Raw genomic sequence first — 113,918 nt, 5'->3', positions numbered from 1 at the left:
CCAACGACTTCGCCAGCCGCATCTCATAGCGGCTCAGCGCCAGCTCCGCCACCGGATCCCGCTCGCCCACGCGCTGCATAATCTCGCTGCCTTTTAGCGAATGACCGCTTAACCGCCGGTAATCGGTCGCAAAGCCGGTACCGGAGATAAAGGTTTCAATACAGCCCTGCTTGCCGCAATAGCACGGTACTTCAGCGCGATAGCGAAGTTCATCTTCATCCATCCACGGCAGCGGGTTGTGCCCCCACTCGCCCGCCGTACCGTTGCCGCCAATATGGGCGCGTCCGTTAAGCGCCACGCCTGAACCGCAGCCGGTGCCGATAATCACCGCAAATACCGTTTGCGCCCCGGCCGCCGCGCCGTCTACCGCTTCCGACACCGCGAGGCAGTTGGCATCGTTGGCCAGACGCACTTCCCGTTGCAGACGCTGGCTAAGGTCTTTATCAAACGGCTGACCGTTGAGCCAGGTTGAGTTAGCGTTTTTGACCACGCCGGTATAGGGCGAAATCGACCCGGGGATGCCGATGCCGACCGTGCCGCTCTGCCCGGTAGCCTGCTCGGCCATCTCAACCAGCGAGGCTATCGTCTCTATTGTCTGGCGATAATCGCCCCCTGGCGTAGGCAGGCGATGACGAAATAGCTGCGCTCCCTGGTCGCTCAGCGCGATGACTTCCGTTTTGGTTCCGCCTAAATCAATGCCAATGCGCACTGTGAATTCCTCTCCCGATTAACAATGCAAGCATAGCGACAATTCGCTATCATGCCCGCTGGATTTAACGACTAAGCCGTGGAAATTATCATGCTGTGGTTCAAAAATTTAATGGTTTATCGTCTCAGCCGCGACATTTCCCTGCGCGCCGAGGAGATGGAAAAACAGCTGGCCGAGCTGACCTTTACTCCTTGCGGCAGCCAGGATATGGCCAAAACCGGTTGGGTACCGCCGATGGGATCGCACAGCGATGCGCTGACGCATACGGCAAATGGCCAGATCGTTATCTGCGCGCGTAAAGAAGAGAAGATCCTGCCGTCTCCGGTGATCAAACAGGCGCTGGAAGCAAAGATCTTCAAGCTGGAAGCCGAGCAGGGCCGTAAGCTGAAAAAAACCGAAAAAGATTCTCTGAAGGATGAAGTGCTGCATTCCCTGCTGCCGCGCGCCTTCAGCCGCTTCAGCCAGACCATGATGTGGATCGATACCGTCAACGGGTTGATCATGGTGGACTGCGCCAGCGCCAAAAAAGCGGAAGATACGCTGGCGCTGCTGCGTAAAACTCTGGGCTCGCTGCCGGTTGTTCCGCTGGCGCTGGAAACCCCGATCGAACTGACGCTGACCGAGTGGGTGCGTTCCGGTACCGTGGCTCAGGGCTTCCAGCTGCTGGATGAAGCCGAGCTGAAAGCGATGCTGGAAGACGGCGGCGTGATCCGCGCGAAAAAACAGGATCTGGTGAGCGACGAGATCGCCGTGCACATTGAAGCCGGTAAGGTCGTCACCAAGCTGGCGCTCGACTGGCAGCAGCGCATTCAGTTCTTAATGTGCGATGATGGTTCGATTAAACGCCTGAAGTTCTGCGACGAACTGCGCGATCAGAATGAAGATATCGATCGGGAAGATTTCGCCCAGCGTTTTGACGCGGACTTTATTCTGATGACCGGCGAGCTGGCCGCGCTGATTCAGAATCTGGTGGAAGGGCTAGGCGGCGAAGCGCAGCGCTAATCTCGTGAATTCCTTCCTGCCAGCGCAGGAAGGAAACGAACATTACAGGTAGCGGCACAGATAAGAGGTCGGCTCAGCCACCTGCAGATTAAACTCGCTATTCCCCGGAACGTTGAATACTTCCCCGGCGGCATAGACTTTCCACTCGGTTTCTCCCGGCAGAAGTACGTTCAGCGCGCCGCTGACTACGGTCATCTCTTCCGGCTGCGCGGTACCAAAGGTATATTCCCCTTCCGCCATCACGCCCACGCTCGCATGACCGGTGCTGCTGCTGGTGAAGCCGATAGATTTTACTTTTCCGTCAAAGTATTCATTGCTTTGAAGCATAAACTCGCCCTTATGATCTTGTGTTGAAGGCACAATATAGGGGGCGCTCCTTGCCCCTGTCACGTAAAATTAACGCGTTACATCAGGTTAAACTAATAGTTCTGCCGCCAGCCGTGAAACCAGCACATTTGACAACAGAACCGGAATATCCAGCGCCTTTTGTAATATGTCGCGATGCTGCTGGTGGTAGCAAAGGCAATCCAGCATTAATACGTCTGCGCCCTGTTCAATCAACTCCCTGCCCGCGGCGATTAACTCCTCTTTACCGCCGCTCACCGGATTGGAAATGGCGTAAAACGGAGTATTTTCTAATACCTGCCATTTATTCCGCTGCAGCGGCAAAATCTCTTCAACCGGAACAATCACCCCCACCTGATGGCCGTCGACAATCGACGCGACCAGCGGCGGAATAATTCTTTGCGGCTCAAGCAGGATCGCATTATTCGCCGTAAATCCGCTAAAGGGATGAGTGCTCATGAGTAAAATAAGGTCGTAATTTTGTTTATCGAGCATCGCAATGACGCTACGTAAATCACGCTCAACCTTCTGCCGTGAGACCTGCGCAATTTGATTATCGTTAAGCAAGGTCAATAGCATCTCATCGCCGGGCTCTATGCTGTAGTCCCGCATAACGTCTTCGCGCGTCATTTTGCCGAGCAGGCTAATGTGGGCGATCTCGTCTTCCCTGATATGTTCAGTTAAAAGCGGCAGCATCTCCGCCACGGGTACGACCCCAATGGTCAAGATTGCCATCGATGCACTACTCATATCGTTTACCTTTTCACAACCGCTGTTTCAAAACAGGCTTTTATTTACAACTTCTGCCCCCTGGTGACCCAAAGCAACCGTCGAGAAGCGTAGCAGGTTACGGCTGATATGGAATGTAAAGATTCCAGAAGCGTCAAAAACGCTCCTGAAAATCTGTACCTTAGGTAATCATTAGTACCGTTAATAGATTAAAAATGTGATACATGTCCGGTAGCGATCTTTTCAGAACGAATCCCGGACATTTAAGAGGAATTAAGACTTATCAGGATCTTCGTAACGCCGTTTGGCGTCCAGCGCTTCCTGTTCTGTAGGATGTTCGCTGATGAGTGAGTTTGGCGTCGGGTGATCGGCGCGCAGTTCATACCAGGTGACCGTCTGGCCCTGCGGGCCCTTTTCAACGGCGACAACACGCGCTTCCCTTGGATATGGAGGTCTGGTCGGCATAGCGTTTCCTTTTTTTACCTTAAGAGCTTTAAAGTATAGGCGCTGCCGATCCGTTTACCCCAGGCAAAGTCTTAACTGGTATAGGTCTCGCCGCAGACGGTGGTCATAATCTGTTCCACGACCTCATCCGGCGTGGCGGTCGCATTAATAATATGATGCGCGGCCGCGCGATACAGCGCTTCCCTCTGCGCCAGCACCTCACCCACTTCATCGCGGATGGGCTTTCCGGTCAGCGTCGGGCGCTGTTCCGCCTTCGGATAGGCTTCAAGGCGGTCAATCAGCGCGGAGACTGATGCCTCGAGATAGATAACGATGCCATTTTCCCGCATAAACTGTCGGTTGTATTCGCTGAGGATAATGCCGCCGCCGGTGGCGATGATCGTCGCGGGTTGAGCGACGCGTTCTAAAGCCTGCGTTTCCAGCGCACGAAAGCGTTCCCAGCCTTCCTGCTGGACGATAGCCGCTACCGTGCGCTGCTCATGCTCCTGCAGCTCATGGTCCGTGTCGGCGAACTTAAAGCTGCGAGCTTTCGCCAGCGCGTGTCCGATGGTCGTTTTACCGCAGCCGCGAGGCCCGACAAGAAATATTAGCTGTGTCATTACCGAAGACCTCTTGGTTCCGCATTTTGCGGATAAATGAAAGCGAAAAGAGAAACAATGGTACCGCAAACTTACCCAACGCAAATCGTAAAATAAACGTTACACACCATCTACAAACCCTTTCACCTTAGTATTAGAAAGGACATTTAATGTAAACTTATCATTGCATTTGGTGTTATGCCAGCTTTACTTTTGTACAGAAGTTATTTTTTGTTCGCAGTCTGGCGTAAACAGTAACACATTTCTGCACAGCTTTACGCTGCCGCATATTTACAAGATGCGTGCTTCGGAGCGAATCTGAAGCTAATCAATCAGTATGACAGAGGTATGTAGTATGCAATCTGAAGAGCAACGCCTTATCGATGGACTGTTTTCCCGATTAAAAGAGGCCGAGAGCCACAGCGCATCACGGGATGCCAGCGCTGAGGAGCGGATTGCCGGGCACATTAAAGAGCAGCCGTTCGCCCCTTACTATATGGCGCAAACGATTCTGATTCAGGAAGCGGCGATCAAACAGCTCAACGACCGTATTCAGGCGCTGGAGAGCCAGGTGACCCAGCTTCAGGCCGCGAAGCCGAGCAGCGGCGGGTTTCTCTCAGGCCTGTTTGGCGGCGGTCAGTCGCGCGGTTCCGACCCGATTCCTGGCGCCGAGCAGTATGGCCGACCGCAGGCCGGCGCCCAGCCTCAGTATGCTCCGCAGGCGCAGCAGCAGAACTACGCCCCTCAGGCGTCGCGCAGCGGCGGCGGTTTTATGGCCGGCGCGCTGCAAACGGCGGCAGGCGTCGCGGGCGGCGTGGTACTGGGAAACATGTTGACCAATATGTTTAGCGGCTCGCATCCGCAGGAGATCGTCAATATCATCGAAGAGAAACCGCAGCCGGATCTCAGCCAGGCGCAGGACAATAGCGTCGCTGACGATACCTTCCGCCAGGATGACGGGCAGTTCCTCGCCGACAACAACGATTATGACGCCGACTTTGACGCCGGTTTCGGCAATGATGATTTCGGCAGCGACGACGACAGCTGGGTTTAACCCTGCTGGCGCTTAACGTCTAACAGCCATTTCTCCAGCGCGGCGGCAAACTGCTGCCGATCGCGCTGGGATAAGCTATCCGGACCGCCGGTCTGCACGCCGCTGGCCCGCATCGTTTCCATAAAGTCGCGCATCGTCAGGCGTTCGCGAATGGTCGCCTCGCTGTAGCGTTCACCGCGTGGATTCAGCGCCGCCCCGCCTTTCTCCAGCACTTCCGCCGCCAGCGGGATATCGGCGGTAATCACCAGATCTCCCGGCTCGCATAAACGTACGATTTCGTTATCCGCCACGTCAAACCCCTGCGCCACGCGCAGCGTGCGGATAAAGCGCGACGGCGGGACGCGCAGAGGCTGGTTAGCAACCAGCGTCAGCGAGATTTGCGCGCGCTCGGCGGCGCGGAACAAAATATCTTTAATGACGTTCGGACACGCGTCCGCATCAACCCAAATAGCCATTGCGGCTCCTGTCGATGAAAAAGAGATGCCGTATTGTCGCCTGCTTTTGCCTTCCGCGAAAGCAACAAGATGTTAAGCTATATCGCTAACGATAAAACAAACAAAGGGGATTGGTGATGGAGAAGAAAATCGGCTTTATCGGCTGCGGCAACATGGGCAAGGCCATCCTGGGCGGCCTGATCGCCAGCGGGCAGGTGCAGCCGGGTCAAATCTGGGTCTATACCCCGTCGCCGGATAAAGTGGCGGCCCTGCACGACCAATACGGCATTAATGCGGCGCAAAGCGCGCAGGAAGTGGCTCAGGTGGCGGATATCGTTTTTGGCGCCGTAAAGCCGGGCGTGATGGTAAAAGTGCTCAGCGACGTCGCCTCCAGCCTGAATAAAGACTCTCTGGTGGTTTCTATCGCCGCGGGCGTGACGCTCGACCAGCTGGCGCGCGCCTTAGGCCATGACCGCAAAATAGTCCGCGCGATGCCCAACACGCCTTCGCTGGTCAACGCGGGGATGACGTCGGTCACGCCGAATGCGCTGGTCAGCGCCGAAGAAACCGCGGAGATCCTGACCATATTCCGCTGCTTTGGTCAGGCGGAAATCATTGCTGAGCCGATGATTCATCCGGTGGTCGGCGTCAGCGGCTCCGCGCCGGCTTACGTCTTTATGTTTATCGAAGCGATGGCCGACGCCGCTGTGCTTGGCGGAATGCCCCGCGCGCAGGCTTATAAATTCGCGGCGCAGGCGGTGATGGGCTCGGCCAAAATGGTACTCGAAAGCGGCGAGCATCCGGGAACGCTGAAGGATATGGTGTGTTCACCCGGCGGCACCACCATCGAAGCCGTGCGCGTGCTGGAAGAGAAAGGCTTCCGTTCCGCCGTCATCGAAGCGATGGTGAAATGCATGGAGAAATCAGAGAAGCTGAGCCGTTCCTGATTGCAATAGCGAATAGCGGGTGAGGTTTCCCTCACCCGCCCATTTCTTACACCTGTTTTTTCAGGCAGGCGCTCATAAATTTGCTGCGATCGTCCCCTTTCAGGGACTGCTGGGTCGCCTGAGCGTTACACTCGCGCATTTTCTGCTGCTGAGGCGTTAGCCCCTTACCGTCCTGCGCGGCGCCATCTTTCTTCAGGCAGCTACTCATAAACGTTTTACGCTCATCCCCTTTCAGCGACTTCGATGACGCTTCTTTATTGCAGACGCTCATCTTTTGCTGCTGAGGGGTCAACTCTTTTTCCGCGGCACTCACCGCTGTCATAAATACCAGGCCAAAAAGTAAGGTCACAAGTAATGTTATTTTCATCGCACCATCCTCTATGAGTGGATCTCTGTAAGTCTGGTCGCTGATGGAGAAAAAACCAGCCGGTAACGAAAATTCATCACCGGCGCCCGGTTATTTCAGATTAAGTGCGGCTTTCATGGTGTAGAACAGGTCCGTCTGGTCGGTTAAACCCACCACGTTGGCCGCGTGCGGGCCGTAGGCGGCAATACGCAGCTGGGTGCCGGTATGTTCCATCGACTCTTCTTCAGAGTTGCCGTAGCTCATCACCATCACCGAACCATCTTTGGTGTTCAGCGCCTGCGTCAGGCCCGGCGCTTTGGTATCTGCCGGGATAATCTGGCTGGCGTGAGCGTGGTCGGCGGTGACGATAACCAGGGTATTGCCCTCTTTTTTGGCAAATTCCAGCGCCTTCTGTACCGCTTCGTCCAGATCGACGGTCTCGCCAATCTGACCGCACGGATTCGCCGCGTGATCCTGTTTATCGATAGAAGCGCCTTCCACCTGCAGGAAGAACCCCTTCTCATTGCTGCTCAGCAGATCGATGGCTTTTTCGGTCATCTGCGCCAGCGTCGGCACCGATGCATCGCGTTTCGGGTTCGGCGTACAGGTCACCGCCGCCTTATCGATATTGCCGTGATAAGACGCCTTTGGGCCTTCCCAACGCACCGGCATATTGCCTTCCGCGAAGAGACCGAGCAGCGGTTTGTCCTGATTGGCCTGGCTAATGGCGGCCAGCGAGCTGGCGTCGGTGACGATCTGGTAGCCGCGGGCTACCGCCTGATCGTGCAGCGTTTTGCCCTGCCATTCACCGGCCGTCGCGCTTTCCGCGAAGGTTTTCGCGCCGCCGCCCAGTGTTACGTCGGGACGGGCGTTCAGCAGCTGTTCGGTAATCGAACCTTTACCGCCCTTTTCCAGCGCGTTGCTGGCGCATTTTTCGCTGGTCACGCTCGGGCCGTAGCATTTACGCGACGTCACATGCGCCACCAGCGCAGCAGGAGTGGCGTCCTGCAGTTCCGCCGTGGAGACGTTACCGGTAGCTAAGCCCGCCGCTTTCGCCAGCTCAAGGATGGTCTGATGATCTTTTTCATGGATATCCACGCCCAGCGCGCCGTTATAGCTTTTCACGCCGGTGGTCCAGGCCGTTGCGGAAGCGGCGGAGTCGGTGACATAATCCGGCTTGCCGGTTTTCTTATCCAGAGAATAATGGGTGTACTGGCCGGTCAGCGGCAGCGCGTCAATGCCTTTAAAGAAGCCGCCCGCCCCTTCTGCATAATTTCGCGCGGCGGTGATTTCAGAATCGCCCATTCCGTCGCCAATCAGCAAAATAATATTTTTAGCCGGTTTATTGATTAACGAAGCGCGCAGCGCCTCGGTCTGGTCACCGCTTAAACGACGCGCGCCGCCCGGCGTGGTGATATCGCCCTGCGCGGCACGATTTTCCAGAACCGGTGCGGTTGTTGTTTCTGCGTGAATAATCGGGGAGCCCAGCAGAGGCAGCAGGGCAATAAACAGGGCGCTTAATTTCACTTTTATCGTCTCCATGTAAAAAATACTTTAAAAAACAAAACGAGGGAGACTGTATAAAAGCGATGTGACAGTAAAATGACAGCATCCATACCCTGTCACAAAACTAGCTACGAGGATGCCGTAACAGCTTCTTTATATATTGCTGCAGGAGCTGGGTATCGCGGTCATCCACCAGCGGGCCGGGGCTGGCCTCATCGATGGCCTGCTCAATATCGGTGATGAGCGCCTGCTGGGCGTCCTGCTCCATGTGACGTAGCAGAGCGGTCACCACCACTTCCAGCGCCTCAACCTGGGCCGTCAGCTCCTTCGATTCTTCTTCCTTTTGGGCGAGTTTTACCAGTAGCTCAGCAATGAGATTCTTCACAGCACTTTATCCTTATGCGAGGTCCGTAGTCTGCTATTTATGTCATACATTAGCCGTCGGTTGCCACTATTATTTTTTAAAAAAGTTCGCCACGCCGGTGAATAACAAGCGAAACGTTTTGCTCTTTGCATGCCACCCGCCAGGAATTTACTCAATGCGGATTAATAAGCATCATAACCAACTTTAACAAATAAGAATAAAATGGAATATCGCTATTCTATCGATAACTATAACGTATCGCCATAATATATCTGGTAGGCCAGATTCACGCTGTCCGGCGCGTCTTTACCGGCCAGGCGCGCAATAAGTATTTCGCTCGCCGTTTTACCGATTTCATAACGTGGGGTAATGACGCTGGCTATTTTTTGCAGCCGCGCACGGCCAATTTCCAGCCCGTGAAAACCGGCGATGGCGATCTCCTGCGGAACGGCTTTCCCCTGCGCCTGGCACTCGAGCAGCACCCCCACCGCCAGATCGTCGTTGGTACAAAAAATGGCGTCAATATCCGGGCGCGTCTTCTGCATCTGCAGGAACATCTGCCGGCCAAGCGCAACCGAGGAGATGGTCCGCGGCGCCATGTGATACGCCTTCAGGCCGTGCTCCGCCAGCGCCAGCTCGGTGCCGCGGAAGCGGCTTAAATCGCGGGGATCGTCCATTGAACCAAAAAAGGCGATCGCCCGTTTGCCGCTCTCAAGAAAAGCATGAGTCATATCCCACGCCGCCTTTTCGTTATCGAACCCCACCTGGATATCCAGCTGCTGGCCGCCGTAGTCCATCAGTTCAGCGACGGGGATACCGCTGGCGCGCACGTACTGCACCATGCGATCGCTGTGCTGCTTCCCGGTCAAAATCAGCCCATCGATATTATAAGAGAGCAGATTGAGCACTTCGCGCTCTTCGCGCTGCGGGTCATATTCGTAGTTGGCAATCAGGGTCTGATACTGGTGCGCGGAGGTCACCGACTCAATGCCGGCCAGCACATCGGCAAAAATCTGGTTGCGGAAGGAGGGAATAAGCACGCCAATCGTTTTACTCCGGGCGTTAAGCAGGATTTCCGGGGCGCGGTTAGGGATATAGTTGTTCTCTTCCATGACCTTTGAAATCAGCTCACGGCTGCGCTCAGAAACCTGGCCGGGGTCACGTAAATAACGGCTGACCGTCATTTTATTCAGCCCCGCCAGGTTGGCGATATCCTGCAATGTCATCCGGTTGTTTTTCATCAGGTTCTCTACGACAAGCGACTTTTATGCTCGCAGAGAACCTTACCACAGCAGCGGCGGTTTATGTTAGCCGGCAACCTTTTTTGCCGTCACCGGGGAGACGGGTTGCGGGTTAGCGCGCACGTTGTACATCAGCACGACGGAGGACAGCAGCGCGACAGCCATAAAGGTATAGGAACCCCCCGGCCCGCCGGTAATCCCGTTGAGGTACCCCACCAGCCACGCGCCAAGGAAAGCGCCGAGCGCGCCGAAGCTGTTGATCAGGCCCATCGATACCCCGGAGACGTTACGCGGCAGCAGTTCAGGAATGAGCGCGAAGAACGGGCCATAGGGCGCGTACATGCACGCCGCGGCAATCACCAGCAGCAGGTAAGAGAGCCAGAACGCCTGGTTGCCCACCATCCACGAACCAAAGAAAGCGATAGCGGCAATCAGTAATAATGGCCAAATAAACAGCTTTCGATTCTGAAACTTATCCGACAGCCAGGAAACCGTCAGCATCAGGATGATTGCCGCCAGGTACGGCACCGCCGCCAGCCAGCCCACCGCCACGATATCCATCTGCGCGGCGTTTTTCAGAATTGACGGCATCCACATCATGAAGCCGTACACGCCGATGCTCCACAGCGCATGGACCGCGCAGAGCATAATCACATTGCGCGAGCGCAGCGCTTCACCGTAGTTGCGCACCGGCTTGATATGACTCTGCTCGCTGTCCATCACCTTCTGCAGGGTCTCTTTTTCCTGCTCGTTCAGCCAGGAAACCTCGGACGGTTTATCGCGTACCAGTATCCACCAGCATACTGCCCACAGTACTGCCGGAATGCCTTCGATGATAAACATTTCGCGCCAGCCCCACGCCTGAATCAGGTAGCCGGAAACGATAGACATCCACAGCACCGTCACCGGGTTTCCGAGGATCAGGAACGTGTTGGCGCGCGAACGCTCGGTTTTCGTAAACCAGTTGCTGATATAAATCAGCATCGCCGGCATCACCGCCGCCTCAACCACGCCAAGGGTAAAGCGAATCGCCATCAGCATCGGAATATTGCTGACGAACCCGGTCGCCGCCGCGCAGAATCCCCATAAAATCAGGCTAAAGAAAATCATTTTTCGCACGCTGCGTTTTACCGCATATATCGCGCCGGGTACCTGGAAAAAGAAATAGCCGAGAAAAAATAGCGCGCCAATAAGCGATGCCGTTCCTTTGGTAATACCCAAATCGCTTTCAATTCCCGCCGCAGCGGCAAAACCATAATTCGCACGGTCAAGGTAGGCCAGACTATAGGTAATAAATATAATCGGCATTAAATACCACCAGCGACGCGCGGGTAATTTCGCGAGCATGTGCATAAGCACTCCTCAGATATCAATATCATCACACGGGTTTAATACTCTGTCCTTCAGGTAGTGCGGGCACGCTGCTGCCCGAAGGACGCGAAGTGATTCAGACAGCGGCGAGCATTCCGCCGTCCACAAACAGCAAATGACCGTTAACAAAGTTTGCCGCCGACGAGGCCAGGTATACCGCGGCGCCAATCAGTTCTTCCGGTTTTCCCCAGCGCGCCGCCGGGGTACGCTGGTACAGCCAGGCGGAAAACGCCTCATCGTTGACCAGGGCGGCCGTCATGTCGGTGGCAAAATATCCCGGCGCGATACCGTTAACCTGAATATTATATTCGGCCAGCTCAACGCACATGCCGCGGGTCAGCATTTTAACCGCCCCTTTCGAGGCCGCATAAGGCGTAATGGTTTTACGCCCCAGCTCGCTCTGCATTGAGCAAATATTAATTATTTTCCCCGCGCGGCGGCCCATCATATATTTCGCCACCTGCTGAGAAACCAGGAAAACGCCCTTCTGATTGACCTCAATAACGTTATCCCACTCCTCCTCCGGAAATTCGGTAAAAGGGAAACGCCGCTGGATCCCGGCGTTATTAATTAAAATATCAATAGCGCCGATCTCCTCTTCGATGCGGGCTATCGCCTGCTCGACCTGCGCCGCCCGGGTGACATCAAAGGCGACCCCTACCGCATGAAAGCCCTGCGCCACCAGCGCCTGCGCCGCCTGGTCCGCGCGCGCCTGGGTGCGGTCGTTGATGATGATCTCCGCGCCGTACTCGGCGAGGCCGCCGGCCAGCAGATGGCCAATCCCCTGAGCGGAGCCGGTGATCAGCGCGCGCTTCCCTGACAAATCAAATAAATTTCGCATAAAACCTCTTTTTCAATAACTGTTACGCGTAACTGTATACGCGTAACAGTCAGAAATAGAAGAGGATGAGAGGGGAAAATAATCGTTTTGTGATCAGTGATACATTTAAAGCTTAAGGAACACCGAGGCCGCTACTGACGCTGTCGCATCCATCGCGGCCGAGGAGAAAGAGCGGAATTAAGCCGCAGGACGGCGGCTGCGGCGCAGCATGATGGCCAACTGCCAGATATTGATCAGGACAATAACCGCCGTGGCGATAAACACCCAGCGGAAGCCGGCCATGGCCGAGACCGACGCGCCGATCAGCGGCCCGGCCACGTTGCCAAGATACATAAACGACTGGTTATAGCCGAAAATACGCCCGGTGACGCTGTCGCTGCAGTATTTGAGCAGAAGGGTTTGCACCGCCGGCAGCATCGCCCCATCGGCAAAACCGAGCAGGAAACGCAGCACACCAAGCTGGAATGGGGTCGTAACGAACGACATGGCAAAGAACATCACCACCGCGCAGCACAGCGTCGCCAGCAGGATCCGCGAGGTGCCGATCCTGTCGCCCAGTTTCCCCAGACGGGGAGCCGAAATCAGCGCCGACACGCCCGGCACGGCGGCGATCATGCCGGCGAGAAAGGCGATGTTATTGCTATCCGGCGCCATCGACTTGATAAACAGCGCCAGAATCGGGCCGATTGAACCGTTGCACAGTTGGATCACCAGAGTGGTGAAAAACAGGCTGATCACCAGTCCCGGATAGGGCAGCGAGGCAAATACCGCCTTGCCGCTCAGCCGCTCCGCCCTGGTGACCTGCGGTCGGGCGCCCTCTTTAATCAGAAACAGCGTCACCAGGAAGCTTACGGTCAGCAAAATCGCGGTGATGATAAATACGGCGCGCAAACCGACGTGGTCGGCCAGGAAACCGCCGAGCAGCGGCCCGCCAATCACGCCGCTGATCTGCGCCGTCGACAGCGTGCTCAGCGCCCAGCCGCTACGCTCGCGCGGAACCTGAGACGCCACCAGCGCCATGGCGTTGGGAATATAGCCGGAAGTCAGTCCCATCACCGCGCGCAGGATAAACAGCTGCCAGACGTTGGTGGCGAACGCCTGAAGTAAAATGGCGATGGCCATCCCCAGCGAGGCGCGCAGCAGCATCAGCTTGCGCCCTTTGCGGTCGGCGAGGCTCCCCCACATCGGCGAGACAATCGCCGACACCAGAAAAGTGACGCTAAACGTCAGGCCCGACCACATGGATAACGCTTCATGCGAGGTCACGCCCAGTTGGGAAACGTACAGCGGCAAAAAGGGAAGAATTTGGCTGATGGCCAGGCCGGTAAAAAAACAGCCAAACCAGACGGAGATAAGATTAACCTTCCAGGATTCCATAACTACGCGTATTCATTAATTTTTTGGCAATTATTAACTAGCTTAGCAATTTCCCCTGTCCGACGTACTACCAGAGATGCGCTGACGGCGAGTTTAGTGTTTTATGACACCAGATTGCCCTGTTGCGAATAATTTCGTGGTGAAAAGCGTGGTATACAGCGAGTTATGCTCAGAAACAGAACCCCTGGCCGCGCATACCGAGGTGAAAATGGTTCGCATGGGCCGCGTTATAGTCCGGCCCTAAAGCGTTGCCGTAATAGCTGCAACCGCCGGCCAGTAACGCCTGCAGCCAGGGGTGATACTGCGCATCGGGCCACCCTTTCAGCACGCTGATGCGTCGGCCATCGGCCAAACGAAAGCCGCTGATATCCAGCGCCTCCGCGGTAGCGTGCTCGCTGCGCCGCGCGTTCTGACGATGGTAAATATTACGGCAGGCATAGCTGCCAAAATGGTCGACCTGGCGGAGCTCTTGCCCCAGCATCCGCCGAGTCAGCGGTTTCGCCTGCTGTTGCAGATACAGCGCGCTGCTTAACGCCAGCGGGCAGCTGGCGAGGAAGCTGCTGCTGAGCTTTACCGCGCCAAAATCGCGTACCCGAACCACGTTTTGCAGGGGGCACTCTCCCCCGCTATCGGCCACCGCCCGGCTGGTGATGAGATTTCGCTGATTCGCTTCCTTCAGCAGGTTGGCGCACTGTCCGGGCGTCAATCGCCGCAGCTTATAGTGGGTGATGAACCCCGGCGGATCCTCCAGACGCAGCGGCGCCAGCGGGTTATAGTGCGCGGGAAGATAACGATAGCCGTAATATCCGGCCGCCAGCAGCGCCAACAGAACGATAAGCCCTTTTCCTTTCACGCGCTGCCTCCCAATGCTTTACCCGGTGAATATTATGGCAGCCAGGCGGCCGTTTCACATGCTATGTTATGCCCTTTGATGTAATCATGATGGAAGTTGAAATGGCTAAGATGAGGGTTGGGATCGTTTTCGGCGGTAAGTCGGCAGAACATGAAGTATCGCTACAGTCAGCGAAAAATATCGTGGAAGCCATCGACAAAACGCGCTTCGACGTCGTTTTGCTGGGGATTGATAAGCAGGGGCAGTGGCATATCAACGACGCCAGCAACTATCTGCTCAATCCGCAGGACCCCGCCCATATTGCCCTGCGCCCATCCGATATTACCCTGGCGCAAATTCCCGGACGCGAAGCGCAGCAGCTGATTAACGCCGATAGCGGCCAGCCGCTGGCGGCCATCGACGTCATTTTCCCGATTGTTCACGGCACCCTTGGGGAAGATGGTTCTCTGCAGGGTATGCTGCGGATGGCTAACCTGCCCTTCGTCGGCTCCGACGTCCTCGGCTCCGCAGCCTGCATGGACAAAGACGTGACCAAGCGTCTGCTGCGCGATGCCGGGCTGTCGATTGCGCCTTTTATTACCCTGACCCGCGCCAACCGTCATCAGGTGAGCTTTGCCGAAGTGCAGGCGAAGCTGGGCCTGCCGCTGTTCGTCAAACCGGCGAACCAGGGCTCCTCGGTGGGCGTCAGCAAGGTCAACAGCGAAGAGCAGTATCAGCAGGCCGTCGCCCTGGCCTTCGAATTTGACCATAAAGTGGTGGTTGAACAGGGGATTAAAGGGCGTGAGATCGAGTGCGCGGTATTGGGCAACGATAATCCCGAGGCCAGCACCTGCGGTGAAATCGTCCTCAACAGCGAATTCTACGCCTATGACACCAAGTACATTGACGATCAGGGCGCGAAGGTGGTGGTTCCGGCGGCCATCGACAGCGATGTAAACGATAAAATTCGCGATATCGCCGTTCGCGCCTACCAGACCCTCGGCTGCAGCGGGATGGCGCGGGTCGATGTGTTCCTGACCGCCGATAACGACGTGGTGATTAACGAAATCAATACGCTGCCGGGCTTCACCAACATCAGCATGTATCCGAAGCTATGGCAGGCCAGCGGTCTGGACTATACCAGCCTGATTAGCCGCCTGATTGAGCTGGCGCTTGAGCGTCACGCCGCCGATCGGGCGCTGAAAACATCGATGAATTAAGCCCGGTAACGAGTTCACCGCCGTCTGCCGGCGGTAGCCCGAGTAAGCGTTTACGCCGCGACCCGGGGAGTGCGCCGGGGTTGATGTATCAGCCCGGCATATTCCCGGCTCGCGCTGCGCTTAGCCGGGCTACGGGTTCACCACCTCCGGTTCACGCTTCCTCTGCCGGGCGGCGGCGAATAATAAACCCGGCAATCCAGAAGCTAATGACCCACGTCACCAGCCCAACCGCGTAAGAACGCCAGCCTTCGGTTTCATACCCGAGCAGCCCGACCACGCCATTCATAATAAAAATTAACCCCAGCGCTACCGCGTAGTAGTGCCAATCGCGGCGGATTTTTTCCGTGAGTTTCATAACCACTCCGACAACAAAAAAAGCATCTTCGCATAGCCGCCACCGCGGGTCTGTAGCGGCGTTGAGAATTGTCGCACATTGCGATATCGGTCTAAATTTCACAAATTTGTAGCAAACTCACAACCCGATGAAATCAGGAATATTCCTGGGCGGAAATTACCAGCAATCTGATACTGAAATCCCCCCTTCGTTGCCAGAATTACCCTCTACGTCGCCGTGGAAAAAACGGCAAGAAAGTGAAGTACGGAGGTCAAGATGGCAGAGTTCACCTTTGCAAAGACCGTCAACGGCGGCAAAAAGAGGGGCTCTCTCACCGGCAGCAACATCGCTTACGCTCTGTTTGTGCTGTTTTGCTTCTGGGCCGGTGCGCAAATGCTGAGTATGCTGATCCACGCGCCCGGCGTTTTTGAGCATCTGATTCAAATGCAGGACAGCAGCCGCCCGCGGGTCGAGATTAGCCTGGTGGTCGGTACCCTGTTCGGCCTGATTCCCTTCCTGGCGGGCTGCGTGCTCATTGGTATTCCTGGGCTGATATTCCGCTGGCGCAGCCGCCGCTAACGGCGCGCCATACAGCTGGCCCGCCGGTCGTCAACGCGTTTGGCAAACCAGGCGGTCGTCAGGTTACGGGTGATTTTCGGGCTCTCAAGCTGAATGCCCGGCAGCACCTCCCGCGGGAGCGTTTTGCCGGCTTTCTTATCGGCGATGCGAAACACCTGCTTATAGAGATCGCTCTCTTCAAACGCCAGGGTATCGCCCTTCTTTAACTGACGATGGATATCATCATCGCTCATTGCCAGCTGTGAGGATAACCGGCGCACCGCCAGTTCGGTGGTTCCGGCCTCGTCGCTATCGTAGCGAATCAAATCGCCATCCAGCGCCAGCTTCACGCCCGTCGCTTTTGCGACGGCGTTCTGGAAGGCGGCGTTGCGGCTGGCGTACCATCCGGCGTTGAAATCGGCAAAACGGTACAGCGGTACGCTGTAGTTCGCCGGATAGTTCAACAGATGATATGTGCCGAACCACAGACCGCCGCGCAGGCTGAACACCTCCTGGCGTACGGTACCGTCGATTTTCCACGGGTAGCCGTCGGTATGCTGCTCGGCGAAGGCGATGCTGACCTGCATCGGGCCGCCGGTATGCACCGGGTTCAGCGAGCCGAACAGCTTCTGCCCCATCGGCACCATGCCGATAAAATCATCGAAAATCGCGCTCAGCTGCTTTTCGGTTTTCACGCTATCGAGGCGTTCGCTATAGCTTTTGCCGTTGGGCGATTTGATTTTCAGCGCGGTATGCACCAGAAAAACCGGGATATGCATTTTCTCCGCCCGGCGGTCAATCTCCTGCCAGGCGATTTTATTCAGCCCCGGCACCGCCGGGTCGGCCTGATAGTTGGACTCCTGCTGCGCCACCGCCAGCACCGAACAGACGTTCTCTTCCGTCGGCGCCAGCTTCTGGCTGGCAAAGGTTTTGGCGATGGCCTGCGCCCAGGCCTCGCGATCTTTCACGCTGGCGGGCATTTTCTGCCGCACCACCGCGGCAACATCAATCGCCTTTTCGCCCTTTTTCAGCTCCGGCTCCGGCTTGCTGGAGCAGGCGGTGAGGACAATCCCTGCCAGTAGCGTCAGGGTGAGAGAAGTGATTCTGGATTGCGCTACCGGCATGGTTCATCCTTGCGTTGATCAACTTAATGTTTGCGTCACGGTCTGCAGCTCTTTGCCATCCAGCTCGCGCTCGAAGCTGCGCAGACGTTTGTAGATAGACATCAGCTCAACCAGTGTAGTCCATGAGCTAATCAGATACTGGAATGAACCGCGGACCTGGCCAAAGACGTTGGTGATCTGGGTCATCAGGCCCAGCGTAATCGTACCGGCAACAATCGACGGAAACAGCAGGAACAAACCGAAAACGTTATCCACCTGCAGATACAGAATACGGGCGATATTGAAATACATGTAGTGGAAATAGAGGCGGAAATAGTTGCGGCGCACGGCGCCAAACAGCTCACGCACCGTCGGCGGCGTCGCGCGGTTGGCGTCATCTTCGCCGTACACCAGCTCTTTACGATAGGCTGCCTCAACGCGCTGGTTTTTGAACTCCAGGCCGGGCAGCTTGATCCCCACCACCGCCAGCAGGCCGGTACCCATTAACGACCAGACAATGGCGGCAATCACCAGGCCGTAGGGCAGGTGGCCGACAATCGGTAAATCCGGGACGTGCGCGGAGAGCGTCACCAGCACCGGCAGGAAGGCGATAAGGGTCATCACCGCATTAAGGAAGCTGACGCCCATGCTCTCCAGGGTGGAAGCAAAGCGCATGGTATCTTCCTGCACACGCTGCGCGGCGCCTTCGATATGGCGCAGATGCTGCCAGTGCGCCATATAGTGTTCGTTCATGGCGGTACGCCAGCGGAAAACGTAGTGGCTGACGAAGAAGTTGTTCATCACCCCGATGACCACCGCGATAAGCGCGATGCCGAGAAAGATGCCAATCTCCTGATAAAACTGGTTAATGCTGACCTTATGCGGCGTCGCCAGCGCGGCCTGAATAAGATCGTAGAACGGGGCGTACCAGGCGTTGATCGCCACCCCAACCTCGACCAGAAACCAGGTGACGAAAATAATCAGCGAGGTGCCGAGGATCGACCAGTACTGCCAGCGGTGGGGGCTGTAAATAAACCAAAAGAGGGCGAAAACGCCCACGCAGAATACGTAGAACGCGTAGAACACCAGGTAATTGAGAGACCAAAAGCGCGCCGCGCTAATCGCCACATCCTGAGATGCGCCGGTGACCCGCAGCAGCCAGTCGCCGCCGCCCGCCTGCCAAAAGATCACCGCCAGCAGCGACCACATAAAGGCAGAAATAAAAAACGGCCCCGGTTTGGGGAAAAAGGATTTAAACATCATGCTCTCCTGCTAACTTCTTTTTCGTTTTGCTGTGCTGTGTACCACAAAGACGCCCGCCGCAAAGCCGTCGCAGCGAAGCAAAGTGGGCGGATGATGAGACCGGATATCAGCAGCTTAGTTCGCCGACCATCCGTTCAGAATTGTTTCTGTCGATTTCACCTGTAAAGGATTGCCCGGAACGGTCAGCGTACGCCACACCTCGTTGTAGTGGGCGATCAGCGTGACGGCCTGCGCCGCCGGGCGGTTGGCTGTGGTATGGGCATCTTCAGCGACGGTAATCGCATAGCCCCGGCTGGCGCCGTTTTTGATGGTGGTATCTACGCAGTAGTCGGTGGCGCAGCCGCAAATCACAAACTGCGTGATGTGATGTTCGCGCAGCACCTCTTCCAGGCGGGTGCGGTAAAAGGCGTCGCAGGCGGTCTTGGTGACGAACAACGCGCCTGCCGGCTGGTGCAGTTCAGGCAGCAAAGCAAAACCTTCGCTCCCCTCTTCCAGACCGCCCTCTTCGCAGTGCTGAATGAAGATAACGGTATCCGCGGCGTTTATCAGGCGGTTAATTTGCGCCGCGCAGCGCTCGCGCTCAATACGCGGCGTCGCGAAAACGCCGTTTTGCATATCCACTACCATCACTACCCGTTTCGCCGCCATCGTCTCTTGCCACCCATGTTTAGCCAAAACGAATATCATACGCGCCCGCAGGCGAAAGCCGCTATCCGAAAGCAAAAAAAGGATTTTTTACGCCAGGTTACGTTTTTCCGCACAGAATGGCGTTATTAGCGCTTTGCTCGGCGGCGCTTCGTAGTATAAATACGCTCTATATTTTTCTTCACCATGATGGATGCCCCCGTTGAAACGTAGTCTGCTCATTTTTGCTGCGCTGTGCGCGGCGTCGTTGACATCGGCCCAGGCCGCGCAGCCGAGCGTCGACCCGGAATTCGCTGCGGATGTTGTCGACCGTTACGCTAACCATATCTACTACGGCAGCGGCGCGATCGGCATGGCGCTGGTGGTTATCGATGGTAACCAGCGCGTATTCCGCAGCTTCGGCGAGACGCGCCCGGGCAATAATGAGCACCCGCAGCTCGATTCGGTGATTCGCATCGCCTCCCTGAGCAAGCTGATGACCAGCGAAATGCTGGTCAAACTTCTCGACCAGGGCGTGGTGAAGCTCAACGATCCGCTGAGCAAATACGCCCCGCCGGGCGCGCGCGTGCCGACATATCAGGGAGCGCCCATTACGCTGGTGAATCTGGCGACCCATACCAGCGCCCTGCCGCGCGAGCAGCCCGGCGGCGCGGCGCATCGTCCGGTGTTCGTCTGGCCAACGCGCCAGCAGCGCTGGAACTGGCTCTCCACGGCAACGTTAAAAGCCGCGCCGGGTTCCCAGGCCGCCTATTCCAATCTGGCGTTCGATTTACTGGCCGATGCGCTCTCTACCGCCGCGGGCAAGCCCTGGCCGCAGCTGTTTGAAGAGCAGATTACCCGTCCGCTGGGGATGAAAGACACCACCTTTACGCCTTCGCCCGATCAGTGCCGGCGCCTGATGATCCCGGAGAAAGGGGCCAGCCCGTGCAACAATACGCTGGCGGCCATCGGCAGCGGCGGCGTTTACTCCACGCCTGGCGATATGATGCGCTGGATGCAGCAGTTCCTCTCTTCCGATTTCTTCACCCGCGGGCAGCAGGCGGACCGGATGCAGACGCTCATTTATCAACGCAGCCAGCTGACGAGGGTGATCGGGATGGACGTGCCGGGCAAAGCCGATGCGCTGGGTCTCGGCTGGGTCTACATGAAGCCGAAAAACGGCCAGCCGGGCATTATTCAGAAGACCGGCGGCGGCGGCGGTTTTATCACCTACATGGCGATGAACCCGCAGGCTAACGTCGGCGCCTTTGTGGTGGTCACCCGCTCTTCATTGACGCGTTTCAACAACATGAGCGATGGCGTCAACGAGCTGGTCAGCGAATTAAGCGGCGACCGCCCCGGGATTGAGACCGCCAGCCAGTAACCTGTTGGGATGTTTTGCCGACGATAGATAAGGATCGTTTTGGCGAAACATCCCGCCGCCAATTGAGGTAAACTCGCTTTTTTCATTTCACAAAATCAGGCAAACCATGACAGATTTAATCACTCGCCCGCGCCGACTGCGCAAGTCCGCTTCGCTACGTGCCATGTTTGAAGAGACAACACTGAGTTTGAACGACCTGGTGTTGCCGATCTTTGTTGAAGAAGAAATCGACGATTACAAAGCCATCGAAGCGATGCCCGGTGTGATGCGTATTCCGGAAAGACACCTGGCGCGCGAAATCGAGCGCATTGCCAACGCCGGTATCCGTTCGGTGATGACCTTCGGCATTTCCCATCATACCGATGCCGTTGGCAGCGATACCTGGAACGAAAACGGCCTGGTGGCGCGCATGTCCCGCATCTGTAAAGAGGCGGTGCCGGAGATGATCGTGATGTCCGACACCTGTTTCTGCGAATACACCTCCCACGGCCACTGCGGCGTGCTGTGCGACCACGGTGTCGATAACGATTTAACCCTTACCAACCTCGGTAAGCAGGCGGTGGTCGCCGCTGCCGCAGGCGCGGATTTTATCGCCCCGTCCGCCGCGATGGACGGCCAGGTGCAGGCCATTCGCCAGGCGCTGGACGCCGCCGGATTTACCGATACGGCGATTATGTCCTACTCCACCAAGTTCGCTTCATCGTTCTATGGTCCGTTCCGCGAAGCCGCGGGTACCGCGCTGAAAGGCGATCGTAAAACCTATCAGATGAGCCCGATGAACCGCCGCGAAGCGATTCGCGAATCGCTGCTGGACGAAGCCCAGGGCGCCGACTGCCTGATGGTCAAACCGGCCGGTCCCTATCTCGATATCCTGCGCGATCTGCGCGAGCGCACCAACCTGCCGCTCGGCGCGTACCAGGTGAGCGGTGAATACGCGATGATTAAGTTCGCCGCCCAAGCCGGCGCTATCGATGAAGAGAAAGTGGTGCTGGAAAGCCTCGGCGCGATTAAACGCGCCGGTGCGGATCTGATCTTCAGCTACTTCGCCCTCGATCTCGCCGAAAAGAAAATCCTGCGTTAATTCGGCTATTACCGTTCCCCGGTCGCGCTACGCTTACCGGGGCTACAAACCTGCTCCGGTAGCCCGGGTAAGGCATCAGCCGCAACCCGGGGAATTCCTCTGCTGCAAAAAGTTGCGAGACTCTTTCCACCATTATCTTTGGATTCTTGCCAGACTGTTACCCCGACTCTACCCTGCCGCTTAAGACACTATCTTTTGCAAAGGAGCGCTGCATGGTGGCCTACCGTCGTTATTACCTGAAGGATGGAACCTGGTTTTTTACAGTTAATTTGCGAAACCGAAAAAGCAGACTTCTGACCGAGCACATCGGAACTTTACGTCACGCCATCCTCACCATCAAACGGCGAAAACCCTTTTACATTGATGCATGGGTTATCCTTCCTGAACATCTTCATTGCATCTGGACATTACCCGGAGACGATAGCGATTTCTCCGCCAGATGGCGGGACATAAAAGGTTGCTTTAGCAAAGCATTAAAACAAGAAAATGTCTGGCAACCGCGTTTCTGGGAACATGTAATCCGCGATGAAGAAGACTACCGCCGGCATATCGATTACACCTACATTAATCCTGTAAAACACGGTTGGGTACGACAGGTTTGTGATTGGCCTTTTTCAACCTTTCACCGGGATGTACGGCGCGGGTTATATCCCGATAATTGGGGTGGCGAAATTCACGATTTTTTGTGCGGCGAACGCCAGTAAACCCCCGGTCGCGCTACGCTTACCGGGGCTACGATCTGCTCCGGTAGCACGGGTAAGGCGCCAGCCGCAACCTGGGGAAATATCCCAAATCTTCACTCAACTGTAATCTGAGCGACATCTGCGCCTTCTACTGTCTGGGCAGGACGGAGGAGGTGCCGCTATGTTTAGTCTCGACAATGTCATCGATGACCTGTGGCCTCAGGCAAAGCCAGCGCTCTGGCAGAAAAAGGTGCTGAAAAAGCTCCTGCATGAGGAAGAGTTTCAGCAGTTTGCCGCGCGTCATCATCACCTGAAAGGACTGGATACGGTCGAACAGGTGCTCGAACATCTTAATATCCGCTGCGCTATCCCGGCGCACGATCTCGAACAAATCCCCGAACATGGCCCGCTGGTCATTATCGCCAACCACCCCACCGGTACGCTTGACGGCCTGGCCTTGCTCTACGCGGTGTCCCGCGTGCGCCGCGACGTCAAAGTGGTCACCAACCGCATGCTGACCCACCTTGAACCGCTGAGCTCGCTGTTTATTCCGGTCGATAATATCAACGGCCGAACCGCCAAAGCGGCGCTGCAGCAGATGGACCAGCAGCTGCAAAACGGCGGCGTGCTGATTTTCTTCCCGGCGGGTGAAGTTTCACGCCTCACCCGGCGCGGTATTCGCGATAAAAAATGGCACTCCGGATTTATTAAGCTGGCGGCGAAATACCGCGCCCCGCTGCTGCCGGCGTGGATCCGCGCGCGCAACAGCGCGCTGTTTTACGCCAGCACGCTGATTTCCGATAGCCTGCCGCTGCTGCTGCTGATGCAGCAAATGTTTCGCCGCCGCAACGGCAGCCTGCCGGTTAATTTCGGCCAACAGATTGCCTGGTCAAGCTGGTTCGATCCTCAGCGCTCTGTTCGCGAGCTGACCGAACGCTGCTATCGCCACCTGGAGCTGCTGGCAAAAGGGCAGCCCGGCGTATTTAAAAGCGAAAGCGCTATTGCCCGACCTGAAGACCGCGCCCTGCTCAAGCGCGAACTGGGCCGGGCGGAAACGCTGGGGCGCACGGCGGATGGCAAAGTGATTTATCTCTGGCAGCGCCGCGGCCAGGAAGATGCGCCGGTGCTGCGCGAACTGGGCCGCCTGCGGGAAATCGCCTTCCGCGCGGTGGGCGAAGGCAGCGGCAAACGTCGCGACGTTGACGGTTACGACGACGACTATCTGCATCTGATTCTGTGGGATGAAGAAGACCTGGAAATCGTCGGCGCTTACCGCTTTATGCCGACCGCGATGCAGCTGGAAAAGCGCGGCCTGAACGGCGTCTACAGCTACAGCCTGTTCCATTACGACGCGCGCATGGACGATATTCTGCAGCATGGAATTGAGCTGGGGCGCAGCTTTATCCAGCCGCGCTACTGGGGCCGCCGCGGACTGGACTACCTGTGGTCCGGCATCGGCGCGTATCTGGCGCGCTATCCGCACTATCGCTATCTGTTCGGCCCGGTGTCGATTTCCGGCGGGCTGCCGCCGTCGGCGCGCGATCTGCTGGTCGCGTTCTATCGACTGTGGTTCCCGGCGACGCATCCGCTGGCGGAGTCGCGCCGCCCTTATCCGGCCTCGCTGCCCGATGTGCTGGCGCAGTTTGGCGGAGAAGATTACAACGACGATCTGGCGCGGCTGAAGTCCCTGCTCGGCAACCTCGGCTGCGCGATCCCGCCGCTGTATAAGCAGTACTCGGAAGTTTGCGAGCCGGGCGGCGTGCAGTTTATCGATTTCGGCAGCGACCCGGATTTCAACAACTGCGTGGATGGTCTGGTGCTGGTGGACTTGACCTACCTGAAGGCGAACCGCTATCAGCGCTATATTGGGGTACATCTGGACGCGCAAAAATCGGCATAAAAGCCTTTTCCCGGAGGCGGCGCGTTTATCGTAGGTTGTTTTCCGGCTTGCGGCGCATTGCGCCTTAGCCGGGCTACGGGTTTACCGCTTTCTGCGGACCGGTAGCCCGTACAAGGCGCGTTAAGCGCCGCCTCCGGGAAGCAGCGCGCAATACCGCTTCCGCTTTTCTCCACGGCGCGCGGCCGGGCTACAAGCATTACCCCGCCCGATAATAGGGTTTATCCCCGAGAATCGTCGCCCGGTGCATAATGCGCCGCTGCGGCAGGTAATCGGCGTTGGCGTAGTGCTGGGTGACGCGGTTATCCCAAATGGCCACGTCGTTCGGCTGCCAGCGCCAGCGTACCTGGAAGTCCGGTTTAGTAACGTGAGCAAACAGGAAGCCGAGCAGCGCCTCGCTCTCTTTCTCCGTGACGTCGACGATGCGGGTGGTAAAGCCCTCATTGACAAACAGCGCCTGCTTCCCGGTCACCGGATGGGTGCGCACCACCGGATGCAGCAGCGGCGGATTTTTCGCGACCGCCTCCAGCCAGCGCTGATGCTCCTCTTCGCTTTTGCGGTATTTGTACTCCTGAAACGATTTGCGAAAATCATGCTCCGCGCGCAGGCCGCTTAACAGCTGGCGCAAAGGCGCGGAGAGCGCCTCATAGGCCGCAATGCCGCTGGTCCACAGGGTGTCGCCGCCGGTTGACGGCAGCTCTTTTGCCGCGAGGATCGCCCCGGCGGGCGGCGTCTCAATAAAGGTGACATCGGTGTGCCAGTTGTCGTTATCCGGCGGATTATCGTCGTGGGTATCAAGCACGATAATCTCATCCACGCCGGGCGCGTGCGGATAGACCGGATGAATATGCAGGTCGCCAAAGCGCAGGGCGAGATCCCGCTGCTGCTCGGGAGTGATGTTTTGCTCGCGCAGGAACACCACCTGGTGACGCAGCACCGCGTGATACAGCTGCTCAAACTGGTTGTCGCTCAGCGGGCGGGTGATGTCGACCCCGGATACCTGCGCGCCAATATACGGCCCCAGCGGGGTAATGCTTAAACGTTCGCTCATTGTACTTCTCCATGCCAGGGCGTCAGGCGACGCTGCAGCGCGCGCAGCCCCAGTTCCAGTAAAAAGGCGATGATGGCAATCACCGCGATCCCGGCCAGCACCACGTCGGTGGCGAGGAACTCACCGGCGGACTGCACCATAAAACCTAACCCGCGGGTGGCGGCAATCAGCTCCGCGGCCACCAGCGTCGACCAGCCCACGCCGAGCCCAATGCGCAGGCCGGTGAGGATCTCCGGCAGCGCGCCGGGCAGGATCACCAGCCACAGCACCTGCGCCCGGCTGGCCCCTAAAGATTGCGCGGCGCGAATGCGCACCTGCTGGGCGCTCTTAACCCCCGCCAGCGCCGACATCGCCACCGGCGCGAATATCGCCAGGTAGATCAGCAGGATCTTCGAGGTCTCGCCGATGCCGAACCAGATCACCATCAGCGGTAAATAGGCCAGCGGCGGCACCGGGCGATAAAGCTCGATCAGCGGGTCGAGGATCCCGCGTACCGTGGGGCTCAGCCCCATGGCGATCCCCACCGGCACGCCGAGCAGTACCGCCGCCAGCAGCGCGATAACGATACGCGTCAGGCTCGCCGCCAGGTGCTGCCAGAGGGTGGCGTCCATAAAACCCTGCGGACCGGCAATAGTGATAAGTTTCTGCAATACCTGTCCCGGCGGCGGCAGAAACAGCGGACTAATCAGCTGCAGGGCGGCAACGGCCCACCAGATAGCCAGCAGTACCGCCAGGGTCGCCACGCTCAGGCTGAGCTGACGCGAGAGCGGCCAGCGCCACTTCAGCCCCCGCTGACGCGGTTTGTCATTGATAACCACGCTCATGAGAAAGCCTCCCGTTGTTCAAATACCCGGCTGAGGACGTATTCGCGCTGTTCGATAAACCGCGGGTCCGATTTAATGCTGCGGCAGGATTCACCGGCGACGAAGCGGCGGCCAAAATCGAGCGGCAGCCGTTCAAGCACGCGGCCCGGCCCCGGCGAGAGCAGTACCAGTTCGGTGGCCATAAACACCGCCTCTTCGATATCGTGGGTAATCAGCAGCACCTTCTTACCGGTCTCGTGCCACAGGCTGAGCAACAGGGTTTGCATCTGCTCGCGGGTAAAGGCATCCAGCGCGCCAAACGGTTCATCAAGCAGCAGCAGCTGCGGGTTGGCCGCCAGCGCGCGGGCAATGCCTACCCGCTGACGCTGGCCGCCGGAGAGCTGCCAGATAAAGCGCTTTTCCGCCCCTTCGAGGCCCACTTTTTTTAGCATCTGCGCGGCGGTTGCCCGGCGCTGCGTTTTGTCGACCCCGGCCAGCTGCAGCCCGAGCGCAACGTTATCCTGCACGTTGCGCCACGGCAGCAGCCCTTCGTGCTGAAACACCACGCCGCGATCGGCGCCCGGCCCTTCAACCCGCTGGCCTTCGAGGGTGATGCTGCCGTGCTGATAAGGCACGAATCCGGCAATCAGGTTCAGCAGCGTGGTTTTACCGCAGCCGGAGGGCCCCAGGACCACCAGCAGTTCGCCGCTGTCCAGCGTCAGGTTGATATCCGCCAGCGCCGGTTTACCGCCGTAATCGGCGGAAAGATGCGAGATTTGCAGCATCATGACCTCCTTTACTTCACAAAACGGTCGGTGACGTACTGGCTGTAGTCGCTACCGGCGGCGGGCACTTTGCCCTGCTCTTTAAGGAATTTAGCGGTGTCGATGATGGCTTTATTCACCGGCCCGTTCAGCTCCTGCGCCTGCTGGGCGGCGGTCAGGTAGGTATTGCCTTTCACCAGCCCCGGGACGTCGGCTTCCGGTACGCCGCTTAAGCGCGCCAGCTTGCTGATGTTCTCCGGCTGCTTCAGCCACTCATCCGGCTTGGCGATATAGGGCTGCTGCGCGTCAATGGCGCTTTTGGCGAAGGCTTTGACGATGTCAGGATGCTTTTCGGCAAAGTCTTTGCGTACCACCCACACGTCCAGCGTCGGCGCGCCCCACTCGCCCACCTGCGACGAGTCGGTGAGAACCGTGCCGTCTTTTTCCAGCGCGTTAACCGCCGGCGCCCAGACGTAGGCGCCGTCAATGTCGCCACGCTGCCAGGCGGCAATAATCGCCGGCGGCTGCAGGTTGAGGATCTGCACCTGCCCCGGTTTAATCCCCCAGTGCTTCAGCGCCGACAGCAGGCTGTAGTGGGTGGTGGAGATAAATGGCACGGCGATGCGTTTGCCGATCAGGTCCTGCGGTTTGGTGATGCTCTTCTTCACTACCAGCGCTTCGGAGTTACCGAGCTTTGAGGCCAGCAGAAAGACTTCAATCGGCACCTGCTGGGTGGCGGCGACCGCCAGCGGGCTGGAGCCGAGGTTGCCGATCTGCACGTCGCCGGAAGCCAGCGCCCGCACGATGCTCGCGCCGCTGTCAAACTTGCGCCAGTCGACGGTCGCCCCGCTCGCTTTGGCGAAGGTGTTGTCCGCCTGGGCGACTTTCGCCGGCTCGGCGGAGGTCTGATACGCCACGGTAACGTTGACCGCCTGGGCCTGGAACGCCGCCAGCGCCAGCGCGGCAATGAGTGTGATACGCGATGAAAAAACCATGTTGTCTGCTCCCCTGTCTTGTTATGGGGGCAGTATTTCGTTGCGCCTGAATTTGATAAAGGAATTAAAACATCTTGCTAAGAACAAAGCGTTTTTAGAAAAAAAACGGCAATGCTTATACACAAAATCATTCATGCTGCATCGAGGCGGCAAGGTTGTTCGTCCCCGGGAGCTGACATAAGTCAGTGACCGGGGCGGGCAAACGAAGCCAACAAAGAGGCAGCTTGAAGGATGAAGTGTATTGCGATTTTGTTACATTCGTTGCATAACTGCGCCTGATTGATTGCCAGCGCAGCGGCGGCAGGCATCATAGAACCATGATGCGCTGAGAGAGAAGAAACATGATTCGAGTGGTGCTGGTCGATGACCATGTGGTGGTGCGTTCAGGCTTTGCGCAGTTACTCAGCCTCGAAGAAGATCTCGAGGTGGTTGGCCAGTTCAGCCGCGCGGCGGAAGCCTGGCCGGCGCTGCTGCGCGACGACGTCGACGTGGCGGTCATGGATATCGCCATGCCGGATGAGAACGGCCTGAGCCTGCTAAAGCGCCTGCGCGCGCAAAAGCCGCAGTTCCGCGCCATTATTCTCAGTATTTACGACACCCCCACCTTCGTGCAGAGCGCACTTGATGCCGGCGCCAGCGGCTATCTGACCAAACGCTGCGGCCCGGAAGAGTTGGTCCAGGCGGTGCGTTCCGTCGGTATGGGCGGACACTACCTGTGCGCCGATGCGTTGCGGGCGCTGCGCGGCGGAGAACAACCGGCGCAGGTGCTGGAAGTGCTCACCCCGCGTGAACGCGAAGTCTTTGATTTGCTGGTTAAAGGCGACAGCGTCAAGGAGATCGCCTTTAAGCTCGAACTCAGCCACAAAACGGTTCACGTCCATCGCGCCAACGTGCTGGGCAAACTACAGTGTCACAGCACCATTGATCTGGTCCATTTCGCCCTCGACCACCAGCTGCTGGCGGGTCATTAATGTCGCGCAGCCTTCGCCACAGCGTCATCTCGCTGTTCATCGTGCTGGCCTGGGGAAGCGGCTGGCTGATGCTGTGGACGCTCGGGTTTTACCTGACCCATAACGGCCAGCAGGCGGCGCTGTTCCTGCCGCACGGCGTCTATCTGGCGCTGCTGATCCTGCTTTCGCGCCGCTACTGGCCCGCGCTGGTACTGCCTCCGGTGCTGATGCTGCTCTGGCTGCACGGCGAACAGCTGCTGAACGGCTATATTCTGCTGGCCGCGCCGTTGATCGGCCTGCTTCCCGCCGGCCTCGCCCAACAGTTCTGGCACCGCTTTCCCCTTTACTGGCAGCGGCTGACGCTGCTGCTGGCCACGGTCACCGCCAGCGCGCTGCTCAACACCGCGCTGCTCTCGCCGTTTGTGAAAAGCCCGGCGATGATGCTCGGCCTGGCCTCGTTTACCGGCGGGGTGCTGCTGACGCCGTTTGTCTATCTGATTTTTGAATTCCTGCGCCAGCAGCACCGCTACCATCTGCTGGGACTGGATACCAATAATCCGCCGCTGCGCACCTCGCTGATCATCTGGTGCAGCCTGTTCTTTATCATCGGCATCGGCACCCAGATGGTACTGTCGCCGGAAATCGAGCGCCTGCTGTTAATTGTGGTGTTTCTGCCCAACGTGGTGATGGCGTGGAAGTTCGGCTGGCAGGGCGGCGTCCTTTCCGGCCTGCTGGGCAGCATGATGATCACCATCGCCCGCCAGGTTGGCGTTGGATTCAGCAATCTGGTGGAGCTGGAGATTTTTCTGGCGACCCAGGCGCTGCTCGGCATCGGGCTGGGCATTGCCATCAGCCGCCAGCAGCACCTGGCGCAAAACCTGCACCACTACCGCCAGCGGCTGGAGGCGGAGCTGGCGGCCCGGCGGGCGCTGGCCGAAAAGCTGATCCATACCGAAGAGGATACGCGCAAAAGCCTGGCGCGCGAGCTGCACGACGAAATCGGCCAGAATATTACCGCCATTCAGATCCAGTCGCAGCTGGTGAAGCGGGCGCGCGATCCGGCGCAAACCCAGGCCGCCGCCAGCCAGATTAACGATCTCGCCCGGCGTATTCACCACTCCACCCGCCAGCTGCTGCGCCAGCTGCGCCCTCCGGCCCTCGATGAGCTGTCGTTTAAAGAGGCGCTGCACCATTTGCTCAATGAGTTTGCCTTTGCCGAGCGCGGTATCCGCTGTCGCTTTGACTACCGGCTCACCGCCACGCCGGAGAGCGAAACGGTGCGCTTCACCCTCTATCGGCTGCTGCAGGAGCTGCTTAATAACGTCTGTAAGCACGCCGACGCCAGCGAGGTCGCCATTGCCCTGTATCAGCAGGGGACGCTGCTGCGCCTGGAGGTGAAGGACAACGGTATCGGCATCAGCCCCGACAAAATGGCCGGCTTCGGCATTCAGGGCATGCGTGAGCGGGTCAGCGCCCTGGGCGGAGAGCTGACTCTGGAGTCGCAGCGCGGCACACGCGTAATTGTTAACTTGCCCACAAATTTGCAACAAACAGCCGGCTAACCAGGAAAAAGTCTTAGTCACTCCGGACTTTCTCTCATCCCCTTTCGATTTCACTTTCATATAGTCAGCAAAACGGAGACGGCTATGCGCTCAGCAACCGACATTAATCAACGTTACAGGACGCTGCGTCCGCAGCTGCTGATGTACATGGTCATCGGGTATGCGGCGTTTTACCTGACGCGCAAAAGCGTCAACTACGTTCTGCCAGCGCTGCAAACGGATCTGGGCCTGGATAAAGGCGATATTGGCCTGCTGGGGTCGCTGTTTTACCTGACCTACGGCCTGTCGAAGTTTACCGCCGGGCTGTGGCACGACAGTCACGGGCAGCGCTGGTTTATGGGCGCGGGCCTGTTCGCCACCGGTCTGCTGAACGTGGTGTTCGCCTTCGGCGAGTCGCTGACGCTGCTGCTGGCGGTCTGGACGCTGAACGGATTTTTTCAGGGCTGGGGCTGGCCTCCCTGCGCCCGCCTGCTAACCCACTGGTACTCGCGCAACGAACGCGGCTTCTGGTGGGGCTGCTGGAATATGTCGATCAACATCGGCGGGGCGATTATCCCGCTGATTAGCGCCTTTGCCGCCCATTGGTGGGGCTGGCAGGCGGCGATGCTGGCACCGGGGATGATCAGCATGGCATCAGGCATCTGGTTAACGCTGCACCTGAAAGGAACGCCCCGCGAAGAGGGATTGCCGTCGGTGGGCGCCTGGCGTAACGACCCGCTGGAGCTGCGCCAGGAGCGGCAAAGCCCGCCGATGGGGCTGTGGCAGATGCTGCGCACCACGATGCTGAAGAACCCGATGATCTGGCTGCTGGGCGTCTCTTATGTGCTGGTCTACCTGATCCGCATCGCGCTCAACGACTGGGGCAACATCTGGCTGACGGAGAGCCACGGCGTCAATCTGCTCAGCGCCAACGCCACGGTGATGCTGTTTGAAGCGGGCGGCCTGCTCGGCGCGCTGTTCGCCGGATGGGGCTCGGATCTGCTGTTCAGCGGCCAGCGGGCGCCGATGATTTTACTGTTCACGCTGGGGCTGATGGTCTCCGTCGCCGCGCTCTGGCTGGCGCCGGTACACCACTACGCGCTGCTGGCGGTTTGTTTCTTTACGGTGGGCTTCTTCGTTTTTGGCCCGCAAATGCTGATTGGCCTCGCGGCGGTGGAGTGCGGACACAAAGCGGCGGCGGGTTCCATCAGCGGATTTCTCGGCCTGTTCGCCTATCTGGGGGCAGCGCTGGCGGGCTGGCCTCTGTCGCTGGTCATTGAACGCTACGGCTGGTCGGGGATGTTCAGTTTACTCTCGGTCGCCGCAGTTCTGATGGGTTTATTGCTGATGCCGCTGCTGATGGCGAGCATTACTACCTCTGCTGCTCAAAGGATAAAATAATGAAAAAAACGCTGGTCACTACCCTGATTGCTTCCGGCATTGCGCTGGCGACGTTAAGCGGCGCGGCGCACGCCAAAGGTCGTCTGGTGGTCTATTGCAGCGCCACCAACGAAATGTGTGAGGCGGAAACTAAAGCCTTCGGCGAAAAATATGACGTAAAAACCTCGTTTATTCGCAACGGCTCCGGCAGCACGCTGGCGAAGGTCGATGCCGAGAAGAAAAACCCGCAGGCGGATGTCTGGTACGGCGGCACCCTCGACCCGCAGTCCCAGGCCGGCGAAATGGGCCTGCTGCAGCCCTATAAATCGCCGAATCTTACGCAGGTGATGGAGCAGTTCCGCGATCCGGCGAAGCTGAAAGGCAACTACTCCTCGGCGGTGTACGTCGGCATTCTCGGCTTCGGCGTGAACACCCAGCGCCTGAAAGAGAAAAACCTGCCGGTGCCAAAATGCTGGAAGGATCTGACCAAACCGGAATACAAAGGCGAAATCCAGATTGCCGACCCGCAGAGCTCCGGCACCGCCTACACCGCGCTGGCGACCTTCGCCCAGCTGTGGGGAGACGATCAGGCTTTCGATTATCTTAAACAGCTCAACGCTAACGTCTCCCAGTACACTAAGTCCGGTATCGCCCCGGCGCGCAACGCCGCCCGCGGTGAAACGGCCATCGGCATCGGCTTCCTGCACGACTATTCGCTGGAAAAAGAACAGGGCGCGCCGCTGGAGCTGATCTCGCCGTGCGAAGGCACCGGCTACGAAATTGGCGGCGTGAGCATTCTGAAGGGCGCGCGCAACCTCGACAACGCCAAACTGTTCGTCGACTGGGTGCTGTCGAAAGAGGCCCAGGAGCTGGCGTGGAAGAAAGGCAAGTCCTATCAGATCCTGACCAACACTACCGCCGAAACTTCGCCGAACTCGCTGAAGCTCGACGACCTGAAGCTTATCAACTACGACATGGATAAATACGGCTCAACGGACGTGCGTAAAGCGCTCATCAATAAATGGGTTAGCGAAGTGAAGATGGGTAAATAAGCCCGCACTGCGTTCATTTGCCGGGTGGCGGCATCCACGCCCTACCCGGCCTACGACACCGGAAAACTTATGTCACACACACTTGCACTCCATCCCGTGAAAAAGCGGGATGCGATATTCCTTTGGGTTTTATTCGGCTGGATGGCGTTCGCCCTGCTGCCGAGCTGGAGCCTGGATTACGGTCTGCTGGAGTCCACGCGCGATGAAATTCTCGCGGCCTACGGCTGGTCACAGTTCAATATCAGCTGGCTGTGGTATCTCCTGCCGAGCCTGCTGCTGATTCGTCCATGGCAGGAAGCCAGCCGGGAGCAGCGCAGCCGCCACTACCTCGACGCCGGCTGGGCGCTCCTCTGTATGGCGTTTATCGTCGTCAGCGCCACCGTGGAAGGCCGCGGGTTAGGCTACGCCACCCTCGTGCTGTTTGTCGCGCTGGGCGCCATCATGACCCTGGCGCTCACCCGCCTGGAATGGCTGGGCGGCGACCGCTTTGTGATTGGTTCGCTGGTCACCATCGTGGCGTTAATCGGCGTCTTTATCGTCTGGCCGAGCATCGCCATTTTCATCCCGATGTTCACCAACGACGCCGGCGAGTTTGCCCCGCTGGCGTTTATGGCCGTGCTGTCGCAGGCGCATATTGTCCAGGTGATCCTCAACTCCATCGCCCTGTCGATTGCGGTAGGCATCGGCTGCACCTTCTTTGGCCTGGTGCTGGCGATTTACACCACCCGCATCGCCAAGCGCAGCGCGATTATTGGCCGCATTTTCTCGATTCTGCCGATCGTCACCCCGCCGTTTGTCGTCGGCCTCGGCGTTACCCTGATGATGGGCCGTTCCGGCTACGTCACCGAGCTGATGGTCGACTGGTTCGGCTTAACCAACACCAACTGGCTGTACGGGTTTACCGGCATCTGGCTGGCGCAGGTGCTGGCGTTCACTCCGATGGCGTTTATGATCCTCGACGGCGCGATTAAAACCATTCATCCGTCGCTGGAGGAGGCGTCGTACACCCTGCGCGCCAGCCGCTGGCAGACCTTTAACGGCGTCTTCGTCCCGCTGCTGAAACCTGCGCTGGCGAACGCGTTTTTAATTGTCATCGTCCAGTCGCTGGCCGACTTCAGCAACCCGCTGGTGCTCGGCGGCAACTTCGACGTGCTGGCGACGCAAATCTACTTCTATATCACCGGTTCGCAGCTCGATTATCAGGCCGCCAGTACCCTGGGCGCGTTCCTGCTGCTGTTCTCGCTGCTGGTGTTCTGCATTCAGTATATGTGGATCGGCAAGCGCTCGTACGTCACGGTTTCCGGTAAGTCCTATCGCGGCGACGTGCAGCCGCTGCCGGTGACCCTGGTGTGGAGCGTGATCGCCATTCTGGCGGTGTGGATCGCCTTCAACGCCCTGCTCTACGGCAGCATTTTCTACGGCAGCTTTACCGTTAACTGGGGCGTGGACTACACCCTGACGCTGGATAACTTTATCAAGCTGTTCGGCCAGGGGATGAGCGACGGTGCCTGGCCTTCGCTGCTCGATACCCTGCTCTACGCCGGGATCGCCGCGCCGATCACCGCCGCCTTCGGCCTGCTGATCGCCTGGATCGTGGTGCGTCAGCAGTTTAAAGGCAAAAAGACCATCGAGTTCACCACCATGCTGTGCTTCGCGGTGCCGGGCACCGTGGCGGGCGTCTCCTATATTCTCGCCTTTAACAGCGCGCCGGTGTACCTCACCGGAACGGCAGCGATTGTGATTATCTCGATGGTGATGCGTAACGTGCCGGTGGGCATCCGGGCGGGCATTGCCGGTTTAGGCCAGATCGACAAATCGCTGGACGAAGCGTCGCTCAGCCTGCGCGCGGGTTCCCTGCGCACCATTACGCATATCCTGCTGCCGCTGCTGCGCCCGGCGATCCTCTCGGCGCTGATCTACAGCTTTGTGCGCGCCATTACCACCGTCAGCGCCATTGTGTTCCTCGTGACGCCGGACACCCGCGTCGCTACCGCCTATATCCTCAACCGGGTGGAAGACGGCGAATACGGCGTGGCGATCGCCTACGGATCGATTCTGATCGTAGTGATGCTGGCGATTATTTTTATCTTTGACTGGCTGATCGGGGAAGCGCGTATCTCCCGGTCAAAAGCCAAAAACCAGGCGTAATGGAGCGCACTATGAGTCAGAAAAATTTTGTTGAACTGCGCAACGTCACCAAGCGATTCGGCAGCAACACGGTTATCGACAATATCAATCTCACCATCCCGCAGGGGCAAATGGTGACCCTGCTCGGCCCTTCCGGCTGCGGTAAGACCACCATCCTGCGCCTGGTCGCCGGGCTGGAAAAACCGAGCGAAGGGCAGATTTTCATCGATGGCGAAGACGTGACCCATCGATCCATTCAGCAGCGCGACATCTGTATGGTGTTTCAGTCTTACGCCCTGTTTCCGCATATGTCGCTGGGGGACAACGTCGGCTACGGTCTGAAGATGCTCGGCGCGTCGCGCGGCGATGTGAAAGCGCGGGTGAAGGAGGCGCTGGCGATGGTGGATCTGGAAGGCTTCGAAGACCGCTATGTCGATCAGATCTCCGGCGGCCAGCAGCAGCGCGTGGCGCTGGCGCGCGCCCTGATCCTCAAGCCAAAGGTGCTGCTGTTTGATGAGCCCTTAAGTAACCTCGACGCCAACCTGCGGCGCAGCATGCGCGATAAGATCCGCGAACTGCAAAAGCAGTTTGATATCACCTCGCTGTACGTGACCCACGATCAGAGTGAAGCCTTTGCGGTTTCCGATACCGTGCTGGTGATGAATAAGGGGCATATCATGCAGATCGGCTCGCCGCAGGATCTTTACCGCCAGCCTGCGTCGCGCTTTATGGCAAGCTTTATGGGCGATGCCAACCTGTTCCCGGCCGCCTTCAGCGAGGGTTTCGTCGATATTTATGGCTATCGGCTGCCGAGGCCGCCGCATTTTGCCGCCCACGGCGAGGGCAGCGTCGGCGTCCGCCCGGAGGCGATCACCCTGAGCGATCGCGGCGAGGAGAGCCAGCGTTGCACGATCCGTCACGTGGCCTATATGGGACCGCAGTACGAGGTGACGGTAGAGTGGCACGGGCAGGAAATTTTGCTGCAGGTGAACGCGACGCGGCTGCAGCCGGACGTCGGCGAGCATTACTATCTCGAAATCCACCCGTACGGGATGTTTGTGTTAGCGGATGCCGGGTGATTGATGCCGGGTAGCGCTTACGCTTACCCGGCCTACGATTCGTGCACGTTGTCGGCCGGGTAAGGCATCAGCCGCCACCCGGCGCAAACTCAACGCCGCGCGTTCAGTTCGGCAATATCCTTCGGCGTCGTGCGGCAGCAGCCGCCAATCAGCTTCGCCCCCGCCGCCAGCCACTGGGGTAAATATCCCGCCAGCGTTGCACAGGCTTCGCCGTGGTGATGCCAGGTCTTGGATACCGGGTCATAGTGCTCCCCGGAATTAGGATAAACCACCAGCGGCAGCGCCGTCAGGCTATGCAGATGCGCCAGCGCGGCGGTGGTGTTTTCCAGCGCGATACAGTTAATGCCCAGCGCCACCACCTGCGGATAGTTTGCCAGCACGGCAACCACTTCCCGCAGCGGCGTGCCGTCGCTGAGATGCTGCGCATCGCGCAGGGTAAACGAGAACCACGCCCGCGCGCGCGGATAGGCGGTCAGCAGCTCCGACAGCGCCTTCATCTCGGCGAAATTCGGCATCGTTTCGCAGGCCAGCAGATCGGCCCCGGCGTCGAGCAGCGCTTCCACGCGCGGACGATGAAACGCCTGAAATTCCTCACGGCTGCGGACATAATCGCCGCGATACTCCGAACCGTCCGCCAGGAAGGCGCCGTACGGCCCGACCGAACCGGCAACCAGCAGCGCGCCCGCCTGCGGGTTTTCCGCCAGATACGCCTCCCGCGCCTTGCGGGCCAGCTCAACGCTTTTGCCGATCAGCGCTTTCGACTGCGCTTCATCGAGGCCGCGGGCGGCAAAGCCCGCCGGCGTCGCCTGATAGCTGGCGGTGATCGCCACCTGCGCGCCGGCGCGGAAATAGTCGAGGTGAACTTCGCGGATAAGCTCCGGGTTGTCGACCAGCACTTTCGCCGACCACAGGCTGTCGGCAAGATTGCAGCCGCGCGCTTCCAGCTCCGTCGCCATCGCGCCGTCCAGCAGGATAAAGGGCTTTGCGTCAAGGAGGGCGGTTAACGGATTATTCTGCGACATGTTGAGGCTCCTGGGTGAGTTTCCGTGAACGAGTCAGATAATACGCACCATAACACAGTGCCACGAACGGGATCCCGCACCACAGCGCAATCCTCTGACTCGGGTCAAACGCCAGACCCACGCAGGCCACCAGGCAAAGCACAAATCCCAGCGCCGGCACCAGCGGATACCACGGCGCGCGGTAGTGCAGTTCGCTTAGCGCCTTCCCCTGCTGCAGATGGCGGCGGCGGAACATAAAGTGCGAGGCGCAGATGCTCAGCCATACCGCCACCACCGCGAAGCCGGAAATCGCCGACAGCGCGACAAACACCGTATCCGGGGCCACGACGCTGGAGAAGAGCGCCAGCACGCCGCCGAGCATGCTGACTGAAATCGCCGTCAGCGGCACGCCGTTCCTGGTCAATTTGGTAAAACAGGACGGCAGCGTTTTTTCATTGGAGAGCGACCACAGCATCCGCCCGGAGGCGTAGAGGCCAGAGTTGGCCGCCGACAGAATCGCCGTCAGGATCACAAAGTTAAAGATATCCGCCGCGTAGGGGATCCCCACCTTTTCGAACACCAGCACAAACGGGCTTTTTTCGACTCCCGCCTGCTGCATCGGGATCAGCGCCGCCAGCACGAAGACGGTGCCGATAAAAAAGATAATCAGCCGGGCGATGGTGGTACGAATGGCCACCGGAATGACTTTGTGCGGATTCTCCGTTTCCCCCGCCGCGATGCCGATAAGCTCGGTGCCGGAGAAAGCGAAGTTAACCGCCACCATGGTCATCAGGATCGGCAGACCGCCGTGCGGGAACCAGCCTTCGGCGGTGATATTGCGCAGCCCCGGCGCCGGGGAGCCATCCTGCATCGGAATGATGCCGAAGATCGCCGCCCCGCCGAGAATAATAAAGGCGATAATAGTGACCACCTTCACCAGCGAGAACCAGAATTCACCTTCGGCAAAGAAGCGGGTGGAGATAACGTTGAGGGCGAAAATCACCGCGCAGAACACCACGCACCAGACCCATACCGGCACCTGCGGGAACCAGTACTGCATGCAGAATCCGGCGGCGGTGAAGCTTGAGCCAAGCGCGACGGTCCAGGTTAGCCAGTAGAGCCAGGCGACGGTGTACCCGGTCGCCGGGCCGAGATAGCGCGCGGCGTAGACGTGGAACGCCCCGGTTTCCGGCATCGCCACCGAGAGTTCGCCCAGACACTGCATCACCAGCCAGACCACCAGCGCGCCAATCAGATAGGCCAGCAGCGTACCCGCCGCTCCGGTGGTGGAGATGATATAGCCGGTATTAAAAAATAGCCCTGTGCCAATAACGCCACCCAGCGACAGCATAATCAGGTGGCGGGTCTTCATGGTGCGCTTAAGCTGCCCACCTTGTTGTTGTGTTGTTTGCATTTGACTCCATGGGCGTATAGACATCTAAACATCCAGATAAGAGATTCCTTATACCCCGCCTGTCGCCAAATTGCAAAGCCGCCGGGCCTGTCATCTATGCATTCGCCCAAATCATCATCGCTACTTATGGGCAGAATAACGACAAAAGAGAAACCGTGATCGCCGCCCTCATTAAATCAAAACATTGGTGCTAATTTTACAAAACAACAAACCAAAAAAGGATAATGCCATGATACCCCGCGCTTTACCTCTGTGGGCCGCCGCTGCCGCCGTCGGTCTTCTACCGCTGTACGCCGCTCAGGCCGCGAGTTCCGTGAAGTTTCCCGATAAAATCTGTGATATCACCCACTACGGCGCAGAAGGCCATCGGCTGCAAATCGCGCTCAACACCGATGCCATTCAAAAAGCGATTGATGACTGCGCCGCCGCCGGAGGGGGAACGGTGCTGGTGCCAAAAGGTAATTTCCTGACCAACCCGCTGTTTCTGAAGAATAATATTCAGCTTAAGCTGGAGAAAGACGCCACCCTGGTGGCCTCAACCGAAGTGGCTGCCTATCGCGGCGATGATAAAACGCGATACGCCGAAGCTGAAAACGGCTGGCTGCCGTTTATCAGCATCGCCGACGCGCAAAACGTGGCCATCGTCGGTGAAGGCACTATCGACGGCCAGGGCGCGGTGTGGTGGGAGCGCTGGCGGGAAAATATCCGCGCCACCGGCAAGAAAGGCGGTACCGACCGACCGCGGCTGATTTATATCACCCGCGCCAGCAACGTGCTTATCTACGGCGTGACCCTCACCCATTCACCCAGCTTCCACGTGGTCACCCGCTACGCGCACGATGTCGATATCAACGGCACGCGTATTCTTTCGCCGTGGCATGCGCCGAATACCGACGCCATCGATCCTATCGATAGCCAGAATATCCGTATTACCAACAACTATATCGACTGTAACGACGACCATATTGCCATCAAGGCGGAAAAAGCCGACCCGCGCTTCCCGGAGGGCGTGGTGGATAACATCTATATCGCCAACAACACCCTGAAGCAGGGGCGCGGGATCTCCATCGGCAGCGAGAGCGCAGGCGGCGTGAATAACGTGCTGGTGGAAAACAATACCTTCGAAGGTTCGATGTACGGTATTCGGATTAAAAGCCCGCGCGGCAAAGGCGGTGAGGTAAAAAATATCGTCTACCGCAATACCAGAATGCATAACGTTGAGGTGCCGCTGGTGTTCTCCGCCTATTACAAAGCCGCGCCGATTGTGCAGGCCGAGGTCGATAAGCTGTTGCAGGCAGGCGGCTTTACCCTCGGCGAACAGATCTATCCGCCGGACAGCGACCCGAAACAGCCGTTCGATAAATACAAGACTCCGCACTTCAGTAATATCACCGTTGAAAATTTAACCTCCACAGGCGACAGCAAAGCGGCGGCCTATATTATCGGTACCCCGGAAGCGCCGCTCAGCGGTTTCCATTTTAGCAACGTCAATATTGAAGCCGACCGCGGTCTGCGCATTCGCAACGCCGAGCTGGAGAGTAAAGGACTTAACCTGCAGGTGAAAGCAGGTCCGGTAATTCAAAAAGACGCTGGCGCCATCGTGCACCAGTAACGCCACATTTGCGGGCAGCTGCACCACGGCGACTCTCTCGCCGGGCGCAGTCTGCCCCTTTTTTGATCCTCGTTGGCTTAGAGCTTATCCCAACAGGCGTAATCGTTGCAGACAGTTTGGACACGGACAGCGCGAAAGAACCGGAGCGTACACGGAGTACGCGAGGATGATTCGCTACGCTCCCCCTGCGGGCTGCCCTGGCATTCTCTTTGCAACCCTCCCGATATCTTTATCTGGCGAGGCAACGAACATGACAGAGCAAACCACAACGCTAAAAAGAACGCTCGGCAGTTTCCGCTTATGGGGGATCGCCGTTGGGCTGGTTATTTCCGGAGAGTATTTTGGCTGGAGCTACGGCTGGTCCCAGGCCGGGACGCTGGGCTTTATGATCGTCGCGCTGGCCATCGCCGCGATGTACTGCGCCTTTATTTTTAGCTTTACCGAGCTGACCACCGCCATTCCGCATGCGGGCGGGCCTTTTGCCTACGCCTACCGCGCCTTTGGCCCGACCGGCGGGTTTATCGCCGGCTTCGCGACCCTGATTGAATTCGTCTTCGCCCCGCCCGCCATCGCCATGGCCATCGGCGCCTATCTTAACGTGCAGTTTCCGGCGCTCGACCCCAAATGGGTGGCCTGCGGCGCCTACATCATCTTTATGACGCTGAATATTCTCGGCGTGGGTATCGCCGCGACCTTTGAGCTGGTGGTGACGTTATTAGCGATTTTCGAACTGCTGGTGTTTATGGGCGTTGTCGCGCCGGGCTTCTCCTGGAGCCACTTTACCGCTAACGGCTGGGCGGGCGCGGAGAGCTTCAGCGGCCTGGCGCTGCCGGGGATGTTTGCCGCCATCCCGTTCGCTATCTGGTTCTTTCTGGCGATTGAAGGCGCATCGATGGCCGCCGAAGAGGCGAAGGATCCGCAGCGCACCATTCCCCGGGCGCTGGGCGGCGGCATCCTGACCCTGACCGTGCTGGCGATTGGCGTGATGATTTTTGCCGGCGGCGTGGGCGACTGGCGAACCCTGGCCAATATTAACGACCCGCTGCCGCAGGCGATGAAAATGGTGGTCGGCAACAGCAGCGGCTGGCTGCATATGCTGGTGTGGCTGGGACTCTTCGGCCTGGTGGCCTCGTTCCACGGGATTATCATGGGCTACTCGCGGCAGATTTACTCGCTGGCGCGCGCGGGCTATCTCCCCGCCAGCCTGGCGACGCTGAACCGCCGCACCCGCACGCCGCATCTGGCGATCCTCGCCGGTGGCGTGGTGGGCATCGCCGCCATTTTCTCCGATTCGCTGATCACCATTAGCGGGATGCCGCTGACCGCCTGTATCGTCACGATGTCGGTATTTGGCGCTATTGTTATGTATATCACCTCGATGGCGGCGCTGTTTAAACTGCGCCGCAGCGAGCCGAAGCTGATTCGACCGTTCCGCGCGCCGCTCTATCCGTGGGCGCCGGCCTTCGCGCTGGCCATGGCGGTACTCTGCCTGGTGGCGATGGTCTGGTACAACACCCTGCTGGCGCTGATTTTCGCCGCCATGATGCTCGGCGGCTACCTGTGGTTTCGCAAGACCGCAGCGGCCCGCCAGCGCGCGGCGGTGGATCCGCAGCTGCGTACGGTCTCCTGAGGAGGCGACACATGTATAAAACCACGCTATCGGGCCAGGTATGGCGCTTTGATAGTCTGAAAACCTTGATGGCGAAGGCCTCCCCTGCGCGTTCCGGCGACGCGCTGGCGGGCGTTATCGCCGGCTCCGCCGAAGAGCGGATGGCGGCAAAAATGGCGCTGGCGGAGGTTCCGCTCACGGAGATTCTCGATAATCCGCTGATTCCCTACGAGCAGGATGAGGTGACCCGGCTGATCCTCGATACCCACGACGCCCGGGGCTTCGCGGCGATTCGCCACCTTACGGTCGGCGATTTTCGCGACTGGCTGCTCGACGACGCCACCGATGAAGCGGCGCTGCGCCAGGTCGCCCGCGCGATAACCCCGGAGATGGCCGCCGCGGTCAGCAAGCTGATGCGCAATCAGGATCTGATCCTCGCCGCCAGCAAATGCCGGGTCGTCACCCGTTTTCGCAATACCATCGGCCTGCCGGGGCGCCTGAGCGTGCGCCTGCAGCCCAATCACCCGACCGATGATATGAAAGGCATCGCCGCCAGCATGCTCGACGGCCTGCTGTACGGCGCCGGGGACGCGGTGATCGGCATCAATCCGGCCAGCGACAGCCTGCCGGTGCTGGCGCAGCTGAACCATATGCTTGACGATATTATTCAGCGCTTCGCCATCCCCACCCAGTCGTGCATTTTGACCCACGTCACCAACACCCTGCAGCTGATTGAGCGCGGCGCACCGGTGGATCTGGTGTTCCAGTCGGTGGCCGGTACCGAAGCCGCCAACAGCGGTTTCGGCATTAATCTGGCGCTGCTGCAGGAAGCGCGGGAAGCGGCGCTTAGCCTGAACCGCGGCACGCTGGGCAACAACGTGATGTATTTTGAAACCGGCCAGGGCAGCTGTCTTTCCGCCAACGCCCACCACGGCGTTGATCAGCAGACCTGCGAAGCCCGGGCCTATGCCGTCGCCCGCCATTTTGAACCGCTGCTGGTCAATACGGTGGTGGGCTTTATTGGCCCGGAGTATCTGTACGATGGTAAGCAGATTATCCGCGCCGGGCTGGAAGATCACTTCTGCGGCAAGCTGATGGGGCTGCCCATCGGCTGCGACGTTTGCTACACCAATCACGCCGAAGCGGATCAGGACGATATGGATACCCTGCTGACGCTGCTCTGCGCGGCCGGGCTGACCTTTTTGATCGGCGTTCCGGGGGCTGACGATATTATGCTCAACTACCAAAGCACCTCGTTCCACGATGCCCTTTACGCCCGCCGACTGCTGGGTTTACAGCATGCGCCTGAGTTCGCCGACTGGCTGACGAAGATGCAAATTATTGACCGCCACGGCGCGCTGCGTCTGACCGATGCCCGCCATCCGCTGCTTTCCGTCCTGCCGCAAGGAGAACCGGTATGAATCCTCCCGACGCCTGGAACCCGCTGCGTGAATTTACCGATGCGCGGATTGCGCTGGGGCGCAGCGGCGCCAGCCTGCCGACCCGCGAAGTGCTGAATTTCGGCCTCGCCCACGCCCGGGCGCGCGATGCCATTCACCAGCCTTTCGCCAGCGACCAGTTAGTCCAGCCGCTGGCGGAGCTGGGGCTGTCGACGCTGACCGTCCGCAGCGCCGCCAGCGATCGCCATGTCTATCTGAATCGCCCGGATCTGGGGCGACAGCTGAACGAAGAGAGCCGCGCCGACCTCGCCGCCAGCGGCGCGCGCCCCGCCGACCTGCTGCTGGTGATTGGCGACGGGCTGTCGTCGTACGCCGTGCAGCGCCAGGCGGTGCCGCTGATTCGCGCCCTGCTGCCCTATCTGAAAACCCTCGGCCTGAGCCTGGCCCCGGTGGTGCTGGCGCACCAGTCGCGGGTCGCGCTGGGCGATGATATAGGCGAAACGCTGAAGGCCAGAGCGGTGGCGATATTGATTGGCGAAAGGCCCGGGCTCTCCTCGCCGGATAGCCTCGGGGTGTATTTAACCTGGCAGCCGCATCGTCAGCGGCTGGAGTCGGAGCGCAACTGTATTTCTAATATCCGTCCGGAAGGACTGAGCTTTGATGCCGCCGCTTTTAAGCTGGCCTGGCTACTGGAGCAGGCCTTTTTGCGGCGGCTTACCGGAGTGCGCCTGAAAGACGAAAGCGATAATCCGGCGCTGCATGGAAAAATAAAACCGTTGAGCCAGTTAAAATAATAAGTCACGCGGGCAGCAGAATAGATTTTTAATATTATCGAGCGCACCTGAATATTATATTCGGGTGCGCGCTGAAATTGCGGGCTTTCCAGGCCGGGTAAGGTGTCAGACGCCACCTGGCAAAATGCGTTTACCGTACCAATAACAGTATTTTCACCAGCCTTATGCCCTCTTCTGGAGGTAATAAGAATATTGCATGAGTAAAAACGAAACGGACGTTGTAAGGTAAATCTGCATACCAAATATATCTCGTTATCTATTCAACATAACAGCCAATAATTCGCCGGATACGTTGGCGAATTATGTCTCAATGTTATGCAGTCATTGATAGTTAAAGATATACCCAAAATAATTCGAGTTGCAGGACAAAATGGTTAACCGTTTTGAACAGCGCTTGCGCTGGCCCTGAAAGGGTGAGTCCCGTAGGGGCGAATCACGCGGCGACGCAGTGAATCCCCAGGAGCTTACTGAAGTAAGTGACTGGGGTGAGCGAGGAAAGCCAACGCACAAGCAACTTGAAGTATGAAGGGTATAAATAATCCACCGACGGTGAGGTAACAATGAACAAGTTTTCCGGGAAAGCGTCTTTAATGGCCACGCTGGTTGCCGCGTGGGTCGGTGCCAGCAGCGCGCAGGCGGCTGAAATTAAAATCGGCGTGGTCTTGCCGCTGAGCGGCGCGCTGAGCGGCTACGGTCAGCCTTCGCAAAAAGGGCTGGATATTATCCAGAGCATTACGCCGACGTTAAAAAACGGCGACACCGTGAAGCTTATCGTGATCGACGATAAGAGCGATAAGGTCGAAGCCGCTAACGCCATGCAGCGCCTGGTTTCCAGCGATAAAGTCGATGCGGTGATCGGCGAAGTCACCTCCTCCAATACCCTGGCGATGACCAAAATCGCCGACGACAGCAAAACGCCGCTGGTCTCCTCAACCGCGACCAACGACCGCGTTACCCGCAACCACCCTTACGTCAGCCGGGTCTGCTTCTCCGACAGCTTCCAGGGCGTGGTCGGCGCTAACCTCGCCTCGCGCGATCTGAAAGCCAAAACCGCCGCCATCGTCTTCGACAGCAGCAACGACTACTCCGTCGGCCTGGCGAAGGCCTTTCGCACGCAGTTCCTGAAAAACGGCGGCGCCATTCCTATCGAAGTTCAGGCTCCCGGCGGCAGCAAAGACTTTAAGGCCCAGCTGGCCAGCGTGAAGGCGAAGAACGTCGACATGATCTATATGCCGATCTACTACACCGAAGGGGCGCTGATCGCCGTACAGGCGAAGCAGCTGGGGCTGAGCAAGCCGGTGGTCGGCGGCGACGGGCTGGCGGCGGATCAGGTCTTTTTTGACGTCGGCAAAGACGCGGTCAACGGCTATATGACCACCGACTACTACTCGCCGAACGCCAAAGAGCAAACGCCGGCGGGCGAGGTGTTTATCAAAGCCTGGGAAGCCAAATACCAGCAGCCGACCCACACCTGGGGCGCGATGGCGGCGGACGCCTATAACGTCATTATCAACGCCATGAACCAGTGCAGCGACCCGCACGACCGGGTTTGCGTTAACGAAAAAATTCGCGCCACTAAGGACTTCCAGGGCGTAACCGGCACGCTGACGTTACAAAACGGCGACGCTATCCGCAGCGCGGTCATCAACGAAGTGAAGGATGGCAAGCTGGCGTTTCGTACCGTGGTTAATCCTTAAGGTTTTATAAGGGATATCAGATGGATGGTGCCATTTTTCTCCAGCAAGTGGTCAATGGAATGAGCCTTGGGGGCATGTACGCCCTGATTGCCATCGGTTATACGATGGTTTATGGGGTGCTGCGCCTGATCAACTTCGCCCATGCGGACGTAATGATGGTCGGGGCGTTTACCACCCTGTTTTTGTTTTCTTCCATTGGGCTACCCTTCGGGGTAGCCGTTTTCCTGACCCTCGCGCTGTGCGGCCTGTTCGGTATGCTGATCGACCGGGTGGCCTATCGCCCGCTGCGTCAGGCATCAAAAATCTCCATGCTGATCACCGCCATCGGCGTCAGCTTCTTCCTCGAAAACCTGTTCAACGTGCTGTTTGGCGGCAGCTCGCGCTTCTTTTCCGCACCGGAATTTTTCAACAACACCCGCGCCTTTGGTGACGTGATTATCACCAACGTGGCGTGGATCGTGCCGCTGATCACCGTCCTGCTGCTGCTGGCGATCCTCTGGCTGCTGTACCGCACCCGCTACGGGATGGCGATCCGCGCGGTGGCCTTCGACGTTAATACCGTGCGCCTGATGGGCATCGACGCCAACCGCATTATCTCGCTGGTGTTCGCCCTCGGCAGCAGCCTCGCGGCGCTGGGCGGGGTGTTCTACTCCATCAGCTACCCGACCATCGACCCGCTGATGGGCGTGCTGATCGGCCTGAAGGCCTTCGCCGCCGCGGTGCTCGGCGGAATCGGCAGCGTCACCGGCGCGGTGCTCGGCGGCTTTATTCTCGGCTTTACCGAGGTGGTGGCGGTCGCTCTGTTTCCCGAACTGGGCGGTTACAAAGACGCCTTTGCCTTTATGTTCTTGATTCTGGTCCTCTTGTTCCGCCCGGTTGGCATTATGGGCGATGAACGTCTGGAAAGGAGCCGTTTCTGATGCTCAACGCTACGACTACCGCCGGGGCGCAGCTGCGCAACCTGGTCATTATTGCTCTCTGCGTCGCGCTGCTGGCCGGGATCAACGTCGTCTTCAACGACTACATTACTCGCGTCATCAGCACCATTTTCGTCTTTATGATCCTCGCGGTCAGCTACAACCTGATCAACGGCGTGACCGGCCAGCTGTCGCTGGAGCCCAACGGCTTTGTGGCGGTCGGCGCTTACGTCACCGCCCTGCTGATCCTCCCCAGTGACAGCAAGCTGGATATGTTTGAGATGGCCGCCCCCAGCCCGTGGATCCTCGTGCTGCACGCCGGGTTCCTGCCCGCGCTGCTCATTAGCGGCCTGTGCGCGGCGGCGCTGGCGGTTTGCCTTGCCCTGCCGGTCTTCCGCGTGCGCGGCGACTACCTGGCGATTGTGACCCTCGGCTTCGGCTTTATCATTAAAATCCTCGCTATCAACAATCCGCAGATCACCAACGGCGCGATTGGCCTCAACGATATTCCGCAGCAGCCGCATCTCCTGTTCTGGTGCGGGCTGTTCGCCCTGCTGGCGACCGGGATGATTTTGCAGCTGGTGTGGTCGAAGTACGGGCGAATGATGAAAGCGGTGCGCGACGACGAAGACGCCGCTATCGCCATGGGCGTGAACACGTTTCGCATTAAAACCTGCGCCTTCGCCACCAGCGCCTTCTTTGAAGGGATCGGCGGCGGACTGCTGGCCTCGCTGCTGACCACCATCTCGCCGGGCCTGTTCGACTTTATGCTCACCTTCCAGCTGCTGATTATTATCGTGCTCGGCGGCCTGGGCAGCACCACCGGCGCGCTGCTCGGCACCGTACTGGTGGTCGGCAGCGGCGAGTGGCTGCGCTTTCTCGACCAGCCGCTCCAGTTCTTCGGTCACGATCTCGGCGCGTATCCGGGCCTGCGGATGGTGGTGTTCTCGCTGCTGCTGCTGATCATCATGCTGTTCGCCCGCGAAGGTCTGCTGGGTAAAAAAGAGATTTGGCAAGTGGGCAAAAGGGGCCGCGGCTATGGCGCAAAATAAGGTCATTTTACAGGTGCAGGACGTGACCATGCAGTTCGGCGGCCTGCGGGCCATCGACAGCGTCAGTTTCCACGTCGACGAGGCGGAAATTTTTGGCCTGATAGGCCCCAACGGCGCGGGCAAAACCACGATGTTCAACGTCATCACCGCCAACTATAAGCCGACCAGCGGCAGCGTGACCCTGGCGGGAAAGTCGCTGAAGGGGCTGAAGCCTAACCGGGTGGTCAACGCCGGGATTGCCCGCACCTTTCAGAATATCCGCCTGTTCAACTCGATGACGGTATTAGAAAACGTGATGGTCGGCCTCGACAGCGCCAGCCGCTATTCGCTGCTGGAAGCGGCGCTGCATATTGGCCGCTACTTCCCCGCCGAGCGGGCGGCAAAGGCCAAAGCGATGGCGATTCTGGACGATATCGGTATCGCCCATTTCGCCGACGTGCAGGCCACCAACCTCAGCTACGGCAACCAGCGCAAGGTGGAGATCGCCCGCGCGCTGGCGACGTCGCCAAAATTGCTGCTGCTCGACGAGCCCGCCGCCGGGATGAACCCGAAAGAGACGGAGGATCTGGCGGATCTGATCTTCCGCATGCGTAACGACTATCAGCTCAGCGTACTGCTGATCGAGCACGATATGCCGTTCGTCAACAAGCTGTGCGAGCGGGTGATGGTGCTGGAGTACGGCAAACCGCTGTTTAGCGGCCTGATGTCCGAAGCCATTCAGGATCCGGACGTGATTTCCGCCTACCTGGGGGACGTTCGTTATGCTTAGCGCGCGCGAGTTAAAAGTGTTTTACGGCGTGATTCAGGGGCTGAAAGGGGTGGACATTGATATTCACGACCGGGAGATTGTGACCCTTATCGGCAGCAACGGTGCGGGGAAAACCTCCACCCTCAACGGGATCGTCAACCTGGTGCGCTCCACGGGGAGGGTCAATTTTCTCAACGAGGATATTTCCCGCAGCCAGACGCATCAGATTGTGCGTAAGGGGCTGGCGCTGGTGCCAGAAGGACGGCGCATCTTTACCAACCTGACCATCGAAGAAAATCTGCGCATGGGGGCCTACAACAATCTCGCCGGCTTTACCCGCCTGCGCGATCGCATGTACAGCCTGTTTCCCCGGCTGAAAGAGCGGCGCAGCCAGATGGCGGGAACCATGAGCGGCGGCGAGCAGCAGATGCTGGCGATCGCCAGAGCGTTGATGAGCGAGCCGGTACTGCTGATGCTCGATGAGCCAAGCCTCGGCCTGGCGCCGAAAATTGTCGGGGAGCTGTTTGCGACGATTAAGCAGCTGCGGGAAGAGAATATTACCGTGCTGCTGGTAGAGCAGAACGCCACGGCGGCGTTGACCATCGCCGATCGCGCCTATGTGCTGGAGAATGGGAAGATTATGCTCTCTGGTCCGGCGCCGGAGGTGCTGGCGAATCCGGAAATCAAACGGATGTATCTGGGGGGATAAAGCTGTTCAGGGCTGCGGCTTCGCTTCCTGCGTCGCCGCAACCGCAAACAGCCTCGCGCTACACAAAGCACACCTCGTTCCAGTAGGCTTCACGCGTCCTGCGCCGCTCAGTATGTTTTATCATGGCGAAACCACCTTGTTTCAACGTTGCCGAGCTCAATTCCGTAGAGACTGGCGACCGGTAATATTGCCTCCATGATGCGTTGGGTATCCTGCTGACCGGCTTCACCGCCGGATCCAGATAAAGAAGCCAGCCAGCCCGTTATGCGTTGCCACAGCGCCACTTTCATTTTTCTCCTCCGTCGGGAAGCATTTTTGCCTGTGTCTATTTCAACCACAGTTGACGGCGGGCGGGAAATATCAATTCCGGATTTGTAATTCTGTCGGGCGCATATTAGGGGCCTTTCCCGGATTGCGACGTAAACGTCTTATCCGGGCTACACGACCCCAGACGACTGAGGCCCCGTAGCCCAGCCAAGCGCAGCGCAGGCTGGGAAGGACCCGCAGCGTTTGCCGAAGCCTGATTTGTAATTCTATGCGTAAGGGTTCCGTTCACTCGCAATCTGCAGAAAATGCCTCACCGCTACCCGTGAACGGGTAAAGGGGGAGAAAACCGTCTCCCCCTTTACAATCCCCGCGGTCCCGCAAAGAAATCGGTGCTGCGCACTGCGCTCACCTCCCGGTCCTCAGCCTGCGGTCGGCTCAACTCGACATCGCTGTCTCGATTCGCCTCTGGCCGCCATCCCTGGCGGCCAGCCCTTGTCTTCCGACCTCCGGTTCACCGATTTCAGCGGGCACCAGGGCATCGCTGCGAGTCTTGTGATTTCAGAAAGATACCAATAGCTGACGGAATGTCTCCCCAGTTTGGTAGCACAGAGCCGGGTAAACAATATCCACAACTTTGTTAAGTTCTTTTTCGTTATAGATAAGAACTTTTTCTTCTTTGCCGCCGACGGGCGATTTGTGGGAGCGTGATAAACACAAAACAAAACAGGGATTCAGGGGAATAACAATGCGCATTGCAAAAACAAAAATCGCGCTGGCGCTGGGCATGCTGGTGCTCGCCGCGCAGGCTCAGGCCGATCAACTAGCCGATATCAAAGCCGCCGGCGTGGTCAAAGTCGCCACCTTCGACGCCAACCCGCCGTTCGGCTCGGTAGACCCGAAAACGCATAAAATCGTCGGCTACGACGTGGACTTCGCCGAAGCGCTGGCAAAGTCGCTCGGCGTCAAGCTGGAGCTGGTCGCCACCAACCCGGCCAACCGCATTCCGCTGCTGCAGTCCGGTAAGGCCGACCTGATCGTCGCCGATATCACCATCACCCCGGAACGCGCCCAGGTGATTGATTTCTCAACGCCTTACTTCGTGACCGGCCAGCAGTTCCTCGTCCCGGCAAAATCGCCGGATAAGCTCGATGATTACAGCAAAGCGCGCATCGGCGCGGTAAAAGGCACCACCGGCGAACAGGCGCTGCATCAGCGTTTCCCGCAGTCGCGCGTGCTCTCTTATGACGATATTCCGCTGGCGCTGACCGCCCTGCGCAACGGCAACGTGCAGGCCATCACTCAGGACAGCACCATCCTCGCCGGACTGCTGGCGGAAGCGCCGGACAAGGCAAACTTCAAAATCATCCCCGACCTGCTGAGCAAAGAAGAGATTGGCGTCGGCGTGAAGAAAGGCGAACCGGCCCTGCTGAAAGCGGTCAATGACGAGCTGGTCAAGCTGGAAAAAACCGGTGAAGCGGCCAAAATTTACGACATCTGGTTTGGCCCGAGCACCAAAACTCCGCAGCCGCGCGCCTTTACTATCGAAGCGAAATAAGCAGAGAAAGATGATGTTATCGGCTCTATTTTCACGCTCCGCGGCATCGTCCGCGGATTTTTCGCATCTGCAGCGCGCCAGCATTGAGTTTCGCGATGTCGCCAAAAGCTACGGCGACCATCGGGTGCTGAACGGCGTAAATTTACAGGTTGAACCCGGCGAAGTAGTGGCGATCCTCGGCCCTTCGGGATCCGGCAAATCAACCCTGATCCGCCTGATCAATCAGCTGGAATCCCTTAGCGGCGGCGAGATTCTGATCGACGGCAAACCGACGCGCCAGCTTACCGGCAGCGCCCTGCGCCAGCTGCGCAGCCGGGTCGGCTTCGTTTTTCAGCAGTTTAATCTCTACGCCCACCTGACGGCGCAGGAGAATATTACCCTCGCGCTGGAACGCGTTCACGGCTGGAGCAAAAGCGCCGCCCGCGAGCGCTCGCTGGCGCTGCTCAGCCAGGTTGGCCTGGCGGATAAAGCCCGGCAGATGCCTGCCCAGCTCTCGGGCGGTCAGCAGCAGCGGGTGGCGATCGCCCGCGCCCTCGCCTCCTCGCCGCAGATCATTCTGTTCGATGAACCCACGTCGGCGCTGGACCCGGAGATGATCGGCGAAGTGCTGCAGGTCATGAAAACCCTCGCCCACAGCGGGATCACCATGGTGGTGGTGACCCACGAGATGCAGTTCGCCCGCGAGATTGCCGATCGGGTGGTGTTTATCGACGGCGGCGATATTCTCGAAGTCGCGCCGCCGGCCGAGTTTTTCGCCCGGCCGCAGCACGCCCGCACCCGCCGTTTCCTGCAGAAGGTGCTCGATCCGCTGCACCAGGAGGGTGAGGCGTGATCCCACATCTCGACTGGCATGGCGTGCTGAGCGGGCAGCCGCTGCAGTGGATCATCTCCGGTTTTCTCACCACCGTCTGGGTCAGCGTCGCGGGGATGATTCTGGCGACCGTGCTGGCCGTCCTGCTGCTGGCGCTGCGTCTCGGGGGCGGCAGGCCCGGCCGCTGGCTGGTGGCGGCCTGGGTTTCACTGTTCCGCAATACGCCGCTGCTGGTCCAGCTGCTGTTCTGGTATTTTGCCGCCTGGAATCTGCTGCCGCTGGGGGCGCGAGATTTTATCAACGACGACCACAGCTGGTCGATTCTGCCGGGCAACGTCTGGTGGCTGACGCCGGAATTTCTCTGCTCAATGTGGGGACTCGGGGTCTTTACTTCGGCGTTTCTGATCGAAGAGATCGCCTCCGGGCTGCGCGCCGTTAGCCACGGCCAGCGGGAAGCGGCGCTGTCGCAGGGGTTTACGCCGTGGCAGGAGCTGCGCCACATTCTGCTGCCGCAGGGGCTGGCTAACGCCTGGCAGCCGATTATCGGCCAGTATCTGAACCTGATGAAGCTCTCCTCGCTGGCGAGCGGTATCGGCTTCGCCGAACTGACCTATCAGGTGCGGCAAATCGAGAGCTACAACGCGCATGCGCTGGAGGCGTTTGCCGTCGGCACCGCGCTGTATCTGGCGCTTGGGGTGCTCATGGGCGTGGCGCTGACGCGTCTCGGTCCGGGAAGGGATCAGCAAAGGAGAGCCGGCTATGAACGCTAACCTGGCGGTTATCGTTGATAACCTCGATTATCTGCTGTGGGGACGGCTGGCGGACGGTATTCCCGGCGGCGTGGTGCTGACGCTGCTGATGGCTATCGGCGCCGCCGCGCTGGCGCTGCCGGGGGGCGTGCTGCTGGCGGCCATCGCCTGGCGCTACGACGGGATCGTGCGGCGGCTGCTCTTCCTGTGGGCGGAGATTATTCGCGGCATCCCGCTGATCTTCGTCATTTTCTGGCTGTGGTATCTGCTCCCCATGCTCACCGGCAGCGACCTGCCGGGCGCGGTCACCGTCACGGTGGCGCTGGCGTGGTTTACCGCCGCGTCGGTGATGCACTCGGTGCTGGCGGGCCTGCAATCGCTGCCCCGCGGGCAGTACGAAGCGGCGCTGACCCAGGGTTTTGCCCCCGGACAGACGCTGCGCCTTATTCTGCTGCCGCAGGCTCTGCGCAACGTTCAGCCCTCGCTGGTAGGGATATTTATCGGGCTGCTCAAAGACACGTCGCTGGCGTTTATCGTCAACGTGCCGGAACTGACCACCGTCGCCGGGCAGGTCAATAACCGGGTGCAAATTTACCCGCTGGCGATATTTGTCTTTACCGGCGCGGTTTATTATCTGCTGTGCTGCGGCCTGAGCCTGCTGGCGAACCGCCGCTATGCCGGGCGTACGGTTTAGCGACGAAGCGCGAAAAAAGCTGCCCGGTTAGTTCACCGGGCAGTCTTTGGTCATTTTTATAAATTTATCGTTATAGATGATGTAGTGGTTCCCCGGTTGGCGCAGCGAGGCCTGGCGAACAACGTCCCCGGGCCGTAAATACCATGCATCCCCTTCCTCTTCCGTCGTATCGCACCCGGGCTTGATCAGCAGCTTAAACCAGGTATTCCCGGTATTGCTGACGGTGCCCGCCGCCCGATCGTAGGCCCACTTGAACCGTACCTCGCGCGGGCGCACAACCAGAATCGTGTCCATCACCACCACCGGATCCATACTCACCTCGGTACCGCTTTTATTGCGCATCACGTAATTGCGGGTGGGTATTTCACGAAAGGAGACCCGGTAATAGCGCTCACGGTCATCTTTCGGGCCGTGGTAGTAAAACTTAAAATACTCGCTCTCCCCCGCCTGCAGGGTAAGCTGACGCGGGGCAAACAGCAGCTCGCCGTCCGCCGGGCGAGAACGCACCTCTTTGCCGCCGGGGCGGTCGATAGCGACAATAGAAACCCGATACAACCGGGCGCTTTTATTGTTATTAATCACCCGCTTAGACGCGAAGTTATCTTCCGCCGCCAGCGAGAAAGTTAAATTACCCACCGAGATGGCCTGCGCCGCGGTCGCCAATCCGAGCGACAGCAGGCAGATAAGCATCCGCAGCAAATTAGTTAATGTTACGCCACGTCGCCTGAACATGAATTTCTCCTGAAGCACTCACTTCACCAAACCAGCCGTTATCTTCCACCGTGCGCAGCGATATCGGGTTATCCATCGGAATGGAAAACGTTACCGTCGTTTTGTCCATCTGACCGACGTCGCCGGAGATATCCGTCCACGGCGTGGTTAACCACAGGGCGTCGGTCATATCGCGCCAGGTATCATCGCATCCGGCATCGTAGGTTTTGATGGTCCCGGTCTGGGTGGTAAACGCCAGCGTCGCCGGGAACGGTACTCTCGACGTGCCGTCGGGTGAACTAAAAATACAGTATGAACGTCCGCCGATCGCCTGCGTTGGCCCGGTCACTTTAATGAGCACTTCATCGGCGGCGGTTTTGCCGCTGGTGGTGACAATATAGCCAAAGTCCAGCGACGGCTCGCCGCTGCCCACGTAGCCTTCGCGCGTCGGCGCCGAAATGTACTCATCGGAAATAATGCTGATGCTGAAGTCGCGCGGTTTAATAATCAGGGTGTTGGAGGTCGAAAACTCGTACCAGCCTGACTCCGGCGAGGTGGTGTTATAGAAACGGAAATTAAACAGGTCTTTGGTGTTCACGTCGCTGATGCCCAGCGTGACCATCTGCTTAAAAAAGTTGCTCGAGAAAAATACGTAAACCGAGTCAGATGATTTCATCTCATTAAACGTATAGTACTGGGAGATGCCGCTCACCGGCTTCCATGAATTCCCATCCAGGCTGAACTGCATATCATAACTTCCGACCGCGGAAGCCAGCGCCGAGTTGCTGATTGCCGGGAAAATATGAATTGAGGTATTACTCAGGCCATTGTGCTGCAAATTGTAGTTCACCATTTTGCAGCTCAGACCGGAACGGGAGCCGATAGTCTGGGTGCGGCAGTCGGCGTTCCCCTCGCCCAGCGTCGGGACCCCGTCGCTGTTGATAAAGACTTCCGCCAGCGCATGGGTGTTAATCAGCTTCAGGTTTGCCGCTTTAGTATGGGTGACTTTACGCACGTACCAGCTTCCTGAAGCCTGATCTTTACAGCGCGCGCCGCTGGTTGCGTCATAGTTCACCGAAGTCTGACAGGAGTTGATGGTCATCGAGAAACTGCTGCCCACCGACATCTGCTGCAGATACTGGTAGAAAGCGTCGGACATCATGCCGTGCATCCACTTTTGTCCGCCGGAGGTCACCGTCGCGCCGTAGAAACCGCTGGCATCGCTGGTTTGCGGCAGAATCAGGCTGGTGGCCATGTCGCAGCCCGCATACCAGTTGATACAGCGCAGCCCCTGTAACGGATGAGATGTGGGGGAGTTATCCAGCCACATATCAAACTTCCAGTTGGCAATCAGGCCGGTGTTATAGCCATTGTCGATATAGCCCAGGCTCTGCTGATAAATGGTGCCCGAGCCGTTATATTTCAGCCCGGTCCAGCGGTTAGCCCCGGTCATTCGCGGGTCCAGCGCGCCGCCCGGGGTAACAAAGAAGTTATCGTCCGAGTTGTTTTCCACGAAAACAAACTGCATGGCCGCCGCATCCGGCCAGGTGGTTTTGGTGACCGCGGCGTTGACCCGCGTCACGCACAGCGCCGCCGTGAACATCACTAAACATGCCAGCCATTTAGCTTTCATTACCTTCTCCTGTCTGCTGCGTGCGGGCATAAGTGGAGAGGCCGCTACAGACCACATCGCCCACCCACACCGCGCCGCGCGCCTGGCTCAGCTCCAGCGCCACTTCGCAGCTCTGGTTTTTACCGTAACTGAAATCGATGGTGGGATATTTTTTATCCACGTCCATCACAAACTCACCGTTCTCATCGGTGCGGGTACGACCGATATGGTTATTAATCCGCGCGTTAGCCAGCAGCGTGCCGTCTTCCGCGCGGATACGCCCGGAGACCGTCACCATCTGCTTCACTTCCGGCTCAATCACCGCCACGTTGCCCGGATAAAGGGTCAACTGGCTCTTACGCCCGGTCACGATATCGTAGCTATCGAGCGAGTTTTTACTGTTCTGCAGCTCCACTTCATAACGGCTGTACGGCGACAGCGGCAGGTAATTACGGTTGCCGGAGAGCTGCACAATGCGGCCGTTAACCTTGGCGCTGAGCTTGCCGTCATCCTCAAGGCCGGTTTTGAAAATCACCCCGGCGTTGCCGTCGGTGCGGCCGCTGGCGGCGATATTTTTCCCCTGCCAGCCCACGCTGCCGTTGGCGGTCAGGTTGGTGTTCACATAGCCATCCACGCCGCTGTTCACATTCAGCGTGCCGGTGGAGTAGCGGGTATCAAACTGAGCATACGCGCCGCCGCTGAGGGTTTTGTCATCGCCGGTATCGCCGGAAATGGCGCGCGAAACGTTCGCGCCGATGGTGCGAATACTGCCTTCATCAAACTGTTTACGCGCCGACAGGTTGGCCATGGTGTAACCGTTCTGGTGCGTCATCCCGGCGCTGAACCAGTTGCCGAGCGGCAGCGAGAAATCGAGCGCAATATATTTCCCGGTGCTGGCGCTGCTGTCGCCGTTATTAAAGCGCTGTACGCCCGCGCGCAGGCCCAGCGATCCCCATGAGCCGGTGTAAAGCGTCTGGTAGTAATCCGCCGTGTAGTAATGGCTGTTATAGCGGCGGTCGTCGTTATAGCTGATGCTGAAGGTACCCAGCTTTGACCAGAGTGAATTGAGGTTCAGCGTGCCGCCGATGGCCCGGTTGTCGGCATTACTGCGCCGTATCCGGTCGCCAATCTGCGTTTTTTCCTGGTTGACCCACACCGAACTAAAGCCGCCGGGCAGCGTGGCGCTGATGCTGCCGATGCTGCTCCAGGAGCTGTCGCTGGCCAGCATATTCTGCAGGTTCACGTTAATGGACTCGGTGATCGGCAGGGTCAGGCGCGTCTCGGCGACGGCGTTGTTATCATAGCCGTAGCCGGTGGCCGCCCAGCTTAAGGTACTGAACGACCCGGAGGCCGAGGCCCCCGCCAGCCAGCTATCTTTTGCCGGAAGCGTTTTTTTACCGCTTTCGGACCAGCGATCCATATGGAAGCTGCCGCCCCAGAATTGCCAGGCCAGCGGCGCGCCGGCGCCGCGTCCGCGGCTGAACAATTTATTGACCCGCTGGGTGCGTTTGCTGACCACCCGGCCGTTCACAATCACTTCAACATCGACATCATAAATCCCGTACGGCAGGCCGCGGGTGTCGACTTCATGGTTACCCATGGCAAAGTTCTGCACGCTCATCAGGCGTCCGTCGCGGGTCAGATGGACTTCCCCGGCGGCGGGTAAAAAGGCGACCACCGGGGTGGCCGACTGGGTGTTATCGAACACCGTCGAACTGGCCTGGTTGCCCCAGGAAGCGCCGTAGATCTTCCCTGCCGAAACGGCGGTCATCGGGCCAAGGGACTGTAAATTCCAGGTATCCAGCATCCCGCCCGCAAAGCGGTGACCGGCAAAGTCGCGTTCATACATCGCTTTATAGACGTCGCTGTCCTGATTGCCGGAGCCAATACCGTAAAGCGAGCCGTCCAGCACCACGTGGTGCTCGCGCAGCGCGGTGACGTTGTTCAGCGACAGATAGCTGGAGGTGTTATTGCCGCCGTTGCGCATCTGGTTGTTATAGACCCCGAGGTTATAGTTCAGGGTGCTGCTAAGGGTGTTGACGCTGGACTGACCGATATCTTCGCTGCGCGAGCGCAGCACCGTACCCAGCGCCTCTTTTTTTACCACCAGCTGCAGGAGCAGCTGGCGCAGGCTGAGCTGTAGCCGGGCGTCATCCGTCAGGCTAATGTTAAGATCTTTGCTGAAAGCTTCATTGGCCAGCGCGGTCAGCTGTTTGCGGGTCTGCTCGCTGACGGTGGCGTTATTATCGTTTTCTTCCAGCTGAATTTGCCGAACGCGCAGAACGCCATTATCCAGCCAGATAAAGGCATTGCCGATCCGCTGATCGTCCTGGGTACCGGTGCTGCCTTCAAGATGAATAAACAGTGGGATGCTCATTCCGTCCTGCAGCGCCTGGCTGAAGGCCTGAGGGATAATCACGCCGCCGATTTGCTGTACTTTGTCGGTGGCGGCAGTGACGCTAAACGGAACCAGCAAAATGACCATGCCGGAGGCAAGGAGTGTTTTTAATCCTGGAGCGTTCCCTGGTAGAGCCATAATGTTGATCCGTCAGAAGAAATGTCTATTTCACGGGAACAAACTGCTCGCCCTGCCAGAGCGCGACCCGTCCTTTTTTATCCGCCACATTCACGCGCGTGAAGCGCCGTTCTTTTCCCGGCATCAGGAAATAATTTTCCTTGCACTCTTTACCGTCAGCCGGCTTCAGACACGGGCCGTAGGCAAGAATGCGCAACGTCGCGTTACCGGTATTGACCAGCGTGCCGTTGGCGTACTGATAGCGGAAATTGGCTTTTCTTGGCGCGACCACCAGGATGGTGCCGATCCGCGCCGAGGCCGTCGCTACCGCGCTGCGGGTCGAGCCATTGCGCTGGGCATCGCTGAGCGCCTGATCGAACCAGACAATGCGGTAATAGCGTTCTTTATCGTCCGCCGGGCCTTTGTAGAAAAAGCGGATCACGTCGCTGGCCTTCGCGGGCAGCAGCAGACTGGCGGGGGTCAGTAAAATCTCGTCCTGCTTATCCATCGGGATCACCTTGCCACCGTCCAGCGGCGAAGAGAGGCGTTCCATATGGATGTTAATTAAGCGACCGCTGTCGGTCGTGTTCTTGATCTCTTTGCTCAGCGTGCTGCTGCCGCTGTTCATAAATGAAGAGATATCGCCCACATCCAGCGCCAGGGCTGGCGTCATTGTGCTGAGCAACAGGCTGATGGCCAGAATGTGTTTTTTCATATGAATTCAATCCGTGAAATAAGGCAGGGGGAGCCCCCCTGCCTGGTGCTACGTGAGGATCAGCTGGTCCAGGTCGCGTCGAACTGTACGCTGACGTCGCCGCTCCAGATACCTTCCGGCAGAGCGCTGTAGTCAGTAACGGCAGTGGTGCCATCGGTGGTGCCGCTGATGATGGAGAACGTGAAGCCGTCCTGAGCGGTGGTGCGACCGGCGACGTTATAGCCGTTAGACAGCGCGCTGAGGTTGCCGCCCAAGATGCCCGCCGCGGTGTCGATCATGGTGGTGTCAGCCGTTTTTTCGACCGCAGCGCCGTTGTAGTCAACGCCCACGCTCAGGGTGGAACCAGAGGTATCCAGCTGAGTCAGGGTGTTGGTGATCAGACGAGAGGTCAGTTTGAATGCGGTCGCGGTGGCGTCGCCTTCGATAGCCACATCAAACAGGCCTTTCTGTGAGTTAAAGCCTTTAATCCCTTCGGCATACTGGAAAGCCAGGCTGCCCAGCGGAGTCACCACCAGCTTGCTGGTAGTGTCTTTTTTGGCGGTTGCGGACCAGGTAGCGACTGCCTGAGCAGTAACGTCAGCTGCCTGAGCGACACCCATACCGGCAAACGCGGTTACCAGAGCAATTGCAAGAACCTTTTTTTTCATAGCTTTTTCATCCTGAGTTTATTAAGGGACCTGATGTCCCACGTCTGTGTGCATTCCCGCCATAGTTCAGGCCGCATCATTATTATCTGCGACGCAAATTATTTTGGGTGTTACGACCCGGTGCACAATTTTAAAAACAACGTTTATTACTAATTACAGCGCTAACTTATATATCTTTGAATACAGTTTGGCCTCGGCATTTCGTCGATGGGTATAAACCGTTTTCACACTACAATTTTCAATCTTGGCAATAGATTTCGGGTGCATTCCCTGTGCCGTCATCCGAATTATTTGCATTTCCCTGTTGGTAATTTTGTCTTTCTTTATATCTTTACGTAGAAAACGGCCGTTGATAACGTATGCCAGCTCCTGACGAATATCCTTGGCTAAGTCCACATAGACCACGCCACGAATAGCACCATTGTAATACCAGTAGTTGGCCAGCGCTTCCGAGCGCCTCGCGGCAATTAATACAATTTGCTTGCCTTTCATTTCAGCCAGCCACTCGCTATCGCGGCGGATAAAATAGTTCAGCGAACTGGCGCTAAGATTAATAAATACAAACTCCCGGCGTACCTTTTCAAGCGACAGGTAAATCAGGTCATCAATATCAATAATTAGCTCAGCGAGTCCTTTTAAAAAATAGCTGTCATGCGCTGGCCAGATGCACTGGTCCAAAGAATATTTATAATCCATATAAAGTTAAACCCCATAGTCCTGGAAATCTTGAACGTATCGCAACACTGCTGATAGCCCAGGCCTGCAAAGTCTAAGTCAGCAAATTCCCTCTTTAATATATTCAATCAAAATTCAAAATAGTATTGCTAGAGATAAAGAGCACTAAATGACTTGCTTGTTTCTTGTGTTACCAAATTTAGGATTTTTCTCCATGTGTGTCAATAAGTGCGCAAAGGGCTAATTACCGACCAGGTCAATTTAAGTCAGAAGAATAAAAATAAGGATATTGAGTTAAACACAAAAACCATTGGTTTTCATACGGTTATTGGTGGGATATGCGTAGATTCTTAAGTGAATATTATATGTTCCAGGATCTTAGCCATTAGTTGTTAAGACTATTCTTAATCGCACTTTTATTTAAAAAAGCGAAAAAACCGAACAAATTCAAAAAATAAGAATATAAAACCAATAAACAACACAAAATCAGTGGTTAATTTCATTAATTAGCGTAAATAATGGAATTACACGCCGCACAAAAGGGATAGTCACCGACTAAAAATTTTCCGCCGCGAATCGTAATCCAGTACCTGAAGATTATCTACTCGGTTAAACCGACTCAGATATAAGAATTGCACGAGCGTCCAGAGTCGTCCCGTTGTACCCGCGGCGATAGCATTACCCGGCTAATGTCGCATAAAACGCGTCATCTTTATCAGATGAAATACGTATCATTATTAATCTCATGCGCTATCGCGTATTAAAGGTAGGCAGAGTATTCTCAGATGCCCGATTGCTAATGCAAAAGTGTGATCCATGACGAACTTTTTTTCCAACAAATAGGCCAGCTTTCGCATCCGTTCACTATTTGTTCGCCTTACTGTCATCCGGCAGTCATATAAAACACCATTAATAGTGCCCAGTTTACTGACGAACCTGGACGCATTTATGAACAGTTCCCTGGCTGCGGTGGCAGAAACCGATTATCAACCGTTTACGCCGCCCTTTATCGACCGGCAGCGTAAGGTCCTGAGCGTACGCAACCTGAGCAAATCCTACAGCGCGCAGCAAACCGTACTGGACGGCATCAGTTTCGATCTTCATGCGGGCGAGCTGGTTGGCGTCATTGGCCGCTCCGGCGCCGGAAAGTCAACGCTTCTGCACGTACTGAACGGTACCCACAGCGCCAGCGGCGGCGAGATCCTCAGCTATCCGGAAGTGGGTACGCCGCAGGACGTATCAAAGCTGTCAGGCCGCGCGCTAAACGCCTGGCGCAGCCAGTGCGGCATGATCTTTCAGGATTTCTGCCTGGTCCCGCGTCTCGACGTTTTGACCAACGTGCTGCTGGGTCGCCTGAGCCAGACCCCCACCCTGAAATCATTATTCAAAGTTTTCCCCGACGCGGACCGCGCCCGCGCCATCTCCCTGCTGGAATGGATGAATATGCTGCCGCATGCGCTACAGCGGGCGGAAAACCTCTCCGGCGGCCAGATGCAGCGCGTGGCGATTTGCCGGGCGCTGATGCAAAACCCGGGTATTTTGCTGGCCGATGAACCGGTCGCTTCCCTCGACCCAAAAAATACGCAGCGGATTATGAATGTCCTGCGCGAAATTAGCGAACAGGGTATCAGCGTGATGGTAAACCTGCATTCGGTGGAGCTGGTGCGTGAATATTGCACGCGGGTCATCGGCGTAGCCAAGGGCAAGATTATTTTTGACGATCATCCCACGCAGCTGAATCAGGATATTCTGCATCGGCTGTACGGCGATGAAATTAGCCAATTGCATTAAATTTCACTCACACGGGCAAAATAATGAAAAAGTACATCACTGGCGCAGTTCGTTTATCCGCAGCGGTTGCAGGCATTATGATGGCGTGGCAGGCAAGCGCTGCTGAACAACCGAAGGAATTAAATCTGGGCATCCTTGGCGGTCAGAACGCAACCCAACAAATTGGTGATAACCAGTGCGTTAAACAGTTTCTTGATAAGGAGCTGAAGGTCGATACAAAATTACGTAACTCTTCCGACTATTCCGGCGTGATTCAGGGATTGCTGGGCGGAAAAGTTGACGTGGTCTTAAGTATGTCGCCGTCATCATACGCTTCCGTTTATATTAACAACCCTAAAGCCGTCGATATTGTCGGGATTGCCGTAGATGATAAAGATCAGTCCCGCGGCTATCACTCGGTGGTGATTGTCAAAGCCGACAGTCCGTATAAAAAGTTAGAAGATCTGAAAGGCAAAGCGTTTGGCTTCGCCGATCCGGACTCCACTTCCGGCTTTTTAATTCCCAACCACGCCTTTAAACAGCAGTTCGGCGGCACCTCGGATAATAAATATAATAACTTCTTCTCCAGCGTGACCTTCTCCGGCGGCCACGAGCAGGATATTCTGGGCGTGCTGAACGGTCAGTTTGCCGGCGCGGTGACCTGGACCTCGATGGTGGGTGATTATAATAGCGGCTACAGCGTCGGCGCCTTCAACCGACTGATTCGCATGGATCACCCGGATTTGATGAAGCAAATCCGCATTATTTGGCAATCGCCGCTGATCCCGAACGGCCCAATCCTGGTCAGCAATTCCCTGCCTGCTGACTTTAAGGCCAAAGTCGTCACCGCGATTAAAAAGCTGGATACCGACGATCACGCCTGCTTTATCAAAGCGATGGGCGGCACGCAGCATATCGGCCCGGGCAGCGTAGCCGATTTCCAGCAGATCATTGATATGAAACGCGAACTGGTTACCGCGCGTTAATCCCGCCCTGACGCCGTCGCCCGGCCAGTCTCGCGGGCGGCGGCGACTCGTTGAAGACACAGCGACGCATGAATAATACCCATACCGAATTCGAACGCTATTACCAGCAGGTCCGCTCGCGACAAAAGCGCGACACCTTTAGCTGGTCCCTGCTGCTGCTGGCGCTCTATTTTGCCGCCGGCAGTATGGCCGAGTTTAATCTCTTTACTATCTGGCACTCGCTGCCCAATTTTCTCGATTACATGTTTGAGACGCTGCCGACGCTGCACGTCGCCGACCTGTTTGCCGATTCGCACACTAAAGGCTCTCTGGCTTACTGGGGCTATCGTCTGCCCATTCAGCTGCCGCTTATCTGGGAAACGCTGCAGCTGGCGCTGGCGTCCACGCTGGTGGCGGTGGCGATTGCCACCCTGCTGGCGTTCGTTGCGGCCAACAACGCCTGGTCCCCTGCCCCGCTGCGTTTTGCCGTCCGCGTGCTGGTGGCTTTTCTGCGCACCATGCCGGAGCTGGCGTGGGCGGTGATCTTCGTGATGGCTTTTGGTATCGGGGCGATCCCCGGCTTTCTGGCATTAATGCTCCACACCATCGGCAGCCTGACCAAGCTGTTCTATGAAGCGGTGGAGAGCGCCCAGGATAAACCGGTACGCGGCCTGGCCGCCTGCGGCGCGTCGCATCTGCAGCGTATCCGCTTTGCCCTGTGGCCGCAGGTGAAACCCATCTTTCTCTCCTACGGCTTTATGCGCCTCGAAATTAACTTCCGCTCCTCAACGATCCTCGGGCTGGTGGGCGCGGGCGGCATCGGCCAGGAGCTGATGACCAATATCAAACTGGACCGGTACGATCAGGTCAGCATCACGCTGCTGTTGATTATTATCGTGGTATCGCTGCTGGATATGCTATCCGGCCGCCTGCGGCAGTGGGTTCTGGAGGGGAAAAAATGAGTCAGTGGCAAAATCAACCGGATATCGCCGCCAGCCGTCGCCAGCATCGGCATTTATACCAGGCCCAGGGGCGCTATTTGCGCTACGTCGGCCTGCTGACGCTGGCCAGCGCCCTCTACTATGTCTGGTTCTTTATGCAGTTCGGCATCAGCGGCGAGCAGCTCGCCACGGGGCTGCAGCAAATCAGCCGCTATCTGCTACGGATGTTCGTCTGGCACGACTTTTTCAACTGGCCGTTTCGCTATTACTTCACGCAAATCGCCATTACCCTGGCGATTGTTTTCGCCGGGACGCTTACCGCGACGGTCATCGCCCTGCTGCTCTCGTTTCTGGCGGCGCGGAATATTATGCGCGGCGTGATTCCGGGAACGATCGCCCTGCTGATGCGCCGGTTGTTCGACGTGCTGCGCGGTATCGATATGGCTATCTGGGGGCTGATTTTTGTCCGCGCCGTGGGGCTCGGGCCGCTGGCCGGGGTGCTGGCGATAATTATGCAGGATACCGGGCTGCTGGGCCGACTGTACGCAGAGGGACACGAGGCGGTTGACCGCTCGCCGGGACGCGGCCTGACGGCGGTGGGGGCGAACGGTTTGCAGAAGCACCGTTTCAGCATTTTTACCCAGTCTTTCCCGACGTTCCTGGCGCTGAGCCTGTATCAGATTGAATCGAATACCCGTTCCGCCGCGGTGCTCGGCTTTGTCGGCGCGGGAGGCATTGGCCTGATTTATGCGGAAAATATGCGTCTGTGGAACTGGGACGTAGTGATGTTTATTACCCTGCTGCTGGTGGCGGTGGTGATGGCGATGGATACGCTGTCCGCCTGGCTGCGCCGCCGCTATATCGGCGGCAGCGTGGTGCCGCTGTTTAAAGCTGATTAGTTTTTCCCGGGAGGCGGTGCTGCGCACCTGTCCGGGCTACCCAAACGGCACGAAAAAGTAGCCCGGGTAAGGCGTTTACGCCGCGACCCGGGGGAAAAATCACAGCCGCCACGCCAGCACCGGCCACTGGTGCTGCGCGTTCGCCGCCGCCAGCTGCGGGCACGGATTGACCAGCCGTACGCGATCGGCATGCAGGCACAGCGGCAGGTCGTTGATCGAGTCGGTGTAGAAGGTCACCTCCCCCGAGTATTCAGGATGCGCCTGTTGCCACTGCGCCAGGCGCACCACCTTCCCCTGCTGATAGCTCGGCGTACCGGCAATCACGCCGCTATAGCCGCCATCGGCCATCTCAACGTCAATCCCCAGCGCCTGTTCGATACCCAGCTGCGCCGCCACCGCCTGCACCAGCAGGCTGACCGAGGCCGAGATCACCAGCATCTGCTCGCCTTTAGCCTGTAAAGTCCGAATCAGATCCCACGCCTGGGGATACACGCGCGGCATAATTTCATCGCGCACGCAGCGCGCCAGCAGCGCGTCCACGTCCCGCTTTGCGACGCCAATCAGCGGCGCCTGAATCAGAGCCACATAATCGGCGATATTCATTTCGCCGCGGTCATAGTCGTCCATCAGCATCGCTTCCCGCGCCAGGTAATCGGGATCGTTTACCCAGCCTTCGCGCACCATAAAGCGGCTCCACAGCGTACTGCTGTCGCCCTTAATTAACGTATTATCCAGATCGAAAATGGTCAGCGTTTTACCCATCGTTTATTTTCCTTTATCGGCCACGGCGTCTCGCGAGAGCATGCGCAAGAAAAATGACAGCAGAATGACCCGGGCAAAACGCTCGGATGGATGCGCAGCGCCGCGACCCTCATTATCCCCACACGCTCATCACCAGCAGCACGGCAATCAGCAATAGCGGATAAATTCGCACATGCCAGCGGTCCGGTAAACGCGCCAGCCAGCGGGAGGCGATTTTTAACCCCAGCCAGCTTCCCGCCACCAGCTGCGCCGCCGCCGACAGCCAGATATTGCCGACAAACCCATTCGGTAACGCCACCGGCGAGAGCCAGGCCATCAACAGCCAGGTTAGCGTCGCCGTTGCCGCCAGCGGCAGCGTCAGCACGTTGGCCATCCCCGCCGCTTCAGCCATCAGCACGCCGCGACGGCGCATCAGAGGGACGGTCATCACGCTTCCACCCACGCCGAGAAAAGAGGCGATCAGGCCAATGATCCCCCCTACCGTTAGCTCATGGGGCACCGTCGGTATCACCCGGTGGGATGGCGGGGTCATAAATCCGGCGCGAAGGTAGCAATCGGCAACGGTTGCCAGCAGATAGATAACGAACAGCCAGCGGATCCACGCCCCGCTCGTCTCAAGCGCCAGCAGCGCGCCCGCCGTTCCGCCAACGGCAATGCCGGTGAGCATGGCCCATAAGCGGCGCCAGAGGAGGGTACCGGTACGCGCGTGTCGCCAGCTCGCCAGCAGCGCGGAGCAAAGCATGACCAGCGCCGAGGTGGCGACGGCGATGTGCATCGCCTGTTGCCCGACGACGCTTTGCGCGCCCCACGCGCCGGTCACCAGGAAATAGAGCAGCGGGACGGTGACGAAACCGCCGCCGAAGCCAAAGAGCCAGGTGGTCACGCCGGAAAGTATGCCGCACAGAAAAAGCCAGTCGCTCATTCGCACTCCTCCACAAAAGGAGGTAACGATATAGAATAACACCGTGGCCGGCTTACGCTTTAAAGCCAATCTATTACGAATTTCAGCCAGGGCTATCTTCATGCGCAACGTTGCGATTAATGACGTCGACCATCTTCCTCGCCGGGTGCTGGCGCTGGGCAGCGACTATCCGCCCAACACGCTTCTGGAGCGACATAGCCACCGCCGGGCGCAGTTTCTGTACGCCATGCACGGATTAATGAAGGTCGAAACGGACGACGGCCAGTGGCTGGTGCCGCCGTTCAGCGGGGTCTGGATCCCGGCGACGAAACCGCATCGCGTCTGGATGCCCGGCGTCAGCACCCACAGCCTGTATATTGACGCGCGGGACGCCCCGCGGGAAAGCGAACGCTGCGAAGTCTTACAGGTTTCTCCGCTGACCCATCAGCTGCTGCTGGCCGCCTGTCAGCTACCGCTGCTGTACGACGAGAGCGGGCGCGATGCCGTCCTGATTGCGCTGCTGCTCCATGAACTGCGCGCCGCCGCGCCGCTGCCGATGTTTACGCCGCTTCCGCAGAACAGCCACCTCGCGGCGCTATGCGGCGATTTTCAGCGCCAGCCGAGCATCCGCAGTACGCCGCAGCAGTGGGCGCAAAAACTGAGTAAAAGCGTACGCACGTTTAATCGTCTGTTTCGCCGGGAGACCGGGATGGCGTTTTGCGACTGGCGCCAGCAGGCATGCCTGATGTACGCCATGACGGCGCTGCGCGAGGGGCGTTCGGTTACCGAAGTCGCGCTCAGTCTGGGCTATGAGTATCCGGCCGCCTTTACCGCGATGTTCCGCAAAGCGATGGGCTATTCGCCGATGGCGTTTATCCGCCAGATAAACGGCGAACCGGCACGCGCCAGCCCGCCGTAGTCGCGGATTACCCGGCTGCGCGATGCAGCCAGTCGAGCAGCGTGTCCACCAAGAGCTGCGCAGGTGCGCGCGATGCTGGCTGCCCCGGTTTAATCAGCAGCAGCGTCGGCAGGCCGCGCACGCCGAGGTCGCTCGCCAGATCCTGATGCCGGTCGGCATCCAGATAGCGCGTATCCAGCTGAGCAAGCCGCGGGCTGAGCTTTTCATGCGCCAGCAGCTGCCAGAGCTTGCGGCAGTGCACGCAGCGTTCCGCGCCGACGAACAGCAGAACCGGCCGTTCGCTCTCCAGCTCGCTCGCCGCGCTTATCGGCGTGAACGCGCTTTCCGCGACGCGGAACAGCTTCGGACTGCGGCGCAGGGTATCGTTATCGGTTGCCACGCACAGCGCATCGGCGCTTTTACTGTACGGCTGTACGCCCGCCACCCGCACCACGCTCTGCGCCGGACCGGCCGCCGCCGCGCCGGGCTGGCGCAGGGTTCGTACATCGACCGCCGCAATCGGCGTCTCCTGCGGCTGCGCCAGCTGCGGGATCCAGCCGTAGGGAATGCGGTAGGCGCGATAGACCATATTGTTGTTCAGGGTCTTGCCCCAGAACGGCGAAATATACTCCCAGACGATCTCGTGGTCGCGGGTCACTTCGAAAATGCGCCCGTTCGATCCTTCGTTAATCAGGGTATTGCCGTTTTCCAGGCGCTGCATATTGCTGATGTAGGGGCTGTAAAAGCGGTACGAATCGGTTGGCTGCGGCAGATCCGCTTCATAGGGCGAGTAGCGCCATTCGATATCGAGGGTCAGCGGGTTGATCTCCAGGATCCGTGAATAATCGCGCCAGGCGTTTTTCACCCCGTCCGCCGACGCCGGATTCGGCGCGCCGTATCCGGCCCAGCCGCCGTTATCGAAAATCAGGATATTACCCGCGCCCGGCAGCCCCTGCGGGATCATATGCGCATGGTGCTGGCCGATGATCCAGCCGATGTGCTTCAGCTCCGGTTTGCTGTAGTCCGGGCCCAGCTGCCAGACGATCTTGCCGCTCTGTTTGTCGATAATGGCAATAATGTTGGATTCGCGGGCGTCCCAGATAATGTTGTCGGGATGAAAACGCGTATCGCCGGCGTCGTACCACTTATTCGGCCCCAGCGCCGACATCGAGTTGATATGCATCCAGTCGCCCATTCCGCCGCCGCTGGCGCGCATATTCGGGTTGTTGTAGAGCGCGGTGCGCGCCGCATCGTCGAAGCCCAGCTCGTGAAAATGGTCGCTGCAGCGCCACTCCCACACCACGTTACCCTGCCAGTCGACTTCGATAATGGTGTCGTCCAGCAGCAGCTTGTCGGAGATCGCTTCATTCACCAGATTGGTGTGGGCGAGGATCAGGGTATTGCCGCCATCCACCTGCGGCTCCAGCCCCGGCGCGTAATAGCCCACCGGGTTGCCCGCCCGCTGATAGTCATGATGCGCGCGCGCCATCCAGCGCGTGGCGTTGCCGGGATCGCTCACCTGCTCGTAGCGGTCGAATTTCCAGGTGACGTTGCCTTCCCAGTCCACCTGGATCAGATCGAGCATATCCTGCATGCCGTAGCGCGGGTCGCGCTCGCCGCTGTGGCCAAGGATTGCGCCGCCGGGCAGGATTTTATTGGGAAACCCGTGCAGTTCAGGCCATTCGCGCACCACGCGGCCGTTCATGTCCACCAGCACCGCGCCGTGTTCGGTGGCCTGGAAAAGGGTATAGCCGCTCCAGGCGCGCTGCGGATCGTAGAGGGTGGCGCCGGTCGGGTAGACGGAAGGATGTCCCATATGTTGCTCCTTAAATAATAGAATCAGGCAGAAGTAATCAGGTTGCGAATCTGGCGGCAGGCGGCGGTAAACGCGGCATCATCGCGCTGGCGCGGATGGGGCAGCGCCAGGTTTACCACTTCCCGTATCCGCCCCGGACGCGGCGAAAGCACGACGACGCGATCGGCCAGGGCGACGGCTTCTTCCACATCGTGCGTCACCAGCAGCGTGGTGGTTCCCGCGCGCTGGTGGATCTGTAAAAGTTCCTGCTGCAGGGTGTGGCGCGTCAGGGCATCCAGCGCGCCGAAAGGCTCGTCGAGCATCAGGATCTGCGGACGGGCCACCAGGCCGCGGGCAATAGCCACCCGCTGGGCCATGCCGCCGGAGAGCTGCGAGGGCAGCGCGTTGACGAATTCGCTGAGCTGCACGCGCTCCAGCATTTCCAGCGCCCGCTGGCGCTTCGCCGCCCGGCTGAGCTTTTCATCCGCCAGGCCGAGCATCACGTTGTCGAGCACGTTAAGCCAGGGAAACAGGCGCGGCTCCTGAAACACAATGCCGCGCTCTTTGCCCACGCCGGTGACCGGCTCGCCGTTAATGCAAATATCGCCCTGGGTCGCTGATTCAAGGCCTACCAGCATCCGCAGCAGCGTCGATTTACCGCAGCCGCTGCTGCCCACCAGCGCCACCAGTTCACCGGCGGCGATATCCAGGCTGAAATTCTGTAGCGCCGTCACCTGTTGCCAGGATTTACGCACGTGGCGAAAAGAGACCAGGGTTGAAGAGGTCATAGCTGCTCCTGTTGACGCCAGCGGGTGGCGCGCATTTCCAGTAAACGTCCGGCTTTATCCAGCGCCGCGCCGGTAATACCGACCAGCACCATGCCGCAGAGAATGGTGGGCATATCCAGCAACTGCTGGGCATTGATCATCAGGCTGCCGATGCCGACGCCGGAGGACATGAAATATTCCGCGCCGATATTGCCAAGCCAGGCGTAAATCAGCGCCAGCCGCAGACCGGCGAAGATCCCCGGCGCCGCGCCGGGAAGAATAACCCTGCGCAGGCGCGCTAACTCGCCCAGGCGCAGTACTCTGGCGACTTCATCGAGCTGCGGGTTACGCTGAAGCACGGCCTGCAGGGTGCTGAAGAACATCGGAAAGAACGACGCCAGCGCGATAAAAACGATTTTGCCGCCGTTATCGTTGCCCACCCATGCGGTCAGCAGCGGCAGCCAGGCAAACAGGGCGATATGGCGCAGCACGTTGAGCGTGGGCGTGAAGATTTGCCCGGCGCGCGGGCGCAGCGCCAGCAGCAGTCCGCAGAGCAGGCCCCCCGCAATCCCCAGCGCGCCGCCGACAAAGGCTCGCCCGAGGCTTGCCAGCATCGCCGCGGTCAGCTCCCCGCTCAGGGCGCCCTGAATAAAACGCGTCGCCACCGCCAGCGGCGAAGAGAACAGCGCGCCATCGATCCAGCCCCACTGGCTTGCCAGCTGCCACAGCGCCAGCAGGACCAGCGGCAGCTGCAGCGCCCGCCAGCTGGCCTGCGGTTTCCACGCCAGGCGTCCGGCGGCAGGCTGCGGCCAGAACACCAGACGGGCACAGGCGCGGTTCGCCGCCCACTCCATCAGCATGCCGCTCAGCCCCACGACCGCAATGGTGACGAAGACGATATCCAGCTGAAACAGCTGGCGGCCCCAGACCATCAGGTAGCCAATGCCTTCTGAAGAGGCCAGCAGTTCGACGACGATAAGCGACACCCAGGCCTGCGATAGCGCCAGACGCAGGCCGGTAAACCAGCCCGGCAGGCTTGCGGGGATCACCAGCCAGCGCAGCCGCTGCCAGCGGGAAAAGTTCATCACCTTTGCGGCTTCGCTCAGGGTCAGCGGCACGCCGGCCATCGCCTGCTGCGTGTTAATGGTCATCGGCACTACGGTGGTTTTGATGATAACCGCCAGCTTGAGGCCGTTATCAATCCCGAACAGCACCATAAACAGCGGGATCCAGCCGAGCGTCGGGATTTGCGCCAGCGCGTAGAACAGCGGTTCCACCCGCTGCGCGGCGGCCGGCACCAGGCCGAACAGCGCGCCGAGCAGCGTCCCAGCGATGGCACCCAGCAGCAGGCCAAGCGCCAGATGCTGAAGGCTGAATCCCCATTGCGCCAGCAGATCCCCACTCAGCAGCGATAGCGCGGTATCGGCAACCACCGACGGCGCGGGCAAAATTTGCTCCGGCATCCATCGTTCGCGGGCGGCGATGTACCACAGCAGCAGCAGTAACGCAGGCAGCAGCCACGGCCAGCCGTTAAGCCTGAAGCCCGGCCTGCCTGGGGCATCGGTTCTTAAGATCATCTGCGACATATCGGTCCACTTTTCGGCAAGTTATGCCGCTATCAAAACGTGACTTCTCCTTCGCCGCCATTGCGTAAGGCGAATAATCCCGATGCATCGAATGCATTTCAGCCTGCCGGGCGCGCGGCGTTTGATTTAGCTTTTTTTCACCCAAGCTTGGCGAATAAAAGCATTTAACACGCAGCCCGTTGGCTCTTTAGGGTGAGAAAAAACTCAGGAGAGCAACACGTTATGATGAAAGCATTTTTTAGCCGCACCGTGCTGGCGCTGGTGGCGGTTATCGGCCTGGCGGCCAGCGCGCAGGCCGAAGCGCTGCGTACCATTCGCATCGGCGTACCGGACCAAAGCGCGGGCAGCAAGCCGTTTATTGAGGGGCCGGTCGGCATGGCGTTTATCCGCCATCAGCTGGAAGAGGCGTTTAAACCGCAGGGTGTGGAAGTGCAGTGGCAGTTTTTCAAAGGCGCGGGCCCAGCGGTAAATGAAGCCTTAGCCAACCGCCAGCTGGATTTTGTCTACCTCGGCGATCTGGCGGCGATCATCGGTAAAGCCAACGGGCTGCCGACGCGCCTGCTGCTGGGCAGCCGCGGCTCGGAATCCTGGCTCGCGGTAACCAAAGCCTCGGGGATTAAAACGCTGGCCGATCTGAAAGGCAAACGGGTCGCGGTATATCGCGGCACGGCGGACCAGCTGGCCTTTGACCGGGCGCTGCAAACCGTCGGCCTCAATGAGCGCAGTTTGCAGGCGATCAACCTTGACTGGAACGCCGGCAAAGCGGCGCTGGCGGCAGGTCGCGTCGATGCGGTGTGGGGCGGCGTTTCGCTGCTGGCGCTGCGCGGCGATAAGATTGATGTGGTCGTCAAAAGCGGTGACTCCGGCCGCCAGAACACGACTCAGGCGGGGTTCCTCGGCACGCAGGCGTTTATAGACGCCTGGCCGCAGGCGACCCAGCAGATCGTTAACGTGTTGGTGAAGAACGCCGCGGAAATCAGCGACCCGGCCAATCGCGACGCCTGGTCCGCCGAGATGGCGCAGCAGAGCCAGATCCCGCAGGCGCTGTTTCTCGAAGAGCTGCAGCCGCAGGATCTGAACTTTACCACCTCGCCGCGTATCGATCCGTTCCTGACCGACAGCTTTAGCAATAGCGTCGAACAGGCTAAATCCGGGCGGCTAATCCGCAGCGCTTTAGACGTCAGCCAGTGGGTAGACGGCCAGTTTGTCGAGCAGGCGCTGAAAGCCCAGGGGCTGGAAAACCGCTGGCCGCAGTACGATGCCAAAGGCCAGGCGAAAAACGCCGGTTAACCCCTATCCTCCTGCGCCAGCAGCTGAAGCTGATGCTGACGATCGGTATGAAGGATAATCTCAATCAGCTTCTCCACCAGCGGCGGCTGGGCCGCGTGAACCGGAGAGATAATGGCAAACCGGGTCTGCATCAGCCGCCACTCCTCAGGCAGATCGCTGAGCTCCAGCTTAACCAGCCGATGGCTGTGCTGACATAGCGCGAAGCCGTCCTCGCTGGCGAAGCTAATTGCGCTGGTCTGCGCGAGGGTGGCAAGCAGCGCGTAGATATGATCGCACTGAATCGCCGGGGTAAAGTCCTGCTGCTGGCTGAGGGTCGCCAGCACCTTGCGCACGCCCGGCGGCAGATAGGGGGCGGCAAAGGGGTAGCGCAGCATCGCCTGGATAGAGACCGGCCCCTGTTTGGCCAGCGGATGATCGGCATGGCAGACGAAAAAGCAGCGCTGCGGGCTGAGCGGCTGCACGCGCAGCTGCGGGTCGAGCTCGGCCTGCCAGCTGTCGGCAACCACAAAAGGGTAGAGCTGAGAGGTCAGCGCCTGATGCAGCGCCAGCCAGTTATCAATCTGAAAGCGCACCCTCGCCTGCGGCAAAAGGCGATGAAACTCGCCGACGGCGGCCGGAATCAGACTTGCGGCAGGGGCCGGGCCGCAGCCAAAAGCGACCTCGCCGTTTTGCGCATCGTCCGCTTCGCGCAGCTGGCTGCTGAGCTCCACGTTCAGCTCCTGAAAGCGGCGGGCGTAGGGCAGCAGCTTTTGCCCGTGCAGGGTGAGCGTCGGTAGCTTGCTCTGGCGATCGAATAACGGATGGCCGACGATCTGCTCCAGCGCCTGAATGCTGCGGCTGAACGCCGACTGCGACAGGCACACCGCCTCCGCCGCGCGATTAAAACTGCCGTATTCAACTAACGCGACAAAGTTGCGCAGTTGACGAAAATCCAGATGCATTAGCCCGCCCCACTCTCTCTTTTAGTCTACAAAAGTACTGGAGGGCAGCGTGGCGGCGCAATGGTGGGATGATGAGGATCTTTCACCTTGCGCTGAAGCGGAACAGACGCGCGACACGCGGATATTTGTGAAATATTGTTTCACAGAGAAAAAATTTATTAATGGAAAATGAGGCGCTCCCGGCGAAAATAAAGACCGCCGATGTTCACCGCGTATCCGACCTATATTATTTACGTAAGGTTTCGTAAATTTTGCTTTTGGTCATTCTGAGGCCGTAGCGAATCGGCTATAAAATATCACGGCCCGTTTTCAGTGACGAAAAACAATGATATGAAGCCCAGACTCTCTCACGCGCTATTATTGGTTCCTTTTTTGCTTTTGGCAGGATGTTCATCCTCATCGAAACCGCATAAAACCGCCGCCCAGAGTAGCCACGCGACCATCGACGGAGGTTCTGACGATCTGATCCCGGTGATCGCCGCGCTGCACGATCAGATGCATACCTGGGAGGGAACGCCCTACGAGTGGGGCGGGACGGAGCAAAGCGGGGTCGACTGCTCCGGGTTTGTCTGGCGTACGCTCAAAGATCGCTTCAACCTGCCGATGGAGCGCATCACCACCCGCGAACTGCTGCATATGGGAGAACGCGTGAGCCCGCGGCAGCTGCGGCCGGGAGATTTGGTTTTCTTCCGCATTAAAGGCGGCATGCACGTCGGCTTCTATGATACCGACCGTAATTTCCTCCATGCCTCCACCAGCCAGGGCGTGATGCGCTCTTCGCTGGATAATCCGTACTGGCAATCGGTATTTTATCAGGCGCGCCGCCTGCCGAAGGAATATAACGCGCAGATCACGATGAATAACGATAATCTGCATCTGGCGAAAAACCGTTAATCAGCAAAAATAAAGCCGCCCTGTCACCACGGCGGCTTTATTGTTTTTTACCGGCGACGGCTTAGAACTGGTAGGTCATACCGACAGCGACGATATCGTCATCGTTGATCCCGAGCTTATTATCGCTCTTCAGCTGGTTGATTTTGTAATCCACAAAGGCGTTCATGTTTTTGTTGAAGTAATAGGTCACGCCAACGTCAATGTAGTTGACCAGGTCTTCGCTCCCCACGCCCTCAATATCCTTGCCTTTTGACAGCACGTAGCCCAGGGACGGACGCAGGCCGAAATCGAACTGGTACTGCGCCACGGCTTCAAAGTTCTGCGCTTTATTGGCAAAACCGCCGCTGATTGGCGTCATTTTGCGGGTTTCGGAGTACATGGTCGCCAGGTAGATATTGTTGGCGTCATATTTCAGGCCGGTCGCCCAGGCTTCCGCTTTTTTACCCGTGCCGCGGGCCAGCAGGTTCTGATCGTTCGTGCGATCGGAGCTGGTGTAGGCCGCGCTGACGGCGAAGTCGCTGCCGCCGAAGTCGTAGCTTAAGGCGGTACCGAAGCCGTCGCCGTTCTGTTTCTTGGCTTCACGGCCTTCGTTTTTACCCTGATATTGCAGGGTCAGGTCCAGGCCATCCACCACGCCGAAGAAGTCGGTATTGCGGTAGGTTGCCAGGCCGCTGGCGCGTTTGGTCATAAAGTTATCGGTCTGCGCGGAAGAGTCGCCGCCGAATTCCGGGAACATATCGGTCCAGGCTTCGACGTCGTACAGCGCGCCGAGGTTACGACCATAGTCAAATGAACCGTAGTTTTTGACTTTCACGCCGGCGAACGCCAGACGCGTTTTCTGCGAAGAGTCGCTTTCAGTTTTGTTGCCGGAGAACTCCGATTCCCAGCGGCCGTAGCCGGTCAGATCGTCGTTAATCTGCGTTTCGCCTTTGATGCCGAAACGAACGTAGGTCTGGTCGCCATCTTTGCTGTCATAGTCGCTCATATAGTGCATCGCTTTGACTTTGCCGTAGACGTCCAGTTTATTGCCGTTTTTATTATAAACTTCTGCCGCCTGCGTAGCCGAAGAAGCAATAAGACCCATCATCATTAATGCCAGTGAGCTCTTTTTCATTATTCAGTCCTGGTAATTTATTTATACGCGCTAATCAATTCCGGGCAGAAGCCCCGTCAAAAACTGCAGGTTTTTTAACGCTCTAATATTAAAAATTTATGACAATATGGAACTTTTTCTAAAAAAGGGTATTAAATTATTTCCGTCATGAATGTGTCACACTTCCCCGCCAGAATGCCCGATCCGCGCAATGAAGTGGTTCGTCCACCACGCCAGGTGTTGGCAAGCGGGCTGACTCCTGTTACAACATCAACTCGATATCGAAACTCCTTTTTGAACGGCAGAGAATCATGAGTGATAGCCAGACGCTGGTGGTAAAACTGGGCACCAGTGTTTTAACGGGCGGATCCCGCCGCCTGAACCGCGCCCATATCGTTGAATTAGTGCGCCAGTGCGCGCAGCTGCACGCGATGGGTCATCGAATTGTGATAGTCACCTCCGGGGCGATCGCTGCCGGACGTGAGCACCTCGGCTACCCGGAACTGCCCGCGACCATTGCGTCGAAACAGCTGCTGGCGGCGGTCGGCCAGAGCCGTCTTATCCAGCTGTGGGAACAGCTGTTTTCTATTTATGGTATTCACGTCGGCCAGATGCTGCTGACCCGCGCCGATATGGAAGACCGCGAGCGTTTTCTCAACGCCCGCGATACCCTGCGCGCGCTGCTGGATAACAATATCGTGCCGGTCATTAATGAAAATGACGCCGTGGCGACCGCTGAAATTAAAGTCGGCGATAACGATAATCTTTCGGCGCTGGCGGCAATCCTGGCCGGCGCCGATAAACTGCTGCTGCTGACCGATCAGCAGGGCCTGTTCACCGCCGACCCGCGCAACAACCCGCAGGCCGAGCTGATTAAAGACGTTTACGGCATCGATGACGCCCTGCGCGCCGTCGCGGGCGATAGCGTGTCCGGTTTAGGTACCGGCGGTATGGGCACCAAGCTGCAGGCCGCCGACGTCGCCTGCCGCGCGGGCATCGATACCATCATCGCCGCCGGTAGCCGTCCGGGGGTGATTGGCGACGTGATGGAGGGCATCTCCGTCGGGACTCGCTTCCACGCCCAGGAATCGCCGCTGGAAAACCGTAAGCGCTGGATTTTCGGCGCGCCGCCGGCGGGCGAAATTACCGTGGACGCCGGCGCGACCCAGGCAATTCTCGAACGCGGCAGCTCCCTGCTGCCGAAAGGAATTAAAACCATCACCGGCAACTTCTCGCGCGGTGAAGTGATCCGCATTCGCAGCCTTGAAGGCCGCGATATTGCCCACGGCGTCAGCCGCTATAACAGCGATGCGCTGCGCCGCATCGCCGGGCAGCACTCGCAGCAGATCGATGCCATTCTGGGCTATGAATACGGCCCGGTCGCCGTCCACCGTGACGACATGATTATCCGTTAAGGAGCTGAAAATGCTGGAACAAATGGGCATTGCTGCCAAAGCGGCCTCGTACAAACTCGCGCAGCTTTCCAGCCGCGAAAAGAACCGGGTGCTGGAAAAGATTGCCGACTATCTTGAAGCGCAGACCGACGCGATCCTGCGGGCTAACGCTGAGGATCTGGCGGAAGCGCGCGCCAACGGTTTGAGCGAGGCGCTGCTTGACCGCCTGGCGCTCAACCCGGCGCGCCTGAGCGGGATTGCTAACGATGTTCGTCAGGTCTGCAGCCTGGCGGACCCGGTCGGTCAGGTAATCGACGGCGGTCTGCTGGACAGCGGCCTGCGCATTGAGCGTCGCCGCGTGCCGCTGGGCGTGGTGGGCGTAATTTATGAAGCCCGTCCGAACGTGACCGTCGACGTCGCCTCTTTGTGCCTGAAAACCGGCAACGCGGCGATTCTGCGCGGCGGTAAAGAGACCTGGCGCACCAACGCCGCCACGGTGAAAGTGATTCAGCAGGCGCTGCAGGAGTGCGGCTTACCGGCGGCCACCGTGCAGGCGATTGAGAGCCCGGATCGCGCGCTGGTCGGCGAGATGCTGAAGATGGATAAGTATATCGATATGCTGATCCCGCGCGGCGGCGCAGGTTTGCATAAGCTGTGCCGCGAGCAGTCGACGATCCCGGTGATCACCGGCGGTATCGGCGTCTGCCATATTTATATCGACCACTCCGCCGACGTTGCCGAAGCGCTGAAGGTTATCGTTAACGCCAAAGTGCAGCGCCCGAGCGCCTGTAACTCGGTCGAAACGCTGCTGGTGCATCAGGATATCGCCGAACGCTTCCTGCCCGCGCTGAGCAGGCAGATGGCGGAAAGCGGCGTTAGCCTGCACGCCGATGCGGCCTCCCTGCCCGCGCTGCAAAACGGCCCGGCCAGCGTAGAGCCGGTGAAAGCGGAGCAGTATGACAATGAGTATCTGTCGCTGGATCTGAACGTGAAGGTGGTGGCCGATCAGGATGAAGCGGTAGCGCATATTCGCGAGCACGGCACCCAGCATTCTGACGCCATCCTGACGCGCACCCTGGGCAACGCGAACCGCTTTATCAACGAGGTGGATTCCTCGGCGGTGTACGTCAACGCCTCTACCCGCTTTACCGACGGCGGCCAGTTTGGCCTCGGCGCGGAAGTGGCGGTCAGCACCCAGAAGCTGCACGCGCGCGGCCCGATGGGCCTGGAAGCCCTGACGACCTATAAGTGGATTGGTTTCGGCGACGATACCATTCGTGCTTAATGCTAATTGGGTGATGCAAAAGTAGCCGTTTGATTCGCAAGGGCATTGACGCATCACCCACTTAGTTTTAACCTTCTATCCCGTGCTTACGCTCGTCAGCACATCTTGCAGGGCCGATATAGCTCAGTTGGTAGAGCAGCGCATTCGTAATGCGAAGGTCGTAGGTTCGACTCCTATTATCGGCACCATCTTTTCTAGTAAAATCATCTGGTTACTGTTTCTTTTTTGTTTTTTTAACACGAATGTGCATTTTTGCGCGTTGTGAGTGTGACAAAATTGTGGCAGGTACAGTGAGATTGTTTGTGACTCAATGCAAAGGTATGCTTACAGCATGTGTTACCTTGAAGCTCCCCTCTATCTTTTCTTTTGAGCAATATTACTAATTTAATGGCTTCTGGTTGCGGATGTTGTCCGTCCAGTTCACTGCCTGCACGGATGGATCGAAAAGATGTTACTGCAAAAACATACATTCAAACACGTTTAGTCGTCCAGTTGGGTATTTGCATTCACTTGACTACCCACTTACGTTTTACTTGGTCATCTCTAACAAAAAATGCATCCAATACCCTGCTATTGACAGGCAGCTTTGAGCGACAAGCGGACCTAAACGATGTTAGGAATAAAATAAATCCATAAATATCATTTATTTATATATTTCCAGATTGATTTTAACAGATTTCTCTACACGTACCTCACATGATTATCTGTACACCTAGCAAATCGAAGAAAATTGCCATGGTCACCACACCCCATAAACCTACGTGGCCGCAAGGTAAGTTACAGAGGACACCTTCAGTTTTTGATAAAAAAAGCTGATAAATAATTCAGTAAGGCATAATATGTAATTTTTGAAGCACTATATTCAGGAACAAAACATGTCAGAAAATAAAAAATGGAAGGAAAAATTAATATCTTCAAGCTTCCCTCTTGAATACCTTGTATCAAGGAAGTTGGCCGCCTTAGATATTGCTGTGCAAAATGAATTTACTTACTCACGTGACGACGCTGGGATTTTAAAAGATTTTTCAATTGATCTGCAGGGCAATTATTGGAATGAAGAATGCACATTTAATTTAATATTCCTTATAGAATGCAAGCAAAGGCATGATAAGAATAAATGGTTGTTTATGAGAGATCCAAATATTTCAGACTTCAGTTCTCATACCTTAGGCTATACCATACGAACTGTCGATAACTTCACTCGTATGATAGTGCCGACAGAGTCGACGTATGCTCTAGATGAAAAAATTGATTTTGTTGTTAAAGGTCTGGAAATTGATACTAGCAACGGCAATGTATATGACAACGAATTAAAACATGGGCTTTCCAAGCTAGCATATGCCTTGCCGGATGTCATGATAAAAAATATTTCACACTGCATTCACTCGCATAAGGAAGATAATATTCCATTTTTCTTCGTACCCATACTGCTAACAACTTCAGAATTATTTGTCACTCATGACGACTTTTCTTTAGAGAAAATCAGAGGAGCGCAAGAGTTAGAGGATATATCTGAGAAAGTTGCTTATGTAATAATGGAAAATCAACACACTCCAGGTTTCGGTTCTCACAGAGCAAAAAGATTTTCTGCCTATGATTATTTTTTAGATTCTCCACAACTCGGTTTCATAAACTCTCTCAGAGAAAAGCATGGAGAATATACTCACACTCTCCCAATGGAGAGAATCATGGACTTAGCTAATAACCCCCATCAGCCTTTCCCTGAATATTTCTCACAAATACTTGTATGCTCATTATCAAGTCTTGACTCATTAATTATGGAAATTATTGAGATCGTCGAAAATGCAATGAAAGATGCTAAGAAGCTAGCTTAATTCTAGATGTAGCTTACTGACTGAAGCAACAGTATCTTAGGAAGGTTACTCTCAAGAATCTCCGATGGCACTGGTAGGGCTTCAACTATTTACAATTCACTCCCAGCACCCACTAGCTGGCCTACGTCACGTTGATTGGTACATGATGATGAAAGTTGTGTCCGCTTGTAGCACGCAACTGACATTGCTGACTGAGCTAAAGGTCTGCAGTGAGCGAGGAGCAGACGATAAATTGGAGACCTCTGTGCGGTTGCTTTATACCGATAACTTAAGTAAGGCAGTTTCTATCTCAGGGTTGGTTTTAAATAAAAAAATTTGTCAAACGAGCATTCGGGATAGACAATTCTCTTATCACACTGCTTAAGCTGGGGCTTAATGAATGAAAACCGATCTGTTTATTTCATACGCTTGGACTTCAGATGTCCATCGGGAATGGGTTCGACTAATTGCAAGCCATCTCGACCTTATTGGTTATACGGTTAAAATCGATGAATCTGTAAAGTATGGTTCAAGCTTATCTGGTTTCATGCGAGAGGTTATCGAAACCGATCATGTGCTGTTGATTGTCGACGATAACTATGTTGAACGAGCTAATAACAAACCGAATTCAGGGGTTGGTATCGAAAACAAATGGATAAGCGAAGCTTTTACGACAAAGCACTCGACTTGGTTGTCGGTTATCTTTGTTCGAAATCCTGAGCGAAAACTACCTAACTGGCTTGAGGGGCATAATCCTAAGGGCTTCGACTTTAATTCTAATCCTGATAGAAATGAATTTCCTGGTTCTATACAGATCGATGCTATTTGGCGTTGGCTTGTAGGACTGCCAGCAGATAAAAAGCATGCGACTCCATTATCGGTTTATCGTCAACGTATTGCACGGCTTGAACATATTGATATTCTTCGCGCCCCTTCGCATTATGCGAATCCAGCACTCAAGGGACGCGAGATTTTTCGCTTCAAAGACTATGCTCACTATACGGTTGGTAACAGTGAGTATCAGTTTAAAATAGTATTTAGTGCATGCTCAGACAATAGTGTTTACCTCTATATAGATGGTGGACTCAAAGCCGTCGGGCTGATTACAGCTGCAGATTTTGATCCACTGACTGTCAATTCTTTCTTAACTCCAGGCCGTTATGTTACTCCGGCTGTAGGGCAAAAGGCTGTCCTACTAAACACCAATGGGGTTCTCTGCGTTGTAACAATTGATAATGTGCAACGTGAGATTAATTCAGCAGAGTATGTTCATCCACATGTGGAGTTCTCATATGAAATACTTGAAAAGCACTAGTGCCACTTTATAAAAACATTCAACGACACTCATACTCCATTTTACCGACAACGTCCGCTCCTGGCACGCAACGGACATTGCTGACTGAGCTAAAGGTCTGCAGTGAGCGAAAAGCGGACAGGAACATTCTGGTTAATAGATATCAATGCTAACAAAAAAGCTCCCGATGGAGATTTTGAAACCGCTTCCACATAATGAAATAAAAGGATTTATTTCTGGTCATGCCCACACATTGACCACGTCGAAGTAAGTAGCTCCGCGAAGCGGAGCTACTTAAGATAATTTCTATGTAGTTCCATGCTATGATTTAATTTTCAAGTTACAAAATCTAAATCTACAAATGTCCATTTGGGTGTAAAATTACACAATCCTATCTATACTAATACGAAATTCTTCAAAAACTCTTCCAAAGACTCGCCTGGATTATCGTTTTCTGATGAAATCATGCCTATTCTCCACTGTTCCAATATTTCCTCTTGAATTGGGTTTGGTCGTGGTAAGAAAATATAAGACTTTGGCTGTGCTTCTTCTAACTTTTGCTCTTTCCAAAGCTTGGACAATTTATAAAATAGTAGTCTGATATTAATATCTGACAGACTATACCCAATAAAAAGAACTGATTTCCCGAGAACATCAGATCTAAACTTTATATCCAATGGAGTTTCAAACTCTAACCGTTGAAAGTAACTTGTTTCATCTAATACAATTGAACTATCGTCATCAAAGTCTCCATGAAACTTGATTATTTGCGTCTTATTATTATCTATTTTTGCAATATCAGAAACTGATGATATTTTTGTATACTCTTTACCATAGTTTGATAAGGCAGTTTCAATCCATCGGTCGTAATTTGTAGTATATATAATAGGGAAATTAGCTTTAGCTATGTACTCGTGAACTTTAGACTTATTGATATCTATATCGCTAGAGTGCCACATTCTATCCATCCAGCTTCTAAGAGGCCCTATCTTGCCTTTTTTCAACTTGTAATACTCAGCTAACTCTAGTGCACTACCGAATGTACGATATATATCTGGGTCATAACCTAACTCAGTTGCAATGTGATCAACCAATTGACTCCATGATGGCAAACCTAAGTTCATTGACACACCAGCACCAACAAAAAGGATAACATTTCCTTTTTTATAATCAGCAAGTAATTGCTCCATTATTTTCCTCCCTCTAATAGATATTCTTTAAATTTATCGAAAGCTTTTTTCCTCATAGATATTTCATTTTTCCTGTCCCCCATCTCAGCAAAAGTCTCACTTTCGCCATCAGGAATAAATATACAATCCCATTGAAAATCTCGAGGGCCTTTTGGCACAGGAGATATCGTACCTTGAGTTTCACCTTCGAAAATATAGATTTTCATCGAATCACAATAGCCGATTATTGTTTTAGCAACTAAACGAGGGTTTTCACTTGTTCCTAATAATTGTGAAAATTTATCAGCTTGAAGCTTATCCCAAAATATTTGCGTTAAGCCACCCGGGAAACCATTGAGGCTTTCTATATATAGTCCAGTATGTTCGACAAAGACCGGTCTCCCAACTAATTTAAATGCTTTTAATAATTTATCTTTAATTAACGCATGGACATTTTCTGTTTGAATTTCATCTATAGAGTGTTCAGATGCTAATACAACTACTCCTGTACCTGATAGAATTTCATTTATTTCTTTAATTTTATGTCTATTTCTGTTTATGAATCGAATGTTCATTTCACACCTTTAAGAAAGCTATATCGCTTTTGAGTTTCATACATATTATCCATGACTATAAAATTCTTGGTCTCTTGCATAAATACGACATAATCTTCGCTCAAGCTTGATCTGTGAATAGCTGGATTATCTGAGCAAATCACAAACGGAATATTATGGTTAATCATTTCGCCAACTGGATGAGGATCGACATTAGAGACTGCACCTGTCAAACGATTACTAATAGGACAAACCTCAATGCAAATGTCCAGTTCTCTAATCAAATCCATTATCTCCGGAGATCTTATAACAGCAGTACCATGTCCGATACGATCAGCTCCATAACTAATTATGGCATTCCTTATGTTATCAGCATTTCCAGTCTCACCCGCATGAATTGTTATGCCTAGTCCATATTTGTCTTTAGCACTTCTAAATAAACTTGCAGTCTCAGGTGGTGGTGTTATATCTTCATTACCAGCCAAGTCCAAACCAATCACCCCTGCTGGACATCCTAGATTTTTGTAAGCACCAAGAAGAGAACGAAGATGTTCGGGAGCATATTCACCACGCGTAATAGTTAGAATAAGCCCGGCTTGAATGTTGAATTTTTTAGAAAAAAAGTCAATATCATCTAAAACCCACTTCAATGCTTCGGAAACAGAAATGTTATTAAGGAGTGCTATGTATATAATGCTATTTCTTAATTCAACAAACTTAATATTCTCAGCAATTAGATTTGAAAATGCACTCTCAATCATAATAGATAAATCAAAGCGACTCGCAGGAATGAGCCTTAAAAACTGCCATGGCTTTAAATAATCCACTAGTGATCTTGCTGGGTGTGTTACATTCAAGTCAGTATCTATATTAAAGTGTTCAGGCATTTCAATAATATTTTTTTCTAGGCCCCCCCTAATTACTTGAGTGCTTACCAATCCATTCAAATGAACATGTAATTCTCCTTTATCCATCATTCGAGCTTCGTAAAGATCCATTTTAATTACCTTATATATCCAAACTCTTAATTTTCTCTTTTTTACCATAGGAATAATCCAAAATAAAGACCTTGTTGACTAAACCCTCATGTACAAAATGCACACTTACTCAAAAGGATCTGGAGGCAATCTCGACCTCCATGATTTAGTTCCTAGGGATAAGCAGAAATCTAGCACTGGATTAAAATTTAAAAATAATAATCAATAGGTTATAATGGTTTTTTATTCGCATCCATGGGATCTGCTGCTGCCCGCATGATGTTGGATGCGACGGCGCTGGCACGACCTCACCCGGTGAAACGATGAAACGCGAAAGGGTTGTTCTTCGGGAAGGTGCAGTTGGACTTCAATCGATGCCGTTGCAAAAGAGGCTGGCGTCAGTAAGGCAACGGTAATGTACGATCATAAGTCAAAGCAAGATTTGCTCAGCGATCTCATCAGTCGCCTTATGTCAGTAGAGGAGAAACGTGTTCAGCAAGCGATAGCGGAAAGTAATAATACCCCACATCCCGCACTCTATGGGCGAATTATTTCAGCCAGTAATGCTCTCAGTCATACCGAGAGAGCAGTAGTGCTGGCGGTCAGCGCATCGTTAACTAACGATACGAATATCAGGGACACCATGCGTTCCTGCACAAACAAAGATTTGGATGAGATAAAAAGAGGACCAAAACCAGACGTTGCCGTCCTGGTATATTTGGCGTTATCTGGTATCTACTGCCAAGAATTTTTTGATTTTTACAAATGGTCTCCTGGCGAGCGAGATAAAATTATCGAAGGCATTCTCTGTTTGTATGAATCATACCCTGACAAGTCTGAATAAATAATGTCTCCGGGAATGACATTTCATGTGCGACTAATTCGCGATATTCCTATACGTAAAGGTCCGCTTTTGGCACAGAGCGGACGATATAACTGAGCTGAAGGTCCGCTGAGAGCGAGGAGCAGAAGTTATATTAAAAATTAATTAGCACGTTGATTTAATCACCATGAAGGATAATTAGGTTTCTTTCCTCTTAAAAGAGATACTTTGTCAATTATCTCAACAGAAGCAGTTCTATAACCCTCCTGCTGAAGTAGGTGAACTGCATAATCTCTTAATCCTTGCAAAGTGGAAAAGCCGTTACTTTCGATGAGTATTATAATTATCTTAATATACTTAAAGATTTGTTCAGAGGATTCGTTCGCGTTGACGTTAAGTTCGTAAAAATCTTTACCATCATGAACAAGCTTGTTTCTTACGTCAGTATATAACTCGTCGTAAACTTCTAGGTTTTTCTTAAATTTGATTAGTGAGTTATTACATGTAAGTGCTGCAATGTAGGTCCTTTGCTTCCATCCTTTCCAATCTGGGTCAATATTAGCAAGACCATCAAGTGCAAAGACCAGGTTTAGAAATTGTGATTCCGCGCCAATTGAATAAAAAGATTGCCTACATGCCCTAACTACGGAGCTAACTAATTTTGAAAGTTCATTTTCAACGATTCCATCGTAGATAGAAGATAAATATTGCAACCCAGGGTAATACAAGCTGTCAACCTGAGGGCCTAGCCAATTATTACTCACGGCAAGGGGTCTTGATATTCCACTTATCTTAATTGGTTTAAGATGAGTCATCTCACGAGGAATGATTTCTACATCATAAAATCCGTCAGAGCGTTGACCTGCAGGATTAGGGGTATATTCCATACTTGTAAATGAGCTGTGAGAAAATCTGACTAAATCAAGCGCATATTCAGCTATAGACAAACACATGTTTATAACATGGCTGTTATGATCAATGCTTGAATTAAGTTTTAATAAATCAATATATGGTAGGTCACAGTTAAACTGTATATACGAACCATCTTGCTCTGATAATCGCTTATGTGACTCTTCATCAAATTGTCTTCCGCAATAAAAAATATACTTTCCGATCTCAATGGTTTCCTGAATGAAAATCTTCTCAATCGGCACAATAACTATGCACTCCATATTTTTGTTTTTACCCTCTAATTCAGCTAATTCTAGGTTAGAGCTTCTTGATTTAGCTAACTCTATTTCTACCCACTCAAAGCATATTGAGAAGTCTTCTAGAATTTCGATACTGCTTTTTTGATAACTATCCTTGGTGTATTTAAATGTAATGCCATCTCCTTCAGGATAGGCACTGGCCCAATATCCCATATCTCTTAACTTTTTTAGAGATGTTGAGATATCGTCGACTTTATTAATAAAATCCTCTTTTCGCCATAAAACATTGCCAGTGCAGTTTTCGTACGGTGGTATTAAACGAGCTTTCATATAACTTCCTTATTATCCAAGAGGATGTGACTGAAATTTTTATCAGACTTATCTACAATAATATAAATTGACATGAAAAATCTACTCAACAATTAACCGTTATGATTTGCTTGCGACGACTAAAACATGCCGATGGGTCGCATCCGCTTTTGGCACGAAGCGGACTGCACTGAAGCACTACTATGAGTGATGGGTGGACAATGCAACTAACAATGCAGTGAATTTTTGAATGATATCGAAAGTCCACAGGAAAGCTGGAATTGAAGTTGCTCGAGGTATTAATTGCCGGTCTGAACAACATCATCATATCTAATTTTAGCAGGAGATAAACATGGTGTTTGTATTTTTTGAAGTAATGGACGCACTTCCAACTAAATGGCCATGTGAATCAAAAAGAGTTTAGACGCACAATCATATTTATTTATATTCATTCGCGAGCATTGTTATTTTTTCTGCCGATAGATAAGGTAACTTAACTCCGATATATTTCATAATTTGGCGATTGCGTTTGGCACTGCCTACCTGTTTTTTCAATAGGTTAAATTGGTCATCGTTGTCTAATACTTCACTATATACTTGGTTGCTTAAACCAGAAATAGAGGAAATATAATGCTCATCTATTTTTCTGCAACACTTTATTAAAAAGGTAATCAGTGTCGTTGCTTCTTTTAGTGTAACTTTGTCCGCATCATAGTCCTCTAATGTTTTCATTACATCAAAATGATAAAAATTATCATATAAAAAAGAAATCTTAGTCTCCAAGAATCTCTTGTCAGAAGAGGATAATCCAGCATTTGAAGTGCTGGCATGGACTATTTGATTGCGCCAATGACACATAAGCTCAACTAGCAAATACCATTCCTTTTCTATTCCAGGTATAGATTTGCAAAACTCAGAAAATCTTCTCGCTTTTGAGTCATTGGTAGAAAGTTTTTTTTTGAAATCCAAATCAAAATTGAGTTTCTTCCAAAGCTCATCATCACTAATGTTGCTCATATATTCAAATAGAGCTTCAACTGCAAACACCAAAGAAGAACGAACTGCAAATCTACGCGCAGCAATGCAGGATTTTTCTAAATTTTTAGCTTCCCATTTGATATTTAACTCAGGATTTGGAACTGAATTGGCAGGCAGATTTGAGAGAGCAACAGCTATAGTATTAAGATTATGTACGCTATATCCAATTTCATTTAAAAAAAATTTAAGGTATTTAGTCTCAGTCATCTGCTTAAACCTTGGTGGCATTGTCAGGATTTGAACCCGCATTTCTAGATTTCAAAAAATTTTTAGTTTCCAGTGTCTTATCCAATTAGACGATGATGCCAGTACGTAGAACAGTATACTTTGCGCAATACTTTCGTCAATGATTATGGTCAGCAACGTCCGCTCTTGGCACAGAGCTGCTGTTGCAGCCCTGACAACCTTAGACCTCTATCGATTCAGAAAGCTCTAACGCATCATCGACTTCAATGCCCAGATAACGGACTGTGCTTTCCAGTTTCTTATGACCCAACAGAAGTTGAATCACCCGAAGATTCCTGGTTTTCTGTTTCCACCTGGCAGTACAGCCAGGCGATGAGGAAAGCAAGTGTGACCGCCTCAGATCCTGCAGAAGACGGTTCATGAATCCCGCTCAGTCCTAGTATGTGTGAAAAGCCCCTTTCAGCAAGGAAGGGGGGCAGTTCAGAAAGACGGGGATATAAGGGGTTCCGCTAACGGCCCGCATTCCCCCTCTCTTCAGAAGAAGCCAGGCAGGTGGTAAGCCTTTGCTTTATTTGACCTTTCTTATCGCCTTCGGCTGTTTTACAGACTTTTTGGGTGCCTGTGTCTTCAGCTTTTCAATATACGCGTTCACATTCCGGGCTCGCCGTACTGCTCTCGTCCCCACTGCAACGCAGTATTAATCAACCTCTCCAGCAGTTGTTGCGCCTGCTGCCCTTTCTCCGGTAGATAAGCAAAGCTCTCCTCATCCATATAGCAGCACTGGGCCATTTCTAGCTGAACAGCATGAATATGGTTGGCGGGATCGCCATAGTGACGGGTGATATATCCGCCTTTAAAGCGGCCATTGAGTATCCGGCTATACTGCGGGAACGCATTGCAGCTTGCCAGCAGCGCCTGGCTGAGCTGCGTCGAACAGCTGGCGCCGTCCGCCGTACCAAAGTTCAGATCCGGCAGGCGCCCTTCAAACAAGCGCGGCACCACGGATTTGATCGAGTGCGCATCCCACAACAGCGCATAGCCAAATTTCTCACGCAGGCGTGCCAGTTCAGCGGCAAGCGCCTGGTGATAAGGCTGCCAGACCTGTTTTAGGATCGCGTCCTTCGCCGCCGCGTCAGGCGCACCGCCCGGCACGAACAGGGCTTCGCCGTCAAAAAAGATATCGGTAAACAGCCCGGTTGTCGCCGTGCTGTAAAGCGGTTTATCATCCGCCGGGCGATTGATATCCACCACATAGCGGGAATAGCGGGCGCATAACGTGCTGGCCCCCATGTCCGCGATGGTCTGATAGAGCAAGGGAATATGCCAGTCGGTATCTTCCAGACGCTTCGCCCTCGGCGTGAGCCCCTGGGCGACTTCGGGGGTTAATAACGTTCCCGGGTGGGGCATACTGACCAGAAGCGGCAGGTTCCCCTGCTGCAAATCAAACGCCTTAATCACAATAAACCTCCTTACCTTGATAAATCACCTGTTTCGAAAGGGAGCCTCCCAGCCAGTAGCTTAGCTCCGCCGGATGAGCGATATCCCACGCCACGAAGCTGGCCTCTTTTCCGGCTTCCAGAGAACCGCAAACTGTATCCAGCCCCAGCGCCTTCGCGCCGTTAAGCGTCACGCCAGCCAACGCCTCTTCCGGCGTCATGCGGAATAGCGTACAGGCCATATTCATCATCAGACGCAGGGACAACACCGGCGAGGTGCCGGGATTTAAATCGCTGGCGAGGGCAATCGGCACCCTGTACTGACGCAGCAGATCCAGCGGCGGTAGCTGTTTCTCACGCAGGAAGTAATAGGCGCCCGGCAGCAGCACCGCCACCGTCCCATGGCGTGCCATTACGGCGACATCTTCTTCGCACAAATATTCCAGATGATCCGCCGACAGCGCATGGTAGCGAGCGGCCAACGCCGCCCCATGCTGTAGCGTTAGCTGTTCAGCATGGAGCTTCACTGGCAGCCCCAGTTCCCGGGCTTTCTGAAAGACCCGCTCCACTTGCGAGGGCGAAAATGCCAGGTGTTCGCAGAACGCATCCACCGCATCCACCAGCCCTTCCTGATGCAGTTCCGGCAGCAGTCGTTCGCAAATATAGTCAATCCAGGCATCCGCCCGCTCCTGATACTCGACGGGCACCGCATGGGCCGCCAGGCAGGTACTGCGCACGGTCAGCGGCACTATGTCGCCTAAACGGCGGATCACCCGCAGCATTTTACGTTCGTTAGCCAGATCCAGGCCGTAGCCGGATTTGATCTCCAGCGCCGTTACGCCGTCCCGGCACAGCTCCCGGATACGCTGCCGCGCGCTCTCCAGCAACTGGCTTTCGCTGGCCTGTCGCGTGGCGTTGACTGTACTGGCGATCCCGCCGCCGCCAGCCGCGATCTCCGCATAGCTCGCCCCGTTGAGACGCATTTCAAACTCCCGAGCCCGGTCGCCGCCAAACACCGCGTGGCTATGACAATCCACCAGTCCCGGCGTGACCACCCTGCCCTGCAAATCCACCCGCTGCGCAACGGGTAAGTCCGGCAATTCTGCCCGGTTCCCGACCCATAACAGCACTGCGCCGTCGGTCAGCATCGCGCCATCGTCAAGCAACTGATAATGCCCTGCGGCCATGGTGGCGATCCGGCAGTGGTGCCAAAGGGTATACATGACGCTCTCCTTTAACGACTGATGGCGGCGCCAGCCGCCGCTGCGGACTGCGCTTTGCGCAGGACATAGTAGAGCCCCGCCGGTAGCGCCAGCCCAATGAGCCAGGAGATGTCGATACCGCCCAGCATCTTCACGAATGGGCCGGAATAGAATCCACTATCAATAAACGGCGTCTGTACCGCCACTCCAACGAGATAAACCCCGAGCCCCGTCACATTCCACGCCCGATATTTCCCGTTCGGATCGTTCAGCGCCTCCATGTCTATCGCCTGATGGTTGAAGAAATAGTAATCCACCAGGTTAATCGCGCTCCACGGTGTAAAGAAAGTCAACAGGAACAACAGGAAGGATTTAAAAGCCGACAGGAAAGAGTGTTGCCCGATAATCGCGATAGCGGTCGCCAGGGTAATAATCATCGCCAGCACCAGCAGACGTACCGACTGGCTTATGCGCACTCGCTGCTTCCCGCAGCTGTACACCGTCGCCAGGCACATCAGGCTGCCGTAGGCATTCAGGGTATTGATCGTCAGTTTACCAAACGCGATGCTCAGATATAACAGCGTGGCAATCGCGCCGGTGCCGCCCAGGCCGACGATATAGTCCACCTCATGACCGACCAGTTTTCCCTGCGAGAGAGCGGCAGCCAGCACCCCGACGGTCATGGCGATTTGCGCGCCAATCACCGAACCGCTCCCGACGGCGAAAAAGACCTTCCCGGGAGAGGTGCTGCGCGGCAGATAGCGGGAATAATCGGCAACATAGGGGCCAAAAGTGATCTGCCAGGAAGCCGCAAGGCCGGTGGCGGTTAAAAACGTACTCCAGCTAAAGGGTCGGATACTCAGCAGGTCGCCAATAGCCGGAAAGGAACTGATTTTCCACAGCAGGTAGATAAACGCGATAATCCCCACCAGGCTCGCCAGCTTACCCAACAGGTGGATCAATCGATAGCCGACATAGGCGATAACCAGCGTGGCGGCAGCAAAAAGCAGAATGCCGCTGGTTTCCGTAGTATGGAAAACCGCTGAGATCGCCTGGCCGGACAGCACCGCCCCGGTGGCGATAAAGCCAAGGTACATCAGGCAGACCAGCAGAATCGGCAGGCAGGCGCCGTAGACGCCGAACTGTACCCGGCTGCTGATCATCTGTGGTATCCCCAGCTGCGGCCCTTGCGCGGCATGCAATGCCATCACAATCCCGCCGGCAATCTGCCCCAGCATAAGACCGGCCAGCGACCAGAAAACATCCCCGCCGAATACAATCGTTAATGCGCCAGTGACCATGGCGGTAATTTGCAGGTTAGCCCCCAGCCACAGGGTGAACTGGCTAAAAATGCTACCGTGGCGTTCACCGTCAGGGATGGGTTCAATAGAACGTGTTTCGATGTATGTTGTGTTGTTATTCTTCATGGCAGCACTCCGGTGAGGCGAAGGGGATACATTGTCCCCTTCGCCGGAGAAATTAGTCCGCAATCATTGGCAAGTTGAGTCCTTGCTCTCTGGCGCATTCAATCGCGATGTCATAACCCGCATCCGCATGGCGCATCACACCGGTGGCCGGGTCGTTGCTCAGCACCCGGGCGATGCGCTCCGCCGCTTCATCGCTGCCGTCGCATACAATGACGACGCCGGAGTGCTGGGAGAAGCCCATCCCTACGCCGCCGCCATGGTGCAGGGAAACCCAGGTCGCGCCACTGGCGGTATTCAGCAGCGCGTTCAGCAACGGCCAGTCGGAGACCGCGTCGGAGCCGTCCTGCATCGCTTCCGTTTCGCGGTTAGGGCTGGCAACGGAGCCGGAGTCAAGATGATCGCGGCCGATCACGATCGGTGCCGACAGCTCGCCGCTGCGGACCATTTCGTTAAACGCCAGGCCCAGCCGGGCGCGCTGTCCCAGGCCGACCCAGCAGATCCGGGCCGGCAGCCCCTGGAAGCTGATGCGCTCTCTGGCCATATCCAGCCAGTGGTGGAGGTGTTCGTCATCGGGTATCAGCGCTTTAACTTTCGCGTCGGTGCGGTAGATATCCTGCGGATCGCCGGAAAGCGCCGCCCAGCGGAATGGGCCAATCCCCCGGCAGAACAGCGGACGAATATAGGCGGGAACAAAGCCTGGGAAGTCAAAAGCGTTTTCCACCCCCATCTCTTTCGCCATCTGGCGGATGTTGTTGCCGTAATCGAAGGTGGGAATGCCCTGCTGCCTGAAGGCGAGCATGGCTTTAACGTGTTCGGCCATTGAGGCTTTCGCCGCGTGGATCGTCTCCACCGGGTGGGACTGCGCGCGAGCGCGGTAGTCTTCCCAGCTCATGCCCAGCGGCAGATAACCGTTGAGGGGATCGTGTGCGCTGGTCTGGTCGGTCACCATGTCCGGGCGCACGCCGCGTCTTACCAGCTCCGGTAAAATTTCCGCCGCGTTGCCATGCAGCGCGATGGATACCGCTTCTCCTTTTGCGGTATAGCGGGCGATGCGGGCCAGGGCGTCATCCAGATCGCTGGCCTGCTCATCGACATAGCGGGTACGCAGACGGAAGTCGATACGCGACTGCTGGCATTCAATATTCAGCGAACAGGCTCCCGCCAGGGTTGCGGCCAGCGGCTGAGCGCCGCCCATGCCCCCCCAGACCCGCAGTCAGCACCCAGCGTCCGCGCAGGCTACCGTTATAGTGCTGGCGCCCGGCTTCCACAAACGTTTCGTAAGTGCCCTGAACAATGCCCTGGCTGCCGATGTAGATCCATGAGCCGGCCGTCATTTGCCCGTACATCGCCAGACCTTGTGCATCAAGCTCGTTGAAGTGCTCCCAGTTTGCCCAGTGCGGTACGAGGTTGGAGTTGGCGATCAGCACCCGCGGGGCGTTGTCGTGGGTTTTGAAAACCCCCACCGGTTTACCGGACTGGATCAACAGCGTTTCATCATCATTGAGCTGCTTCAGGGTCTCAACGATCTTGTCGTAGCATTCCCAGTTGCGGGCCGCCCGGCCAATACCGCCGTACACCACCAGCTCTTTTGGATTTTCGGCGACATCAGGATCCAGGTTGTTCATCAGCATGCGCAGCGGCGCCTCTGTGAACCAACTTTTTGCGTTCAGCTTAGTGCCTCGCGGGGCTCTGATTTCAACATCGCGAAAACGGGTTGCTTGTTTACTCATGCGCTTTACCTTCTTATCCGTTACCTGCCATATGTTAATTAATTGTTAGTTTTGTTATTTGCATTTTAATTGTATATACATGATAAGCATATTGGATGCCAGGTTAGAAATTAATTTATAAAACCAATAAAATTCAACAAATTAACATAAAAACAGAAGGACATGCTGCGCTATACACTCGTGAACACACCGTGATGATGGGCCATTTTGGTGCAAAAATACAGCTCTCTGCCTTATTTTTGTGCACTAAAACATCACAAAAAGATAACACCAGTGCATTTTCTATCTCGTCATGACTTCTTATCTCGCCATAGACGGCAGTACCAGATAACGCAAACACACTATAAGCGATTGTTTCAAAATAACTAAATAACCATCTTATTGCGTATCCCTCTGGCAGTGGCACAAGTTTTGCTAGTTGTACATACAAGATTATACATAGCAGCATTTTGTCGCGTGACTCCCCTGCATTCGGGAACACCACACACAACAATCAGAGGCGTGAAGATGATTACCTTCCAGAATGTGACTAAGCACTACGACAACGGTTCGGTCGTAGTAGATGGCCTTAGCCTGGTAGCGCCGGGTGGCAAAATTACGGTATTTGTCGGCCCTTCGGGCTGTGGAAAAACCACCTCATTGCGGATGATTAACCGGTTAGTGGAACCGTCATCGGGCCGAATCCTGCTTAACGGCGAAGCCACCGAGCAAATGGATATCGTGCAACTGCGCCGCCGTATTGGCTATGTCATTCAAAATGCAGGTTTATTCCCTCACAAAAACATTATCGACAACATTGCCACCACCGCGATTCTCAACGGCGCCGCCAAAAGTAAAGCCAGAGCCAGAGCCGGGGAATTACTGGAAGTCGTCGGTCTGGATCCGCAAATCGCCAAACGCTTCCCCTGGCAGCTTTCCGGAGGCCAGCAGCAGCGCGTGGGCGTTGCCCGCGCCCTGGCGGCAGACCCGGAGTTTATGTTGATGGACGAACCGTTCAGCGCGGTCGACCCGGTGGTCCGCGAACAGCTGCAGGAAGAGTTTTTGCGTATTCAGAAAGAGGTGAGCAAAACCATCATTATGGTCACTCACGATATTGATGAAGCCATGAAGCTCGGCGACCTGGTCGCGGTACTTAAACCTGGCGGCAAGCTGGCGCAGATGGCCTCCCCAGGAAAACTGCTCAATACGCCGCAAAACGCCTTTGTAGCGGACTTTATCGGCAAAGACAGAGGCTATCGCAAACTGAGTTTCCACGCCGCCAACACAGAAACCGGGTTACGCAACGAGCCCTATGCCGAGCTGGATTGTTCCTTTGAGCAGGCCAGAGAGATGGCCATCGACCGCTGGCTGCTGGTTACCCAAAACGGCAAAGCGTTTGGCTGGTTCGACACCCATCAGCCGGCAACAGCAATTACCCACGACAACATCAATCTGGGGGCGACGTTCCACCAGCAGGGGAGCCCGTTACGCCATTTGCTGGACGCTGCGCTGAGCTCGCCCAACCACCGGGCCGTGATCGTCGATGAACGGCAAATCCCGCAGGGGACCATCCACCTCGATCAAGTACTCGACATGTGTAAATCCACGCGCCAGGAGGGAGCATGAGATTCGATTGGCTATGGGCGCAGAGCGATAAAATCTTCAACCTGTTTCTCTGGCACAGCTATCTCGCAATTGTGCCGGTAGTGATAGGGTTAATTCTGGCGATCCCCGTCGGCTGGGGCATTCACCACCTGCCATCGGTCAAGTCGGCGATCGTTAACCTGTTTGGCCTACTCTATACCATTCCGTCACTGGCGCTGTTTGTGCTGCTGCCCCCGCTGCTCCACACGCAGATTCTGGACCCCATTAATGTTGTGGTCGCACTGACCATCTACAGCTTTGCGCTACTGGTTCGCACCGTCTGCGACGGGCTGGACTCCGTATCGGCCGATACCCGTCAGTCCGCGGCAGCGCTCGGGTATAAACCCGCTCAGCAGTTTTTCCAGATCGACCTGCCGCTGGCCGTGCCGGTGATTGGTTCCGGCCTGCGCGTTGCCGTGGTGTCTAACGTCAGTATCGTTTCCGTCGCGGCATTAATCGGCGCACCGCAGCTCGGCTCGCTGTTTACCCTGGGCTTCCAGCTGCAATTTCTGACGCCCATCATCGCCGGGATCGCGCTCAGCATCATTCTGGCGCTGCTGCTGGATATGCTGGTGGTTTACGCCACTCGTCAACTCAGCCGCTGGCAACCTCAGAGAGGATAATTATGCTTACCTGGTTTATGGATCCCATCCACTGGTTTGGTGAGGGCGGCATTTTCCCCCTTCTGGCGCAGCACATCAGCTATAGCGCTGTCGCTCTGGCGATCGCCTTTATCATCGCGTTTCCCGTCGGCTGCTACACCGGCCATACCGGTAAAGGGGAAGGCCTGCTCATCGGTACCACCAACGCCCTGCGCTCCCTGCCCTCATTTGGGCTGATTATTCTGCTGGTGATTTTACTTTCCGGCGAGTTTGAGTCCGATATGGCCTTTATTCTGCCCTGTATTCTGGTGCTGGTGGCGCTGGCGCTCCCGCCGATTGCGCTGGGTGTGCATGCGGGTATTCGCGCGCTCGATCCCTATGTCCTTGATGCCGCTCGCGGCATGGGGATGACGCGGCTGCAGATCCTGCTACAGGTGGAGTTGCCCTGCGCGCTTCCGCTGATCCTCTCCGGCGTGCGCAGCGCCACGTTGCAGATTATTTCCACCGCCACCATCGCAGCCTATGTCTCGCTGGGGGGATTCGGACGTCTGATTATTGACGGACGCGCGGCGAACGATTTCAGCCAGATGATCGCCGGCGCCATGCTGGTGGCGCTACTGGCTTTACTGATCGACTGCTTGTTCTCTTTCTCGCAAAAAATAGTCGTTTCACCCGGTATTACCCGGCGCATTAAAAACCCATAACCTCATTCCACTGCTCAAAAGGATACCTCAATGAATATGAAAAAACGTATTTTGACGCTGTGTTCAGCGCTGCTGCTGTCGGCGACCTCATCGGCCTGGGCCGCGCCGAAAGTCATTGTCGGTTCTGCAGACTTCCCGGAAAGCCAACTGCTGGGCACCATTTATGCGGGTGCGTTAGAAGCGCAAAACATCCCGGTGGAGAAAAAGCTGAACATCGGCAGCCGCGAAGTGTATATCCCGGCGCTGCTGGACGGCTCCATCACGCTGATCCCGGAATACAGCGGCGCGCTGTTGAGCTATCTGGATGCGAAAAATGCGGCACACGGTAGTGAGGACGTCGCCAGAGAGCTGGCCGCTAAGCTGCCGGAGAAAGTTAAAATGCTGCAGATCTCCCAGGCTCAGGATATCGACGTTCTGGCCGTGACGCAGAAAACCGCCGATAAATATAAACTGAAAACCATCGCCGATTTACAGCCTGTTGCCAGCCAGCTGGTGCTGGGCGGCCCGGCGGAATGGAAAACCCGCCATGAGGGGCTCTCCGGCCTGCGCGACGTGTACGGGCTGAACTTTAAGAGTTTTAAAGTGCTGGATGTCGGCGGGCCGCTGACGCTCAGCGCCATGAAAAATAACCAGGTCCAGGTCGCCGATCTGCTTTCAACCTCGCCAGCAATCAAAAAAGATCGCCTTGTCGTGCTGGAAGACACAAAACATCTGTTCGCGGCGCAAAATATTGTGCCAATCGTCGCCAGTGAAGCGCTGAATGACGCCGTGACCACCACGCTGAATAAAGTATCTGCTCAGCTAACGACTGAAGATCTGATCGACATGAACGAGAAAATTGCCGAATTTGTCAGCATCGACGATATCGCGCATCAGTGGCTGGTAAAACATGGATTTAGCCAATAAGGTCGCAGACATGACAACTCCTCTGAACGGCAGCATTACCCTCGGGCAGGCACCGGGTACTGTGGATGAGATAGTGCGGATTGCCGACGGCGCGCCGATCGCGCTGGAGAAGGCCGCGCTGGATAATATGGCGCGGGTCAGCAGCCGTATTCAGCGCGCCATTGAACAAGGCCAGGTAATCTACGGGCTGACGACCGGCGTCGGCGATCTGGTCACCACCCGGCTGTCCCCGGACAGGATGACGGATACTCAGCTGAATATGCTGCGCAGCCACGCCTGCGGAGTCGGTCCGGACCTGACGGTGCGTGAAGTGCGGGCCATGATGGCGGTGACGTTAAAATCCCTGCTGCAGGGATACAGCGGCGTCACCCCGGCGCTGGCGCAGCGTATCGCCGATATGTTGAACCGTCAGGTCACGCCGTGGTCACCCGCCGGCGGCTCCGTCGGTTATCTGATTGCCACAGCCCATATCGGCCTTGCGGTCTTCGGCGAAGGCAAATGCTGGTATCAGGGAGAACTGCTGCCGGCGCAACAGGCGCTGACGCGGGCGGGTATCCCGCCCTATGTTCCCGGCCCCAGAGAGGGTCACGCGTTGGTCGGCGGCACCTATGAGATCACCGCGCTGGGCTGCCTGGCCGTGGCGGATTTCCAGCGTCTGCTCCCCGTCGCCGATATGGCGGGCGGGATGTGCCTCGAGGCCATGCGGGGCAATACGCGCGGCTACGATGCCCGCCTGCACGCCCTGCGCCCTCATCCCGGACAGCAGGAAACCGCGCAAAACCTGCGCCGCCTGCTGAAAGGCAGCGAGATCCTGGCGCGTTATCGCGACCACCGGGTTCAGGACGCGCTTAGTTTACGCTGTATCCCCCAGATCCACGGCGCGGTGCGCGACCAGCTGGCCCACTGTCGGCAGATTATGACCATCGAACTCAATTCGGTGACCGATAACCCGCTGTTTCTGGTAGAAGAAGACAGGCTTATCGTGATGCCAGGGGGCAACGGTCACGGTGCGCCAACGGCGCTGGCGCTGGATGCGCTGGCCGTTGCCATTGCCCAGTTGAGCACCGCTTCCCAGGCCCGTTGCGACCGAATAACCAATACGCATCTCAGCGGGCTGCCGGCCTTTCTTATCTCGCCGGATTCGGGGTACTCCGGGATGATGATCCCACCCTACGTCGCCGCTGCGCTGGCGGGCGATAACCGCAGTCTGGCCGGCCCGGCCAGTATCCACACGGTATCCACCTGCGCCGGTCAGGAAGATCATGTCAGCATGGGGGTTGCCGCCGCACGTAAAGCGCTTAAGGCGGTAGAAAACGCCGTAGACATCGTCGCCATCGAACTGCTGTGCGCCTGTCAGGCGCTGGAGTTCCATCGCCCGCTGCGTGCCGCCGTGGGCAGCGAGGCGACGCTGGAGAGAGTGCGTCAGGCGGTGCCGTTCCGGGATAAAGATACGCTGCTCTACCCCGATATACATGCGCTACGCGCCCTGATTCATCAGGGCGAACTCAGCGCGATGCTGCAGGCATTGTGCGAAGAGGAGTGACAACAGGCGCCGCAGAAGGAGCCTGCGGCGTGATTAAAGGGGAATCAGCGTGATGCGGGCCAGACGCGCGCCCGGAGAGTCCTGGATAACCAGCGCCACCGCTTCATCCACCAGCAGGCTGTCGTAATGTTCCAGTAAATAGCGTTGGTCGCCGACGCTCACCCGCAACGCGGGCCCGGCATTAAACAATATCCGCAGTCCGCCCTGATGCGACCACGTCCCCGCCCCGCACCAGCTCACCGTAGCCCGCAGAGCGGCTTCCCGGTAAATCACATTAAAATCCAGCAGCGGGCCGCCGACAATCTCACAGGATACGCCGCTCGCGCCGTTAAACCCCAGCGCCTGGAAAGGCGTAATCAATGCGCTGCGCTGCCCATCGATTGTCAGGTACATCCCGCCGCCTTCCAGCACGCTGATATTGCGCAGGTAGCCGGGAAATGCGGAGAACGGACCAGGCTGGCGAATGGTCGCCAGGGAAATACGCCAGTCATATTCCCCCGCTTCCGGATAGCGGGCCACTTCGCGCGTCATGCCCTGGCCGTTTTTCCAGGGCATTTCCGTATACAACCCGGCAGGGAGCAGACGGATCATTTGCGCATGCTCCCTTCCAGGCGGTAACGCGGACCGGGATAGACCAGGCGCACGCTGGTGACGATTTTCTTCTCCTGTCGGCCGGTCCACGTCCGACGATTGACCAGCAGACAAGGCGTATGTTCATCAATTTCCAGGTAAACACACTCGGCCCGCGTGACGTTGACCGCTTCAATAACGTGTTCGCCTTCAACAATCGGGGCAATTGAGGAGAGATAGGCGTTCGGCGTGATACGTGTAAAATCCTGCTGCAGGTAGTCCGGCACAACCTGCATATTCACCAGTCGATCTTCCAGCATAACCGGTACGCCATTTTCATAATGGCAAATCAGCGAATGGTACAGACCGCAACCCTGCTGCATGCCGAAGCTGAATGCCTGCTGGGCATCGGCTTCGATTTCCGTCAGTCTGAAGACTCTGGCGTGGTGGCGATGGCCACGGCTGGCGATTTCGTCAGCGATATTGTTAATGTCCAGCAGCGCCGACTGGCCGCGAATTTCGGCGACAAAAGTACCGACCCCCTGCATCCGCACCAGCAAGCCCTCCGCGGTCAGTTCTCGCAACGCGCGGTTAATCGTCATTCTGCTATAGCCAAACAGCGTGACCAGTTCGCTTTCAGAAGGAACACGGTAATTCGCGGGCCATGCCCCGCTGTGGATCTTGGTTTTGATCATGGCCTTTACCCTTTCATAAAAGGGGGCGGGATGTTCAAGTAACTCATCCATGGAATCCGAATTTGACAGGTCGTTACGCGCCATTAACCATTCCTCATATGCTGACGTTGTCAGTTTACTCTATGACCTGTTAGATGTATATATATGTACATGTATATACATTAGCACTGATAATAAGGTGGTAAAATGGCAGTCTGGTTGGCAGAAAAAGCGCTGTTGCCTGATGGCTGGGCAAATAATGTCGGCATAACCGTGTCCGAAGAAGGCATCATAACCGCGCTGGAAAAGAACGCAGCGCCGAATCCGCAGGCGACGCGCATCAAAGGTGTCGTCGTGCCGGGTATGCCGAACCTGCACTCCCATGCCTTCCAGCGGGCGATGGCCGGGTTAACGGAGGTGGCGGGAAACCCGTCGGATAGCTTCTGGACCTGGCGGGATCTGATGTACAGGCTGGTAGATAAAATTACGCCAGAACAGCTGGAAACCATCGCCAGCTATCTGTACATCGAAATGCTGAAAGCCGGGTACACCTCGGTCGCCGAATTCCACTATCTGCATCACAGCAGCAGCGGCGCGCCTTATGAAGAGCGGACGGAATTAGCGCTGCGTATCGCCAGCGCGGCGAAACATACCGGCATCGGCCTGACGCTGCTGCCCGTCCTGTACAGTTACGCCGGGTTTGGCGCGCAGCCGCCCTCCGTTGGACAGCGCCGCTTTATCAACGATAGCGACAGCTATCTGACAATGTACGAGTCGCTCACATCGCGGCTGGCCGGCGAGCCAATGCAGCGTACCGGTCTGTGCTTCCACTCATTACGGGCCGTTACGCCGGAGCAGATTGGCGCCATTCTGGCCTGCCATCCTGGCCAGCAGCCGATTCATATTCATATTGCTGAACAGCAAAAAGAGGTGGATGACTGCCTGGCCTGGTCCGGCGAGCGCCCGGTGGAGTGGCTGTACAACCATCTCCCCGTGGATTCGCGCTGGTGCCTGATCCACGCCACTCATCTGACGCCTCAGGAAACGATGAAGATCGCCACATCCGGTGCGGTGGCCGGCCTGTGCCTGACCACCGAAGCCAATCTCGGCGATGGCATATTCCCTGGCCCACAATATCTGGAGCATAACGGCGTCTGGGGAATTGGTTCCGACAGCCACATTAGCGTCAGCGTCAGCGAGGATTTACGCTGGTTCGAATACGGGCAGCGCCTGATAGCCCAGCGCCGTAACCGGCTCATCGTCCCAGGCGAGCCTCACGTCGGCAACGTGCTGTATCAAGGGGCGCTACGAGGCGGCGCCAGAGCGCTGGGCCAAAACATTGGCCATCTAAGCGTAGGATATCGGGCCGATCTGGTCGTATTGGATAGCCAGAATCCCTTTATCGCCAGCGCAGAAGACCAGATGCTGCTCAACCGCTGGATCTTCGCCTGCTCGTCTAATCCCATTACCGCGGTGATGACTGGCGGACGCTGGGTGATTGAGGATGGGCATCACCATAAAGAAGAATCTGTCTCTCAGGCATTTATTCAGGTGATGAAAGATCTTGCAGCCTGATATCGAAAAAAGCGGTTCACCGACGGTGAACCGCTTTGTTTTCGGAGGTATTCAAAGTAAAAGCCTCAGGCGATTCACTGAATCCAATAAGCCAGCCCCGCGGCGAAGAGCATTGAAAGCAGGACCGATGCCAAGCCAGGCAGCAGAAAAGGGTGATCGATAATATGTCGGCCCAGTCTGGTGGAGCCGGTATCATCCAGCTCTACCGCCGCCAGCAGCGTCGGATAGTTTGGCAGAATAAAAAGAGAAGCCGTTGCCGGGAAGCAGGCAACCAAAATAGCCGGGGCAACGCCCATACTCAGCGCGGCGGGGAATAAAATTTTTGTGGAAGCCGCCTGAGAATACAAGAAGCATGAGGCCGCCATAATAATAATGGCCAGCATCATGGGCGAATCCAGCAAGTGTGACGAGACCGCGCTTTGCAACCACTGTTGATTACTGTCCATAAAGGTTGAACCCAGCCAGGCGACGCCGAGAATACAGATGCAGGAGGTCATCCCGGTTTTAAACACCGAGCCGGACGGGACCTTGTGTACGTTAACCCGGCAGCACACCACAATCAGCAGCGCAACGCCCATCATCACTCCTACCCGCGCCTGTCCGCTGCTCATGACCGGATGGGCAATCAGCCCGAGTTTCGGACTGGTGACAATCGCATAAACCAGCACCACAACCAACCCGACGATAAAAATCAGCACCGAACGACCGGCGCAGGGCGGGATCGCCCGCGCAGTCCTTACCTGCACCTGAACCGGATTGTCATTGAGCCGATCCTGCTGGCGGATCCTGTCCCAGCACAGGTAAAAAACGGAGGTGACCAGCAGCGCCAGAAAGGTGGACGGGATTGATACCGCGATAAGCTCAATATAGCCCCAGCCAGAATGGCCCTTTTCCAGAATCCCCGAGAAGAAAATCACCGCCGCAGAAATGGGCGACGCCACAATGCCCAGCAAAGAGGCGCCGACCGAAAGAGCAAGCGCCCGGGTGGGCTTTATATTGTTCTCTTTCGCCACGCCGACAATCACCGGCATACAGGCAAAAGAGACCTGCCCGGTGCTGGCCATCATGGTTAATAGCCAGGTGGAAAGCGGCGCGGTGATGACTAACAATCGCGGATAGCGGCGCAGCAGGCGCTCGGTGAGGTCAACAAGGTATTCAATACCGCCGGCCTCCTGCATGGCGGCAATCGCCACGATCACCACCATGATAAATACGATAACCAGCATCGGCATATCACCCGGCGTGGCGCCGAGCGCGCTGAGGACAATCACGCCGGCGCCGCCGGCAAACCCCACGCCGATCCCCCCGACCCGCATGCCGATGTACAGAAACAGCAGCACCACCAGAAACTGAACCAATATCATACATTGCCTCCACGGCTCCCTGTCCGGCATTAACCCTTTACATGATTAAATGGCCTGCAAGTCCTGGCCGCCGGGCAAACGCGCTCTCACCCTGTTTTTGGATACAAAACGATAACTTATCGCGCTACCGCGGCATCGCTGCGTACGGTATTCATCAGGCATCCGATCTGCTCAATCTCGACTTCCACCCTGTCCCCGGGCTGCATAAAGAGCGGCGGGGTACGTTTTTTTCCGATGCCTCCGGGCGTGCCGGTCAGAATGACATCCCCCGGCGAGAGCGCGCTGAAGGTGCTGATATACGCAATGAGTTCGGCAATTGAATACAACATGCTGCCCGTATTATCCTGCTGCACCGTCTGGCCATTCAGTCGGGTGGTAATATTCAGATTTTGCGGGTCGGGGATAGCGTCCGCGGTCACCAGCCAGGGGCCGAAGCCGCCCGTCGCTGGCCAGTTTTTGCCGCCGGTAAAGCAGGCATGCTGCCAGTCGCGCACGGAGCCATCCATATAGCAGCTGTAGCCGGCAACATAATGCAGCGCCTCCTGCTCTGGTATATTGCGTCCTCCACGGCCCATCACCAGCGCCATTTCGCCTTCATAGTCAAACTCATTGCTGCGTTCCGGCTTGAGGAGCGGTGCCAGATGCCCGGTCTGTGAATCCGCAAAGCGAATGAATAGCACTGGGTTAGAGGGCTTCTCGTTACCGGCAGCATTTTTATCGCGATAATTCACGCCAGCGCAGATAATTTTTTTCGGTTCAGTAATGACCGGCAGGAAAGCGATCTCGTCGAAAGAATAGTTCGCCTGTTTCGCAGACGGCGGCAGAGTATCAACAAGATGAAGATGCGGTATAAATTCCAGCAGGCTGCCATATTGAGGAAACCGCGCCTGCAGATCGATGACGCCGTCAGCGGTCGCCAGGCCATATTTGTTTTTATCATTAACGCGAAAGCTTAATAGTTTCATAAATCACCCAGCAATATACAGAGGTGAAAGCCCCGACGTTATGATGAAGAGCAGCAAAAAATACCGGGGCGAAGTAACCGATGATCCGCAATACAGTAAGCGATATTTCTGCATTGCGGATTAACAACAGACGCAGAATAAATTAACCGACGCGGCCCAGCTCAGCGGCGCGCATGGCGTCATGGATCTCTTTTTCAGCGCCATTTTCGAGCGGCAGCAGCGGAGAGCGAACGGTGGCATGTTCAAGGATCCCGCGCGCAACCAGAGCATGTTTAAGGGCCACGGTCCCTTCCATGTGCGAACCGCGGTGGTAGACGCTTTTGGTCACCGGCAGCAGTCGGTCGTGCAGCTCACGCGCTTTAACGTAATCGCCCGCTTTACCCGCCTTAATCATTTCAATTAACGGCTCAGGCGCGATATTGCCGTAGCCGACCAGGAAGCCATCCACATCAAAGGCGGTATGCAGCAGATATTCATCGTGGCAGCTTAAGATTTGCAGATCCGGACGCTCGCGGCGAATAACCGGAATTTCGGTATCCCAGCGGCGCATATTACGTACGCCATTCTTCATGGCAAATACGCCCGGCTGCGCGGAGATATCCAGCAGCGTTTTCAGGTTGTAGGTGGCTTTAGTGACATCCGGATACTGGAAAAGAATCAGCGGCAGGCCGCTTTCTTCGTACACCACGCGGTAGCGATCCTGAGGCGCGCCATCCTGATAGCCAAAGCGCAGCCAGCCGTGGGAAGGATAGAGCAAACCGGCGGATGCGCCGGCGGCAACGGCGCGCTTCGCCTCCAGCGCAGCCACTTCCGTCCCTTCCCCGGTGATGCCGGCAATGATCGGAAGCTTATCATCCACGGACTTCACAAACGCGCGGATCACATTCGCCTGCTCTTCCTGGGTCAGAAAAGTCCCCTCCCCTGCGTGTCCCAGCACCACCAGACCTTTCACCCCGTCGATGCTGCCCAGCCAGCTGCCGAGGCGCTGAATGGCATCATAGTCTACGCGTCCATCGCGAGTGAAGGGTGTAACCGGAGCCGGAGTCAAACCTCTCAGATCGATGTTAATCATAAATATCCCCTTGATGAGTAAGCATTTGTTTACGGTTAAGCGATTCTTTGAAACGGAAGTGAAATCGTTTCCGCAATCGTTTTCACGACGTTGACATTGAACCTCAAAAATAAAACCGTCAACGCCATGTTGGTTAAAAATGCAACGCGGATCATAAACTAAACCGCGATCTGCATCCAGGATGAGATCCGTTATACAAAATTCAACCCTCCCCGCTTTCTCCTGGAAAATCGGGGAGGATCGCAGGGGGATTATTTACGTGGAGACGCGGTAGACTTACGGGGAATAAGGGAAGGCGTGGTAATCCGCATGTTATTATTTATCTCTGGATTCAATAACATATCAACCGCATTGCTGGCGATATGCTCCAGCGGCGTTCTGACCGAGGTCAGCGCCACGGGCAGTCTGCTCACCAGGGGAATATCATTGTAGCCGACCAGGGAGAGATCTTCGCCAATCACCAGCCCCTGCTGGTGCGCGGCCGCGAGGACGCCGATCGCCAGTTCGTCATTGACGGCAAATAGCGCGCTCGGGCGATGAGGCTGGCTGAGAATTTTCATTCCCTGCTGCTCCCCCGAGGCGATATTAAAATCTGAATGACAGCACCATTCCGCTTCGATCCTGAGCCCGGCTTCCTGCATTGCCCGCTCAAAGCCCTTACGCCGGTTGCGCGCGTTGGAGGCAAAATCAGGGCCGCCAATCAGGCCAATATCGCGGTGGCCTAAATCAATCAGGTGTCGGGTAGCCAGATAGCCGCCAAGCTCATCGTCCCCGACCGATGAGGGGCTAAAACCGTCGGTACGCAGCGCCAGAACGTGGGGCACATCCCGTTCACGCAGGGTTTGCGGCAAAGGATCGTCCAGCCGGCAGGTGGACATGATCAACCCATCCACGCGGCGATCCAGCAGCGATTCCACGGCGTTTTTCTCCTGATCCTTGCTATCACCGCAGGTCGCAACGATCGCGAAATAGCCTCGCCTGGCCGCCGCCCTGGCTATCTCTTCGAAAAGCATCGCCGTAACGGCATCGGTCAGCCTCGGCACCAGGACGCCAAGCGTTCCGGTATCGCCCCGGCGCAGGCTGGAAGCAACATAGTCCCGACGGTAGCCCAGTTCACGGGCCACCTGGCGAATTTTCTCTGCCGAGGCGCTGCGCGAGGTGGGTAACCGTTCATCGAGTACGCGCGAAACGGTCGAGACGCTCACGCCCGCAGCGCGAGCAACATCCCGCATTGTCGCCAGCTTTTTTTCCGGCAAATCGTTCAGTTCACTTTCTTGATCCATCTGCTGCTCCAACTCATCAATGCGGGTAAAAATCCGTGTTGCCCGTTCAACGGATACCATCGTGCAAACCGTGGGGTTAAAGGATCTTACGTCAAACCTCGCCCGGACAAAAGGAATGGTGCTTCACTTTGCCGGGTTCATTCGGCTGGTCGTTAATTCACATTTCTTATCCATTTTGCTTTGCATTCGCCGCTTCGCCTTTTTGCGCGTGAGTTTTTTCAGATTGTGAACTGCTCGACATTTATACAACAGGCGTAATTGACTTAGTGGCGAATCCAGCAAAGGATTAGCTGCAAGTGAAATCGATTGCAGTAACGTTATCATAAACACATCAGGACAGCATTATATGCAGCACGTCGATGAATAAGGGTTCGTTGCCCTGTGGTTATTCAGAACCTTACGTGTATGCCCCAGACAACGTTTAACAGGGTAATACTATGTCAACTCAGGCCATTGCTTCAGATTACGCCGTTGCCAGCGGAACGGCGTCCACGCCAGACGCGCTGCTGGCAAGGCTGGAACGCCTCCCCATCACCCGACGGCTGAAAGCGATCCGCGTTATCGTCGGCTTATCGACGTTTTTCGATGCCTATACCATTATTGCTATCGCTTTTGCGCTCCCCCAGCTTACCCAGGAGTGGGGTCTCACGCCGACGTTTGTCGGTCTTATTATTGCGGCCAGCTACGTGGGCCAGCTGTGCGGCGCCCTGTTTTTCGGCTCGCTGGCGGAAAAAATAGGCCGCATCGGCGTATTGCGTATCACCATCATCATGTTCGTACTCATGGATGCGGCCTGCCTTTTTGCCTGGAACGGCTGGTCAATTCTTGTTATTCGCTTTTTACAGGGGGTGGGTATCGGTGCGGAAGTCCCCGTTGCCAGCGCCTATATCAATGAATTTGTCGGTGCCAAAAAGCGCGGGCGTTTCTTTTTGTTGTATGAAGTGATTTTCCCTATCGGTATGATGTTTGCCGGATTGGTGGGGTATTTTCTGGTGCCCATCTATGGCTGGAAGGTCATGTTTTTAATTGGCTTAGTCCCCTCCGCGCTGACCGTTCCCCTGCGCTGGCTCATGCCGGAATCACCGCGCTGGTTGACCGCAAAAGGGAGGCTGAAGGAAGCGGACAGCATCGTATCGACGCTGGAATCAGAGGTCATCAGGCGCGGGATGACGTTGCCCGAACCGGAAATAAAAGCCCCCGCGGTGCAAAAAGCGGCTCCGGAAGGGGTTAAAGCCCTCTTTGGCGGTATCTATAAATCCCGCACCTTTATGCTCTGGGGACTGTGGCTGACGGTTTATAGCGTCAACAACGGAATGATCACCTGGTTTCCAACCCTCTACAAAACCTGGTTTAACCTCTCCCTCGATACCAGTCTGGCCTACGGCTGGATCACCTCTTCCTGTGGCGTCGTGGCTTCAGTGATCTGCGCCTTGATGATCGACCGCGTCGGGCGCAAACGCTGGTACACATGGGCCTTTTTACTGGCTATCGTTCCGCTGATTACGCTCTCCGTTCTGGGCGCGAAATCCGCCGTTGAAATTCTGATTCTGGGCAGCCTGACCTACGCCATTCTGCAGACCATCGCTTTCTCGCTTTATCTGTACGCGGCAGAGCTTTATCCCACCCGACTGCGCGCTATCGGCACCGCGTATTCCAGCGCATGGCTCCGGGCGGGGTCGTCCATCGGCCCACTGATGGTCGGTTTTATCGTCAGCGGCTTCGGGATCCGCTTTGTGTTTATTACTTTCGCGGTCATTGCGCTGATTGGCGGCTTAATTACCTGGCTTTTTGCCATTGAAACCAAAGGAAAATCGTTAGAAGAGCTGTCGCCATAGACGGCCTGTGGCTCCGGGAAGCGCGGGGCCACCTCTGACGGGAGGTCGGCGCAGTCGGCTGATTCAGCTGCGCCTTACCGGGAATTATTCATAGACCTGGATCATTAACAGGCGGTAAAAACATGAACAAACTCATCCACAGCGGCACGATGCTGCTGGCTTTACTACACCCTTTACAGACGCTGGCCAACGAGACGCTTTTTTCTCCCACCGCAAAAAACATGACCGGAGAATGGGGAGGCGTGCGTACGGATCTGCGCCGTCATGGTTATGATTTTACGCTGGAATATAGCGCAATGACGGCCACGAATATCTCCGGCGGTTACGATCGCGATAAAACTCTGCGCTACAGCGACCAGTATATTCTCGGCGTAAATATGGATCTGGAAAAGATTTTAGGTATTCACGACGGTGAATTTAAAGCGTCGGTGAATAATCGTAACGGGCGAGATCTGACTCAGGATCGCCTTCAGGATCCGCGCGCGCCGGTAATAGGCTCCGGTGTTCAGAGCAACTACGGTCGGGGGCAAACATGGCACGCGACGCAGTTTTGGTTCAAAAAAACCGGGTGGGATAAAAAGCTGGATCTCAAGGTGGGCCTGATGCCGCCGGGAGAGGATTTTGATAACAACGGCTGCTTTTTTCAAAACCTGTCGCTGTGCGGCTCTTTAGCCGGCCACGGTAGCGGCGTCTGGTATAACACCCCCATAGGCCAGTGGGGCGGCCGTATTAAATACAGCCCCGCCCCAGCCCTTTACGTCCAGGCCGGCGCGTTTCAGTACAATCCTGCCTACGCCACCCGCCACGGAAGCTTCCAGCTGGATGGTACCGGGCATCTGGGGTACATGTACCTTTTTGAACTGGGATATAGACCTACTCTCGGCGCGGCAAAACTCCCCGGCATCTGGAAACTCGGGGGATGGTATAACACGGCGGACGCCAATGATGTGCTGGATGATGACAATGGCGATCCCTATGTGCTCACGCACCAGGCCGCCCGGCGACACGACGGCCGCTACGGAGGTTATCTCTATGTCGTCCAGCAGCTGACCTACTCGAGCAGCCAGCGCCAACGTGGCCTTAGCCTTTTCGGGCATCTGGCAATGAATGATAAAGATACGGCGACAATGGACTATCAGATTCAGGCCGGCGCCATTTATCAAGGCCCTTTCGCCAGCCGTCCGCAGGACTTTATCAGCTTCGGCGTCAGTAAAATGCACGCCAACGACAGAGTCGCCCGTCGGGCGCAGCTCCTGAACCAGATGCGGGGGATCGATGATTATGATAACCCTCTGTATGTTCCGGTTCGCAGAGCCGAGTATGCCGCAGAGCTGCATTATAGCTTTCGCGCGACGCCATGGCTGACCGTGCGCCCTAACCTGCAGCTGCTCGTTCATCCGGGAGGAAGCGAAGAGATTAAAAACGCCTGGGTGCTCGGCAATCAGGTGACCGTCAAATTCTGATAAAACGGGCTGCCGCCGTCAGGTCTGCTGTATTCGAGCAGCAACGTGTCTTCAGCGGGGAGACGAATATCTCCCCATTTACTCCCCACGCCACAGGGGATTCAGAGAGAGTACGGACAGAACTGGAGTCAGCTTCTTTATTTAGCCCTCTTGTCTATCGCGGGAAATTCTTTGGTCGCGGTCGTGGTTATCCAGTCACGGAAACGCCGGCATATCTTCTGCAAGACCGCGGACTCGTCATACACCAGATAGTACGCAATCGGCGTATCAACCGGTATTTTTAGCGGGTTAATCAGCAAACCACTCTTCAGTTCTTCACAAATAAGAGAACTGCGCACGAGCGCGATACCTTTGCCCGCGATTGCGGCCTCAATCACGCCGTTGGAATCGATGAAAACGGGCCCCGTGTCTGTCTTCAGATCGCTAATACCCAGAGCACGAAACCAGAGAGCCCAGTCCAGCCGGTGTTCATCGTGCAGCAGCGTGTATTCAGCCATATCGCCCGGTGATGAGAGCTCGTCTTCTGATGCGATTAACCGGGGGCTACAGACCGGGAGGAGTTTATCGTTTATCAGGCACTCAGACTCCAGCCCGGGATAGTCACCAGCCCCGTGTCGGATGGCGAAATCAATCCCTTCAGACAGTAAATCAACCTGCCTGTTGGTGGTACTGATTTGCACTTCCACGCCCGCGTTAGCTTTTTCAAATGCAGGCAGCCGCGGCAGGAGCCATTGGATGGCAAAACCACTTGTGCAACTGACCGTCACTTTGTTTGCCTTTCCTTCATTCATTAAGCGCTGTGTTGCTTCTGCTATCTGATTGAAAGCCGGCCTTATCGCCCGCAGATAGATGCGTCCTTCGGTTGTCAGTTCGAGACGGCGAGGACTACGGATGAACAACCGGCTGTTCGTCATGCTTTCCAGCTTCGCAATCTGTTGGCTGACCGCGCTGGATGTTACGCATAACTCATCGGCAGCCGCTTTCATACTCATCAGCCTTGCCGCAGACTCAAAACACATAAGCGCATGTAAAGGTGGCATTTTCATCGGCTACACGAATTCATGAATTAGAAAAGCTTAAGTATAAACAAAAATCTTGTTTGTCAGTACGCCCGCCCTGTTTCACAGTTACGTTGTGACTTCTCATTCAAATAAAAGGAACCGCTATGCGCATTGCTGATTATCTTCGGTTATTGTTGCTCGCCGCTATCTGGGGCGCGAGTTTTCTCTTTATGCGCATAGCCGTACCGCAGTTTGGCGCTATTAACACGGCTTTTTTGCGCGTCTTTTTTGGTTTCACAGGCCTCGCGGTTATTTTATTTATCTTTAAATCTTCTTTTGACTTTAAAGATAAATTTAAGTCCTCAGTGATGCTTGGCGTCATTAATTCTGGATTACCCTTCCTGATGTATTGCCTGGCTGCCAAATGGTTACCGGCTGGGTATTCAGCCATTCTGAATGCAACAACGCCGTTGATGGGGGCAGTGATTGGGTTTGCATTTTTTGCAGAGAAATTAACCTTCAGAAAATGGGCTGGCATGCTCCTGGGCATTGTCGGGATCATCGCGATCGCCACAATTGGTGAACCCCTGTCAGTTGAGAAACAAATTGCCGGCGTTATTGCCTGCCTCATCGCGACCAGTTGCTATGCGATCGCCGGTTTTCTGACGCGTAGCTGGATTTCAAACAAAGGTGGACTCGATCCTAAAATGGTGGCCTTCGGTAGTCAGATAGGTGCGTCCTTTTTTTTGCTACCCTTTTTTATATGGAGCACCCATAGTGGACCGACCGTTAACTGGTTACAGCAAGAGGCATGGATAAGCGTCATTGCCGCAGGAGCGATCTGTACCGCATTTGCCTACATACTCTATTTCCGGCTTATCGCTGATATCGGCCCCTTACGTTCACTCACAGTTACTTTTTTAATTCCCCCCTTCGCTGTGTTGTGGGGATATCTGGCTCTGGGGGAAACCATTAACCAAGGATTTATTATCGGAGCGTTAATTGTATGCGTTTCGGTGTGGCTGGCTGTCAGTCCGGAAAAAGCATCGACAGTCTTAAAGAGTGAAGCAACAAAATAAACTCGAAGGCGTCGATATCACTACATTGAAGGTACCTGCCAGAGGCACAGCTCTGTAATCTGCTCCAGCCGCAGCAGTGAAGTCCGCTCACGATCTTCACTGATAACACGACCGGGCCATCTTTCAGGCATGGCCCGGTTTAAAAAGATACGCTGACAGTTCGGCAGCGGTGATATCAAACTCGAGTTGCTGTATGACTTCTGCCAGTTTTTTTCTGCCGTTTCACGGTCAATCTGATCCAGCAAAATCTGGATAGCGGCCAGTTTAAGCTCCTGAGGAAGGTGTTCCAGATCAATAACAACATCGCCGTCAGTTTCTTCAGCCGGTTCTCTGAAAAGCCAGCCGTAGTCCGTGTGTTCAGCATTCATTTCTCTCGTCTCCGTAACGAAATTTTTTTCGGGATTATTTCACCCAGTCTTCCAGCACCAGGCCCGGCACCCGCGCAAACTCCCGCGTATTATTCGTCATCAGTACGGCGGCGGCCAGTGCCGCCTTGATCGCCGTGGTGGCATCCACTACCCGCCTTGATTTAGCTTCCATCCTCTTCGCAGAACATTGTCAAGAAACTCATCCCGTTTTAATCCCGGCGATTGACCTGCTTCGGTAATAATGGCGTTCAGTGTTTTTCTGGCCAGGATACGTGCTTGCAGAATGTGTTCACCTGGAATTTTCTCAAGCATATTGCCGTGCACATAGTTACTACGGGCTTTATACAGGACGTGCAACTTCTCTTTGACAGATGCATCATTAAGTAACCCCGCCAACCTGTGTTTTAATCTACCAGTACCACCAAGATCTTTGAGCTCTTTTTCCAGTGTCTTATTCACTGATTTTTCGCCAACACAGGCGTCAATCACGACAATATGAGCCAGGAACTCGTCAACGCCATCGGACCGAAACGCTTTCACAAATTGATGACGAGCCGCCATATTGATGAGGCCATTGGTTATGGCCGTTTCAAGGCGCTCGAAGACGTGAGTGTCAACAAAAGGCATCAGTTGGTCACTGGTCAGGCTGTAATTGTATTTGTAGGGAGCCACATACTCCTGGCAGTCCGTATTTTCATCCTGATATGTATAAGGTACCCAGGTGAGTGAGGCGGCTGACGGGATGGGGGGTTGTTGCCAAAAAATATCGTCTGAGAGCGTATGCACCCAGGGGATATCGAAGGGGCGCCAGTGGTATTCTTCGTTAAGTTGCCATTCTTCCCAGATGGCCAACAGCAATAAAAAAATGGCACCTTCCACGGCTTCCGGATAATGGTATTTGTAGGGATAGACCGTTCCTGGAATTTCCTTACTGGCATTCCAAAACCAGTAGCGTTCAGCAAATTCTGCACACAGCGCCTCATCATGACTGACCACCAACCACAAAAACTGCGATAAACCCGCAGTATCTGCATGGGCGTACCCAAGCTGTCTTTGCTGCGGCAAAGAATTCAGCAGCTCATCCAGCTCACTTCTACTGAAGCGCCTGATACTTGCGTTGGCCGTCTTAATTTGCGGTATATCGCCAGCGCAATCGAGCGGGCAGAGATAGATATGATGCGTGTGGTGCTTCATTAATGCCTCGTAACAGCCTGCGGCCGTATCAGATCTATCCGTGGCGGCGAGCGGGGAGCCGGCAGGAAACAAGCAGGGAACCCCAAGTTTTTGGAGTCCACGAAGCAGAAAGGGATCAAAAAAGTTTCCTTTGATTTTGGCATAGCAAAGCTTATCTGCCGTGTTCCGAAGAAGCAGAAATTCGGGTAATTTAAGTATGGTGTTGATGTCCATGCCCGACGGCAGGTGCCATACGCGGTCAAATGCCTCGATAAATTCGTCCGGTATTGTCGCTGTCATTGCCGCCCTTCCCGTTGCTGATAATGCTCTGGAGTATACCGCGAAAAACTTCATCAATATCACGGGTTTTCCCGCCCTTCTCTGTCCGCCTGCGCTATCATGATGGCGCCGCCGGATTGACCGGTGTTCAGATACTGAAGGAAAAACTCAGCAACTGGCGGGACGGACCTGAACCGGCCAGGAATTCCACATGGGCTGATTGCCCGATACAACAAAATGAAACCCCTGTACGCGGAACTCGCTGAAAAAGGTATTAATAACCTGCAGCTTTGGGGGCTGCTTGAACAGTGTATTTTTGCCGGGGCGTATGCCACAGACGGGTATCACAAAGCCCTCTGTGCTGAACACGGTGAGCTACAGGAACTTTGCGAAGAAATCTCACGTACGGCTGTACATTTCCGATGTGGCATCCACCGCCGCTCGGTCCCAGATCAGCACGGTATCAACGCCTCGACCAGCAGCCGTGGCAGGGTGACACTTTCCTGCAGCTCGCCCGGAATGCATCCCGGTGCAGGTGATGGCCGGGACCACAACCTGTGGACATCGGTGCATTCAGTTTCGAATGTATTCTCTTGAGGAGATAAATCTTGTCA

Annotated in this window: 104 protein-coding genes, 1 tRNA gene and 3 pseudogenes (1 of these 108 cut by a window edge); 50 read left to right on the top strand and 58 right to left on the bottom strand. The window is 56.0% G+C overall.

Annotation, left to right across the window (positions count from 1 at the left end):
- Positions 1–709: the 5' portion of a fructokinase gene (gene mak, locus BJF97_RS06740; RefSeq protein ID WP_014228144.1), read on the bottom strand. It extends 197 nt beyond the left edge of the window; only the first 709 of its 906 coding nucleotides appear in the window; the start codon lies at positions 707–709; the stop codon falls past the left edge of the window.
- Positions 710–799: 90 nt separating this feature from the next.
- On the opposite strand from mak, the gene rdgC reads away from it, so the two are divergent.
- Positions 800–1,711, top strand: coding sequence for a recombination-associated protein RdgC (rdgC, locus tag BJF97_RS06735; protein WP_004099396.1), 912 nt, complete (start codon positions 800–802; stop codon positions 1,709–1,711).
- 42 nt (positions 1,712–1,753) lie between these two features.
- On the opposite strand, the gene ppnP is transcribed toward rdgC, so the two are convergent.
- From ppnP to aroL, 4 genes are all read right to left on the bottom strand, one after another.
- On the bottom strand, positions 1,754–2,038 hold the full coding sequence (gene ppnP / locus BJF97_RS06730) for a pyrimidine/purine nucleoside phosphorylase (protein ID WP_014837563.1): 285 nt from the start codon (positions 2,036–2,038) through the stop codon (positions 1,754–1,756).
- An 87-nt stretch (positions 2,039–2,125) separates the two neighbouring features.
- Positions 2,126–2,806: an AroM family protein gene (locus BJF97_RS06725; RefSeq protein WP_165795123.1), complete on the bottom strand. Its 681-nt coding sequence runs from the start codon at positions 2,804–2,806 to the stop codon at positions 2,126–2,128.
- A 252-nt stretch (positions 2,807–3,058) separates the two neighbouring features.
- The gene (locus BJF97_RS06720; RefSeq protein WP_004129622.1) at positions 3,059–3,250 is read right to left on the bottom strand and encodes a YaiA family protein; all 192 of its coding nucleotides are present in this window, start codon (positions 3,248–3,250) and stop codon (positions 3,059–3,061) included.
- Positions 3,251–3,321: 71 nt separating this feature from the next.
- On the bottom strand, positions 3,322–3,849 hold the full coding sequence (aroL, locus tag BJF97_RS06715) for a shikimate kinase AroL (protein ID WP_004848163.1): 528 nt from the start codon (positions 3,847–3,849) through the stop codon (positions 3,322–3,324).
- A gap of 334 nt (positions 3,850–4,183) precedes the next feature.
- Here aroL and BJF97_RS06710 point away from each other — a divergent pair, with 334 nt between their 5' ends.
- Positions 4,184–4,882 carry a DUF2076 domain-containing protein gene (locus BJF97_RS06710; RefSeq protein ID WP_014228142.1) on the top strand — a complete coding sequence of 233 codons (699 nt, stop codon included), beginning with the start codon at positions 4,184–4,186 and terminating at the stop codon, positions 4,880–4,882.
- Here BJF97_RS06710 and BJF97_RS06705 read toward each other — a convergent pair.
- Positions 4,879–5,337, bottom strand: coding sequence for a YaiI/YqxD family protein (locus BJF97_RS06705; RefSeq protein ID WP_009653579.1), 459 nt, complete (start codon positions 5,335–5,337; stop codon positions 4,879–4,881). The two genes, BJF97_RS06710 and BJF97_RS06705, sit on opposite strands and share 4 nt — an antisense overlap.
- A 116-nt stretch (positions 5,338–5,453) precedes the next feature.
- On the opposite strand from BJF97_RS06705, the gene proC reads away from it, so the two are divergent.
- Positions 5,454–6,263: a pyrroline-5-carboxylate reductase gene (gene proC / locus BJF97_RS06700; RefSeq protein ID WP_004848157.1), complete on the top strand. Its 810-nt coding sequence runs from the start codon at positions 5,454–5,456 to the stop codon at positions 6,261–6,263.
- Positions 6,264–6,309: 46 nt separating this feature from the next.
- Here the strand turns inward: proC and psiF are convergent, their stop codons facing one another.
- From psiF to BJF97_RS06660, 8 genes are all read right to left on the bottom strand, one after another.
- Complete coding sequence (gene psiF, locus BJF97_RS06695) at positions 6,310–6,630, bottom strand: phosphate starvation-inducible protein PsiF (protein WP_004132478.1); 321 nt, start codon at positions 6,628–6,630, stop codon at positions 6,310–6,312.
- Between the two features lie 90 nt (positions 6,631–6,720).
- Positions 6,721–8,151, bottom strand: a complete 1,431-nt coding sequence (phoA, locus tag BJF97_RS06690; protein ID WP_025107196.1) for an alkaline phosphatase — start codon at positions 8,149–8,151, stop codon at positions 6,721–6,723.
- An 88-nt stretch (positions 8,152–8,239) separates the two neighbouring features.
- On the bottom strand, positions 8,240–8,500 hold the full coding sequence (gene iraP / locus BJF97_RS06685; RefSeq protein ID WP_004848155.1) for an anti-adapter protein IraP: 261 nt from the start codon (positions 8,498–8,500) through the stop codon (positions 8,240–8,242).
- 227 nt (positions 8,501–8,727) lie between these two features.
- Positions 8,728–9,720, bottom strand: a complete 993-nt coding sequence (gene idnR, locus BJF97_RS06680) for a DNA-binding transcriptional regulator IdnR (protein WP_032694135.1) — start codon at positions 9,718–9,720, stop codon at positions 8,728–8,730.
- Positions 9,721–9,786: 66 nt separating this feature from the next.
- A complete protein-coding gene (locus BJF97_RS06675; protein ID WP_032694134.1) occupies positions 9,787–11,073 on the bottom strand; it encodes an MFS transporter in 1,287 nt (428 codons plus the stop codon).
- A 94-nt stretch (positions 11,074–11,167) separates the two neighbouring features.
- Positions 11,168–11,932: a gluconate 5-dehydrogenase gene (gene idnO, locus BJF97_RS06670; protein ID WP_014228137.1), complete on the bottom strand. Its 765-nt coding sequence runs from the start codon at positions 11,930–11,932 to the stop codon at positions 11,168–11,170.
- A gap of 177 nt (positions 11,933–12,109) precedes the next feature.
- Positions 12,110–13,309 (bottom strand): multidrug efflux MFS transporter, encoded by a 1,200-nt coding sequence (locus BJF97_RS06665; RefSeq protein ID WP_014228136.1) that lies wholly within the window; start codon positions 13,307–13,309, stop codon positions 12,110–12,112.
- 169 nt (positions 13,310–13,478) lie between these two features.
- Entirely contained in the window at positions 13,479–14,162 is a 684-nt protein-coding gene (locus BJF97_RS06660) for an extensin-like domain-containing protein (protein WP_014228135.1), read from the bottom strand.
- Between the two features lie 101 nt (positions 14,163–14,263).
- Here BJF97_RS06660 and ddlA point away from each other — a divergent pair, with 101 nt between their 5' ends.
- Entirely contained in the window at positions 14,264–15,361 is a 1,098-nt protein-coding gene (gene ddlA, locus BJF97_RS06655; protein ID WP_032694176.1) for a D-alanine--D-alanine ligase, read from the top strand.
- A gap of 151 nt (positions 15,362–15,512) precedes the next feature.
- On the opposite strand, the gene BJF97_RS06650 is transcribed toward ddlA, so the two are convergent.
- The gene (locus BJF97_RS06650; RefSeq protein WP_004132489.1) at positions 15,513–15,716 is read right to left on the bottom strand and encodes a DUF2754 family protein; all 204 of its coding nucleotides are present in this window, start codon (positions 15,714–15,716) and stop codon (positions 15,513–15,515) included.
- Positions 15,717–15,971: 255 nt separating this feature from the next.
- Between BJF97_RS06650 and BJF97_RS06645 the strand changes: the two genes are divergently transcribed.
- Entirely contained in the window at positions 15,972–16,274 is a 303-nt protein-coding gene (locus tag BJF97_RS06645; RefSeq protein ID WP_009653569.1) for a DUF2755 family protein, read from the top strand.
- On the opposite strand, the gene BJF97_RS06640 is transcribed toward BJF97_RS06645, so the two are convergent.
- From BJF97_RS06640 to BJF97_RS06630, 3 genes are all read right to left on the bottom strand, one after another.
- Entirely contained in the window at positions 16,271–17,377 is a 1,107-nt protein-coding gene (locus BJF97_RS06640) for a DUF1615 domain-containing protein (protein ID WP_032694133.1), read from the bottom strand. The genes BJF97_RS06645 and BJF97_RS06640 overlap by 4 nt on opposite strands.
- An 18-nt stretch (positions 17,378–17,395) precedes the next feature.
- Entirely contained in the window at positions 17,396–18,616 is a 1,221-nt protein-coding gene (sbmA, locus tag BJF97_RS06635; protein ID WP_014228132.1) for a peptide antibiotic transporter SbmA, read from the bottom strand.
- 117 nt (positions 18,617–18,733) lie between these two features.
- A complete protein-coding gene (locus tag BJF97_RS06630; protein WP_160741885.1) occupies positions 18,734–19,246 on the bottom strand; it encodes a cysteine hydrolase family protein in 513 nt (170 codons plus the stop codon).
- Positions 19,247–19,466: 220 nt separating this feature from the next.
- Between BJF97_RS06630 and ampH the strand changes: the two genes are divergently transcribed.
- From ampH to BJF97_RS06610, 4 genes are all read left to right on the top strand, one after another.
- Positions 19,467–20,627, top strand: coding sequence for a D-alanyl-D-alanine-carboxypeptidase/endopeptidase AmpH (gene ampH / locus BJF97_RS06625; protein ID WP_014837555.1), 1,161 nt, complete (start codon positions 19,467–19,469; stop codon positions 20,625–20,627).
- Positions 20,628–20,733: 106 nt separating this feature from the next.
- Positions 20,734–21,708 carry a porphobilinogen synthase gene (gene hemB, locus BJF97_RS06620; RefSeq protein ID WP_004848143.1) on the top strand — a complete coding sequence of 325 codons (975 nt, stop codon included), beginning with the start codon at positions 20,734–20,736 and terminating at the stop codon, positions 21,706–21,708.
- A gap of 212 nt (positions 21,709–21,920) precedes the next feature.
- A complete protein-coding gene (locus tag BJF97_RS06615) occupies positions 21,921–22,412 on the top strand; it encodes an REP-associated tyrosine transposase (protein ID WP_032694132.1) in 492 nt (163 codons plus the stop codon).
- Positions 22,413–22,572: 160 nt separating this feature from the next.
- On the top strand, positions 22,573–24,291 hold the full coding sequence (locus BJF97_RS06610) for a lysophospholipid acyltransferase family protein (protein WP_014228127.1): 1,719 nt from the start codon (positions 22,573–22,575) through the stop codon (positions 24,289–24,291).
- A 196-nt stretch (positions 24,292–24,487) separates the two neighbouring features.
- On the opposite strand, the gene tauD is transcribed toward BJF97_RS06610, so the two are convergent.
- The 4 genes from tauD to tauA are packed head-to-tail and all read right to left on the bottom strand — an operon-like array spanning position 24,488 to position 27,901.
- On the bottom strand, positions 24,488–25,339 hold the full coding sequence (gene tauD, locus BJF97_RS06605) for a taurine dioxygenase (RefSeq protein WP_032694131.1): 852 nt from the start codon (positions 25,337–25,339) through the stop codon (positions 24,488–24,490).
- Positions 25,336–26,163 carry a taurine ABC transporter permease TauC gene (tauC, locus tag BJF97_RS06600; protein WP_032694130.1) on the bottom strand — a complete coding sequence of 276 codons (828 nt, stop codon included), beginning with the start codon at positions 26,161–26,163 and terminating at the stop codon, positions 25,336–25,338. Before tauC ends, tauD begins: the two co-directional genes overlap by 4 nt.
- Positions 26,160–26,927, bottom strand: a complete 768-nt coding sequence (tauB, locus tag BJF97_RS06595) for a taurine ABC transporter ATP-binding subunit (RefSeq protein WP_004848135.1) — start codon at positions 26,925–26,927, stop codon at positions 26,160–26,162. The genes tauC and tauB overlap by 4 nt, the downstream gene beginning before the upstream one ends.
- An 11-nt stretch (positions 26,928–26,938) precedes the next feature.
- Positions 26,939–27,901 (bottom strand): taurine ABC transporter substrate-binding protein, encoded by a 963-nt coding sequence (gene tauA, locus BJF97_RS06590; protein WP_032694129.1) that lies wholly within the window; start codon positions 27,899–27,901, stop codon positions 26,939–26,941.
- A gap of 341 nt (positions 27,902–28,242) precedes the next feature.
- On the opposite strand from tauA, the gene BJF97_RS06585 reads away from it, so the two are divergent.
- The 6 genes from BJF97_RS06585 to fbpC all read left to right on the top strand — a co-directional run bounded on the left by BJF97_RS06585 (position 28,243) and on the right by fbpC (position 36,030).
- A complete protein-coding gene (locus BJF97_RS06585) occupies positions 28,243–28,872 on the top strand; it encodes a response regulator transcription factor (protein WP_014228124.1) in 630 nt (209 codons plus the stop codon).
- Complete coding sequence (locus BJF97_RS06580; protein ID WP_014837550.1) at positions 28,872–30,413, top strand: MASE1 domain-containing sensor histidine kinase; 1,542 nt, start codon at positions 28,872–28,874, stop codon at positions 30,411–30,413. Before BJF97_RS06585 ends, BJF97_RS06580 begins: the two co-directional genes overlap by 1 nt.
- Positions 30,414–30,497: 84 nt before the next feature.
- The gene (gene uhpC / locus BJF97_RS06575; RefSeq protein WP_014228122.1) at positions 30,498–31,793 is read left to right on the top strand and encodes an MFS transporter family glucose-6-phosphate receptor UhpC; all 1,296 of its coding nucleotides are present in this window, start codon (positions 30,498–30,500) and stop codon (positions 31,791–31,793) included.
- The gene (locus tag BJF97_RS06570) at positions 31,793–32,824 is read left to right on the top strand and encodes an ABC transporter substrate-binding protein (protein WP_004133724.1); all 1,032 of its coding nucleotides are present in this window, start codon (positions 31,793–31,795) and stop codon (positions 32,822–32,824) included. Before uhpC ends, BJF97_RS06570 begins: the two co-directional genes overlap by 1 nt.
- A 69-nt stretch (positions 32,825–32,893) precedes the next feature.
- Positions 32,894–34,972 (top strand): ABC transporter permease, encoded by a 2,079-nt coding sequence (locus BJF97_RS06565; RefSeq protein WP_032694128.1) that lies wholly within the window; start codon positions 32,894–32,896, stop codon positions 34,970–34,972.
- An 11-nt stretch (positions 34,973–34,983) separates the two neighbouring features.
- Positions 34,984–36,030 carry a ferric ABC transporter ATP-binding protein gene (fbpC, locus tag BJF97_RS06560; protein WP_014228120.1) on the top strand — a complete coding sequence of 349 codons (1,047 nt, stop codon included), beginning with the start codon at positions 34,984–34,986 and terminating at the stop codon, positions 36,028–36,030.
- Between the two features lie 89 nt (positions 36,031–36,119).
- On the opposite strand, the gene mmuM is transcribed toward fbpC, so the two are convergent.
- Both mmuM and mmuP read right to left on the bottom strand, forming a co-directional pair.
- The gene (gene mmuM / locus BJF97_RS06555) at positions 36,120–37,052 is read right to left on the bottom strand and encodes a homocysteine S-methyltransferase (protein ID WP_032694126.1); all 933 of its coding nucleotides are present in this window, start codon (positions 37,050–37,052) and stop codon (positions 36,120–36,122) included.
- The gene (gene mmuP, locus BJF97_RS06550; RefSeq protein WP_032694125.1) at positions 37,039–38,445 is read right to left on the bottom strand and encodes an S-methylmethionine permease; all 1,407 of its coding nucleotides are present in this window, start codon (positions 38,443–38,445) and stop codon (positions 37,039–37,041) included. Before mmuP ends, mmuM begins: the two co-directional genes overlap by 14 nt.
- Before the next feature lie 229 nt (positions 38,446–38,674).
- Between mmuP and BJF97_RS06545 the strand changes: the two genes are divergently transcribed.
- From BJF97_RS06545 to eutC, 4 genes are all read left to right on the top strand, one after another.
- Positions 38,675–40,057, top strand: a complete 1,383-nt coding sequence (locus BJF97_RS06545) for a glycoside hydrolase family 28 protein (RefSeq protein WP_014228117.1) — start codon at positions 38,675–38,677, stop codon at positions 40,055–40,057.
- 250 nt (positions 40,058–40,307) lie between these two features.
- Positions 40,308–41,687, top strand: a complete 1,380-nt coding sequence (gene eat, locus BJF97_RS06540; RefSeq protein WP_004129501.1) for an ethanolamine permease — start codon at positions 40,308–40,310, stop codon at positions 41,685–41,687.
- An 11-nt stretch (positions 41,688–41,698) separates the two neighbouring features.
- Complete coding sequence (locus BJF97_RS06535) at positions 41,699–43,087, top strand: ethanolamine ammonia-lyase subunit EutB (RefSeq protein ID WP_004133738.1); 1,389 nt, start codon at positions 41,699–41,701, stop codon at positions 43,085–43,087.
- The gene (gene eutC / locus BJF97_RS06530; RefSeq protein WP_004099335.1) at positions 43,084–43,860 is read left to right on the top strand and encodes an ethanolamine ammonia-lyase subunit EutC; all 777 of its coding nucleotides are present in this window, start codon (positions 43,084–43,086) and stop codon (positions 43,858–43,860) included. The genes BJF97_RS06535 and eutC overlap by 4 nt, the downstream gene beginning before the upstream one ends.
- A 260-nt stretch (positions 43,861–44,120) precedes the next feature.
- On the opposite strand, the pseudogene BJF97_RS35025 reads toward eutC, so the two are convergent.
- Positions 44,121–44,201 (bottom strand): annotated as a pseudogene (locus BJF97_RS35025) (hypothetical protein); the annotation flags it as partial.
- Between the two features lie 249 nt (positions 44,202–44,450).
- On the opposite strand from BJF97_RS35025, the gene BJF97_RS06525 reads away from it, so the two are divergent.
- From BJF97_RS06525 to BJF97_RS06505, 5 genes are read left to right on the top strand one after another with little or no spacing between them, the layout of a single operon-like run.
- On the top strand, positions 44,451–45,557 hold the full coding sequence (locus BJF97_RS06525) for an ABC transporter substrate-binding protein (RefSeq protein ID WP_014837543.1): 1,107 nt from the start codon (positions 44,451–44,453) through the stop codon (positions 45,555–45,557).
- 20 nt (positions 45,558–45,577) lie between these two features.
- Positions 45,578–46,477, top strand: coding sequence for a branched-chain amino acid ABC transporter permease (locus tag BJF97_RS06520; protein ID WP_004099333.1), 900 nt, complete (start codon positions 45,578–45,580; stop codon positions 46,475–46,477).
- On the top strand, positions 46,477–47,526 hold the full coding sequence (locus BJF97_RS06515; protein ID WP_014228114.1) for a branched-chain amino acid ABC transporter permease: 1,050 nt from the start codon (positions 46,477–46,479) through the stop codon (positions 47,524–47,526). Before BJF97_RS06520 ends, BJF97_RS06515 begins: the two co-directional genes overlap by 1 nt.
- A complete protein-coding gene (locus BJF97_RS06510; RefSeq protein ID WP_014228113.1) occupies positions 47,513–48,295 on the top strand; it encodes an ABC transporter ATP-binding protein in 783 nt (260 codons plus the stop codon). Before BJF97_RS06515 ends, BJF97_RS06510 begins: the two co-directional genes overlap by 14 nt.
- Positions 48,288–48,983: an ABC transporter ATP-binding protein gene (locus tag BJF97_RS06505; RefSeq protein ID WP_004848112.1), complete on the top strand. Its 696-nt coding sequence runs from the start codon at positions 48,288–48,290 to the stop codon at positions 48,981–48,983. The genes BJF97_RS06510 and BJF97_RS06505 overlap by 8 nt, the downstream gene beginning before the upstream one ends.
- Positions 48,984–49,090: 107 nt before the next feature.
- Here BJF97_RS06505 and BJF97_RS06500 read toward each other — a convergent pair whose 3' ends face one another.
- On the bottom strand, positions 49,091–49,273 hold the full coding sequence (locus BJF97_RS06500) for a hypothetical protein (protein WP_004129481.1): 183 nt from the start codon (positions 49,271–49,273) through the stop codon (positions 49,091–49,093).
- 722 nt (positions 49,274–49,995) lie between these two features.
- On the opposite strand from BJF97_RS06500, the gene BJF97_RS06495 reads away from it, so the two are divergent.
- Genes BJF97_RS06495 through BJF97_RS06480 form a run of 4 tightly spaced genes read left to right on the top strand, consistent with a single transcriptional unit; the run spans position 49,996 to position 53,059 of the window.
- Entirely contained in the window at positions 49,996–50,805 is an 810-nt protein-coding gene (locus BJF97_RS06495) for an ABC transporter substrate-binding protein (RefSeq protein ID WP_032693222.1), read from the top strand.
- 13 nt (positions 50,806–50,818) lie between these two features.
- Complete coding sequence (locus tag BJF97_RS06490; RefSeq protein ID WP_032693224.1) at positions 50,819–51,637, top strand: amino acid ABC transporter ATP-binding protein; 819 nt, start codon at positions 50,819–50,821, stop codon at positions 51,635–51,637.
- The gene (locus BJF97_RS06485) at positions 51,634–52,386 is read left to right on the top strand and encodes an amino acid ABC transporter permease (RefSeq protein WP_014228108.1); all 753 of its coding nucleotides are present in this window, start codon (positions 51,634–51,636) and stop codon (positions 52,384–52,386) included. The genes BJF97_RS06490 and BJF97_RS06485 overlap by 4 nt, the downstream gene beginning before the upstream one ends.
- Positions 52,376–53,059 carry an amino acid ABC transporter permease gene (locus tag BJF97_RS06480; protein WP_014837541.1) on the top strand — a complete coding sequence of 228 codons (684 nt, stop codon included), beginning with the start codon at positions 52,376–52,378 and terminating at the stop codon, positions 53,057–53,059. Before BJF97_RS06485 ends, BJF97_RS06480 begins: the two co-directional genes overlap by 11 nt.
- Before the next feature lie 27 nt (positions 53,060–53,086).
- Here the strand turns inward: BJF97_RS06480 and BJF97_RS06475 are convergent, their stop codons facing one another.
- The 6 genes from BJF97_RS06475 to ecpR all read right to left on the bottom strand — a co-directional run bounded on the left by BJF97_RS06475 (position 53,087) and on the right by ecpR (position 59,955).
- The gene (locus tag BJF97_RS06475; RefSeq protein ID WP_032693221.1) at positions 53,087–53,791 is read right to left on the bottom strand and encodes a fimbrial biogenesis chaperone; all 705 of its coding nucleotides are present in this window, start codon (positions 53,789–53,791) and stop codon (positions 53,087–53,089) included.
- Complete coding sequence (gene ecpD / locus BJF97_RS06470; protein ID WP_223239395.1) at positions 53,760–55,373, bottom strand: fimbrial adhesin EcpD; 1,614 nt, start codon at positions 55,371–55,373, stop codon at positions 53,760–53,762. Before ecpD ends, BJF97_RS06475 begins: the two co-directional genes overlap by 32 nt.
- 19 nt (positions 55,374–55,392) lie before the next feature.
- Complete coding sequence (locus tag BJF97_RS06465) at positions 55,393–57,918, bottom strand: fimbrial biogenesis outer membrane usher protein (RefSeq protein ID WP_032693219.1); 2,526 nt, start codon at positions 57,916–57,918, stop codon at positions 55,393–55,395.
- A gap of 25 nt (positions 57,919–57,943) precedes the next feature.
- Complete coding sequence (locus BJF97_RS06460) at positions 57,944–58,612, bottom strand: hypothetical protein (protein WP_004848094.1); 669 nt, start codon at positions 58,610–58,612, stop codon at positions 57,944–57,946.
- Positions 58,613–58,671: 59 nt separating this feature from the next.
- On the bottom strand, positions 58,672–59,259 hold the full coding sequence (gene ecpA / locus BJF97_RS06455) for a common pilus major fimbrillin subunit EcpA (RefSeq protein WP_014228102.1): 588 nt from the start codon (positions 59,257–59,259) through the stop codon (positions 58,672–58,674).
- A 153-nt stretch (positions 59,260–59,412) separates the two neighbouring features.
- Complete coding sequence (gene ecpR / locus BJF97_RS06450; RefSeq protein WP_014228101.1) at positions 59,413–59,955, bottom strand: ECP biosynthesis operon DNA-binding transcriptional regulator EcpR; 543 nt, start codon at positions 59,953–59,955, stop codon at positions 59,413–59,415.
- 927 nt (positions 59,956–60,882) lie between these two features.
- On the opposite strand from ecpR, the gene phnC reads away from it, so the two are divergent.
- From phnC to phnE (BJF97_RS06430), 4 genes are all read left to right on the top strand, one after another.
- Positions 60,883–61,725 (top strand): phosphonate ABC transporter ATP-binding protein, encoded by an 843-nt coding sequence (gene phnC, locus BJF97_RS06445; protein ID WP_032693217.1) that lies wholly within the window; start codon positions 60,883–60,885, stop codon positions 61,723–61,725.
- Between the two features lie 23 nt (positions 61,726–61,748).
- Positions 61,749–62,690 carry a phosphonate ABC transporter substrate-binding protein gene (gene phnD, locus BJF97_RS06440; RefSeq protein ID WP_009654530.1) on the top strand — a complete coding sequence of 314 codons (942 nt, stop codon included), beginning with the start codon at positions 61,749–61,751 and terminating at the stop codon, positions 62,688–62,690.
- A 68-nt stretch (positions 62,691–62,758) separates the two neighbouring features.
- Positions 62,759–63,631, top strand: coding sequence for a phosphonate ABC transporter, permease protein PhnE (gene phnE, locus BJF97_RS06435; RefSeq protein ID WP_025107218.1), 873 nt, complete (start codon positions 62,759–62,761; stop codon positions 63,629–63,631).
- Positions 63,628–64,509, top strand: a complete 882-nt coding sequence (gene phnE, locus BJF97_RS06430; protein WP_014228098.1) for a phosphonate ABC transporter, permease protein PhnE — start codon at positions 63,628–63,630, stop codon at positions 64,507–64,509. The genes phnE (BJF97_RS06435) and phnE (BJF97_RS06430) overlap by 4 nt, the downstream gene beginning before the upstream one ends.
- A 99-nt stretch (positions 64,510–64,608) precedes the next feature.
- On the opposite strand, the gene BJF97_RS06425 is transcribed toward phnE (BJF97_RS06430), so the two are convergent.
- Together BJF97_RS06425 and BJF97_RS06420 are read right to left on the bottom strand one after the other, a co-directional pair.
- On the bottom strand, positions 64,609–65,271 hold the full coding sequence (locus BJF97_RS06425) for an HAD family hydrolase (protein ID WP_014228097.1): 663 nt from the start codon (positions 65,269–65,271) through the stop codon (positions 64,609–64,611).
- 112 nt (positions 65,272–65,383) lie between these two features.
- Positions 65,384–66,193, bottom strand: a complete 810-nt coding sequence (locus tag BJF97_RS06420) for a sulfite exporter TauE/SafE family protein (protein ID WP_014228096.1) — start codon at positions 66,191–66,193, stop codon at positions 65,384–65,386.
- Between the two features lie 100 nt (positions 66,194–66,293).
- On the opposite strand from BJF97_RS06420, the gene BJF97_RS06415 reads away from it, so the two are divergent.
- Positions 66,294–67,091 carry an AraC family transcriptional regulator gene (locus BJF97_RS06415; protein WP_014228095.1) on the top strand — a complete coding sequence of 266 codons (798 nt, stop codon included), beginning with the start codon at positions 66,294–66,296 and terminating at the stop codon, positions 67,089–67,091.
- Positions 67,092–67,098: 7 nt separating this feature from the next.
- Here the strand turns inward: BJF97_RS06415 and BJF97_RS06410 are convergent, their stop codons facing one another.
- From BJF97_RS06410 to BJF97_RS06400, 3 genes are read right to left on the bottom strand one after another with little or no spacing between them, the layout of a single operon-like run.
- The gene (locus BJF97_RS06410) at positions 67,099–68,886 is read right to left on the bottom strand and encodes an aryl-sulfate sulfotransferase (protein ID WP_014228094.1); all 1,788 of its coding nucleotides are present in this window, start codon (positions 68,884–68,886) and stop codon (positions 67,099–67,101) included.
- A 23-nt stretch (positions 68,887–68,909) separates the two neighbouring features.
- Positions 68,910–69,653: an ABC transporter ATP-binding protein gene (locus BJF97_RS06405; protein WP_032693216.1), complete on the bottom strand. Its 744-nt coding sequence runs from the start codon at positions 69,651–69,653 to the stop codon at positions 68,910–68,912.
- A complete protein-coding gene (locus BJF97_RS06400) occupies positions 69,650–71,218 on the bottom strand; it encodes an ABC transporter permease (RefSeq protein WP_032693215.1) in 1,569 nt (522 codons plus the stop codon). Before BJF97_RS06400 ends, BJF97_RS06405 begins: the two co-directional genes overlap by 4 nt.
- 222 nt (positions 71,219–71,440) lie before the next feature.
- Here BJF97_RS06400 and BJF97_RS06395 point away from each other — a divergent pair, with 222 nt between their 5' ends.
- Positions 71,441–72,508, top strand: a complete 1,068-nt coding sequence (locus tag BJF97_RS06395) for an ABC transporter substrate-binding protein (protein WP_032693214.1) — start codon at positions 71,441–71,443, stop codon at positions 72,506–72,508.
- Here BJF97_RS06395 and BJF97_RS06390 read toward each other — a convergent pair.
- Positions 72,505–73,449, bottom strand: a complete 945-nt coding sequence (locus BJF97_RS06390) for a LysR family transcriptional regulator (RefSeq protein WP_032693213.1) — start codon at positions 73,447–73,449, stop codon at positions 72,505–72,507. The genes BJF97_RS06395 and BJF97_RS06390 overlap by 4 nt on opposite strands.
- A 330-nt stretch (positions 73,450–73,779) precedes the next feature.
- Here BJF97_RS06390 and BJF97_RS06385 point away from each other — a divergent pair, with 330 nt between their 5' ends.
- Positions 73,780–74,343: a C40 family peptidase gene (locus BJF97_RS06385; protein WP_004848069.1), complete on the top strand. Its 564-nt coding sequence runs from the start codon at positions 73,780–73,782 to the stop codon at positions 74,341–74,343.
- Between the two features lie 61 nt (positions 74,344–74,404).
- Here the strand turns inward: BJF97_RS06385 and phoE are convergent, their stop codons facing one another.
- Complete coding sequence (gene phoE, locus BJF97_RS06380; RefSeq protein ID WP_004129421.1) at positions 74,405–75,457, bottom strand: phosphoporin PhoE; 1,053 nt, start codon at positions 75,455–75,457, stop codon at positions 74,405–74,407.
- Between the two features lie 290 nt (positions 75,458–75,747).
- On the opposite strand from phoE, the gene proB reads away from it, so the two are divergent.
- The 5 genes from proB to BJF97_RS06355 all read left to right on the top strand — a co-directional run bounded on the left by proB (position 75,748) and on the right by BJF97_RS06355 (position 81,244).
- On the top strand, positions 75,748–76,851 hold the full coding sequence (proB, locus tag BJF97_RS06375; protein ID WP_004848066.1) for a glutamate 5-kinase: 1,104 nt from the start codon (positions 75,748–75,750) through the stop codon (positions 76,849–76,851).
- Positions 76,852–76,861: 10 nt separating this feature from the next.
- Positions 76,862–78,115 carry a glutamate-5-semialdehyde dehydrogenase gene (gene proA, locus BJF97_RS06370; RefSeq protein WP_032693212.1) on the top strand — a complete coding sequence of 418 codons (1,254 nt, stop codon included), beginning with the start codon at positions 76,862–76,864 and terminating at the stop codon, positions 78,113–78,115.
- A gap of 112 nt (positions 78,116–78,227) precedes the next feature.
- Positions 78,228–78,303: transfer RNA gene (locus BJF97_RS06365), tRNA-Thr, on the top strand.
- Positions 78,304–78,990: 687 nt separating this feature from the next.
- Complete coding sequence (locus tag BJF97_RS06360; RefSeq protein ID WP_070082854.1) at positions 78,991–79,950, top strand: hypothetical protein; 960 nt, start codon at positions 78,991–78,993, stop codon at positions 79,948–79,950.
- A gap of 379 nt (positions 79,951–80,329) precedes the next feature.
- Entirely contained in the window at positions 80,330–81,244 is a 915-nt protein-coding gene (locus tag BJF97_RS06355; RefSeq protein ID WP_032693210.1) for a toll/interleukin-1 receptor domain-containing protein, read from the top strand.
- A gap of 374 nt (positions 81,245–81,618) precedes the next feature.
- Here BJF97_RS06355 and BJF97_RS06350 read toward each other — a convergent pair whose 3' ends face one another.
- Genes BJF97_RS06350 through BJF97_RS06340 form a run of 3 tightly spaced genes read right to left on the bottom strand, consistent with a single transcriptional unit; the run spans position 81,619 to position 83,944 of the window.
- Positions 81,619–82,413, bottom strand: coding sequence for an SIR2 family NAD-dependent protein deacylase (locus BJF97_RS06350; protein WP_032693209.1), 795 nt, complete (start codon positions 82,411–82,413; stop codon positions 81,619–81,621).
- A complete protein-coding gene (locus tag BJF97_RS06345; protein ID WP_070082853.1) occupies positions 82,413–82,967 on the bottom strand; it encodes a non-canonical purine NTP pyrophosphatase in 555 nt (184 codons plus the stop codon). Before BJF97_RS06345 ends, BJF97_RS06350 begins: the two co-directional genes overlap by 1 nt.
- Complete coding sequence (locus BJF97_RS06340) at positions 82,964–83,944, bottom strand: adenosine deaminase (RefSeq protein WP_032693208.1); 981 nt, start codon at positions 83,942–83,944, stop codon at positions 82,964–82,966. Before BJF97_RS06340 ends, BJF97_RS06345 begins: the two co-directional genes overlap by 4 nt.
- A 394-nt stretch (positions 83,945–84,338) precedes the next feature.
- Here BJF97_RS06340 and BJF97_RS06335 point away from each other — a divergent pair, with 394 nt between their 5' ends.
- Positions 84,339–84,767, top strand: coding sequence for a hypothetical protein (locus tag BJF97_RS06335; RefSeq protein WP_232421475.1), 429 nt, complete (start codon positions 84,339–84,341; stop codon positions 84,765–84,767).
- A 161-nt stretch (positions 84,768–84,928) separates the two neighbouring features.
- On the opposite strand, the gene BJF97_RS06330 is transcribed toward BJF97_RS06335, so the two are convergent.
- The 6 genes and pseudogenes from BJF97_RS06330 to hutU all read right to left on the bottom strand — a co-directional run bounded on the left by BJF97_RS06330 (position 84,929) and on the right by hutU (position 93,225).
- A complete protein-coding gene (locus tag BJF97_RS06330) occupies positions 84,929–86,227 on the bottom strand; it encodes a hypothetical protein (protein ID WP_032693207.1) in 1,299 nt (432 codons plus the stop codon).
- 417 nt (positions 86,228–86,644) lie between these two features.
- Positions 86,645–87,451, bottom strand: a complete 807-nt coding sequence (locus tag BJF97_RS06325) for a hypothetical protein (protein WP_032693223.1) — start codon at positions 87,449–87,451, stop codon at positions 86,645–86,647.
- Positions 87,452–88,078: 627 nt separating this feature from the next.
- Positions 88,079–88,888, bottom strand: a complete 810-nt coding sequence (hutG, locus tag BJF97_RS06315) for an N-formylglutamate deformylase (RefSeq protein ID WP_014228071.1) — start codon at positions 88,886–88,888, stop codon at positions 88,079–88,081.
- Complete coding sequence (gene hutI, locus BJF97_RS06310; protein ID WP_070082852.1) at positions 88,881–90,089, bottom strand: imidazolonepropionase; 1,209 nt, start codon at positions 90,087–90,089, stop codon at positions 88,881–88,883. Before hutI ends, hutG begins: the two co-directional genes overlap by 8 nt.
- A gap of 11 nt (positions 90,090–90,100) precedes the next feature.
- On the bottom strand, positions 90,101–91,495 hold the full coding sequence (locus BJF97_RS06305) for a purine-cytosine permease family protein (protein WP_032693204.1): 1,395 nt from the start codon (positions 91,493–91,495) through the stop codon (positions 90,101–90,103).
- 52 nt (positions 91,496–91,547) lie between these two features.
- A pseudogene (gene hutU, locus BJF97_RS35020) lies at positions 91,548–93,225 on the bottom strand (urocanate hydratase).
- A gap of 507 nt (positions 93,226–93,732) precedes the next feature.
- Between hutU and BJF97_RS06295 the strand changes: the two are divergent.
- The 5 genes from BJF97_RS06295 to BJF97_RS06275 are packed head-to-tail and all read left to right on the top strand — an operon-like array spanning position 93,733 to position 98,603.
- Positions 93,733–94,830 carry an ABC transporter ATP-binding protein gene (locus BJF97_RS06295; protein ID WP_032693202.1) on the top strand — a complete coding sequence of 366 codons (1,098 nt, stop codon included), beginning with the start codon at positions 93,733–93,735 and terminating at the stop codon, positions 94,828–94,830.
- Positions 94,827–95,471 (top strand): ABC transporter permease, encoded by a 645-nt coding sequence (locus tag BJF97_RS06290; protein WP_004848024.1) that lies wholly within the window; start codon positions 94,827–94,829, stop codon positions 95,469–95,471. Before BJF97_RS06295 ends, BJF97_RS06290 begins: the two co-directional genes overlap by 4 nt.
- 2 nt (positions 95,472–95,473) lie before the next feature.
- On the top strand, positions 95,474–96,154 hold the full coding sequence (locus BJF97_RS06285) for an ABC transporter permease (protein ID WP_014228066.1): 681 nt from the start codon (positions 95,474–95,476) through the stop codon (positions 96,152–96,154).
- Positions 96,155–96,184: 30 nt separating this feature from the next.
- Positions 96,185–97,060, top strand: coding sequence for an ABC transporter substrate-binding protein (locus BJF97_RS06280; RefSeq protein WP_023329014.1), 876 nt, complete (start codon positions 96,185–96,187; stop codon positions 97,058–97,060).
- Positions 97,061–97,070: 10 nt separating this feature from the next.
- Complete coding sequence (locus BJF97_RS06275) at positions 97,071–98,603, top strand: HAL/PAL/TAL family ammonia-lyase (protein ID WP_014228064.1); 1,533 nt, start codon at positions 97,071–97,073, stop codon at positions 98,601–98,603.
- A 33-nt stretch (positions 98,604–98,636) separates the two neighbouring features.
- Here BJF97_RS06275 and BJF97_RS06270 read toward each other — a convergent pair whose 3' ends face one another.
- On the bottom strand, positions 98,637–99,194 hold the full coding sequence (locus BJF97_RS06270; RefSeq protein ID WP_032693201.1) for a HutD/Ves family protein: 558 nt from the start codon (positions 99,192–99,194) through the stop codon (positions 98,637–98,639).
- Positions 99,191–99,952: a histidine utilization repressor gene (gene hutC, locus BJF97_RS06265; RefSeq protein ID WP_004848014.1), complete on the bottom strand. Its 762-nt coding sequence runs from the start codon at positions 99,950–99,952 to the stop codon at positions 99,191–99,193. The genes BJF97_RS06270 and hutC overlap by 4 nt, the downstream gene beginning before the upstream one ends.
- A 102-nt stretch (positions 99,953–100,054) precedes the next feature.
- Here hutC and BJF97_RS06260 point away from each other — a divergent pair, with 102 nt between their 5' ends.
- A complete protein-coding gene (locus tag BJF97_RS06260) occupies positions 100,055–101,422 on the top strand; it encodes a formimidoylglutamate deiminase (RefSeq protein WP_032693200.1) in 1,368 nt (455 codons plus the stop codon).
- Positions 101,423–101,496: 74 nt separating this feature from the next.
- Here BJF97_RS06260 and BJF97_RS06255 read toward each other — a convergent pair whose 3' ends face one another.
- From BJF97_RS06255 to BJF97_RS06240, 4 genes are all read right to left on the bottom strand, one after another.
- A complete protein-coding gene (locus tag BJF97_RS06255; protein ID WP_032693199.1) occupies positions 101,497–102,786 on the bottom strand; it encodes an anaerobic C4-dicarboxylate transporter family protein in 1,290 nt (429 codons plus the stop codon).
- A gap of 116 nt (positions 102,787–102,902) precedes the next feature.
- A complete protein-coding gene (locus BJF97_RS06250; protein WP_032693198.1) occupies positions 102,903–103,751 on the bottom strand; it encodes a fumarylacetoacetate hydrolase family protein in 849 nt (282 codons plus the stop codon).
- Between the two features lie 142 nt (positions 103,752–103,893).
- A complete protein-coding gene (locus tag BJF97_RS06245) occupies positions 103,894–104,823 on the bottom strand; it encodes a dihydrodipicolinate synthase family protein (RefSeq protein ID WP_004848004.1) in 930 nt (309 codons plus the stop codon).
- Between the two features lie 251 nt (positions 104,824–105,074).
- Positions 105,075–106,106: a LacI family DNA-binding transcriptional regulator gene (locus tag BJF97_RS06240; protein WP_004848002.1), complete on the bottom strand. Its 1,032-nt coding sequence runs from the start codon at positions 106,104–106,106 to the stop codon at positions 105,075–105,077.
- A gap of 437 nt (positions 106,107–106,543) precedes the next feature.
- Here BJF97_RS06240 and BJF97_RS06235 point away from each other — a divergent pair, with 437 nt between their 5' ends.
- Positions 106,544–107,941 (top strand): MFS transporter, encoded by a 1,398-nt coding sequence (locus BJF97_RS06235; RefSeq protein ID WP_014228060.1) that lies wholly within the window; start codon positions 106,544–106,546, stop codon positions 107,939–107,941.
- Between the two features lie 122 nt (positions 107,942–108,063).
- On the top strand, positions 108,064–109,404 hold the full coding sequence (locus tag BJF97_RS06230) for a carbohydrate porin (RefSeq protein ID WP_014228059.1): 1,341 nt from the start codon (positions 108,064–108,066) through the stop codon (positions 109,402–109,404).
- A 137-nt stretch (positions 109,405–109,541) separates the two neighbouring features.
- Here the strand turns inward: BJF97_RS06230 and gcvA are convergent, their stop codons facing one another.
- Complete coding sequence (gcvA, locus tag BJF97_RS06225; protein WP_032693197.1) at positions 109,542–110,450, bottom strand: transcriptional regulator GcvA; 909 nt, start codon at positions 110,448–110,450, stop codon at positions 109,542–109,544.
- Positions 110,451–110,569: 119 nt separating this feature from the next.
- Here gcvA and BJF97_RS06220 point away from each other — a divergent pair, with 119 nt between their 5' ends.
- Positions 110,570–111,484: a DMT family transporter gene (locus BJF97_RS06220; RefSeq protein ID WP_032693196.1), complete on the top strand. Its 915-nt coding sequence runs from the start codon at positions 110,570–110,572 to the stop codon at positions 111,482–111,484.
- Between the two features lie 20 nt (positions 111,485–111,504).
- Here the strand turns inward: BJF97_RS06220 and BJF97_RS34655 are convergent, their stop codons facing one another.
- The 3 genes and pseudogenes from BJF97_RS34655 to BJF97_RS06210 all read right to left on the bottom strand — a co-directional run bounded on the left by BJF97_RS34655 (position 111,505) and on the right by BJF97_RS06210 (position 113,325).
- Entirely contained in the window at positions 111,505–111,852 is a 348-nt protein-coding gene (locus tag BJF97_RS34655; protein WP_014837497.1) for a hypothetical protein, read from the bottom strand.
- 34 nt (positions 111,853–111,886) lie between these two features.
- Positions 111,887–112,009: pseudogene (locus BJF97_RS33970) on the bottom strand (VapC toxin family PIN domain ribonuclease); the annotation flags it as partial.
- On the bottom strand, positions 112,000–113,325 hold the full coding sequence (locus tag BJF97_RS06210) for a hypothetical protein (RefSeq protein ID WP_176394013.1): 1,326 nt from the start codon (positions 113,323–113,325) through the stop codon (positions 112,000–112,002). The pseudogene BJF97_RS33970 and the gene BJF97_RS06210, both read right to left, overlap by 10 nt.
- Positions 113,326–113,918: the final 593 nt, after the last annotated feature.

This window comes from Klebsiella sp. LTGPAF-6F (assembly GCF_001753185.1).
In the GTDB taxonomy this organism is placed as follows: Bacteria; Pseudomonadota; Gammaproteobacteria; order Enterobacterales; family Enterobacteriaceae; genus Klebsiella; species Klebsiella michiganensis.
Note: the sequence above shows the minus strand (reverse complement) of the source record. Positions and strands in the feature narration are given on the sequence as shown.

What these genes read in the sequence shown, in the direction of transcription:
- BJF97_RS06505 (WP_004848112.1), top strand. Translation starts at nt 48,288, where the DNA reads ATGCTTAGCGCGCGCGAGTTAAAAGTGTTTTACGGCGTGATTCAGGGG.
- fbpC (WP_014228120.1), top strand. Translation starts at nt 34,984, where the DNA reads ATGAGTCAGAAAAATTTTGTTGAACTGCGCAACGTCACCAAGCGATTC.
- mmuM (WP_032694126.1), bottom strand. Translation starts at nt 37,052, where the DNA reads ATGTCGCAGAATAATCCGTTAACCGCCCTCCTTGACGCAAAGCCCTTT.
- BJF97_RS06250 (WP_032693198.1), bottom strand. Translation starts at nt 103,751, where the DNA reads ATGAAACTATTAAGCTTTCGCGTTAATGATAAAAACAAATATGGCCTG.
- BJF97_RS06710 (WP_014228142.1), top strand. Translation starts at nt 4,184, where the DNA reads ATGCAATCTGAAGAGCAACGCCTTATCGATGGACTGTTTTCCCGATTA.
- phoA (WP_025107196.1), bottom strand. Translation starts at nt 8,151, where the DNA reads ATGGAGACGATAAAAGTGAAATTAAGCGCCCTGTTTATTGCCCTGCTG.
- BJF97_RS06345 (WP_070082853.1), bottom strand. Translation starts at nt 82,967, where the DNA reads ATGAACATTCGATTCATAAACAGAAATAGACATAAAATTAAAGAAATA.
- BJF97_RS06665 (WP_014228136.1), bottom strand. Translation starts at nt 13,309, where the DNA reads ATGGAATCCTGGAAGGTTAATCTTATCTCCGTCTGGTTTGGCTGTTTT.
- BJF97_RS06490 (WP_032693224.1), top strand. Translation starts at nt 50,819, where the DNA reads ATGTTATCGGCTCTATTTTCACGCTCCGCGGCATCGTCCGCGGATTTT.
- BJF97_RS06565 (WP_032694128.1), top strand. Translation starts at nt 32,894, where the DNA reads ATGTCACACACACTTGCACTCCATCCCGTGAAAAAGCGGGATGCGATA.
- BJF97_RS06260 (WP_032693200.1), top strand. Translation starts at nt 100,055, where the DNA reads ATGGCAGTCTGGTTGGCAGAAAAAGCGCTGTTGCCTGATGGCTGGGCA.
- BJF97_RS06325 (WP_032693223.1), bottom strand. Translation starts at nt 87,451, where the DNA reads ATGACTGAGACTAAATACCTTAAATTTTTTTTAAATGAAATTGGATAT.
- BJF97_RS06240 (WP_004848002.1), bottom strand. Translation starts at nt 106,106, where the DNA reads ATGGATCAAGAAAGTGAACTGAACGATTTGCCGGAAAAAAAGCTGGCG.
- sbmA (WP_014228132.1), bottom strand. Translation starts at nt 18,616, where the DNA reads ATGTTTAAATCCTTTTTCCCCAAACCGGGGCCGTTTTTTATTTCTGCC.
- BJF97_RS06495 (WP_032693222.1), top strand. Translation starts at nt 49,996, where the DNA reads ATGCGCATTGCAAAAACAAAAATCGCGCTGGCGCTGGGCATGCTGGTG.
- idnR (WP_032694135.1), bottom strand. Translation starts at nt 9,720, where the DNA reads ATGAAAAACAACCGGATGACATTGCAGGATATCGCCAACCTGGCGGGG.
- BJF97_RS06395 (WP_032693214.1), top strand. Translation starts at nt 71,441, where the DNA reads ATGATGAAAGCATTTTTTAGCCGCACCGTGCTGGCGCTGGTGGCGGTT.
- BJF97_RS06355 (WP_032693210.1), top strand. Translation starts at nt 80,330, where the DNA reads ATGAAAACCGATCTGTTTATTTCATACGCTTGGACTTCAGATGTCCAT.
- BJF97_RS06510 (WP_014228113.1), top strand. Translation starts at nt 47,513, where the DNA reads ATGGCGCAAAATAAGGTCATTTTACAGGTGCAGGACGTGACCATGCAG.
- gcvA (WP_032693197.1), bottom strand. Translation starts at nt 110,450, where the DNA reads ATGAAAATGCCACCTTTACATGCGCTTATGTGTTTTGAGTCTGCGGCA.
- BJF97_RS06285 (WP_014228066.1), top strand. Translation starts at nt 95,474, where the DNA reads ATGCTTACCTGGTTTATGGATCCCATCCACTGGTTTGGTGAGGGCGGC.
- BJF97_RS06290 (WP_004848024.1), top strand. Translation starts at nt 94,827, where the DNA reads ATGAGATTCGATTGGCTATGGGCGCAGAGCGATAAAATCTTCAACCTG.
- proA (WP_032693212.1), top strand. Translation starts at nt 76,862, where the DNA reads ATGCTGGAACAAATGGGCATTGCTGCCAAAGCGGCCTCGTACAAACTC.
- BJF97_RS06235 (WP_014228060.1), top strand. Translation starts at nt 106,544, where the DNA reads ATGTCAACTCAGGCCATTGCTTCAGATTACGCCGTTGCCAGCGGAACG.
- BJF97_RS06405 (WP_032693216.1), bottom strand. Translation starts at nt 69,653, where the DNA reads ATGACCTCTTCAACCCTGGTCTCTTTTCGCCACGTGCGTAAATCCTGG.
- aroL (WP_004848163.1), bottom strand. Translation starts at nt 3,849, where the DNA reads ATGACACAGCTAATATTTCTTGTCGGGCCTCGCGGCTGCGGTAAAACG.
- hutI (WP_070082852.1), bottom strand. Translation starts at nt 90,089, where the DNA reads ATGTATACCCTTTGGCACCACTGCCGGATCGCCACCATGGCCGCAGGG.
- BJF97_RS06210 (WP_176394013.1), bottom strand. Translation starts at nt 113,325, where the DNA reads ATGACAGCGACAATACCGGACGAATTTATCGAGGCATTTGACCGCGTA.
- BJF97_RS06460 (WP_004848094.1), bottom strand. Translation starts at nt 58,612, where the DNA reads ATGAAAAAACACATTCTGGCCATCAGCCTGTTGCTCAGCACAATGACG.
- tauD (WP_032694131.1), bottom strand. Translation starts at nt 25,339, where the DNA reads ATGAGCGAACGTTTAAGCATTACCCCGCTGGGGCCGTATATTGGCGCG.
- eutC (WP_004099335.1), top strand. Translation starts at nt 43,084, where the DNA reads ATGAATCCTCCCGACGCCTGGAACCCGCTGCGTGAATTTACCGATGCG.
- BJF97_RS06280 (WP_023329014.1), top strand. Translation starts at nt 96,185, where the DNA reads ATGAATATGAAAAAACGTATTTTGACGCTGTGTTCAGCGCTGCTGCTG.
- BJF97_RS06230 (WP_014228059.1), top strand. Translation starts at nt 108,064, where the DNA reads ATGAACAAACTCATCCACAGCGGCACGATGCTGCTGGCTTTACTACAC.
- eat (WP_004129501.1), top strand. Translation starts at nt 40,308, where the DNA reads ATGACAGAGCAAACCACAACGCTAAAAAGAACGCTCGGCAGTTTCCGC.
- BJF97_RS06400 (WP_032693215.1), bottom strand. Translation starts at nt 71,218, where the DNA reads ATGTCGCAGATGATCTTAAGAACCGATGCCCCAGGCAGGCCGGGCTTC.
- BJF97_RS06725 (WP_165795123.1), bottom strand. Translation starts at nt 2,806, where the DNA reads ATGAGTAGTGCATCGATGGCAATCTTGACCATTGGGGTCGTACCCGTG.
- ecpR (WP_014228101.1), bottom strand. Translation starts at nt 59,955, where the DNA reads ATGGATTATAAATATTCTTTGGACCAGTGCATCTGGCCAGCGCATGAC.
- BJF97_RS06610 (WP_014228127.1), top strand. Translation starts at nt 22,573, where the DNA reads ATGTTTAGTCTCGACAATGTCATCGATGACCTGTGGCCTCAGGCAAAG.
- BJF97_RS06675 (WP_032694134.1), bottom strand. Translation starts at nt 11,073, where the DNA reads ATGCACATGCTCGCGAAATTACCCGCGCGTCGCTGGTGGTATTTAATG.
- BJF97_RS06640 (WP_032694133.1), bottom strand. Translation starts at nt 17,377, where the DNA reads ATGCCGGTAGCGCAATCCAGAATCACTTCTCTCACCCTGACGCTACTG.
- BJF97_RS06255 (WP_032693199.1), bottom strand. Translation starts at nt 102,786, where the DNA reads ATGATATTGGTTCAGTTTCTGGTGGTGCTGCTGTTTCTGTACATCGGC.
- BJF97_RS06340 (WP_032693208.1), bottom strand. Translation starts at nt 83,944, where the DNA reads ATGGATCTTTACGAAGCTCGAATGATGGATAAAGGAGAATTACATGTT.
- BJF97_RS06245 (WP_004848004.1), bottom strand. Translation starts at nt 104,823, where the DNA reads ATGATTAACATCGATCTGAGAGGTTTGACTCCGGCTCCGGTTACACCC.
- tauB (WP_004848135.1), bottom strand. Translation starts at nt 26,927, where the DNA reads ATGCTGCAAATCTCGCATCTTTCCGCCGATTACGGCGGTAAACCGGCG.
- BJF97_RS06705 (WP_009653579.1), bottom strand. Translation starts at nt 5,337, where the DNA reads ATGGCTATTTGGGTTGATGCGGACGCGTGTCCGAACGTCATTAAAGAT.
- tauC (WP_032694130.1), bottom strand. Translation starts at nt 26,163, where the DNA reads ATGAGCGTGGTTATCAATGACAAACCGCGTCAGCGGGGGCTGAAGTGG.
- BJF97_RS06410 (WP_014228094.1), bottom strand. Translation starts at nt 68,886, where the DNA reads ATGGGACATCCTTCCGTCTACCCGACCGGCGCCACCCTCTACGATCCG.
- phnE (WP_025107218.1), top strand. Translation starts at nt 62,759, where the DNA reads ATGAATAATACCCATACCGAATTCGAACGCTATTACCAGCAGGTCCGC.
- proC (WP_004848157.1), top strand. Translation starts at nt 5,454, where the DNA reads ATGGAGAAGAAAATCGGCTTTATCGGCTGCGGCAACATGGGCAAGGCC.
- hutC (WP_004848014.1), bottom strand. Translation starts at nt 99,952, where the DNA reads ATGGCGCGTAACGACCTGTCAAATTCGGATTCCATGGATGAGTTACTT.
- ddlA (WP_032694176.1), top strand. Translation starts at nt 14,264, where the DNA reads ATGGCTAAGATGAGGGTTGGGATCGTTTTCGGCGGTAAGTCGGCAGAA.
- mmuP (WP_032694125.1), bottom strand. Translation starts at nt 38,445, where the DNA reads ATGCAAACAACACAACAACAAGGTGGGCAGCTTAAGCGCACCATGAAG.
- BJF97_RS06515 (WP_014228114.1), top strand. Translation starts at nt 46,477, where the DNA reads ATGCTCAACGCTACGACTACCGCCGGGGCGCAGCTGCGCAACCTGGTC.
- BJF97_RS06615 (WP_032694132.1), top strand. Translation starts at nt 21,921, where the DNA reads ATGGTGGCCTACCGTCGTTATTACCTGAAGGATGGAACCTGGTTTTTT.
- idnO (WP_014228137.1), bottom strand. Translation starts at nt 11,932, where the DNA reads ATGCGAAATTTATTTGATTTGTCAGGGAAGCGCGCGCTGATCACCGGC.
- uhpC (WP_014228122.1), top strand. Translation starts at nt 30,498, where the DNA reads ATGCGCTCAGCAACCGACATTAATCAACGTTACAGGACGCTGCGTCCG.
- phnD (WP_009654530.1), top strand. Translation starts at nt 61,749, where the DNA reads ATGAAAAAGTACATCACTGGCGCAGTTCGTTTATCCGCAGCGGTTGCA.
- BJF97_RS06500 (WP_004129481.1), bottom strand. Translation starts at nt 49,273, where the DNA reads ATGAAAGTGGCGCTGTGGCAACGCATAACGGGCTGGCTGGCTTCTTTA.
- phnE (WP_014228098.1), top strand. Translation starts at nt 63,628, where the DNA reads ATGAGTCAGTGGCAAAATCAACCGGATATCGCCGCCAGCCGTCGCCAG.
- tauA (WP_032694129.1), bottom strand. Translation starts at nt 27,901, where the DNA reads ATGGTTTTTTCATCGCGTATCACACTCATTGCCGCGCTGGCGCTGGCG.
- ecpD (WP_223239395.1), bottom strand. Translation starts at nt 55,373, where the DNA reads ATGTTCACGGCGGCGCTGTGCGTGACGCGGGTCAACGCCGCGGTCACC.
- BJF97_RS06535 (WP_004133738.1), top strand. Translation starts at nt 41,699, where the DNA reads ATGTATAAAACCACGCTATCGGGCCAGGTATGGCGCTTTGATAGTCTG.
- hemB (WP_004848143.1), top strand. Translation starts at nt 20,734, where the DNA reads ATGACAGATTTAATCACTCGCCCGCGCCGACTGCGCAAGTCCGCTTCG.
- BJF97_RS06305 (WP_032693204.1), bottom strand. Translation starts at nt 91,495, where the DNA reads ATGAAGAATAACAACACAACATACATCGAAACACGTTCTATTGAACCC.
- BJF97_RS06275 (WP_014228064.1), top strand. Translation starts at nt 97,071, where the DNA reads ATGACAACTCCTCTGAACGGCAGCATTACCCTCGGGCAGGCACCGGGT.
- BJF97_RS06270 (WP_032693201.1), bottom strand. Translation starts at nt 99,194, where the DNA reads ATGATCCGTCTGCTCCCTGCCGGGTTGTATACGGAAATGCCCTGGAAA.
- BJF97_RS06475 (WP_032693221.1), bottom strand. Translation starts at nt 53,791, where the DNA reads ATGTTCAGGCGACGTGGCGTAACATTAACTAATTTGCTGCGGATGCTT.
- BJF97_RS06390 (WP_032693213.1), bottom strand. Translation starts at nt 73,449, where the DNA reads ATGCATCTGGATTTTCGTCAACTGCGCAACTTTGTCGCGTTAGTTGAA.
- BJF97_RS06650 (WP_004132489.1), bottom strand. Translation starts at nt 15,716, where the DNA reads ATGAAACTCACGGAAAAAATCCGCCGCGATTGGCACTACTACGCGGTA.
- BJF97_RS06545 (WP_014228117.1), top strand. Translation starts at nt 38,675, where the DNA reads ATGATACCCCGCGCTTTACCTCTGTGGGCCGCCGCTGCCGCCGTCGGT.
- BJF97_RS06335 (WP_232421475.1), top strand. Translation starts at nt 84,339, where the DNA reads ATGTACGATCATAAGTCAAAGCAAGATTTGCTCAGCGATCTCATCAGT.
- BJF97_RS06520 (WP_004099333.1), top strand. Translation starts at nt 45,578, where the DNA reads ATGGATGGTGCCATTTTTCTCCAGCAAGTGGTCAATGGAATGAGCCTT.
- BJF97_RS06350 (WP_032693209.1), bottom strand. Translation starts at nt 82,413, where the DNA reads ATGGAGCAATTACTTGCTGATTATAAAAAAGGAAATGTTATCCTTTTT.
- BJF97_RS06465 (WP_032693219.1), bottom strand. Translation starts at nt 57,918, where the DNA reads ATGGCTCTACCAGGGAACGCTCCAGGATTAAAAACACTCCTTGCCTCC.
- BJF97_RS06295 (WP_032693202.1), top strand. Translation starts at nt 93,733, where the DNA reads ATGATTACCTTCCAGAATGTGACTAAGCACTACGACAACGGTTCGGTC.
- BJF97_RS06420 (WP_014228096.1), bottom strand. Translation starts at nt 66,193, where the DNA reads ATGAGCGACTGGCTTTTTCTGTGCGGCATACTTTCCGGCGTGACCACC.
- BJF97_RS06525 (WP_014837543.1), top strand. Translation starts at nt 44,451, where the DNA reads ATGGCCACGCTGGTTGCCGCGTGGGTCGGTGCCAGCAGCGCGCAGGCG.
- BJF97_RS06645 (WP_009653569.1), top strand. Translation starts at nt 15,972, where the DNA reads ATGGCAGAGTTCACCTTTGCAAAGACCGTCAACGGCGGCAAAAAGAGG.
- BJF97_RS06580 (WP_014837550.1), top strand. Translation starts at nt 28,872, where the DNA reads ATGTCGCGCAGCCTTCGCCACAGCGTCATCTCGCTGTTCATCGTGCTG.
- proB (WP_004848066.1), top strand. Translation starts at nt 75,748, where the DNA reads ATGAGTGATAGCCAGACGCTGGTGGTAAAACTGGGCACCAGTGTTTTA.
- psiF (WP_004132478.1), bottom strand. Translation starts at nt 6,630, where the DNA reads ATGAAAATAACATTACTTGTGACCTTACTTTTTGGCCTGGTATTTATG.
- BJF97_RS06630 (WP_160741885.1), bottom strand. Translation starts at nt 19,246, where the DNA reads ATGGTAGTGGATATGCAAAACGGCGTTTTCGCGACGCCGCGTATTGAG.
- BJF97_RS06425 (WP_014228097.1), bottom strand. Translation starts at nt 65,271, where the DNA reads ATGGGTAAAACGCTGACCATTTTCGATCTGGATAATACGTTAATTAAG.
- BJF97_RS34655 (WP_014837497.1), bottom strand. Translation starts at nt 111,852, where the DNA reads ATGAATGCTGAACACACGGACTACGGCTGGCTTTTCAGAGAACCGGCT.
- BJF97_RS06330 (WP_032693207.1), bottom strand. Translation starts at nt 86,227, where the DNA reads ATGAAAGCTCGTTTAATACCACCGTACGAAAACTGCACTGGCAATGTT.
- ecpA (WP_014228102.1), bottom strand. Translation starts at nt 59,259, where the DNA reads ATGAAAAAAAAGGTTCTTGCAATTGCTCTGGTAACCGCGTTTGCCGGT.
- phoE (WP_004129421.1), bottom strand. Translation starts at nt 75,457, where the DNA reads ATGAAAAAGAGCTCACTGGCATTAATGATGATGGGTCTTATTGCTTCT.
- BJF97_RS06360 (WP_070082854.1), top strand. Translation starts at nt 78,991, where the DNA reads ATGTCAGAAAATAAAAAATGGAAGGAAAAATTAATATCTTCAAGCTTC.
- rdgC (WP_004099396.1), top strand. Translation starts at nt 800, where the DNA reads ATGCTGTGGTTCAAAAATTTAATGGTTTATCGTCTCAGCCGCGACATT.
- BJF97_RS06570 (WP_004133724.1), top strand. Translation starts at nt 31,793, where the DNA reads ATGAAAAAAACGCTGGTCACTACCCTGATTGCTTCCGGCATTGCGCTG.
- ppnP (WP_014837563.1), bottom strand. Translation starts at nt 2,038, where the DNA reads ATGCTTCAAAGCAATGAATACTTTGACGGAAAAGTAAAATCTATCGGC.
- BJF97_RS06415 (WP_014228095.1), top strand. Translation starts at nt 66,294, where the DNA reads ATGCGCAACGTTGCGATTAATGACGTCGACCATCTTCCTCGCCGGGTG.
- BJF97_RS06720 (WP_004129622.1), bottom strand. Translation starts at nt 3,250, where the DNA reads ATGCCGACCAGACCTCCATATCCAAGGGAAGCGCGTGTTGTCGCCGTT.
- BJF97_RS06480 (WP_014837541.1), top strand. Translation starts at nt 52,376, where the DNA reads ATGAACGCTAACCTGGCGGTTATCGTTGATAACCTCGATTATCTGCTG.
- BJF97_RS06585 (WP_014228124.1), top strand. Translation starts at nt 28,243, where the DNA reads ATGATTCGAGTGGTGCTGGTCGATGACCATGTGGTGGTGCGTTCAGGC.
- phnC (WP_032693217.1), top strand. Translation starts at nt 60,883, where the DNA reads ATGAACAGTTCCCTGGCTGCGGTGGCAGAAACCGATTATCAACCGTTT.
- BJF97_RS06220 (WP_032693196.1), top strand. Translation starts at nt 110,570, where the DNA reads ATGCGCATTGCTGATTATCTTCGGTTATTGTTGCTCGCCGCTATCTGG.
- BJF97_RS06385 (WP_004848069.1), top strand. Translation starts at nt 73,780, where the DNA reads ATGAAGCCCAGACTCTCTCACGCGCTATTATTGGTTCCTTTTTTGCTT.